This is a genomic window from Wolbachia endosymbiont (group A) of Hedychridium roseum (genome assembly GCF_964028325.1).
Classification (GTDB): domain Bacteria; phylum Pseudomonadota; class Alphaproteobacteria; order Rickettsiales; family Anaplasmataceae; genus Wolbachia.
In genome coordinates this window covers 807402-922744 of sequence record NZ_OZ034755.1, presented here as the reverse complement: position 1 = coordinate 922744, position 115343 = coordinate 807402, and the positions used below count along the sequence as shown (strand labels likewise).

Here is a 115343-nt window from a genome sequence, read left to right as displayed (position 1 = left end):
TAGAAGCAGATCCAATATACAAACCTTTTAATTACCCTTGGGCGTATGATGCGTGGCTGCAGCAACAAAGAATCCATTGGATACCTGAGGAAGTTCCGCTTGCTGATGACGTGAAGGATTGGAAAACTAAACTTTCAAACGTAGAGAAAAATCTACTAACTCAGATTTTTAGATTCTTTACTCAAGCGGACATTGAAGTAAATAACTGCTATATGAGGCATTATTCAAATATATTTAAGCCAACAGAGATATGCATGATGCTTGCAAGTTTTTCCAATATGGAAACCATACACATTGCAGCTTATTCTTATCTTTTAGACACAATTGGCATGCCAGAAAGCGAGTATCAAGCATTTTTAAAGTATGATGCTATGAGAAAGAAATATGAATACATGCTGGAATTTGAGGAAAGCAAAAAACACGATAAAAAACATGTAGCTAAAACTCTAGCAGTGTTTGGTGCATTTACCGAGGGGTTGCAGTTATTCGCATCGTTTGCAATTTTGCTCAATTTCCAACGCTTTGGAAAAATGAAAGGCATGGGGCAGATAATCGCCTGGTCAGCCCGTGATGAAACTTTGCACACCAATTCAATTATTATGTTATTTAATACATTTATTAAAGAGAATAATGAAATTTGGGACAACGAGTTTAAAGAGGAATTATATTCTGCATGCCGCACTATTGTTGAGCTTGAGGACGAATTCATAAAGCTTGCCTTTGATTTAGGAGATGTTGAAGGACTATCCGCAGAAGAAGTGCGCAATTACATACGCTACGTAGCAAACAGACGGTTAATGCAATTAGGTCTTGAGTCCATATATGATGTCAATGATAATCCTATTCCATGGCTCGATGAAATACTAAATGGCGTTGAACATACGAATTTCTTTGAAAATAGAGTAACAGAGTATAGTCGTGCAGCAACTCAAGGCACATGGGAGGAGGCTTTTACTGAAAACGACACGAATAATAGGTGAGTGCTAATTTCACTCTTCTTTGTCATGCAAGTAGCTGACACTGGAATCAGTTTTTTGATCGAGAATGTTGTATAGTGCATAATCAATTTTCCTGGATCGAAGTAGTCAAGGCACTGGGATCTAATAGATAATATTCGTGCAGTACGCGCGGGAGTAACAAAAGCTGCTTGTCTTTCATAATGTTTCGTAGCAATAGGCAGTTTTGCTTTACTTAACAACCAACTTACCATATATATGTCCATAGGACATTGGTATATAAGAACGTGCTACAACTATTAATCTTACTCACGGTCATCACTTCAGTTGCATTCTTTGGTCATTTAGTTCCAATGGAAGCAAAAACCTTCTTGTACTCAACGAGCCTGAGTATAAAAGAGGTTTTGCTATTTATAATGCCTTTTATTATTTTTGCGTTAATCTTTAGCAGTGTTAACAATCTTAAGCAGTCAGCTATAAAGTTTATATTGTTACTTATTATAATGATCTTCTTATCGAATCTGGCTTCAAGTTTAATAGCTTATTCTGTTGGGCATTTTATCATACAAAACACTTATTCAATACAAGATATAACGTATGAAGAAACAATTGTTCCTTTATGGTCGTTTAGGCTGCCTGCATTGCTTTCTAATTTTTATGCCCTTGCCTGTGGATTTGTGTCCAGCATAGTAGTGTCCACACTGCTACCCAAGAAAAGCAAAGAGCTTTCGAACAAAATGTTAGATTTAACTCTCTTTATTTTGAAGACGTTTTTGACGCCGATTATTCCAATATTTGTACTTGGGCTTGCTTTAAAAATGCAGCATGATCAAGTTTTATCTATAATATTTAAGGATTACTCAATAATTTTCATTATTATAGCATCTGCAACCTACCTTTATGTTTTCCTCTTATATGGAGCAGCAAATTCATTCAAGATCACAAGCTGGATAGCTAGTATAGGCAATATGATACCGGCATTTATTACTGCGATGAGCACAATGTCTAGTAATGCAACTATGCCGCTTACTCTTGAAGGAAGCAAAAAAAATGTAAAGCAACCTGATATAGCATCGTCTGTTATACCAATAACTGCTAGCTTCCATTTAGTAGGTGATTGCTTTTTTGTTATAATATTATCAATGGTAATTACTTCTGGTTATTTATTGTCCACAACGGACTATGTAACTTTTCTTCTCTATTTTTTGTTATTTAAGTTTGCTATCGTTGCAGTGCCGGCAGGAGGAATTATGGTAATGCTACCTATTCTTGAGAAATACCTCAAATTTTCTCCAGAAATGCTTTCGTTAATCACAGCCTTGTATATAGTGTTTGATCCAATAATCACTTCAGCAAATGTTATGGGTAATGGTGCCTTTACTATGATGTTTACAAAACTCTATGATAAGCTTAAGTAATGTCTATTTTAGCGATTGATACTGTAGGTACTGGTAGTTCAATAGCAATAGTTGATTATGATGGTAATTGTTTTGTAGAGCGCAATTCCGCCAGCAACAATCATGTAGAATCATTTTTTCAAATTCTGAATACTTTGTTTGATAAGCACAATTATAATTATGATAAAATAGATCATTTAGCGGTAGTAGTTGGACCAGGAAGTTTCACTGGAATTAGAGTTGGTATATCAGCAGCACAAGGTATAAATCTTGCTACAAATAAGCCATTATACGGAGTTAATGCGCTGGAAGTTCAAGCTTACACAATATCTTTGCTTTGTACGAATAGCAAAAAAAATATCAGAGCTATAATCAAAAATGCTCAAGGGTTTTATACGCAGTTATTTGATTTCAATTTATTGCCGCTATCTGGTCCAACTGCAGCACGTGAACCTGGATCCAAGTGTCACGCTACAAGCAGTGACTGCATTACACATATGGATTGCAATTTAAATGCTAGCCATGCAGGACTATTGGTTCATTATAGACTGAAGAACAAGCAAAAATTAAATGAAGTTGAGGCTCTATATTTAAATGAGCCTCAGTATATGAAATCATTATAGACTATTCTTTCGCGTACATACAATGTGGCTAAGCCTGTGCATCTGGTTTACTATCTCTTGAGCTACTTCTTTTATACTCATATCTGAATTTTCTATCTCTATGGCACTCGGTGGTATAAATAAATTGTTAATCCTAAATTGCTCTATCATGCTATTTACATTAGTCACCTTCCTATTTTTTCTTTGCCTTTTTAATGCAATACGCTTTTGTAATGTCGGTAGATCACACCTAAGTACCACAGGAAGGATTTCTGTGTTCATTTTTTTACTAAGCCTTACTATTGAATCATACATCCTCATGTTCTGGTCATTATTTTCCATCAACTCATCAATAAATATGTAATTTTTTGAGTGAATCGGATAATTTTCTATTACCTGAAGCATAATTTGCATAATGTCATATATTCTATCTTGAACTTCTTTAGGTATTTGATCACGTTCAAAGACACCATTGTATATAGAGCAAACTTGAACATTGTTATAGAACTTACTATTTACAATTAATGCGTCTATCATATTGGACAATTCTATTGCTGTGGAAAGTTTACCACTTCCTGAAAGACCAGAGAGATATATGAAAAATCCTGCTGGCTGTTTTTTTGTGTTAATACTTACCATATTATTTTCAATCTTGAAACTTACATTTATAATAACATAAAAACAAAGCTTTAAAACATATGAAATATTACATAGAAAATTATTTTTATAGTTAAGATATTATGTAATTTAGAAACATAAATTCTGTATATAAACTCTATAATAACGATAACTATTTTTAAGCAAGCTACAACACAAAAGTGTTTGGTATTCAGAAAGCAAGACAGAGTGGCATAGACTTATTAGTTTACTACAAGCCTTTTTTCGTGTATAAATCTTCAGAAGATTCTAACAGAGGATTGTGTTGTTAACAAAGAGCAGAGTAAAAAGGGATCTAGTCTATGCCTATCAGATTTTGTCTTACCTTAAACTGGATGATCATACATATACTCACCTCTCGGTATGTTCTGAAGATCAAAAGTCGTTTTATATTTACCCATTTGGTATACGCTTTGACGAAGTGAATGAAAATTCATTGATAAGAGTATCACTAGATGGAAATGTGATTGAGGGTACAGAATATCAATATAATAAAACTGGCTATATAATTCATGGTTTTGTTTATCAAGCAAGGAAAGACATTCAAGCAATTTTTCACCTGCATACACCTTCTATTGTAGCAGTTTCTTCTCTAAAAGATGGACTACTTCCAATAAGTCAATGGGCACTGCACTTTTACAATAAAATCTCTTACCATAATTATAATTCCCTAGCACTTAGCAATACAGAAGGAAAGAGGTTAATAGCTGATCTGAAAGAAAATTTTGTCATGTTAATGCGCAATCATGGATCTATAACGTGTGGTCGGACTATACAAGAAGCAATGTTTTACACGTATCATTTAGAACGAGCGTGCAAAACTCAATGTTTAACGTTAGCAATGAATAGGGAGTTATCAATTCCAAGTGAAGAAATTTGCTCAAAAGCTGTAAAGGATCTCCTATCTTTTGAAAGCAATCTTGGTGAGAGGGATTGGCACGCATGGGTTAGACTAATTAAAAGTAAGTTGTAAGAGGCTTTCGCACTACTATCTGTCATCCAAGTAGGGAGTCATACGCGTCAAGTTAAGAGGTTATGAGCAAATTTAGAGAGGTTAAAGTGGATACTCTGACCTTACCCAGAAAAAGTAGAGAGAAAGTTAAGACGTTTTTGGAGTAAAATAAAACGTTTTTTCAAAATATGGCAAATAGAAGCAGCAGGATTCAAATTAGAAGCTGTTAAGCTGGTTAAAGAAACAGAAGTAAAAAAATAGCAAAAGATCTAGGCATAGATGGCAGTATGTTAAGTAAATGGGTAAGAAAATATGATGGAAAAATGTCAGAAGCATACGCATTTCCAGACAAAGGCTCCTTATGACAAAGAAAGATTTGATCTAAAAAAAGAACTAGCAAGAGTAACAAGAGAAAGAGACATTTAAAAAAAAGCCCTGACCAAACAAAAAGAGTAAAGTATTCTTTTATATAGAAATTGCTATAAAATACAGGAACTATGTAGGGTTTTAGACATATCTGCTGGTGGTTATTATAAATGGGTTGCTAAGGGAAAAAGCAGTAAGGAATTAGCAAGAGATGGGCTTCTAGCAGATATTCAAAAAAAGCATCCAAATGCAGATCCCTAAAATTCACACTGAATTAAAAGCTTTAGGCAAAAATTAAAACAGTACAAAGTGTTATGCAGAAAAATGGTATTCGGGCTATATTGAGAAGAAAATTTAAAACTAAGAAGCAACAAACGGACAATAGAGTCGTAGCTCTCAATATATTAGACCAAAACTTTATTGTCGATCAACCAAATAAAATATGGGATTACTTATATAAAAACCAAAGAAGGATGACTATATTTGGCAGGATCTATATTCACGCATGGTAGTTAATGAGCAGTTCAATAAATAAACAATTGGTTGTTGACTCTTTATTGATGGCCGTTAATAAGCGCAAACCCGATAAAAATCTGCTGTTACATAGCGATCAAGGGTCACAGTATACCTCTCAAAATTACCAATTTCTATTGAATACAAAAAACATCATTTCCAGCATGAGCCATAAGGGATGTTGTTACGATAACTCTGTTGCAGAAAAGTTCACTCAAAAGGGAGCTGCTTATTGATACTTCTCGCTCAACAAACCAGAACTGCCATATTTGAATACATAGAAATCTTTTATAACAAACAACGTAGGCATTCTACTATTAATTATTGCATTCCTGCACAATTTGATGCATCATTCTCATGACAAAAACGTCTTAACTTTCTCTCTACTTTTTCTGGGTAAGGTCAGATAAAGTAGAACCACCAAGTGAAAAATATATGCTAATTAGTACAACATCAGAGCTGGAAGATACGTGTGAAGAATTAATAGCAAGAAAGCCGAAATTTATAGCAGTTGACACGGAGTTCATTAGAAATAATTTAACCTACTACCCAAAATTATCGTTAATTCAAATTTCTTACGGAGAGAAGAGTTTTATTGTAGACGCATTAGTGCCAGAAATTGATTTATCATTCATTAAGAAAATAATGCTAAATCAGGGGATAACCAAAGTGTTTCATAGCTGCCGGCAGGATATAGAATCCTTACTCACTGTGTTTAAATGTATTCCCACTCCCATTTTTGATACCCAAGTTGCCGCTATGTTTTGTCATTATTATCATGACTTTATTGGTTACTCAAAAGTAGTAGAGCAATATCAAGGAGTAGTGCTGGATAAAATTAAAGCTAAAAATTCAGATTGGTTAAGGCGTCCGTTGTCCGAGGATCAGTTAGACTATGCAATAAACGACGTGGTACACCTATATGACTTATACCAAATATTGTGCAATAAACTTGAAGAAAATAATAGGATGTGTTGGTTTCAAGAAGAGATGGAATCAATAGTTAATATAAATAAGTATTTACATAGTCCAAAAGATGCATGGAAGAGAATTAAATTTAATTATGAAGCAAATCCAAGATTGGTATTAACTGTTAAAGCAGTTAGTGAATGGCAAGAGACCTTAGCACAGCGCTATAATATGAATCGTAATAAAGTAATTAATAATGCTGTAATAGCTGGTTTTATTGAAAAAAATGTAGAGCATGTTGATGAGATTTTAGATGATCTCAAGAGGAATGCAAAAAATATAAAAGATGCAGATTTACTAGAGTTTGTGAATATTTTTAATGAAAATGAAAAAAATTGGATGCAGCAAAACAACATCTTACCGAATAATTATGACAAATCTGTATTCGATATACTCTCAATTATTTTAGATAGTAAATGTAAAGAAAGTAACATATCAAGGAAATTAGTTTCTTCAAAAGATGAGTTAACCGGGTCAATATCTGGGCAGATAGATAAACTATTCAAGGGGTGGAGATACGATTTTTTTGGCAGGTCAGTTGAATCATTTTTGAACACAAGCTCAAAATTTGAGATTTCAGCAGTGAAATCCGCAAATAATATAACCAAAATTCAGAGTAATTTAGTAGAGAATAACTGTTGCTAAAGTAACTTAGATTTATCGACAATCGTCATTCCGCTGCTTGTTAGCGCCGCGGCGGTATGACGGTTCGCGGCAGTATGAAGATAACCTCGTCATCCCGCTGCTTGTTAGCGGGATCTAGAGATACCGCGAATGAATCGCGGTATGACGGTTCGCGGCAGTATGAAGATAACTTCGTCATCCCGCTGCTTGTTAGCGGGATCTATGCTAATACCAATTCTCAATAATAATGAGACAAATGAAAAAGAGTGCTTTCCGCCTATAACTGGAGGTTTAAGTGAATTTATCGTATATTCTATTTGTCTTCCCAATAACGAAGTTTGGTATAAGAGATACCGTGACGGTATGACGTAGAGCTACGTGTTGAGGTTTAATGAATCCACTATTTTTTTTATTTGAGAAAAAACATACTCTTTGCTTACACTGGTGTCGATAATAAAGTCACTCATCTTCCTTTTCTCCTCAATAGATAACTGAACATTGAAGATTAAATTTAGCTTTTCTTTATCTATGTTGCGTTCGTTAAGTCTTTGAGCTTGCACAACGCTATCTGCATAGATAAAAATAATAAGGTCACAGTATGAATGAAATTTTGTTTCTAATAGAAGTGGCACATCTAAAACTAAAAGCTTTCTATCGATCTTTTTTTCCTTGGCAATAAAAAATTCTAATTCACGCAGCACAGCAGAGTGAACCAAAGATTGAAATTGTTTCCAATTTTCATCGTAGGCTAAGAAATATTTAGACAGTACTGTTCTACCTATTTCACCATTTACTACCACTCCAGGAAAATTTTTTTCTGCATAACTTATTATGCTTTTATCCACTTTATAAAGTTGGTGTACAACAGAATCAGCATCAAACACAGCAGCACCAAACTCTTGAAAGCAATTAGCTACAAAGCTCTTTCCTACCCCAATTCCGCCTGTTAGACCTATGATCATATAGCAAAATACATTAGACTTCTTTCGAAACTATATTACAGTAGCTGCTGTGTCTACTCAAAACCCAAATTTGGCTATGCAGAGGCTCTGATGATAAAAGAAAAAATAAACAGCTATTATTTTTTTAGTAATTAAGTAAAATAGAGTGAAAGATTGCGAGGAAGTTTTGAAAAATAAGATAAAAAAGATAGTAATTTCAGGAAAGGAAGTGTGGCCAATCATTGAGGGCGGCAAAGGCATCGCAATCAGTGATGGAAGGTCAAGTGGAGCATTTGCTGCAGCAGATGCTGTGGGTACGTTTTCTGGTGCAAATGCTAAGCTTATTGATGATAATGGTGAGTTAGTGCCGCTGATTTACAAAGGCAAAACAAGAAATGAAAAACACAGTGAATTGATTGAGTATAGTATTAAAGCTGGAATCAGTCAGGCAAAAATAGCGAATGAAATATCAAAAGGTCATGGAAGAATACATATGAATGTGCTTTGGGAGATGGGAGCAGCAGAACGCGTGCTTCATGGCATATTAGAAAAAGCAAAAGGCTTAGTTCGTGGTATTACCTGCGGTGCTGGTATGCCTTATAGGCTTGGAGAAATTGCAGCTAAATATCAGGTTTATTATTACCCTATTGTCTCATCGGTGCGTGCTTTTAAAGCATTATGGAAGCGTACTTACCAAAGAATATCTTCCTGTTTGCTTGGTGGAGTAGTGTATGAAGATCCATGGCTTGCTGGAGGGCACAATGGACTCAGTAACAGTGAAGACCCAGAGCTACCACAGGCTCCATTTGAAAGAGTTGCAGAGCTTAGATCTTTCATGAACGAGATCGGTCTTTCAGAAACACCAATTGTTATGGCAGGAGGAGTGTGGCATTTGAAAGATTGGGAACATTGGTTTGACAATCTGCAAATTGGACCAATAGCTTTTCAGTTTGGCACTCGTCCACTTTTGACGAAAGAAAGCCCAATTTCTGCAGAGTGGAAAAAGAAGCTACTCACTTTAGAAGAAGGTGATGTATTTTTAAATAAATTCAGTCCAACAGGGTTTTACTCATCTGCAGTAAAAAATAACTTCATACGTGAGTTGCAGAAACGGAATTCACGTCAAATAAAGTTTTCAGAAAATGCCAGCGAAGAATTTAGTAGTGAATTTGCAATGGGTAGCAGAGGTAGGAAGATCTACCTTACTTCAAAAGACAAAGAGCTGGCAAATACATGGACTAAAGCAGGGTATACAGAAGCAATGAAAACTCCAGATACAACTGTTATTTTTGTGACGCCAGGCAAATTTGCAGAGATAAGACAAGATCAAATCAATTGTATGGGATGCTTAAGTCATTGTTTGTTTAGCAATTGGAAGGATCACGGCGACCATTCAACAGGACGAAAGCCAGATCCACGGAGTTTTTGTATACAAAAAACACTGCAAAACATTATACATGACGGCGATATTGAAAATGAACTCATGTTTTCCGGGCACAATGTGTACAAATTTAAGCAAGATCCGTTTTATGAGAATGGCTACGTACCGACAGTAAAAGAGCTGGTGGAAAGGATATTAACTGGGTATTAAGTTATGGTTGATTTGACAAGAAGACGTTACTTTGTTATAATAAGTATTTATTAATTTAGTCTTAACTTAAGAGGGTATTTATGGTAGCAAGTGATAGTGTTTTAAAAAGGTATGCGTTAGCCTATATAAAAAAATCTGGTAGTAACAGTAATGTTAAAGAGTTTTTACAATTTTGTAATACGCAAAACACCACAAATTGGAGTGAGGAGAATTTTAAAAATGCGTATGAAAAATTTACACATCCAAATTCAAGCAATAGGCACGATACAGGAAGCAGAAATAATCAATATAACGCAGGGAATAACAGGCAACCTACAGGCCCTCAGGTTACACACGTACATGTACACAATGATAGAGGTTTAGATTTTTGGGATTATTTACTACTTCGCAGCCTGTTTGGTGGTCATACTACAGTTATAAATAACCCTGGTTTCAGTAGTGGTAGCCATCAAAGCAGAGAAGATAAGAAAAAAGACTCGGAAGACAGTAGAAAGCTATTAGCTTTAGGTATGGTAGCTGCAGTTGTGTGTGTTGCTTTCCATGCTGGTATGTGTTTTTGGTATAACAGCAGCAGAAAAGCGGCTAGAAAAGAAGAAAAAATAGATTATCTTGATAATAAGCTTAAGATGCTTAGGAATATAGAATTTGCGGTTGGCGCTGTTTCTTTAGCGGCTTTGGTAGCTTGTGCTGTTTATCCAGTGTTACCAGTGTGGGGTTTAGTTATCCTTGGCGTTAATTCTCTCGTATGTTTTGCTGGTGGTTTAGCTTTTCATATGAAGCATGAGAAAGAATCAGATAATATTGAGAAGGCTAAAGAAGCAGTTAGGAATTATGGACCACCTCCTCCTTACTCTCCTCCAAGCGCTCCTCCTTATAGTGAATTTAATAATTCTAATTCGGAACAGCAGTTTGAGAATTATAAGGCGTACTAAACCCACAACTGTACGAACATTGTGATTTGCGCCCATCAGGAGGGTATCATTCCAGTGCTCCTTTCTCGTCATCCCAGTGCCCAGACATTGGGATCCAGCTAAGTTAGTGAGTGTAAAAGTAGCCAACCTTACGTTAAAACACAACGTTCTTGATGAGATTGCATAAAAACTGGATTCCTTACATCATAGAGGCACTGCCATTATAGAGTAAAATGAGATCCCAGTGTCTGGGCACTGGGATGACAGCTAGCCTGACAACCGTCATCCCGCTACTTGTTAGCGGGATCTAGAGATACCGCGGCGGTATGACGGTTTGCGGTAGTATGAAGTAGTACTGCTGTCGTCCCGCTGCTTGTTAGCTGATGAGATACCGCGGCGGTATGACGGTCTGCGGTGGCATGACGATAACCTCGTCATCCCGCTACTTGTTAGCGGGATCTAGAGATACCGCGGCGGTATGACGAGGGAGAACAGTCAATGGCGTCAACTTAAGAGCATACATTAGCAAACTCTCCTAAAGACATGATGGCGTTTAGGCTTATCTACTTTATCGCGGCTATACAATCTTCCCGGTCGGATCTTAACTTTAGTGCGTATACTTAAAAAGGGCTTGAAAGTTTTTTGGTGCAACAAGCACTTGATTGCCTCATCACACCAAATAAAACTGAAAAATTTCTCAGCAATTTGATCTGGGAAGGCCCTTGTGCATCACACATATGAAGCGATAATATATTGCACATGACCAAGTTTGCCCAAAATTCTTGTAATACAGCCTCTCCAGAAAAATTCTCTAACTCTGCTCCTACTTTGAGTCGTTTATAGCACTCCTCTATGTGCCACCTTAATACATAAGCTTGACTCCAAAGTCTCGATCAAAAACTCTGTTTCTCCGTTGGCTAATGTTAGCTCTTACTTTCTGTCCTTTCATTTTATTTTTTAGCTTTTCATTTTCCAATATAAAATCAAAATCTAATTCGCCAGCGTTCCCATAGCTTGCTATAATTTCTTTTTTGCAAGCGAAAAATAAAATCTACTTCCAAATCATCATGCTGCTGAATGAATTTTACTGAAGACGATCATAGATAAATAATAATTTCTCTTGATTTAATGAACGCATTTGAGTGATAACTTCGGGTAATTGCTCTTCCGCCAACGTTTGTTCACCTATATTCCAAGCCGTAAAACGAGCACTACAAATCAGCGAAGTACACAAATCAACAAATAAATTGCCAATGGTGCCTGTTGTTCCATTTGGTTCAAACTCGGATACAATTTCCTCAGAGCTGAATACCAGAACCATCTGCTGCAATAAGTCTATAGCCTCTCCAACTCAGGTTCATCCTGATAGGCTGTTTGGATGCTTAAATTCTTGAAAGCCTGTATGGCAAATCTTATACCTTGCTTTAGAAAAAGCTTGCTTTGAGGGTACATGTCAATGGCTCCATAAGTTCACATTCTATTCCCAAACTTTTTTTAACTAACTATAGAAAATACTGTCGAAAAAAGAAGTTTTCTTGTTCGTGTAAAACTCAACACAATGGATTTTCTGAAAAGTTTTCGAGTATATTGCATTTTTAATTTGTAAGATAAGATCTTTTCCTTTTTGCATGCCTCACCTAAAAATGACACATTTTAAACTTTTTTGTTGCAATAAAATAGAAACAAAAGTGCTGTCTCTTGTAGTATTTTACTCCTTAACATCCCTTAAGTTGATGCCATTGCCTGAACGGATACAATTATTCAACCATATTTTTGAAGATAGCTAGTTTCTGTATTTATTTTAAATTGAAGAAAGCTCAAATGAAAGATCGTGTTTTGCTAAAATCACAGAATGCAGTCTGGTTACATTACTCTAGCTATACGCAACAACTTTACTTTCAACAATTTTATTAGCAATAATACGACTTTCACAATCAATATTTATTATATCAGATAGTGAATTAATATCAGTGTAACTATCAAAACTTTCCATTGTTGATTCCACTACCTCTACTATTTTTAAAAAGCCAATTCGTGACTTCAAAAATTCATTAACAGCTATTTCATTTGCAGTATTGAGCACAATACTGTTTGTTTGTGGAGCAGAAGAGTTTAACACTGCCATGCTAAGCTTTAGCGCAGGAAAACGCTTATGGTCTGGTTCTTGAAAGGTCAATTTTCCTTGCTTTGTTAAATCTAATTTACGATTTAAAGCTGATCTTTCCGGCCAAGACAAAGCATATGAAATAGGAATTGCCATGTCAGTTTCTGCAAGCACAGCAAAGTTGAACCCATCCTTATAAGTTACAATTCCATGTACTATTGACTCAGGATGCACTATTGCTTCAATTTTATCCGGGCTGATGTTAAACAAGTTATGTGCTTCTATTATCTCTAGTGCCTTATTCATCATTGTTGCACTATCAACTGAGATTTTCCTTCCCATATTCCAAGTGGGGTGACTAAGCGCCTGATCTACCGTGACATTTCTTAATTGCTCAGAACTATAGTTTAAGAATGGTCCACCAGAAACAGTAAGTATGATCTTTTCTACGCATTTGTCGTCATTTTGCAAAACTTGAAAAATTGCGTTGTGTTCAGAGTCAATAGGGATTATTTGTACGTTTTTTTCTTTAGCTTTTTTAAGTAATAACTTTCCACCGCAAACAATGCTTTCTTTGTTCGCTAGTGCAATGACTTTAGTGCCACTTTCTATGACTTCTATAACTGGCCCAAGGCCTGCGATACCAACTATTGCAATAACTGAGAGATCAACGGGTAGGGAAGCAACATTTACTAGACCTTCAGCGCCAATTGCTATTTTTACATCTGTACCAAGTAGGTTTTCTCTTAAATCTTTGTAAAACCTTTCATCGGAGATAGCAACGTATTTTGCATTCAGCAGTTTTGCTTGGTGTGCCAGTAGAGCAAAGTCTGAGTGGGCACTTAGTGCTTCCACTTGGTATTCTTCTTTTCTCCTTGAGAGCAAATCTACAGTCTTTTTTCCAACACTTCCTGTTGATCCTAAAACTGAAACCTTTTTCACTAAGACAAACTCACAACAATAGCAACTTTTCTTATTAGGTCTTCTCGCATACTATTCAGCAGTTTTTAAGCGTTTAACCAAGTTCATGTCCGTGGTCATCGCCAACAGATGGTGAAGGACCAGGTGAAAAAGATTGACCATGGTGATCACCTGCATCATGCATGTCTTGCAAACCATCAGCATTATGAGCTATTTCATTATTGGCATGAGGGTAATCATCTGAGTGAGGTCCCTCATCACCATGAGCCATATCCATTCCTTCTGATGGCATATCTTCCCCACCTCCACCTGAAAAATGTTCTCCAAGGCTTTCAAGAAATTTTATGCCAAACATATTACCTGATTTTCCAAACAGTGTTACTAAACTACTGCCACTTACCAAACTTTCAAACACGTTACTATAAGCAGCAATTGCTCCTTCATGAAAGTTGAACAACCATTTCATTCCATCCACGACTGTTGAAACAGAGTCGCTATGACCAAGACCAAAACCACTTTTCTCACCAGCAGCCTCTTGGTGTTGCTGCTGCGCTTGCCATTCTGCAATATTTGGACCTTGAGCTTCACTCATAAATTTTTACTCTCAACCTTAAGCTATTATTTTATCACAAATATTGCAGAATATCAATAGAGCTTTTGAATATAGCTAATACAAACAATTTCTGTCATCCTATATATAGCTAAACTGACTTACGACAATTTGAAAAACGACAAATTCGTCATTCCGCTACTAGTTAGCGGAATCTATGCCGAGATACCGCGAATGAATCGCGGTATGACGTGTTGCTTGGGTCAGCTATAGGATCCAGTTTGAAAAAATCCGAATTCCAATGTCTGCTACCTTATATAACGAATGAATTTCTTTATATATTCGTTATTAGTATTTTGTATTTCCTGAACAGTTCCATGGGAAATGATCTCCCCTTCATGTAATACTGCTATTTTATCAGCTATTTTAAATGCGCTATGAATATCATGTGTAATCGTGATAATTGTAGTGTTAAGATCTTTAGATAATTTTATTATTATCTCGTTTACTATATCTGACATAATTGAGTCCAATCCTGAAGTTGGCTCATCTAATACGATGATTTCTGGATTGTGTGCAATCGCCCTTGCAAGTGCTACTCTTTTTTTCATTCCACCTGATAGCTCTATTGGAAACATATCTGCTATGCTTTCCTCCAGTCCAACATCATTTAACTTCTCGATTGCTAGCTGTTTTGCCTCCTTTTTGCTGATATTAAAGCGCTTTTTATAATTAAAAGATATATTTTCCCACACTGTAACGTAGTCAAATAAAGCGGAATTTTGAAATAAAACCCCAAATTTATTTTTGCTTTTACTATTTATTTTAACAGACCCTGAGTCTGGAGCAAGCAAGCCGATAATTGTTTTTGTTAGTACAGATTTGCCGCTTCCTGAGCCGCCAAGTATGACTAATGATTCCCCTTTTAATATATCGAAACTTAGATCTTTTAGTACTGTCCTATCATCAAAAGATAAGCTTAAGTTCAATATTGATATTATGGGGTTACGCATGTATCAAAGTAATCATGTAGTTTGCTAAAATGATCAGTATGGACGATAAAACAACAGTTGATGTTGTAGCAACACCTACTCCTCGTGCACCTTCTTTGCAATGATAACCGTAATAGCAACTTGAGACAGAAATTATGGCGCCAAAAGCAATTGCTTTTATTAGCCCAACAATAAAATCGTACATATTAAAGAACTGAGCTGTGTATTTAATGTATATATTTAAATTGTGGTTAAATTCGAAGACTGCAGTGATACATCCTCCAAATATTCCTATTAGATCTGCACATACTGTAAGTATGGGAAATACTATGATTGACGCTAAAATCCTTGGTGCAATTAAATACTTGAAAGGGTTGATGTTCAAAGTTGTAAGGGCATCTATTTGCTCGGTGATGCGCATTGTACCAATTTCTGCTGCAATTGATGATCCAACCTTCCCTACCATTATTAAGCTGATCAAAACTGGTCCTAACTCTTTAATGATAGTGATCGTAACAAGTTTGGGTATTATCTGCTCTTGGTTAATTAATGAGTCACTCAAGCTGCTTTGTAAAACTATCGCCGCTCCTATAAAAACTCCAGTGAGCCCAACAATTGGCAGAGAGAAAAAGCCTATCTCTATAATTTGTTTTGCTACGTTGCTAAAATAATATGGTGGCACAAAGCAGTGGTATAGAGATTGAATAAAAAATATGAATGCACTACCAAGCCTTAACAAAAAATTGATAAAGTACCTACCAATTATTCTAACACTATTTATATCAAAAAAGCTCACTTTGTATTCATTTTAGCTAGAGGTTAGTCTTACTGATTTTATTAAAATTTTTATTAACTTTATCGCAAAGTATAGCTGAGATATGTTTTAAGTTCAACATACTTGATGTTTTAATTTAAAGCTTAACCCAAGAAAGGTTTCCCTACGTCATACCGCCGCGGCGCTAACTAGTAGCGGAATGACGGTTTTTCAAATTGTAGGTAAACCTAAGCCACTTTAGCTATAGGACTCAATTACATAAGCAAACCTTACTTATTTTATTATCCCTGTTTACTTCTTGTAAAAAACATGTTATTAATGAATTGAATTTTGTAGTAGAATGGAGGAAGTTTTGGCAGTTCCAAAAAGAAAAAAGTCGAAGTCAAGGCGTAATATGCATCGTTCTCATCATGCTATTGAGCCTAAGAATGTTGTGGTATGTTCAACAACTGGAGAATTCATGTTGCCTCACAATGTAGCAGTAGATGGCAGTTACAAAGGAAAACGAGTTTTCATTAAGCAACAGGCAGAATGACTATTATGGTATGTTACCTACGGTCAATAATCACATAGTTATTGCACTTGACGCTATGGGGGGCGATTTTGCGCCTCTTTCCGTAATTCAGGGTGCTGGTTTTTTTTTGGATAATCTTGTTGACCCAGGCATTAAAGTTCTTTTTCATATTTATGGAGATAAGGAAAAAGTATCTCCTTTGCTTTTGAAATATAAAAAAGTAAGTAACAATTCTGAGTTTACTCATTGTTCTGACAATGTCCTTGCAAATGATAAGCCATCTTTTGCGCTGAGACATCGTAAAGACTCAAGTATGAAAGCTGCAATTGTTGCAGTGAAAGAAGGTAAAGCTTTCGGAGTGGTATCTTCAGGCAACACCGGGGCGTTGATGGCAATTTCCAGATTTATTTTAGGAACATTACCAAATATTTATCGTCCTGCTATTGTCTCTATCTGTCCAACTAAGACAAAAAGCTTCGCTTTGCTTGACCTTGGTGCAAATGTCGATTGTAATGCCGATTCGTTATTCCAATTTGCATTAATGGGAAGTATATTTGCAAAAGTAGCGCTAAAAATTGACAATCCTGAGGTTGCTTTGCTAAATATCGGTACAGAAGAAGTTAAAGGTAATGACTCAGTGCGCGGCGCTTTTGAGTTGCTTAAAAACGCTCCAGGCATTAATTTCAAAGGGTATATAGAGGCAAGTGAATTTTTAGAGGGTAATATAGATGTGATTGTTGCTGATGGTTTTGTTGGCAATGTAATGCTCAAAACAGCTGAGGCAACCGCTAGTACTTTTATCAATCTAATAAAGCAGGAAGTATTCAACTCGTGGATAGCGAAAATGCTTATTGGTATATTGTTAAAATCTAAACTAAATAAAGCATTAACGCGTTTTAATCCCAAAATTAGAAGTGGAGCTATGTTTTTAGGGCTGAATGGTATCATCATTAAAAGTCATGGAAATTCTGATGCTATTTCTTTTGCCCATGCTATAAAATTTGCAGTAAATGCAATTAGTGAAAATTTAAATCAAAAGATAATTAACGGGGTAAGTCATATTGAATAAAAGTTTCATATTAAGCACTGGATCTTATCTACCAAGAAAAACGTTGAGTAACAACGAAATTGCATCGATAGTTGAGACAAGCGATAAATGGATAAGGCAGAGAACAGGAATAGTTCAAAGGCATATAGCAGATGAAGGAGAATTAACGTCAGATCTAGCTGTAAATGCAGCAAAAAGTGCTATAGAAAAAGCTAAAATTTCAGTAGATGAAATTGACTTGATTATAGTTGCAACAACAACGCCTGATAAAACTTTGCCTAGCTGTGCAACGATTGTACAAAGTAAGTTAAAATGTAAAAACGCATTTTCTTTTGATGTACAAGCAGCATGCTCTGGTTTTATATATGCAGTTACAGTTGCTGATTCGCTCATAAAATCTAACAATAGAATTAAATATGCGCTCGTTATTGGTGCTGAAATAATGTCTAGGATTGTTGACTGGAAAGATAGGTCAACTTGTGTACTCTTTGGTGATGGTGCTGGTGCAGTGATAATAAAATCGGAAATGGGTAGCAGCGTCATCATATCAACAAACTTACACTCTGATGGCAATGTGGACATATTATGTACGAACGGAGGGGTATCCTCTACTGATGATTCTGGAAAAATATGCATGAATGGAAGAGAAGTGTTTAAACATGCAGTGGATAAGTTAACAGCCTCAGTAGAGGAAACACTAAGATGCAATAATTTGAAAATCACTGATATTGACTGGTTAATTCCCCATCAAGCAAACATTCGTATTATTGAAGCAGTAGTAAAGAAATTAGATTTTCCTATAGAGAAAGTGATTAATACCGTTGATAAGCATGCAAACACCTCAGCAGCGTCAATTCCACTGGCCTTAGACTATGCAATACAAGAATCAAAAATAAAATCAGGAAATCTGGTACTGCTGATTGCAATAGGTGCAGGTCTCACATGGGGTTCCGTGTTGCTGCGCTATTAGACTTCTTGCATTACCTCCTGTTACCCAACTCGTAGAACATCACACCATAGGGCACAGCATAACTGTATGAACATTGTGATTTGAGTCCACCAGATCTAAGTAGCTTGACTACTTGATTGGATGCTGAGTTGGTGAGTATAAAAGTATAGCTAACGCTGTCATACCGCCCACAACTGTACGAACATTGTGATTTGGTCCCATCAGGAGGGTGTCATCCGAGTAGCTTGACTACTTGGATCCAGGAATTTTAATTGTAAGTAAGCATACTGAGTTGATAAGTATAAAAGTAGCTAGAAAATAAACATTTTTGATGAGATTATATGGAAAACTGGATCCCAGTGTCTGGGCACTGGGATGACAGCAGTCCTACGTCATAACGCGATTCATTCCTACGTCATACCGCGATTCATTCGCGGTATCTCTTAACATAGATCCCGCTAACAAGCAGCGGGATGACACCTCTCTTGGGCTCTTTTAGCTACAAACATTAAGAAATTTACCAAATAAAAAAAAGGCAAAGAACTCCCGTGGTGCGAGTTTTGACTCTATATTACTGTAAGTGGCGCTGTAATAATGTGCTGACGCTTAGTTTAAGCGCGTTTTGGCTGAATGTAGAAAAAATTTAAAAGACATGCAGCCGCTATAATTTTATGTAATCCGCCAAAAAATACCCTAAGTTTTTTACTGAATTTTGTCATTGAGCCTGCAGGTCAAAAACAAGTTTTGAGTCATAAATACCCTTATTGTCATAATAAGGGGGCTGGCGGAGTTTGTCAAGGAAGTTTTTTCGTTTCTGCGGGCTACTTGAATAACGGCTACAATGTTTGTACAATTGTGCGTAACGCGCTGCCGAACACTGGTTTTTATATGGCTATATAAGAAAAATTAAGGCTTAAAAGGAAACTTAAGCAGCTAATAGGGCCTAAGCCTTTTTAATAAAACATAAAAAGCCCCTTTACCACCATGTTTTTTCGTAGCTTGCTGGTAGTATAGAACCATATGCTGGATTTTAGTATCATTTAACCACTTATTTAAGTTATTCTTTATAGTGTCTGTTTTATTTGTTGCACTGCCGTATCCCGTAATTACCAATAAACATCTATTTCCTGCTCGATAATTTTTGATAATAAAATCTATCAATTTACAGTAAGCATCCTCTATACTATAGCCGTGCAAATCGAGCTTATCGCTTATAAAATATTTACCCCTATCAACTTTTGATTTTGTGTTTTGGTCAAGACAAAATGATGAGTTACCATTATTGGTATTAAGAAAATTCCTTTGTAAGTCGGAGGTACCTTTATCAACCATAGACTTTATATTTACTTTATGATTAACTTTTAAAGTAACTTTTCCACATTCTATTGGCTTAACATTTTTTTGCCAATCCAACTCATCGTCCGACATAAACGCATTAATCGAATTGTATAATTTTACAACAATATCCAAACATAGTAAAATGTTGCTTATTCTATAAAAATCAGATTTTCGATAATACGATGAAATCGTCAAAAACTAATGAGAATTTTTGGCTGTATGGAAAGCACACCTGCATGTCAGCACTGAAGAATAAAAATAGGCGGTGTATAGAACTATTAGCAACAGAAAATTTCTATAGAGAACACGAAAAAGAAATTAGGCAATGTGCAAATAGTAAGGGCATTAAAGTTCGATTAGTAGAAAACAAAATACTTAATGACGTTTTATCTAAAGGTGCTAACCATCAAGGAATTGCTTTAAATGTTGCCCCTATTCTTTGTAACTTAAGCATCGAAGAAGTAGCTGAAAGCTCAAACGACAGCTCTACTATAGTCATTTTAGATCAAGTCACTGACACGCACAATATTGGGTCAATTTTAAGAACTTCAGCTTGTTTTAATGTCAACGCATTGGTTTTACCACATAACCACTCACCGAGTGAAAATGCATCTATTGCAAAAGCAGCAAGTGGAGCTTTAGATATTGTTCCGCTAATATACGTTACAAATATAGTAAAAACTATGCAGTATTTAAAAAAGGTCGGCTACTGGTGTTACGGGTTTGATTGCAATGCTAAAGAAAATATAGATGAAATAAAGAGCTTTGAGAAAAAAAGAGTAATCATTTTTGGTTCTGAAGAGAAAGGAATGCGGAGGTTAGTTAAAGAAAATTGTGATTATCTTTTAAAAATCCCAATGTCAAACGTAATTGACAGCTTAAATGTTTCAAATGCAGCAGCAATAGGCCTATATTCTATTTATATTAAAACAAATGCCAGCGCATAACTGTTTATAATAAAAATACTTGATAAAAATGTGGTTTTATATTATAATGTGTTAAATAATGGACAAAAGGAGTTGTATTTATGTCTTACATGAGAAATGAACAGGATATCCGCTCTCAGGGCGTTTATTATAGCGCTGGGCTCAGAAGTTACCTAACTAAAGTATATAATTACATGGCTTTAGCTTTAGGCGTTACAGGGCTTGTTGCGTTTCTAACGGTATTTTCTGGTCTTTTTCAGGTAATTCATTCTAATCCTGTTCTGTCGCTTGTGATAATATTCTCTCCAGCTGCATTGGTGATCTATATGCGGTATAGAATTCAACACCTAAGTGCTCAGTCTGCCGTTACTATATTTTTCTCGTTCTCAGTGTTAATGGGGCTTTCCTTATCTTATATTTTTATAGTTTATACTGCAGAAAATATAGCAAGAGCGTTTTTCATTACATCAATTATGTTTGGCTCTATGGCTTTATATGGTAATACCACAAAAAGAGATCTTACAAGTATGGGCTCTTTCTTGATTATGGGAGTCTTGGGGATAATTATAGCATCCATAGTAAATTTATTCCTTGGAAGTAGTCCTCTCTACTTTGCAATATCGTTCATATCAGTAATAGTCTTTACCTTAATGACTGCGTATGATGCTCAAAGAATCAAGGACGTTTATTATAAATATAACGACGGATCAGAAGTCGCTACTACTAAATTGGCAATACTGGGTGCAACTGATCTTTATTTTAACTTTATTAACATATTTCTCAATCTACTCAGGTTACTTAACTTGTTCAATAATAGGGACTAGATGTTTTCCTTTTTAAGGAAAGGTAGTAAGAATTCTATAGTTTTCTTTTTAATATCTTTAGTCGTGTTGATGCTATGTCTTGCATATGCATCGGTGCCACTATATAGCATTTTCTGTAAAGCTACCGGGTATGGTGGCACAACAAGAAAAGTAACTAATGCAACAATAAGTGCAACTGACCAAAAAATCAGGGTCCACTTCAATGCTGATATAATGTCCGATCTACCTTGGGAATTTAAATCAGAAACTAACTACGTTGACGTAAACATAGGAGAACAAAGTTTAGCATTTTATTACGCAAAAAATCTATCTGATCATCTTTCATTTGGTATGGCAGTATATAACGTTACGCCTTTCAAAGCAGGTAAGTATTTTAATAAAGTTGCATGCTTTTGTTTTGAAGAACAAATGTTGCTACCAAAACAAAAAGCTGCTATGCCCGTATCTTTCTATATAGATCCTGAGATAATGCTTGATAGTAATACAAAAGATTTGAGCGAAATAACACTATCATACACGTTTTTTAAGCTTAAGTAACAAACTTTTTCCTATTGTCATCCAAAGCTGAAAGAAGGTATCCGTTCAGGATAGCGGCAAGGTAGTATAACCATAGAGTAAAAGTGAGTTTACAACAAATGGTGTCATCCCAGTGCTTGACACTGGGATCCAGGTTACTATATATGAAAAGTTATTATGTTTATATACTTGCAAGTGAACGAAATGGAACCCTGTATATAGGTATAACATCAAATTTAATTAAACGAATTTGGGAGCATAAAAGCAAAGCCATTTCCGGTTTCACGTCAAAGTACAATGTTAGTAAATTAGTCTACTTTGAGGAGTTTCAAGACATAAATTTAGCAATTAGTAAAGAAAAGCTTCTAAAAAGCTGGCAGAGAAAATGGAAAATAAACTTAATTGAAAAAACAAATCAAGAATGGAAAGATTTATATGATGAAATCGTATCTGGATTCCAGCGTCACGCGCTGGAATGACAGGAGGTAACGCAAGAAGTCTATTGATTGTGAAAACAATAACTTTGCAAAATATTAATTATTAGATAACATAATCAAAGTTTTTATCTTACATTCATCATGGTTAGAGCTATACAAATTAAAAAAACTGGGGGGCCAGAAGTATTAGAATTTGTAGATAAGAATATAAGTGAGCCAAAAGGCGAGGAAGTTTTAGTACGTCACACAACTATCGGCTTAAATCGTTATGATTTAGAGCACAGAAAAGGTACACGCAAAATTAAAAATTTACCATCAGTGCTTGGAGTGGAAGCAGTTGGGGTTATTGAAAAACTTGGTAAAAAAATCAGTGATGGATTCAAAGTTGGAGACAGAGTTGGATATTGCACAGCTCCTCCAGGGGCATATTGTGAAAAGCGCATTATACACCAGAAATATCTGATAAAAATTCCAGATGACATATCTGATGAAGTTGCTGCTGCAGTGCTGTTTAAAGGTATGACAGCTCACTATTTAGTTAATCAATCTTATAAAGTTAGGCCTGGTGCTTTCATGCTAGTTCATGGGGCTAATGGTGGTTTAGGACAAATAATATGCCAATGGGCAAAGGATAAAAAAGGTGTAGTGATAGGCTCTGTAAGCTCTGATGAAAAAATGAAGACAGCTTTACAAAGTGGCTGTACATACGCAATAAACTACAATGATAAAGACTTCGTTTCTAAAATTATGGAGATTACGCAAAACAGAGGAGTAGGTGCAGTGTATGACCCCATAGGTTACGCTACAAGCAAGCTCTCTTTTGAATCTTTAGGCATGTTCGGCATATACGTTTCCTATGGGCAGATATCAGGTAACGCTCCTATTAGTTTTTCTTTACTTAGTTCACGTTCGTTATTTGCAACTGGAACCTCAATATACCATTATAAGCATGATAGATTCACATTAGTGCTTACCACAATGGAAATCTTCGAGATGATAAGAAAAAAACTTTTAACTGTACGGATCAATAAAAAATATAAATTTGATGAAATAATTCAAGCCCATCGTGATATGGAAAATAGAAAAGTAAGTGGGTTAAATATTATTAAAATCTCTTAAATAAATTAGTAATTTAAACTAACCATTCATTAAATCATATCAACTAGAATTTCACATATTTAATTCTCCTTTTGGGGAAATTAAAAGCATATAGCTAAACTGACTTAGGCTTACCGACGATTTAAAAAACCATCATTCCGCTACTCGTTAGCGGAATCTATGCTGAGATACCGCGAATAGACTTCTTGCATAACCCAAATTAAGTAGAAAAAGGTATCATCCGAGTAGCTGACACTGGTTCCTTTATGACGGCAGTAGCCCCTTCTCCTGTCATCCCAGTGCCCAGATACTGGGATCCAGTTTCACCTTATGATGGTGTCATGAAAGTAGCTGACACTGGTTTCCATCCAAGACGGTGTCATTCCAGTCTGGAATCCAGAAAAAAGAATGGTGTCATCCCAGTGCCCAGACACTGGGATCCAGGAATTTTATTAAGTTGGTAAGCATAAAAATAGATGTTTTACGTTAAAATACAACGTTTTCGATGAGATTATATGGAAAACTGGATCCCAGTGTCAAGCACTGGGATGACAAAAAAAGGAGTACTGGAATGACAGCAGTCCTACGTCATACCGCGATTCATTCGCGGTATCTCAGCCGCTAACTGTTCTCCCTCGTCATACCGTCACGGTATCTCTAGATCCCGCTAACAAGCAGCGGGATGACGATTGTCGTTTAGCTATAAATATTTAAGAAATTTACCAAACGGAAAAAAAGGCAAAAGAAGCCCCAGTTAATATCTATTTTCAGTATTGGCGTTTTTTAAGTCTTAAACACTGCAATTTGGCTGCTTTTAAATGCAACTCACCTTATCTCAAATGTTTAAGAAACTTACTAAGCAGAAAAAAAGGCAAAAGAAATCCCGTGGTAATTAGTGTTCACTCTCTAATCCTTCAAATTGGCGTACTATACTGTCTTAAACGACTTATAAGCGCGTTTCAACTTATATAGGTAAAAACCCAGAATATTGTGAAGACATAAGGTGCACATAGTGCAAAAAATTAAAAATAAGACGCCAACTACGTTGTTTTTTTGCTGTTTAATCTGCATAGATGAAGATAACTGAATACCTTCAGTTTCATGATAAGGGGGCTGGCGGAGTTTGTCAAGTAAGTTTTTCGTTTCTATTCCCAATAAAAGTTTGTTATAAGGTTATGCAAGAAGTCTAATGAATCGCGGTATGACGTCTTAGCTATAGATGCTGATTTGTGTGATTTCAAGAGAAGCTTAGTAGATAAGTTGTGTTTTAAACCAAATTCGGTATTTTAAACTGAACATTTTCAATAATACCACATGGCATCACTGAAATTTTTACACTCAGGTTTACTTTTAGGTAGTCCATTAATTCATCAACCAATATGTCAGGAGCAGAAGCACCTGCAGTGATTCCTATCTTTTCTACGCCATGAAACCAGCTTTTATTCACACAGCTGTAATTATCAATTAAGTAGGCTCTTTTTCCTCTGGCAGTGCACAGATCTAATAAGCGGTTTGAATTTGAGCTATTTTTACTTCCTACAACTAACACCATGTCTACAATTTCAGCTAGCTTTTTAACAGCATTTTGTCTGTTTTGCGTTGCATAGCATATGTCCTTTAAATCTGGACCTGTTATGCTTGGAAACCTGAGCTTCAGGGCAACAATAATTTCACGGGTATCGTCGATGCTTAACGTGGTTTGTGTAACATAAGATAAATTATCTGGATCTTTAACTTTTAAATTGCGTACGTCCTGCACAGTTTGCACTAAAATGATAGGATTATTTACTCTTCCTCTAATTCCCTTAACTTCTGGATGGTTTTCATGCCCAATGAGAATTAGTTCTTTACCACCGTTTTCATACCTTTTTGCCTCTTTATGCACTTTGCTGACTAAAGGACATGTTGCATCAATCACTTGAATACCCTTTCTTTTTGCCTCATCTTCTATATTTTTTGACACTCCGTGCGCGCTGAAGATCAGTATTCCTCCATTATCTTCAATTTCCTCGATACTGTTCACAAAAACCACTCCTTGTCTCTTAAAGTCCTCTACTATATATTTATTGTGAACAATTTCGTGTAGCACATAAACTTGGCACTTGTTTTTGTATTTTTCTAAAGTAATAGCTAATATGTCCACAGCTCTTTTTACCCCGGCACAAAAACCTCGCGGCTCAGCTAAGATAATTTCCATTTTTGTCAAATCAAGTAAATATGCAAGCATTACTTAAAAATAAGCTCCGCTCACTGTGTTTTATAGTACCATTATTTACGTTTTATATAATAATTATTTTTCGCATATTCTCTTTAACATTTGATCAACCTACTACTTCAGAAAATTTTAGAAAAGATAATACAGTATATAAACAACCTGATATTTTAGATAGAAATGGAGTGGTAATAGCAACAAATGTGCCCACAACATCACTATATACAGATGCAACCAAAGTAAAGAATCCGGAAAGTATAGCAGCACAACTGTGTTCTATTTTGAATGATCTTGAATACGAGAATTCATATAGAGTACTTACTTCAAAAAAGAAATTTGCTTGGGTAAAGCGGCACTTGACTCCAAAAGAACTGTTAGCAATAAAAAATGCCGGCGTGCCAGGAATAAACTTCTATAACGATGTAAAACGTATATATCCTCACAGTAATTTATTTTCACACGTGCTTGGTTACACTGACATAGATGGCAACGGTATTGCAGGAGTTGAGGCATATATAAGTAAAAACAAACAACATTCTGTTATCCAAGTAGCTGACACTGGGGTCCAGAAAAAAAATACGTGGATTCCAGCATTACGCGCTGGAATAACACCTTACCAGGGTATTCAACTATCCTTAGATACACGAGTGCAAAGCATAGTGCATGAAGAGCTAACTAAAGCTGTAAGCAGATATCAGGCACTCGGCGGAGTAGGAATTGTTTTAAATGTGAGAAATAGTGAAGTCATCTCAATGGTCAGTCTGCCTGATTTTAACCCCAACCTACAGAATAAGGCAGAAGACGTACAAAAGTTTAATCGCGCCAGTCTTGGGGTGTATGAGATGGGGTCGGTATTAAAATTCTTTACAATAGCCGCAGCGCTTGATGCAAACGTTGTAAAAATTGATGATTTATATGACGTGTCAAAGCCAATCACTATTGGGAAATATAAAATTTATGATCTTCATGAATTTAAGATTCCGGAAATCACTGTGCGAGATATATTTGTGAAATCATCCAACATTGGTGCAGCAAAAATTGCAGTTAAATTAGGTATTGAAAAACAAGTAGAATACTTTAAAGCTATGAAGCTATTTTCTCCTTTGAAAATAGAAATACCAGAAAAATCTACACCGATAATCCCGGATAAATGGAGTGAAAACACTTTAATAACAGCATCTTATGGTTATGGCATAGCTGTAACTCCTATACATCTTGCACAAACTGCAGCAGCATTAATCAACAATGGGGTATTTCATAACGCAACCTTGATGTTGAATAAGAGAAGTATAGGAGAGCAAATTATCTCAAGAAGAACTTCCAGGGAAATGAGAAAATTATTACGCGCAGCAGTAACGGATGGCACTGGCAGCAGAGCAAAAATAAAGGCATATTCAATAGGGGGAAAGACTGGATCGGCGGAAAAAGTTGTAGATGGTAAATATAGCAAAGATGCAAACATAGCGTCATTTATAGGAGTGCTAACCATGCTTGACCCAAGGTATATAGTGCTAATTGCTATTGATGAACCTCAAGGGATACACCATACCGGGGGAATAATTGCTGCGCCTATAGTAAAGAACATTATAAATAGAATAGCACCTATACTAAATGTTACACCTGAGATGTAAAATTATGATTGCTTTACTATAACTTCAAATCTATCATTACCAAAATTCTTATTAATATACCAAGAACCATCATCTTTAGTTACAAATTCAAGACCTTTAAGGTCTCTTTCTATTGTCTTTCCATTTTGACCATCAATAGCGATATTAATATCGAATGTAATAACGTCTAGATTTATCATAGCTTCTTTCCCGCTGCACGAATTTAGACTGAACTTGCCTAACATAACATCATTAAAACTCACTTCCCCTGTATAGACATCACACTGACCGTCCATACAACACGTAGTTTCAATATAGAAAAGGTCTGACATATAAAATACCTTACGTTTATAAAAAAAGAGCTAAATATATATAGCTAGTGCAGCCCTACGCCATACCACTAACAAGTAATAGTCAGTAAACCTAGGTCTCTTAGCTATATAACCATAATACAGCTAGGAATGTAAAGTTCAACAGTTAATTGTGTAAGGAAGTCTAAATTACTACATCTTAGAGGAATGGTTGTTTAGTTTTTTTGTTAATCTTTTTTACCATACTGTCAATCATATGCTTTATCCCTTGATATACAGAGTATGTACTTTCGTCGCTACGCATATAAGCAGAACAGGAAAATACATTATACTCTTCGTCTTCTATTGATAACCCTGTATCGCACTTTATGTGTTTGCCGCCAAGCTTCTCTATCAACTGTTCTTTGTCATCTCCTATAGTTACCTTAATCTCACTTTCTTCTTTACCTATCTTGCTACTTAAAATTGAAACAATTACGGCTGGAGATATGCATATTGCTCCTATTGGCTTTTTTGTGACAAAAAATTCTGAAACTAATCTTTCAAATTCAGGCATTACTGTCACCATGTCTTTATTTTCAGCTAAGTCAGATAAATTTTTCGCAACCCCGTATCCACCAGGTACGACTAGCATGTCAAAATTTTCAGCTTTGGCTTCTTTTAAGTCATATATTTCGCCTCTTGCGATTCTTGCTGCTTCTACAAGTACATTCCTTTTTTCTTTCACTGCCTCCTTTGTTTTATGATTCATAACTTGTGTGATATTGATGTCAGGTGCAAAGCATTTAACATCCACTTCCTGCTGATCAAGCACAAGCAGACTTAAAACCGCTTCTCTTACCTCTGCACCGTCAAGGTGACCACACCCTGATAAAATCACAGCAGCTTTTAATTTTTTTTCACCCATAAAGTACCTTGATTTCATATAATCTAGATATTTTAATACAAATTCTATATTTGGAAAGGGGTATGTTATATCAATTATGATATAATTAATAATTAGTATGTATAATTAGGCATATTTACAGTCAATGGAGTAAAATGTGGCTGAGTTCTTTGATAATGAAACTGACTACCAAGAACTAAGAAAAGCTATTTCAGATATAATAGAAAGCATCGCACAATTCCCACAGGAAGAAAAAGGGAAGTTGTTTGAAGCCCTATCAGAACAAGTTAAAGGGATGAATCTCAAAGATTTAGGTTTAGCGATTAATGACCAAGGCTTGCAAAAGGAGGTAAACAAAGAATTATTTATAAAATTCATTGAAGAAGCACTTAAAGGGTTAACTTCTGAAAACGTTGACTCAAAAATAATAGAAGAGGCGTTAAAATCTGTTAATCAGCAAGCAATAAGTAATGTTATAAATAATAATAAAGGTCCGCTGGACAATCTAGTCAATTATTTTAAATCAGCATCTGCAAATAAAAAAATTGGAATAGCTTCTACAGCAATAGTATTGGGAGTAGCATTTTCTCCGCTTATTGTGCTTGCTACATTAATAGCGCTTGTAGCTATTGGAGCGCGTTATGTAGGAATAGGTATAGGAAAGGCAGGGGAAAAAATAAAAGAAGGAGCGATTGAAGCAGGAAAAGCAGTGAAAAGTTCATATAAGGATTTAATAGATAAATTACCTACAGTTCAAGCAAGAGAGAATAACTTTAGTAGATTAAGAACAAACGTGCTTGAAACTATTGCAAACATTAGTCTTAAAGATAACGAAGGCGTTGACGCTAAAAAAGGTCTTGATGATGGGAAAAAAATATTAGAAATGCTTCAAAATGAAAGGCAGCGATCTGCTATACAAGAGTTAGTAAAGAATGGAACCATTCAAAATTTTTCAGAAGATGATATGAGCAGACTTCTGGAAAAGGGCCTCAGTACTCATGTAGCAGATATGAAAGCACTTAATGATCTTATAAATAAATTTCAACCTGCAATTATGGCTATTGGTAACGGTAAAATAGAAGATGTAGAACAAAAAGTTAATGAGAAAGCTCAGGAAATGAAGCCAGATTCTCAATTAGGTAGTTCAAGTGCTGAACGAGTGAGTGAAGAAGGAATCACAGGACCGGGTTGATGCATTTGAGGAGCATTTTGACGCAAAAATTACTATCAGAAAGTGGGGTTACGCTACTCCTTTCTATCCACTTTTTTGAGCAATCCACCTCCACATCTAACACACATCTCAGTGATTATAATATCCAATTTTTGATCATGTTTTTCTACAGGTAAATCTTTACAATATTGTTTCTCATAGGCTGCACCTATAAATATTTTTCCAAGCGGCCGTAATTTTTTTATCATTGTATCATACCAACCACCGCCAAAACCTAATCTATTAAAATGATCATCAAAAGCAACAACAGGAGTAATGATTGTGTCGGGAATTACATCTTCATTTGTTTCGTTCCATCCCTCAAATCTTATCAACTGATTTTTATCAGGAATTGCTACTTTATAACCTAAATAGAGCAAACGACACATCAAAGGGACAACATTTATTTCCCCATCCATTGGAACGTAAGCCGCAATTGTTTTGCCTTTAACGTAACTTAAGTTCTGATTAAAGAGATTAATAAGGGAACTTGCCGCATAACTGGAATAACTTTCATCAATATCTTTTCTTATAGCTCTATATTGCTCTCTTATTTCCTTTTTGTGCTGTTTAATATCTTTGAACATGATCTATCCATTTCGCAGTGAGTTTTTCTTGTAAACTATTTTGCTTTAAGCGCTCACTTAAAAAATCAAAGTCAATAAATTCCATATCCTGGTCTTGATTACTGCAACTATAAACAAAACTCCTTTCTCCTGTTTCCGTATTTATATGTTGCTGAACACACTGAGCGCAGATTTCTTTCATCATACACTGCATAGGAGAATTAACTGACGATATTGCTATGTGACTTGACTTCAGATATGGCTTTAAAATTGTTTTTCTAGCTTCATTCACAGCTTTCATCATTTTATCAGAACCAATAGTGATAATTTTATCTATAGTGTTTAAATTAATACCTAATCTTCCTTGTTGATAAGAGACTATTGCATCAACTATATTACCATGAAAGGATTTATCTTGATCTCTGCTTGTTTCTATCAATCCTTCTTCACATGCCCAAACTACTGCATTTGATGCACGCTCTATCAGTGCTCGTTTAAATACATCACTTAATTTCTTATAGCCAGCAAAGTACAAAACCTTATTATTATTTTCAAGACACGCCTTCCCTATCGAAAATAATACTGCATTTCCAACTCCACCACCAATTAGCATTATATTCTTCATGTGCTATTTTAACTATATTTGTTCAAATTTTTTGAAATTTTATAGAACAAAGTAATTTTCGTACACAAAGACAGAGACAAGGACACTCTCTGACTTCAACTATACCGATAACTGACAGCTGAATTTTTACGCATATCATCTAATAACAAGTTGCTTTGTATCATAATCTTTTGTTGGTACATCTGCTGTTTAATTGCTTCTATATCCGCTGCATTACTCTTGATATCACACAACATCATTAACTTTGCAGTGCCATTTTCTCTTAATTCTACTATTTCATTCACACTTGTTTTACTAAATAAAATCTGTAAATCAGGATTTAAATCTCGCATTTTTATTTCAAACTCTTTTGCGTTTGGCAACTTAAAATCATCTGCTAATTTGTCAAAATTTAAACAATTGACCTTTTGCTCTTGAAAATTATCCAATAAACTTTCTGAACCCTCAACCACAATCTGTTTTAATTTTAAAGTGCTTTCCAGCAGTGCATAATTAAGTTGTACCTTGTCTATGACTTTTATAATAGAGTAACCTTCACTGAAACTGAATGGACCTGCTATATCGCCGGTTTCTAGTCTTTCTAAAACGCTCTTAAGTTTATCTTTGAGCTGACTTAAATTAACTGTTGCTTTACGCATCTTTATTGGAGATTCCGGGTTATTACTATTACGTAATTTTTTTACTAAATCTTCAGCTATGCCATAAACATCCTTGTCTTTTTGATCAGGAATTATAAACTCTTGGAACGTGATAAGATAATCCGGCTTTTCTGTTTGCCTTTTTACATCATCTACTTCTTTATCGCTTATATTAATAAATGGCACAATTCTTACTTCAATAATTTTGCTCCATAGTAACTGACATTTTATTTGTTTTCTTAAAATACTAAGATCTATATTATGCTTTTTTATGTATTGATCAACTTCATTAGCCTTAAGTTTAAAACTTTGGGTTAAAAATAATATGATAGCATTATCTAACTCCTCGTTGCTCAATTTTATATTCAGCCTCTGTGCTTCATTGATAATGATAATTTCGTCTATTAGCTCCCTAAGAATTTGAGGTTTTGCTTCTTTTTGATTAACACTTTGAGTGCCAAACAATGAATTTATAAAGTTGATGCGTTTTTCGATATCTAAATTTGAAATTGGCTCACCATTTACATCTGCAACAATTTCAATCTCGGTTGCAAGCAACCTAAGTGGCAACACTATCAACAGTAAAATTAGTATTTTATGCATATAAGTAAGGTTAACAACCAATTCTATAATAAATACTGAGTCAACGCTAGCCAACTTTTTAATAGCTATCTAAGCAAAGACGGAAATAAAAACCATTGCAACAAGATCAGGTAAACAGGCTAAAAACATGCCAATATAGCGAATTCAGACCGTGCTAAAACAGTATACGGAAGGAGAGGGATTCGAACCCTCGATACGACTTTTCAATCGTATAACGGTTTAGCAAACCGCCGCCTTCAGCCGCTCGGCCACCCTTCCAAATTTAGAACCTAAAGATTATATAATACCAAGACCTCTACCGCCTGTCTAATGCTTTTAACAGCAACATTTTTCCGAACAACTGTAATTTTTAGATCTGTGGTACAAAAATCTATAGCTAACCCAAGAAAGGTTTCCCTACGTCATACCGCAATTCATTCCACAACTGTACGAACATTACAATTTGAGCCTACCAGAAGAATGTCATCCCAGTGCCCAGACACTGGGATCCAGAAATTTTGATTGGGCACTAAGTTGGTAAGCATAAAAGTGGCTGGTCTTATGTTAAAACACAACGTTCTTGATGAGATTACGGCAAGGTTGGATTCCAGTGTCAAGCACTGGAATGACACCATTTGCTGTGCAGTTTACCTTCAAGAATGAATGTTCGTACAGTTGTGCGCGGTATCTCAGCATAGATTCCGCTAACAAGTAGCGGAATGACGAATTTGTTGTTTTTCAAATTGTAGGCAAACCTAAGCCACTTTAGCTATAAATCAACAAAAACTAATTTCTGCTTTTTTCAATGATTTTCTTTGCTTCTTCTACACCAACCCATTCTCCAACTGCTAACGTTTTTCCCTTTTCTAGATCTTTATAATGAGAAAAGAAATGAGCAATTTTATCTAGTAGGTTTTTAGATAAGTCAGAATAGTCCTTTATATTGTCATAATAGCTATCAACACTGGAAACAGGCACAGCTAATATCTTTTCATCTTCTCCTTTTTCATCTTTAGTGAGTAATGCGCCTATTGGACGCACCGATATTAAAACACTAGATGCTAAGGGAAATTGAGTTAGCACCAAAACATCCACAGGATCACCATCACCTGCGCAGGTATTTGGTATAAACCCATAATTGCAAGGATAAGTCATTGAGGTAGACAAAAATCTGTCAACTTGTAACAACCCAAGCTCTTTATTAAATTCATACTTTACAGGCTCAGCATTTGCACTTATTTCAATTACCACATTCACCGCATTTGGTACCGCTGTTATTTTACTTAAATCCATAAATTACCTTCTTAACTTAAGAATAAGCATTATACAATATGTACTTTTAAGTTGCTACATTTATGTAGTTCTAAGCTTGTTTTGCATGGAGCGATTCTAAATTTTCATTCGTCATTCCATTGACTGTTGAAAGTGGTGGTTTCTGTGATAATTGAAATAAAGCATATACTATTACAATAGTAAGCACCGCACCAACTATCAAGTTAGTAAGGTTGTCTTGTGGCAAAACATTTTTTATTGAGTTGAACAATTTTTGCTCCATAAGGAAATAATCAGCAACATATAACCCAACAGATAATACAAACATACCCAAAATAAGTTTACAGACTGTGTTTTTATGGTCTTTTTCTTTTTTCTTGCTGACAATGAAATTTGGCCTACATTTATTCTCTTCTTGTGGCACTGAGTAGTATATATTTTTAGGGCTCGTTACTAATTGTTCAAATTCATCACTATTTTGGTTTTTTAACAGTTGCTCTAGGGTGTTTTTTGTATTTATAGGATATATTAATCCATCCATTTTTAATTCTTTCTCTTGTCGATCCACATTCTCATGGTCGATTGTATATTTATCTCTACTTGATAACTTGATCATATGTAGTGCTTTAGCTAAGAACATTGTATAATGCGCTATTAACTGATTCTCACATATCTCTAATACTTCTCTTTTTACTGTTTTGTTAGATGACGAAAGTTCTTTATAGTGACCACCCAAAGAAAAGAACAATGCTATATCTTTATCTGCTTTTATGTCATGAATGGAATAATAGCTGCTGATAATGCACTTATTTAATGCAAATTCTCTGTCATATTTGTTTAATGTAGTTTTTTCATTTAGTAACTTTCTAACACCAATAAGTACTTTATTTTCAAAATCTTTTTCTGTTTTAAATATTGCTTCTCTCTTTGGATTTGCTAAGATGTTAAGTAAATCTAATTTACTTCCATCTACTTCTACTACTTCATTTATATCTCTATTTAACTCAGACCCTTTAATAACTTCATATATTTTATCTATGACATCTTTAGTATTCAGGTTGTTGTTTTCACTAAGTATCTTATAAGCTTGAGCATAAATTAAAAACAGCCCTTGTAGACTAAACTTTAAGTTAAAATATTCATCTAATGGCTCCCCCTCTTTTTTAATGAATGCAGACAAACCAAAATGATTTCTGCAGTCCATACTACGATCTAAGTCGGCATGTTGAAAGCCACCTAAAAAAATAAACAAAGTCTCTAATAAATTACCCTTACCAACAATTTTTATTAGTTCTTCAACTTCCTTAACCATTGCTAAAACCTATAATATTCTACTTTATAGTATAAGCGATATAGGGTAAAATAGCAATAAATATTATTGTACGTTTACATTCTGCATAAAAAAATTAAGCCACCCAGTTAAGAGCATATCCATCCTCCACCGATAACTTGTTCACCTTTATATGCCACACAGGCTTGACCTGGACTGATGCCAAAGTAATCGTCGTTTAAAATGACACAGGCTTTATTTTTTTCGTCAGTTGAATGTATTGTTGCTAAACTTCCCGCATGTGATGATCTCAGCTTCACAGTTACTTCCATACCTTCCTTTGGTTGTTCTAACCAATTTAACTCCTTGATCAATATTTTTTTTTGCATTAATGCGTTGATCGGACCTACTATAACCTCATTATTTTCTGTATTAATTTTTATCACATAAAGAGGTTCATTGTGTGCGATACCCAAGCCCTTTCTTTGCCCCACTGTAAAATTTACTATGCCACTGTGCTCGCCTAGCACTTTTCCATTAACATCCACTATTTTACCTTTCTGTACAGATTGTGGAGCTAATTTAGCTATTGTTTTACTATAGCTTTCGGAAACAAAGCATATATCTTGACTGTCCGGCTTTTCAGAAATTTGTAAGCTGAAATACTTTGCTAATTTTCTTATATCACTTTTATAGAACCCACCTAGTGGAAATCGCAAAAGCTTCAACTGCTCCTTTGTTGTAGCAAATAGAAAATAGCTTTGATCTTTACTTTTATCAATGCTTCTGCACAACTTTACCTCACCATTTTTTTCTAATCTTCTCACGTAATGTCCTGTTACAAGCACATCCGCACCAAGATTTTTTGTAACTTGCAATAGATCACGAAATTTTACCGTTTGGTTACATCTTACGCATGGTATGGGAGTTTCCCCACGCATATAGGTACTTGCAAAATCCTCTATTACTTCCTTTTTGAATATTTCCTCGTAGTTTAAAATATAGTGAGGAAAGCCAACACTTTCAGCCACGCGCTTAGCGTCGTAAATATCCTGTCCAGCACAACATGCACCTTTTCTTGCGTTAGCATTACCGTCGGTGCCATAGAGTTGAAGAGTCACACCTATCACCTGGTACCCAAAGTTATATAGCAGTGCTGCAGCAACGGAGCTATCAACTCCCCCGGACATTGCAACAATAGCCTTGGTCTGGTGCGGAGCTCTATCTTTTAGCAGAGGTTCAATTTTAAATTCTTTTAGCATAATCGCCTTAATTTATAAACGCAAATCTTGTGTCATTCCAACATACAACTGTGCAAACGTTTTGATTTGGGGGCAATTTACATAGTAGATGATGTCATGAAAGTAGCTGACACTGGAATCTAGTGTCTATTTATGCAAATTCATTAAAACAGCATATTTATTTGTAATTAAGTTTCCTGGATCCCAGTGTCAGCTACTCGGATGACACCCTTTCCTGCTGGAAGTTGCCTTCAAATTACTTGGTGCGTGACACTGGGATCTCATTTATATTACATAATTCCATCAAAACAATTCGATAAACTACCTTCAAAAACAATTTAATCTTGCTTGAATAAAACATGGCCAAAATAATCCATGTTTTCAAGCACTTTTCCACTACCCAAGGCAACACAACAAAGTGGGTCATCTGCAACACGAACTGGTAATTTTGTTGTTTCACTGATAACTTTGCCCAAGTTACGCAATAATCCACCACCACCGGATAAAATTATTCCTCTATCGACTATATCAGAAGAAAGTTCAGGTGGAGTGCTCTCCAGTGCAGTCCTAATAGCAGAAATTATCTGATGTACAGGCTCTATTAAACTCTCTGCAACTTGATATTCTGATAAAAGCATTTCTTTTGGCATGCCACTCACTAAATCCCTGCCTTTAATTATCATTCCCTCTTTGTTATTTTCACCTGGCAGACTGGCTGAACCTACGTTTTTCTTAATTTTTTCAGCAGTTGTTTCACCGATTAATAACTTATGATTTTCACGAATATACGATTTTATTGCTTCATCCATAATATCGCCACCTACTCTGGCAGAACGTGAATAAACAATTCCGCCTAAAGAAATAATTGCAACTTCAGTTGTACCGCCTCCTATATCAACGATCATAGAACCCTCAGGTTCAGTAACTGGGAGCCCAGCTCCGATTGCTGCAGCCATTGGTTCTTCAATCAAAAATACTTCATTTGCACCAGCACTTTCTGCTGCATCTTGTATAGCACGCCTTTCAACTGGTGTGGATCCAGATGGAACGCATATGATAATATTAGGTTTATTAACAGTGAATTTTGTGTTTGCACTGCGTATAAAATATTTTAGCATTTCTTCCGCACTTTTAAAATCAGCAATAACTCCATCCTTTAAGGGCCTTATCGCCTCTATTTCTCCAGGCGTTTTTCCAAGCATCATTTTAGCTTTTTTACCAAAAGCATAAGGAACGTAGCTTCCTTTTTCTTTTACTCTTGCTACAACTGAAGGCTCATCAAGCACTATTCCCTGATTTTTCTGATAAACTAAAGTGTTTGCAGTACCAAGGTCTATGGCAATATCGCTAGCAAACAAACCTTTGAAAGTAAAAAGGCTATAAAACTTTCCGGTCAATTTTCGAACAAAATTCATACATAACTCAAGAAAACCATTTATTGAGACAAATTATACTTTTCAGATAGGTAGTAAGTAACACACTCAACGTCTAAACCCTTGCCTGTTACTTTTTTTAGCAGTTCCAGGCCACACTTTGCACTGTATATATTTTGAGATAACCAACTGATAAGTAAAATAAAATCTCCTTTTATTATAGCACTTAATGATTCGTAATGATTCTTTTTAACGAAAGAGAAAATCTGCACAGCAGCAATTAAAGCAATAATTTTTATAGGAAAGTAGCCCATAACACCGCTTGCCCAATATTCATCTTGAAAATAAGTGTCCAGCTCATTTTTAGCTTTTACTGGAATTTTATAGTGCTTCATACCTTCCAGCCACGCATCGTGCAGATCCTTAACTTCCAGTGTACCATTTATTATATCCTGTTCTAACCTAGTTCTCAACATAATATGAGCTAACAGACTAAATTCATCTGCGTTCTTTAAAGAAGAGGAAAGGTTTATTTCATTGAAAACCAAGTGCAAATTTTCAACACTGCTATTAGTTTTGCCTTTTATAGCAAATTTCTCTTTTATGTGTGGTTGAATGAACTCAATAAATTCTCTGGATGTTCCAATCATCCTTTCCATGAATAACCCTTGAGTTTCATACATAACATGTCTCGTAATTGGGCTACTTATAGAATTTTGCGCTAAACATTTTTGATAAATCGCATAACCACTATGCCGTAAAAGTGAAAATAAACCATAACAAAAATCAGATTCATCATAATCTATAGGGTAGTAATAAGAAGTACGAATCTCATTTAGTGCAATACCCATTTGCTGTAAACATAACGAGCCAAGTTCAATCTGCTTCTGAGTAGCAACTCTTTGTATATTAGTAACCTTATCCTTTTTCTGCTTTTCAATTATTTCATCCACATTTTCGCTAAAAAATTTGCCTACCTTGGGGAATACTTCCCTTATATTCTTTTCTGTGATATCAGAGTCATAGTCAGCAAGCAGTGAGTCGTATTTTGAGCATTTTAATTGCTGCGATTTTATAGAAGCTACTTCGCGAATGAGTGTGATTAAATCAGTAAAACGTTCTTTTAGTTTTTCTAAGTTACTGGTTTCAGAATGAGATAGTTTCCATAAATTTTGGCATTCAACCTTAGCTTTGGATAAAGACTTTACTAAATCAATAGGAACAGCACTGTTGCTTTTATGTATTCTCTCTATTAACTTTAGCTGCTGAGTATTTGCACTTTTTTTGTTACCAAGAGCATCTGCTAATGATTCCTTTATTGTATCATGAGAGATAATTTCATGTCTGATTTCTTCTAGAAGACTCATTTGTTCAACTTTGTCCTCTATATTCAATTGGCTTTGGTTTAGTACTTTTAGCGTATTTTCGATATTCTTTACCCTATATAATACTTCCTCTAAAAACTTATAAGATTTCATAATTTGTTCATTGTTTTAGAAAACATCTCTTTAATATCGTAATAGATTAATAATAAAGTATATTTGCTTAAAGTACATAAAAAATTGTACTTTTTATTCCTTTATTGGATTTTTCTACTCAGAGTCCAGCATATTATAAGAAAATTAATTGTAAGGGTGTAGAAAAAGTATTTAGTATTTTATTTCTCTTGACTATATTACAATATGGAGAGATTATTAGCTACTGAAATTAAAGTTACGCACTATTTTAAAATTTATGGAGGTTTAGTAATGTGGAGTAGACTGGTTATAATGTGCTGTTTTTGTTTGCTACTTACTGGTGTAAGTTCTTGCCCAAAAAAAGGAGCAAATACAACAAATAAAATGAATTCTGTTGTTAAGCAGATAGGTGATAAAAGAGTTTTCTTTGGTTATGATGAATCTAGTATTACTGAAGTAAGCGCAGATGCATTACTTAACGTAATGGAGGTGTTACAAGATAACCCTGACGCGAAGGTTACTTTAACTGGTCATACTGACAACCGTGGTTCTCATGAATATAATCTTGCGCTAGGCGCTAGAAGGGCAGATGCAGCTAAAAAATTTATGGTTAGTTGTGCACCCTACATAGAAAACAGAATAAAAACTGCTTCTAAGGGTGAAACTGAGCCTTTGGTTAATGTAAAAGATGATTCTAGAAATTCTAAATATGAAAAAGAGCATGCTAAAAATCGTAGAGTGGAATTTTCATTTTCTGGAATAAAGAAATAGTTTCTTGCATTAAAACCTGGATCCCAGTGTCAAGCACTGGGATGACAAAAGAGAGCAATTCCGCTGCTTGTTAGCGGGATCTATATATACCACAAATAAGTCGCTGTATGACGTAGAGACTATCTTGCCATCAAGAAACATAATGAAATTAGAGTTATTATTTCAAAATATAGCTAATAGCTTTGCTTTCTATAACCAAATCGCAGTTGCAGTATCAGGTGGTGTAGATAGTATAGTCTTACTGCACTTAATGACTAACTGGGCAAAAAAAAACAAGCTTTCACTTCCTATAGCATTAACAGTAAATCATGGGTTACGTTCAGAGTCTCAAAAAGAAGCTGATTTTGTTACAAGTTATGCAAAAGAACTTGGAGCAAAGGAATCGTTCATATTAAATTGGGAGAAGCAAAATATTAAAGGTAATATTCAATTACAGGCACGAAAAGCACGATATAAGTTACTAGCAGAGTGTTGTAAAAACAATAATGTTAAATGTTTGCTCGTTGCTCATCACAAAGATGATCAAGCAGAAACGTTCTTATTAAGATTGGAGCGAGGTAGTGGCGTAGATGGATTATCATCAATGGATTACAAATCTTTCTTAAATGGTATTTATATATTTAGGCCATTGTTAAATTTTAGTCGTAGTGAAATAGAAAAGTACGCTAAGCTTCACCGGTTAAAATGGATCGAAGATAGAAGCAACTATAACTTAAAATACAGGCGAACTTTATACCGTAGCTTACTTAAAGCAAGTGACAATCAAGAGATTTTAACAGAGCGAATATGCCTCACAGCCCTTCATATGAAAAGAGCTGCAAAAGCGTTGATGCACTACACACGCCTTGCATTTAATGACTGTGTTAATGTTCATGATCTTGGTTATATTGAAATTAAACTAAGTGAATTTTATCAATTGCCAGAGGAAATAGCCTTGAGGCTTCTTCTTTACTCTATAATGGCAATTGCCAGTAAACATTATAAACCAAGGTACAATAGCCTTATTGCGATATTTAATAAAATATTGCAAAAGGATAGTAATGTTAACTGTACACTTTCTGGGTGCAAAATAAGAAAATATGGAGAAAATATCTTAATAATTAGAGAATCGTCAAAGATACAAGAAATTACCGTAAACCTACCTTTAAATGAACCTACTCAATGGGATAACAGATTTAGCTGCACAATACTCGGAAATCAAGAGTGTTCAGTTATCATCGCTCCATTAAAAAAAACACAAAAAGTTCCTGAATTTCTGAAGGATTACAACTGCTGCCCTGAAGTCTTTTATTCTTTGCCTACAGTACAAAAAGATGGAAAGGTACTTGCTTATCCTGATGTAATTCATGATACAAAAGACATCAATAGTAATAAGGTTCAATTCATTATTAGTTGCATAATACAAAAAAATCTTATATTATCGATATAGTATGATCGATGATGAAAATTTATCTTAGTGAGGGATTATAATGAAAATAACTTGGCGAGAGTTCTTTAAATTCATTTTCCCTTTGTTATGTTTAGCAATTGCTGCTTTTATTTATCTTATGTATATTCTGTTTCTTAGAATTAAGACTGCTACGGACACTATACTTTTTATGCCTATCATTAAAAATCCGCTGTAGTAACTTGTGTAGTGGCAGGTACTGCAGCTGTACTTTTTGTGTTTGGGGCAATATGTGTTGTTGTTTATGAACTAATGACATCACCTAAAGTAACGAATGAACAAAAAGTAACACTTTATGATGTTGCAGTTTCAGACGATGTAAGACGAGAGTTAAGAAAGATTTGTAAACTTCAGTCAAAAAGGGAAATAGAAATAGACGAAAAGCTAAATTATGCGCAAGACACAGGATACATTTTTTATGGTCCACCGGGGACTGGCAAAACTTTGCTTGCTAAAGCAATTGCAAATGAAACTAAATCTTCATTTATAAGTGTTTCTGCATCTGAGTTTATTCAGCGGTATGTTGGCACTGGTCCAGGAAATATACGTAAGCTTTTTGAGAAAGCAAGAAAAAATGCTCCTTGTATAGTTTTTATAGATGAAATTGATTCTGTTGGTGAAAAGCGCTGTGATGGTAGCAGTTATGGTCATCAAGCGTATACAGAAACTTTAAATCAGTTATTGACTGAATTGGATGGCTTCAAATCTAGAGAGGGTGTGATAGTAATTGCTGCAACTAATCGTATGGGTGTTTTAGATTCTGCACTCACTAGGAGTGGTCGTTTGTCCAAGCACATTAATATTCCTTTACCAGACGAAAACCTACGTGAGAAAATATTAAATCTTTATATGAAGGACACACCAAGAACAGAAGATCTAGATCTTACAGAACTTGCAGGTAGAACTAAAGGTTTTTCAGGAGCTGATTTATTTAATTTAGTAAATTCTGTAAAAGATTTTGCCAGAAATCGTATTGTAAAAGAGGACACAGAAGAAATCGTTATTACCATGAATGATGTTAGTAATGCACTTGAAAAGCTTAAGGATGAATTTCAAAAGCCTGAGAATGAAGAAGCAAATGTAGGAAATGTGTTCAGACTCTTTTTAGTATAGCTCCAAGGAATTCTAATGGACTTACTAGTACGTGAATTTATAGCAGATGAAGTTAATTATTGTTCATGAAAAAAAACACACTGAGTGGTGGTCACAATTAAATACACCTTTTAAATTTACAACTGCTGCCCTGAAGTCTTTTATTCTTTGCCTACAGTACAAAAAGATGGAAAGGTGCTTGCTTATCCTGATGTAAATTATAACGAAAAAAATACCAATGACGATAAGGTTCAATGCATTATTAATAGCACGATAAAACAAAATTTGGTAAGCTTGATTAGTACTTAGTTAGAAATAGAAATGAAAAAATTTTTAGAAGGCTTATTGATCTGGTTAGTAATTATTGTTCTTATTTCAGTTGTTTATATTCAGTTCAGCGGAAATGTAGGTAGAAGTAAAACAACCATACCTTTTTCGGAATTTTTAACTAGACTAGAAGACAATGATGTAGAAAATATTGTCATAAAAAACCAGAGCATTGAGGGCAAGTTTAGGGATGGTTCAAGTTTCAACTCAAGCGGTGTTATATATAGCGACCTAATAAAAAATTTACATGATAGAAAAGTGAGATTCTCCTTTTCAACTGGAGATTCTGCCATGAGCGTAATTGGTGGATTACTTATCTCATGGGTCCCAACATTTATCTTTATTGGCTTTTTGCTATTCTTTCTTAAACAAACACAAGCGGGGGGCAACAGAACTATAAGCTTTGGCAAGTCAAGGGCTAGACTCATGACTAGTGGGAAAAAAGTAACATTTGATGATGTTGCCGGAATTGATGAAGCAAAAGAAGAGCTAGTAGAAATCGTTGATTTCCTTAAACAAAGGCAAAAATTTCAAATATTAGGTGGAAAAATACCAAAAGGGTGCCTTTTAATTGGCTCTCCTGGAACTGGTAAAACTTTACTTGCTCGTGCAATTGCAGGAGAAGCTAATGTGCCATTCTTTAGCATTTCTGGATCTGATTTTGTTGAGATGTTTGTTGGTGTTGGTGCGAGCCGTGTTCGTGATATGTTTGATCAAGGCAAGAAAAATGCTCCTTGTATAATTTTTATAGATGAGATAGATGCGGTGGGTAGACATCGTGGCATTGGTCTTGGTGGTGGTAATGACGAAAGAGAACAAACATTAAATCAGTTATTAGTTGAGATGGATGGCTTTGAGTCTAATGAGGGCGTAATAATAATTGCTGCGACTAACCGTCCGGATGTCTTAGATCCAGCACTGCTTAGGCCTGGTCGTTTTGACCGGCAGATTACTATTTCTTTACCCGATATAAATGGGCGCGAGAAAATATTAAATACGCATATAAAGAAAATATCAATGGCCCCTGATGTAAATGTGAAAACAGTTGCAAGAGGAACACCTGGTTTTTCAGGGGCTGATTTAGCAAATTTAGTGAACGAATCTGCGCTTATTGCTGCAAGAAGAAACAAGAAGATTGTTACCATGGATGATTTCGAATATGCACGTGATAAAGTGATGATGGGTGTGGAAAGGCGATCTCTCATTATGACAGAAGAGGAAAAGAGACTGACTGCATACCATGAAGCTGGCCATGCGATGATTGCTGTTAATATGCCTGCTTCTGATCCTATACACAAAGCAACAATTATTCCACGCGGTAAGGCACTCGGTTTAGTTATGAGACTACCAGAAACAGATAGAGTGTCCCTCACAAGAGAAAAGATACTAGCAGATATAACTGTTGCAATGGGTGGACGTGTGGCAGAAGAGCTAATTTTTGGCTATGATAAAGTCACAAGCGGCGCATCTTCAGATATAAAACTAGCATCAGATTTATCACGTTCTATGGTAACAAAATGGGGAATGAGCGACAAAATAGGTCCGATCTATCACAATCGCGAACAAACTATGCATGGTTCTGAGATAATTTCTGAAGATACGTTAAAACTTATAGATGAAGAAGTGAAGAAAGTTGTGTCTTCTTGCTATGAAAAAGCGAAAGACATTTTGACCAAGCATAAGAAAGGCTTAGATCTCATTGCCGAAAATCTACTGGAGTTTGAAACTTTAACAGGAGATGAAATAAAGGACATATTAAGCGGAAAAAAAATTGTTAGAGAGGAAAATGAGAAGAATGAGAAAATAAAAAAATCCTCTCTCTATTAGATCTGACCCTAGCTTAAAATGCTAATCAGCTAACGCTGCAATAAAACATTCAGAATTGTAACTGTCAATATAAATTGTATTAGAATATTCATAATGTTGCATTTTCATCACGATAATGCTATCATTCAGTTAGTATTACTGTTTAATGAGGTATGAGTAATGGTTGACGTAGCTTCTATTGGTGTAAATGCAGTCATTGATCATAAGTATAAAAAAAGAGCGCAATTAACTTTATTAGGGCTATTTCTTGTTGTATCAGCAGCAACTGCTGTCTGGTTTCTCTTTCCTGTATCACAAAATGTACTAGTGCCATTTTTGCTCCCAGCCGTATTCTTGTTCTTTACTCTATCTATGGGTTATTACATGTTCATATTTAGTTGTGAAAAAAAATCTTTGGTAAAGAATGTTCTTGGTATGGTTGAACCAGCTGAATCAGTAAAGAGAGTGTATTGCCAAGAAAATATTAAATCCTTATTAGCAGAAGTGAGAAGTACTACGAGAGATAGGTTTTGCAACGCGCTTGTTAATCTTTGTTTTGAAGATCGTAGTAAAGCACACGAACTTGCATTATCTGTGAAAGAAATTGACGATATTGTGTCTTCAATAAAAAATAAAGACCTCTTAGACCATTTTGATCAATTTTTTACTATTACTGAAGTAAGTAATAAAAAAAATAGAAGTGAATTAATGAACCTCACAAGGGCATATAAGATAATAAGTGAAGAAGATCCAGACAAAATACAGGATTTTTTAGCTACTCAAACAAAAAGTTATTCATGTGAAATAATGTTACCTAAAATTAATAATTTTCTATCACAAGTTAAAGGTTCGGTTTAAATTAGTAGAGGTTAAATAAATATAGTTAAGTCTTTGCAATAGTGATTTTATCAATAATCTTAGTGTGTACTTGATTATCATTTTTTGTTTCAATTTCAGTGATGACATGGCACCTAACGGGCTCTTTTATGGCGATTTCTTTAAACCCTTTTCCAACTTTATTATAAAAATTAACATCCATTTCTTCATATTTATTCTTGTCTTTCGCTCTACTTAACCCAACTTTAACATCAATATCTAGAATAAATGTAATATCTGGATATCTAACTCCAGCCAACCTGTGCAAATCTTCTATTAGTTTTAAATCAACTCCAAACCCATATCCTTGGTATGCAATGGTTGAATCAATAAACCGATCACAAATCACTATTTTCCCTTCTGCAAGAGCTGGTAATATTAATTTTTTCATATGTTCGTGCCTCATCGAGATAAGTAGCAAGAGTTCAGAAATAGGATCAATATTATTTGTTAACAACACTCCTCTTATCTTTTCTGCAAAATCAGTGCCACCTGGTTCTCGAGTCGACACTACATTATTTTCGCCGTGAATTTGCTTAAAATGATTTGCAAGTAGCTTAGATTGTGTTGTTTTACCAGAGCCGTCTATTCCTTCGAAAGTTATGAACATAAGTTTTATAATTATAATACTAAAAAAGAATATGCAAACAGTATACATAGAAACCGTTTGACATTTAAATAATAAGACCGTAAATTACATATGGTATAATAATAGTCTATGGTTGCTCTGAATACTCCTAAAGTCGATTTTAGTTTTACTGCAAAAGATTTTAATCTTTTGGGAGTAGACAATAAATACTATACATTAAGTGACTGTTGTGGAAAAAATGGTCTTATTGTAATGTTTATATGCAATCACTGTCCTTACGTTCAGTCAATTATTAGCAATCTGGTAAGCGATGTTGATCAATTGAAAAAAGATTATCAGGTAAACACCGTTGCAATAATGTCAAATGATGTAAATGAATATCCAGAAGATTCCTTTGAAAATATGATTAATTTTGCCAAGGAAAATAAGTTTACATTTCCATATTTAATTGATAGTACACAGAAAATAGCTAAAGAATACGGGGCTGTTTGCACTCCTGACTTTTTTGGCTTTAATTCCAATTTAAACCTTTGCTATCGTGGACGTTTTAATGACACAAAAAAAGAAAAGGTTCAAAGCTATGAAATAGGAAGTAGTGACTTATTTCAAGCTATGAAATTTATTGCAGAAACTGGTAATTCTCCAATTGACCAAAAATCAAGTATTGGCTGCTCAATTAAATGGTCTAATTCTACAGGTTAAATATCATGCACAGTGGCTCTCAGCATTTGTTTGATATTATAATTTTACTTTCTGCTGCTGTGTTTATAGTCATAGCGTTCTGGAAAATGAATATTAGTCCAGTGCTCGGTTACTTCGTTGCAGGTGCAGTTATTGGTTCTCATGGATTTAATCTGATACACTCAGCTGAAGCAATGGATAATCTTGCAGAATTTGGTGTAGTTTTCCTATTATTCATTATAGGCCTTGAATTGACATTTGAACGCCTGATCGCTATGCGTATTCATGTATTTGGGTTCGGTTCTCTTCAAGTTATAGTTACCATGGTAGCAATATGGTGCATCGCTCTTGCTTTCGGAGTGAATACGAATATAGCAACAGTTATTGGTGGTGGGCTTGCGCTATCCTCAACAGCAATAGTGTTGCAGGTTCTGCAAGAAAAAGGTTCTCAAGCAAGTCAGGTTGGTAGGTTGTCAATAGCAGTACTATTAATGCAAGATTTTGCAGTGGTACCATTAATAGTATTGGTACCTTTACTTGCTGGCAATTCTGAGCACAGCCTGATAAGCTCATTGGCAGGTTCATTGGTGCAAGCAGCTATTGCATTAGTGCTGATATTTATAACTGGTAGATTATTGCTTAGACCTTTATTTTCGGTTATTGCTAAAATGGAAAGTAATGAGGTCTTTATATCAACAACGCTTTTAATAGTATTAGGAGCAGCATTTATTACTGAGCAATTCCATTTATCGTTGGCATTAGGTGCATTTGTCGCTGGATTGTTAGTTGCAGAAACAGAATACAGACACTCAGTAGAACACGCAGTATTGCCATTTAAAGATTTGTTTCTTGGCTTATTTTTCATGACTGTTGGTATGTCTATCAATACCGAACTTTTACTCAACAAGTTACCACTAATTACTTTATTATCGATTATCCTTATCGTTTTAAAAACATCTATCATATATATATTGTGTAGATTTTTTGGGTTTAAGAGTGCACCTGCTATACAAGCTGGGTTACTACTTTCACAAGGCGGTGAATTTGCGTTTATTTTATTTCGCTTAGCAAATGAACTAAATGTGCTACCAAGTGAAATCGCTCAAGTACTTATGATGGTAACTACAGTAACCATGGCTTTCACTCCTCTTTTATCGGGGCTTGGAGATTGGATAGCAAACTCATTTAGCACTGAGAAAATAATATTAGATGATGAAGCTGTTGAAACAGATACACAAGATCTTTATAACCATGTAATAGTTGCTGGATTTGGTAGAGTGGGATATATGGTAACAAAAATGCTTACTGCAGAGCATTTAAGTTACGTTGTTGTAGATATTCAATCAAAAATAGTCAAAGAAGGAAAAAGTGATAGTTTTCCTATATATCTTGGAGATGTTACAAGATGTGAAATTTTAAAATCAGTAGGAATAGAAAGAGCTCAAGCTCTCGTTATTTCAATAAAGAATGAAGTTACTATAAAAAAAGTTGTTTCCTTAGTTGCTGCAAATTTTCCGCATGTAAATATTGTAATACGCTTACCAGATCTGAGTAATGTGGAGGTTTATAGAGATCTAGGAGCTAGTAAAATTATTCCTGAAACATCTGAGATAGGATTGCAGCTAGGTGGAGCTGCACTGAGCCTCAGTGGTATTAGCGAAAGTGGAGTTACGTCTTTAAAAAGTAGATTTAGAAAAGGCAATTACAGTATGTTAAAAGACCTTGGTAGTGATAAAGATGAATAACTACTTTTCTAATTTTATGTACAGAAAGCTTCAAGCTTTATTGAGGCTTTGCCTATAGTAAATTACGCACATAATCAACCAAGTTAAGGAAAGTGCAAACCAAGTGATTGCATATTCCAAATGCTTCATTGGCTGTATAGCTACTTTGCTGCCAAAATTGTTCGGCCACAATACACACTTCTCTAGCTTAATACCTAACTCATTGGAAATTTCCTCTGTACTCAGGGTAAACCATGTATTCGAAGCAGTATCGTTTTTGATGAACCAATTTTTGCTTTTATTGCTATCGCAATATAAAGTTCCATCTGCAACTACTTTTTCAATTTTTACTTTTTTCTCCTTTTTTTCTCTGACTATTCCTTTATTCACCAACATGTAACGTCCAGTGGTGAGCAACATAGGAGACAGCACGTGATAGCCGTGTTGCCCTGCAAAAACATATAGTTCTATGTCACTTAGAATCCCATCGATCTTGACATGCCTATAGTTAAATTTTTCAAGGTCGTTATTGGGCAATAGATGAACAACTGGAAGACTCATACTTTTAATAATATTATTCTTCCAGTTCAATCTGAATACTTGCCATAATCCTAATAAAAAAAGAAGCAAGCAAGGTATAATTAAAATAAATACTGTTTTTTTTAACACTCTATATTTGTGTTCTTAAATAGTTTTCAACACCCATTAGTTCAATAAGGTCTATCTGTTTCTCAATCCAATGGAAGTGCTCTTCTTCATTTTTTAACATTTCTTCTAATAACATTACACTAACAAAATCTTTTTCTTTCTCAGCGATAGAAATCGTTTCTTTGATATCCTTAATACCTTTTCCCTCTAATTTTAAATTAGCCTCTAAGATTTTCTGTATTGTGTCTTTTGCAAACTTTCCATCATACTTTGATATTTCATTTGTATCTTGAAAATTTGGTACGCCTTTAAGCAATAAAATTCTTTCTGCCAACTTGTTTGCATGTTCAAGTTCTTCGTTAAGCTCATTTTTTACCTTTTCTGCAAGTCTATTAATTCCATTGTTTTTGAGAACCGCAAAATGCAAAAGATACTGACGTACAGAAGTCAGCTCATTGGTCAATAATTTGTTCAAATGTTTTACTATCTCTTCATTCATAATCTTCCCTTAGTTCAATTTATCAGCATAATTTATATGATAACGATGATTATAGCAACTCATTTAATAGTTCCTTTGATAACAATCGTATTAAATAGCATGTCGTGGTATGTCTGTTTCTTTTTAGAAAAACAAGCAACTAGATACCAGCAGAGAGTGAGCAGCATTATAATTACTTTCAATGCACTCAAGACATTCACTAATACCTCCTGATCTTGCAAAAATTCAGTAAGGACAACTACTACACTGTTTAACAAAGGAAGAAAAAACTGGGAAGTGCTTCTGTCAAACGCTAAATTCAAGTCTATTTTAGAATTATCTAAATTGATAGTACATATATTCATTAACTGTTGACCTGGAGTTGCTTGGGCCTTTGAAGATATAAAATATGTGAAGTAACTACAATTTACACACATGTATGATAGATGTAAGATCAACGGAGAATCCTCTAATAGCAGTATAATTAATAAAGTTGGAATTAATAAAATTGCTACATCTATTAAATATGCGCAAAAGCGCCTTTGTATACTGGCAATCTCTGTAACAGCGGTCATTACCTATCTTCTAAATACTTTATTATAAAATCTGTAAGTTTATCAAAATGTTGAAAACATGACAAATCTTCATAACCGCTTATTGATTGACCGTATATAATAGGTAAACAATTGGCATTTTGTGCACACAGAACATCTGTGATGCTATCACCAACGAAAAACACATTTTCTCTATTTATAGGCAACGTACTCTCTTCTAGTGCAAATAGCAGTGGGGTTGCAGATGGTTTATCTTCCGCGGTATCGCATGACCCAACTACTCTTTCAAAGTAAGAATCTAGTTTAAAATAGGCAACTTCTTTACGTAAATTAGTATTTTTCTTATTACTTACTATTGCTAGATAAATATTGTGGCTTTTCAGTGTCTGCAACATTTTCTCTACTCCTTGATTCAGAGCAATGTTTTGCAATAGTGCATCGTCTAAATATTGTTGATATATCTGGTTCGCTTTTTTCCACTGATCGCCAAATAAATTGACCATATAGCTCTTTCTCGACTCATGGGAATTTCTATCAGCAGCTTTATTACTATACCCCATTGAGTTTATGGTATGCTTAATAGCATTAAAAATGTTATCTTGAGTGTCAACTAAGGTATTATCCCAATCGAATACTACTGCTAATTGACTATCCTTCATCTCTTATATGGTTATACATTTCAACTTAATAAGTAAATAGCATTTTAATAAAAAAAATATAAATAGGACGCTCTTACTCTTTACCACAAGTTATGTTAACTGTTTTTTATATAATTAGCTAATATACTGGTTATATGATATGTTTTAATAGGTAACAGGTATGGCCCAGACATCTAAAGAAAGTGTTGAAAAAAAGTTTAAAGGTGTCTTTGAACGTTCTCCAGGTGCTTTTCCAGAAGGTACTCCGTTAGAAGAGAAGGTTAATTATATTGCAAAAGGAACAAAGGCTCTAAAGGCTATGAAAAGTAAAGAGCTCGAAAACAAAATGAAAAGCGTTGCAGAATTGAATCAGAAATTTGAAAGTCAAAAAAGGCGTACAGATGAAAAAATACGTCAAGATTTTGAAAGAATTGCTAAGCTTGACCAACAATATAAAGGGAAGGGCATCTTCACAAGTGAAAAAGTTGCAGAATCAAAAAATGACAAAAAATTTCAAGAAGCAGCCAACACTCTTAGAGAAACTACAGCAGAAGGTAAAAGCGTTGAACAGAGTGGACAAAAAAAGACTTCTGAGGCTTCTGTACAAACAGATACACAGCCATCAGAGCACATCGTTAGTCCCTCAGTGAGCAAGAGTTCTGTAAAAGAGAAGCCCAACACTGAGCCAGGCAAAAAAGATACCACACCTCAACCACAAGAAAATCAAAAAGAAGAAGGGTTTTTGAGTCTTCTGAAGCGCTTTGTTAAGAAAATATTAGAAAAACTTTTAGGTGAGGATGAAAAGAGTGTGGAAAATGCTCGTGGCATAAAAGAAGATGCTCAAAGAGATACGTCAAATAACGAAGAGCAACAAAAGAGTAAGCACTTTGATAAAATTTTAAATCAGGACCAAAGTATAAGCGAGGGTTTGAAGCAGGCAACAAAGCTTGAAAACCCAACGATAACACCTGTTAATACTCCTGAAGTAAATACAGGTCGTGAAAGGTGATCCGCTTTCAAGCTTCATTATACCGCCACGAACCATCATACCGCCGCGGTATCTCTAGATCCCGCTAACAAGCAGCGGGATGACGATTGTCGTTTAGCTATAAATATTTAAGAAATTTACCAAACGGAAAAAAAGGCAAAAGAAGCCCTGGTCATTGTCTATTTTCTGTATTGGCGTTTTTTTAAGTCTTAAACGCTGCAATTTAGCTGCTTTTAAGTGCAACTAACCTTAGCTTAAATGTTTAAGAAATTTACTAAGCAGAAAAAAAGGCAAAAGAAACCCCGTGTTAGCTAGTTGTCACTCTCTAATCCTGCAAATTGGCGTACTATACTGTCTTAAACGACTTATAAGCGCGTTTCAGCTTATATAGGTAAAAACCCAGAAATGTTGTGAAGACATAAGGTGCACATAGTGCAAAAAATTAAAAATAAGACGCCAACTACGTTGTTTTCTTGCTGTTTAATCTGCACAGATGAAGATAAATGAATACCTTCAGTTTCATGATAAGGGGGTTGGCGAAGGGTGTCAAGGAATTTTTATGCAAGAGATCCCATAAATTGGGTGTCATAATATGGCGGCTACATTAATTTTGGCGTGCGTGACCTTGAAAGATTGCAGTGCAATACTTAGATTATTAGGGTAGTAGGCAAATAATGGAGCTCAAAATGCATAACGTACAAGAAACTGAAAATTTAAAATTTGACGCTGAAGTAGGGAAAGTACTGAATATAGTGATTCATTCACTTTATACTAATAAGGACATTTTTCTGCGTGAGTTAATATCAAATGCATCGGATGCATGTGATAAATTGCGCTATGAATCTCAATCTAATTCAAATTTGCTAGATTCAAGTGATGAGTTAAAAATCACTATTAGCTCCAATAAAGATAAGAACGAGCTATATATCACTGATAATGGCATCGGAATGAACAGACAAGATTTAATAGATAACCTTGGTACAATTGCAAGCTCTGGTACGCAAAAGTTCTTAGATGCGATTAAAAATAGCAAGGATTCAAGCCAAGCTGTGGAGCTGATTGGGAAGTTTGGTGTTGGTTTTTACTCAAGCTTTATGGTTGCATCAGAAGTAATAGTAGAGTCAAGAAAAGCTGGAGAGGAGGAGTCTTGGGTCTGGAAATCCAAGGGAGATGGAGAGTATTCGATAAGTAAACTAGATAATCAAATTTCTCGTGGAACTAAAATTACACTCATTATGCGTCCTGAAGAGAATGAGTTTTTAGATAAATTTCGTGTTGAAAACATTGTCACTACTTACTCTGATCACATAAATTTTCCTGTTGAATTCATAAATGAAGAAGGAAAAAGTGAAAAGTTAAACAGTAAGGCTGCAATTTGGACTAAGCCAAAAAATGATGTTACTCAAGAGGAACACAATGATTTTTTCCGCAGTGTTGCTCACGTTGGCGGGGAGCCTTGGATGATATTGCATAATAAAAATGAAGGTGCAATAGAATATACAAATTTGCTTTATGTTCCCTCTATTAAACCTTTTGATTTATTTCATCCAGATAGACGTTGCTCTGTTAAGTTATATGTAAATAAAGTATTTATCACTGAAGATAACGTACAGATCATACCGCAGTATTTACGTTTTCTGAAAGGTATTGTTGATTCACCGGACTTGCCTCTTAATATCAGCAGAGAAACGCTGCAGAATAATCGTGTTGTTGAGCAAATCAGAAAATCCTTAACTAAACGCGCGATATCAGAGCTCGGTAAAAAGGCAAAAGAGAATTTAGAGGAATATACAAAATTCTGGACCAATTTTGGTGCAGTATTAAAAGAGGGTCTTTGTGAAGCTATGCCAACTGATGAGAGAGAAGCGCTACTCTCGATTTGCAGATTTCATAGCACTGGTGATGAGAAATTAGTCAGCATTGATGACTACATAAGCAGAATGAAGCCTGAGCAGGAACATATCTATTATCTCACCGGGAATAGCCTCGATTCAGTGAAAAACAGTCCGCAACTTGAGGGATTCGTCAGTAAAGGACTAGAAGTGCTCCTATTTGTTGATCCAGTTGATGATTTCTGGACTAGCGTGATTCATGAATATAAAGATCAAAAATTTAAGTCTGTGACCCGCGCTGATGTTGATTTGGAAAAATTCTCTTCAGAAGAAGATAAAAAAGATGAGGAAAATAAGCAAGATGAAGAAAAGACTGAAGAAAATACGGACTCTATACTGCAATATTTCACCAAGGTTCTTGGCAATTCAGTGAAAAGCGTGAAAATCTCAAAAAAACTGACTGACAGCCCTGTATGTCTAGCAGTTGATGAAGGTGCTATGGATCTTCGCATGGAGCGTTTTTTGCGTGAACAAAAGCAGCTAAATTACCGCACGCCAAAGGTACTGGAAATTAACACTAAGCATCCTGTAATAAAAAGCATAATGAAATCTCACGCTGAAAATGGTGAAAACCCAACATTGGAAGACATGATTCATTTATTATTTTACCAAGCTTGCATCGTGGAAGGTGAAGAGATGGATGATGTAAGTCTGTTTGCTAAGAGAGTTAATAATTTGCTTGGCAAGATTGTTGTCTAATACTATACTAGATTAGTTATTTATGTGAGGTAATATATAATTAATCTACTTAGAAAACCTATTCCACAAACAGCAGGTGTTACAGGAAAAGGTAAAAGCAGGAATAATTCTAGGAATCTAACTAAAATTGCAGGATTTAACCAAAAGAAGTTATTAGAGATGATCAACTTCGCTATGGTAGGCTATTATGTTAGTGATTGTGGTTGTAAAAACAATGAGTTTGTTAAGCTAAAGAAAGGAGGATATAAAACTCCTGCTCAACTTGAGAAAGAGGGTTACAAAGTTGTTCAATTTCATGGCATTATTTCTGACCAAGAAGTTCGACATACTGGTTATGTTTTCATAAGGGGTAAGGAAGTAACTATAGCATACCGCGGTACTTGTAATTCTTATGACTTCAAGAGAGATGTTGAAATACCTTTAATTCGTCAATATGAACTTCTGCCCAAAGGTGGTAAAATTCACCTAGGCTTCTACTCCGTATTTGAAAATTCCTGGGAGAGCCTTTACGGGATATTAAAAGGATATGCTAACGATCAAGGATTAGAAATCAGAGATTTAAAAATTAATCTTACAGGTCACAGCATGGGAGGTGCTGTCGCTAACATAGCTGCTCTATGTTTAAGTGTAACAGAGGATGCAAAAGATTTGCATATTGCAACTTTTGGTGCACCAAGGGTTTTTAACCGTAATGCTGCTAAAGTCTGTAATGAGCTCTTCGGAAGAAAGACTATTAGAGTAGTTGATCGATCAGATTCCATACCTTCATTACCACCTAATTTTATGGGCTATAAACATGTAGGCAAACAATTAAAAATAGGAAGACATTCCGTGCCGGCGCTACATGACCACAAATTGGAAGTTTATCATGATCTTATTTTAAAAATAAAGCCAAAAAATTTTAAGTCGGATAATAATACATCTGCAACATGCTACATCCTTTCCCGGACTGCTAGGGAAGTGTATGATGTACTAACTGTACCCAGTTGTCTTATTCCAAGCACCCATTCAAGTAGCGATAAACAATATTTTGAACGAGTGAAAGATCAACATAAGAATGCTTCATTCTCTGAAATAATTAATATATATTCTGAGCTCAGCAATAGAAATGATAAATTTCTTGACAAAGATAGAAGAAATGGTATTATGGGTGACATAAGGGCTTCAATAAAGAAGCCCAGAGGCAATTATAATAAGGAGGGTGTAATGACCAAATTTAAAGAACAAAGTGAAAAGTCAGTCAGTTTGGGAGGAGGACTTCCTAATATTGACAATTTGACTAATTCTAAAGGAGGATCGACGATCAATTTGAGGGAACAAAACAAAAGGGATGAGACTAGTTTGGTAGAATCGTTTGAAAAATGGGCCAATTCGGGGGAAATTTTTGATATTGGCAGTCCGAATAATCTTGAAGAAGGTGAAAAGACTGTGGTTGAACGTGTAGAATATTTTAACAAGTATTTGAACAATCCTAAACCTAGTAAGCACACCCGTCTAGGAGTACCTACTATGGGTGTCAATCAGGTCCATTTAAAACAAAGTAAAAAGAAGTCAGTCAGTTTGGGAGGAGGACTTTCCGATGTTAATATTTTGACCAATTCGGGAATAGAAACTCCTGATGCTGACAAGTCGACCAACTCTAAAGAGGAGAGACAAAGTAAAAAGGGGTCGGTTCAGAAAAGACTTTCTAATTTTTTCCGTCCTAAAAAAAAGACACAAAGTAATGAAAGGTCGACCAGTTTGAGAGAACTTTTTACTCTTCGAGAAACGATAAATGAGGCCGAGGCAGAAATTAATGGTTTGCAGGGCGAGGAAAAGAATCAACAAGAAAGCAAACTTAAAGAAATTAAGGAATTGTTTCCGTTTTCTAGGATTCAAACTAACCAAGGAAAGGCCATAGAAGAAATTCTTTGTAATGTTCTTGAGAGTGTTGATCTTGAGACAGTAAAACTTATAGTGGGACAGAAAAAAATTTATATAACTGCATCTGCTGAATTTGCTTGACGGGAAGCATTAAGCAAAGCCAAGACAAAAGTTGCTAGTTTAGAGGGCGAGGAGAAAAGTAAACAAGGAGGCAAACTCAGAGAGATTGTGAAACTTCTTAGTGAATGGCTTGTAATTCAAAATGATCATGCACCATCAGTAAGTGATGAGCTAGATTCTTCAAGTAAAGATGTTAGTGATACTACAGGTACTCTTGCTAATCAGTCTACTGAATACATAACACTACAAACAAGTGATACGCCAGATTCCTCAAGTGATGAGGAGGATAATCACCAGCGTGAAAGTGAAGATAATCCACAACCAGAAACTTTAGTTAACGATACAAACACCTTGGATGATAATGCTAGTCTCTCAAGCAGTGATGAGCATAGCAGCACCTCTTCAAATGCTGGCGATGTGTCTACAACTGAAGATATTACTGACAATGAAGAGCCTGTGGTAACTACAACAGATAGTAAAGAGGGTAATGATCAACCTACAGGTAAAGGTGATTCACAAGGTCCGCAGATTATTGTCATCTGTAATTCTAATAACGTAGTTGTTGAAGATAACGATGTTGAAACGCACCCACAAAGTACAAAAAGTAGTAAGCTGCCTGTTATAGCTGCTTCTGCACTAGCACTAGCTGGAGTTGCTTCGGGAGCGGCTATTGTAGTTTGCCTAGAGATGTTAGCAGTGGGAATAGCAGTTGGAGCTTGTTGTTTAGTTGCTGCTGTAATCATATATTGCTGTAACAGACCTTCAAGTTCACTTGAGGGTGGTAATGTTGAACCTGTAGCTAACAGAAAGTTTGTTGAAACAGTAAGTTGAAGAATAAATATTGTAGTTTACCATTTAATAATTTATTATAATTATATTAATTATTAGCGAATGAAAACTTGGTAAACTACGAAGAAATATTCTTAAACAAAATCAAAGATATAAAAGATGAGGGGCGCTACCGTGAATTTATGCACTTTGCGTCATTGCCAGGTAGGCTTCCCCACATTATGGACTATGAAAGAAATAGGGAAGTAATAGTCTGGTGCAGTAATAACTATTTAGGAATGTCACAAAATGAGAAAGTTATTGCCGCTATTCAAAATTCATCAATTGGTGCGGGGGGAACAAGAAATATATCTGGTACAACAAAAGAGGTTGTAGAACTGGAAAAATCCTTAGCTTGTTTGCATAAAAAAGAGGCTGCTTTAACTTTTGCTTGTGGCTACCTTGCTAACCAGACAACACTTAGCACTTTATCGTCTATTATCCCAAATGTAGTAATTTTTTCAGACGAGAAGAACCATTCTTCAATGATAGAAGGCATAAAATCAGGAAAAAGACCAAAACATATATTTAAACACAATGATGTTGATCACTTAGAGCAGTTGTTAAAGTCCGTAGACACAAAAACACCAAAGATAATAGCACTTGAATCCGTATATTCAATGGATGGCGATATAGCGCCGCTTGAAGCGATATGCGATCTTGCAGATCAACATAATGCAATCACCTATTTGGACGAGGTGCACGCAGTTGGCATGTATGGTTCACATGGTGGCGGAATTGCAGAAAGAGAAGGCCTGATGGATAGAATAACCGTCATTCAAGGTACACTATCGAAGGCTTTTGGAGTGATGGGTGGGTATATAGCGTCTTCAAAGAGCTTGGTAGATGTAATAAGAAGTTCCGCTCCAGGATTTATTTTCACCACTGCTATGTCGCCTGTTTTAGCAGCGGCAGCAAAGGCAAGCGTTGAACACCTAAAATCGAGCAACATTGAAAGGGAAAAGCAAAAGCAAGTCGTTGAAAAAGTAAAAAACTCACTGAGAAATACAGGAATTAACTTCATTCCAACAGAAACTCATATAATTCCAATAATAATTGGCGACCCAGAGTTATCCAAAGGAGCATCAAAATTATTATTTGATGAGCATGGAATATACGTTCAACATATAAATTATCCAACAGTGCCAAGAGGAACTGAGCGTTTCCGTATTACCCCTACACCTTATCATACTGATGAAATGATAGAACATTTAACAGAATCTCTTGTAAAAGTTTTTGAGAAGTTGTCTATCTCTGTAGCCTGTTTATGCTATAGCTAGTACAGCCCTACGTCATACCGCGATTTATTCGCGGTATCTCAGCATGGATTCCGCTAACAAGTAGCGGAATGACGAGTTTTACGCTTATCAAATTGTAGGTAAACATAAATTACTTTAGCTATAGTTTTATATCTCCAGCAATGATTAGCCCGTTGTCTTCCGTTAGCCTTCCACCGCTTTCTTGCAGAAAAAGTCTACCGAGCAAGGCTTTATATTTGTTAATTCCAGAGTAAATTATTCCACTGTGCCTTCCTGCTGCAAGGTACGCAAAGCCTAAAATTGTTGAACCGATGGAGCGTACATTACTATTGCCAGGCAGCAATTTATTTAATAAATTACCACTTACATCTATTAGACCCCCTTCACGGCTTTTCACCCGCATTTTTATATGACGAGATCTAAAATCCTCAAGAAAAGCACCTTTCTTTTCTTCTGCCCAAAAAGTTTCTCTAAGAGCCGGAGCATCAATTACAGCTGCCACAACTTTATTTTTATGAATGAGACAGACTGATACTGCAAAATAAACCATGCAACTAGAAAAGTTCTCCCTGCCCTCTATAGGCATAATAAACCAAGTGTAACCGTTATCTTTTATTTCTTGGTCAGTATCATCTTCGGAAATAAACCCATAGTCTCGTTTGTAGTCGTGCAAGCAATCGTATATGGTTTGCTTGGATTTTGAATAAGTTTTATTAATGAAGTCTGCTGATTTAACATTAGAAATTTGCAATTCATTAAAATCGCGCATAAGCTGCCTGGAAGCACTACGCACAGAATCAAGCATCACATTAATTCGTGGTGATGAGATGGACATTCTTCCTTTCACTCTTTCACTCTTTCATAATAGCTGTCATCTGGAGTATATACTACAATTTTATCCTCTTCTTTTATAAACTGAGGCACGTTAACGCGCATTCCGTTTTCTAAAATTGCAGGCTTATAAGAAGCAGTAGCAGTTTGTCCTTTAATAACAGACTCTGTTTCTTTCACAGCAAGTGTAACATAATCAGGTACATGCGCAGAAATTATTTTGTCTTGATAAGTTACTACTTTAATTTTCATATTATCTTGCAAATAAATCTTTTTTTCTCCCAATAAGTCCAAATTTATAGTGATTTGCTCGTAATTACTTGGATGCATAAGATTTACAATGTTTCCTTCAGTGAAAAGGTAAACATACTCCTCTTCATCTAAAATTGCTCTTCTGATTGTTGCATCAGAGCGAAATCTTTCATAGTGTTTTGCTCCGGTTTTAATGTTTTTCATTTCAGCTTGTATGTATGCACCACCTTTACCAGGTTGAGTATGCATAATACCTACAACCAAAAATAATCCGCCGTTATGTTCCAACACCTGACCTGGTCTGATATCGTTAGCTCTTTCTGCCATAATTACATTTTCAGTTCGATCTTACAATTATAAATAGCTTTATATAAATATCAAAGTCTTTATTAGTCAATAAATTCTGGCATATTGAGCACCATATACCTCTCCTTCATGTTTATGTGCGGAAACATTTCTTTGGTAAAAGACAGCATAATGCGTTTTTTTGTGCTGATAACTAAAATTTCTAATATATCCCCTGAGCCGAAATTATATATAGATTTTACATTGCCATATAATTCATTACTTTCCAGCCTTACTTCCATATCTACAAGGTCACTTTGATAAAATTCATTCTCATCATTTAGCTTCGGTAGCTTGCTTCTTTCTATATACAGCTTCTTATTCCTTAAAAGCTCTGCTTCATTACGGGAATTTACTCCGCTGATTGTAGCTATTACTAGATTATCACCTATGACGGATACTAAGTCTATTTTATAATTCTCATCACCACTTATTAGCTCACCATATAAGGAGATATTTTCAGGTTTTTCGGTAAAAGTTTTTAATTTAACAGCTCCTTTAATTCCGTGAGGAGAAGTAATCATTCCGAGGCATACCAGATTGTCGTTCATATTAAGATGATAACTAATGTTGGATTTTTTGTCTATAAGGCATAAAATACCTAAAAATGTTTGTTGTAATTCTATCAATACAATGTATTATGGAATACATTGTATTGATAGTGGGAAGATATGAGTCAATGTATTACTAATCAAATAAAAGAGCTTATCCCTCATTTAAAGGAAGTTAATAGTAAGCTACAAGGTGAATCTATAAAGCTCTTCAGTGACAAAGAATCTATAATAGTAGAAAGTCGTCAACCTGTTGTTGAAGAGATGCTAAAGCATCTAGAAAGTTCTTCCATCACTAACTGTAATACTATGATTGATGCAGAAACTGGGTTTGGCAAGACTTATGATATTGGATTGTGGAGTCATGCGCTAGCTCAAGCAGGATATCACCATTTAGTTGCAGTGCCAAATGGTAATTTAGTTGAGCAAGCTAAGAAAATGATAGATGGTGCATTTACTGTAGATGTTAAAACACCTAAAACTGTGCAAGAAATTAAAGATGCGCTGAAAGTCACTGAACCTACAACAATTATAGTAACACATGATCTGCTTTTACAGCAAGAGAATGATCGAAAATTTGAAGAGCAAAACGGTGAAAAGCCTAAATTGTGGGTTAGTGTTGATGAAGCAGATAGCATTAACAAGCAGCAGGCCTTTGAAAATATGTGCAAACTTGATGCGGAATATCCTACGACTTACCTAACCGCAACACCAAAGAAAAGGATCTTAAACAGATGTGGAAAAATTATCAGTCCTACAAGATCAAGTAGACGCTGCATTGCAGACACTATCAAAACAGTAAATGTTATTGCAAAAACTAATGAAAGAGAAAAATTCAATCGAGCATTCGTGGTGAATGTTGCTGCTACCATAATACCTTTAATTACATTATTCCCTATTATAAATAGTAATGTTGCTGCAATAATTGGTCTAACTTCAGATTATTGGCTGTATTCCGCTTTAATTAATAATCTATACTTTACAATTTCTTTCGTTATACTTTCTATAGTAATGTTGCCAATTTGGTGGGTGTTGACCAAAATAACTGGAGTAGAATCAAAAGAACTGCTCCTTAGGTTTGCTGCTAACGTGCGCAGCTTATTTACTAGGGAAAAGTCTAGTCCAGCTCATGAATATGTTGAAGAATGTGAAGAAGTTTTTAATTACAATAAACTTGTTGACTCTGATAATCTGCTGGAATCTGTAAGGTGGAACGTACAAAGCCCAATTGGGGAAAATGCTCTTATTCTAGTTGATGATGTGAATAGCATAATTAACCTTAGCTTTGCATTGCAAGGTAAGAATAATTTGGTATATGAAGATGGTACGCGTTATGAAGTTTATAATAAATTTCAGCCTGAAGGGATGTCGTACCAAGATTACAGACTCAAATTACGTCAATCAAACTTTATAAACTGCGTTAAAAAGCAACACCCTGGTCTAACGGAAGAACAGATATCTAAATTGAAAGACAAGGTAGATTTTAGCAATACTGCTAAGTATCTAGAATACAGAGTAATGCACTCAATGATTGATCTTACACTTTCGTATTTAGTGGAATGCGATAACACCGCTTTGGATAAACAAAGAGGAAAAGATTTAGGTGGATTAATAGAAGAGGTTAAAAATAAGGTTAGTACTGCTAATGATAGCAGCATTACAGATTTTCTAAAGAAAAAAGGTTTTAGTGAGAAATTCGCTAAGGATGAGCTTTTACCACAGATAAAGACAGTAATTAAAGCATTGAGTAAAAGCAATGATAAACAACGCAGTCTAATAGTTGATAACTGGCACTTAAGCAAGGAGTTACATAGTTTCATAGAACAACAGGGGGATGTACTACATAACCTAAACGACTTCTGCGAAAAAAATAAATGTATTTTTGCAGGATTTGGAAAAAATGATCTTGATATTAGACAAGATAAACCTTTCTTTAAAATCATGCATGATAGCAAAAGTCAATACGAAGCTGACTATTGTAATTGTGACCAAGGCGATTTAAATACATTAGCTAAATATGCGTTGACAACAATTATAGACGAATCAAAAAGTCGTGGTTTCGATAGTGAGTATAATCACGTTGTATCAATATTTACAGATTCAACTAGTCAGTTCAACAATCCAGCAGAAGCTTTGCAGAATTTGGGAAGAAATAGAGAACGCAATCCTAACAGGCAACCTTGGTTTTTTGCTGCTGGAGGTGAAAAAATTGAGTTATTTGTAGATAAAGTTTTAGCAAAATTAAAAAGCGCACCGCAGGATTTTTGTCAAAAGGTTTTATTTCCAGCCACTGATAGGTACAATAAACTAATAAAAAATAGAATGGGAATAGAGCTTGGAGAAAAAATAGAGATCTATATTAGCGAAAACATGGATGCACTAGGAAATATCGATGACGCAGCTCTGAAAAAATTTTCAAAGGATTTGATAAAAGAGGTGTATGAAAAAGTACATGATATAAATGATTTTGACGTAGGAAAGACAGAAGAAGATTTACGTAAGATTTTAAAAAGCACAGAAAAATATCTTTGTTCATATGAAGACAGAATTAAAAACAACGGTAAATTATCTTGCACACGCTCAGTTCTATTTTCTGTGGGAAGTGCTATTGTAAAGTCCATGTATTATCTATGGGCAGGATTTGACTATTTAGTCTTTTTAGCTAAAGCGTATAATGTAGGTAAGTCTGAAAATGCTGATGCAAAGGCATATGTACATATAATCAGAAACTGCTACTTTGAAAGTAGTGTGAAGGCTCAAAATATGTTAAGTCATGTATTAAAAATTGCCGGAGAAAATGATGATAGTTTTACACAAAATAGTTTGTACGAAGGCAATGGAGATAGGTGTAAAGAAAAAATCATCTCATATTTTCAATCCAAACAATATATATATGCATTAGATAAAACGATTTCTCGCATTGAAAATGAGCATTTAGCAGCAGTTTTGAAAGCCGTAGGTTGCAGAGATGATGCTAATAAAACAGCACAAGAAATTAAAGACTTTTTGTACGATTTAAAGAATTTAAGCTGCGCAGACTTTAGAAAAAAGCATTATTGTGGATGTTCATATAAAATGAGCAATTTATACAAGATCAATAATCAAATTAGTATGGTAATTGATGAAGTTATAGATTGCCATAAATGGCGTCATGGAGTAATTTCAAAGCGGGACAATCTTTTGAGAGGTTTTTTTCCAGAGTTGGAAGAAAATTTTGGTTTAGAACTTAAATTAAAAACTAACCATAATATTTTTAAAGTAAAAGTTAACAATAACTTTTCTGAATTGTATCGCAAGAACTGGAAAGAACATTCTAGACAAAGGATGGTCTTGGGTACAGCTATGCTATTTATCGGACTTATAGTTTCAGCGAAGCTTATATATGAAATATCATTAGGCCATACTATGCTATTGCCATCACTTTGCGGTTTCATAGCATTTGGACCGCTAGCATTTTTGTGTGGTGCATTATTATGTGGAATAACGACCTATTTAGTGAAAGGGACATTTTTTCTTTTTGGAATACCAATCCTGTTAGAGGGATTATCGAAATGCGTTTTTAGAAACGATTTAGTACAGGATTTATCAGAAACGACATTATCATTTGGTAATAGCGTTTTCTTCCAGGTTCCAAAAAGCATCTTACAATCATTTATATTTGAGGATGCAACAAAGTTTGACTCACTAAGTGATATAAATGGACTTACATTGATAAAAGAGCAAGATAAGGTAAAATGCATGAATGAAGTAGCTACTACTATAATTTCGGTACAAACAACAGTTGGTAAACAGCCAGATCTTACGTGTGTATTTGCTTGATTTCACTAGAAGATTTCTCAGATAAATATTGAGTCAAAATCTTGATGCCTTCATCAATTTCTTTCTCGGTGATAATTAGTGGAGGTAAAATTCTCACAACGTTATCTGATGTTACCCCAACAGTAAGCAAGCCGCGATAACTTAGCTCTTCTGCAAACTTTTTATTGTTTGCTTTCACCTTTATTCCAAGCATTAACCCTTTCCCTCTCACTTCTTCTATTATTGGAAATTTACTTGCTAAGTCTTCTAATTTATTTTTTAAATACTTACCTCTAATTTCAACATTTTTCAAAAAGCCAGGACTGAGCAATTCTTCGAGCACAGCATTACCTACTGAGGTTGCAAGCGGATTGCCACCAAAAGTGGAACCGTGCATACCGACCGCCATATACTTAGCAGCCTTTTCAGTTGCAAGACAAGCCCCTAGCGGAAAGCCTCCTCCTATTCCCTTTGCAAGAGCACATATATCAGGTTCCACTCCTATATGTTCGTATGCGAATAATTTTCCTGTCCTACCAGCACCGCATTGTACGCAATCAAAAAATAACAATATGTCATTTTCATCACACAGCTTTCTTAGTTCTTTCATAAAGACTTCATTCATTACTTTGATACCACCTTGCCCTTGTATTGGTTCTATTAATATAACGCCTATACCACTTGAAATTGCTTTCTTTACACTCTCAATATTGGGCTCGATATTATCACACCAATCAATACAGGGACTCAGTAATTCAGAAAATTTCTGTTTATCGTTTGCAGCACAAGTTAGGAAGGTTCTTCCATGAAATGCACCATGGAATGTTAAAATTCTGTGACGGTTTTTATTGCCTTTTCCGTTTTGATAGACCCTAGCAATCTTAAGCCCACATTCTACTGCCTCTGATCCAGAATTTGAGAAAAATACAGTGTCAGCGAAACTGTTGTTTATTAATTTTTCTGCAAAATTATTGGCAGCAGGTATATTATAGGTATTTGATATATGCCATAATTCTTCTCCTTGCAATTTTAGAGCACTAATTAATCGCGAATTGGTGTGACCTAAGCTACTAACGGCTATTCCAGAGTGAAAATCTACGTAGCGCTTACCGTCAATATCATACAAGTAAATACCTTTACCATAAGAAAAATTTATGTTAACAGGAGAATAAACTGGCAAAATAGGAGAAATTGTCATAAAATATTATATGCTAAATTTTATTATTAATAACATAAAAACCGTTGTTTCACAATAAGAAGAATATGTATAAGCTAGGTAAATCAATGTTTTCTGCGCTGGAGAAAAACAAATACACAAAAGTTATTGCATTACTCTCATCGATCTTTATGATTTTATTCAGTGTGATATATTGTAATTATTTACTAAGGAGTAATTTCCTTTCTTCTTACCGTGATTCAAGTGTAAACTTAAAAAGTATACTGGAAAATGGCATAATAAAAAAATACCATTATTTACTAATAGAAAAGCATCACATTAAATACAAAAATTTTGACTACATAAACCAACTGGTAAAACTGCGTGCTGAATTATTACAATCAGTGAGCAAAGTAAAGGATTTCAGCTTAATACTGTATGATCAAAACAGCAGAATAATATTCAGTAATTTTAACACTCAAGATTATGATTATGAACAGTTACTTACAAACGATGAAATTGATGAACTATTAAGTAACCAAGAAATATTTTATACTACAGGAAATACATTAACTTCTATTTTTCCTATATTCCATGAAAATAGCGTTAAACCTTCGTTTTTTTTGAAGATTCTTCGAAACTACAATAATTCTTATGTTATAGCATATGGCCTATTTTTAACATTTTTGGGCTTATTGTTAATAATTTTAATATTAATAATGTTCTATTTGCAATTTTCTAATACCCAAATGCTAGCCAAGCAACATAAAACTAATATTGAATTACAGCAGATAAAAGAGGCATTAGAGCAAGAAAATGCAAATAAGCTAAAATTTTTTGCAAGCGTTACACATGAATTACGCACACCTCTTAATGCTATTATTGGATTTGCGGAGTTGATCAAAAATGAAACTTTAGGTTCAATGGATAACTCTCAATACAAGGAGTATGCAGACGATATATATAATGCAGGAACACACTTACTTACCTTAATTAATGATGTGTTAGATTTTTCAAAAGCTGAATCAAGTAGTTTAACAGTAGAAAAAGTGAAGTTTAACCTGAACAAAATAATAGATTCATGCGTAAATATGCTATTACCTAAATTAAAAGAAGCCGGGATTAATTTAAAAAAAGAGACGACTAATAAACAATTATTAGTCATTGCAGATCCTAAGAGAATGAAACAAGTTATAATAAATTTATTATCAAACTCAATCAAGTTTACTCCCAAAGATGGTTTAATAAGAATGGTGATAAAAGAAAATATAGAAAAAAACTTATTAACTATTGAGTTTCATGACAATGGAATAGGAATAATGCAGCAGGATATATATAAAGTTATGTCTGTTTTTGGCCAAGCAGATTCGGGATATAGAAATGAAGGTACGGGCATCGGATTACCGCTAAGCAAGAAATTAGTAGAGTTAATGGGTGGAACTTTCGACATTAAAAGTGAAGCAAAACTTGGTACTACGATAACATTGAACTTCTTTTATGAAGAACAAACATGTGAAGATTCGATTGATTTTTAATAGGATCTATTTGATATTGTCTTGAAAACCACACTTTATCAAAAGCAGCAAGCCGAGAAGGTAGGTACCGTCTGGCTAGTCAACAAGAAAATTATAAAAATTGAATCTCAAGCTGTATTGTAAAATCAAAAAATACTTCTAACTGTGTAGCGGTATACAGATTATAGTTAGTGGATATGTTGATAAGTAAATTAGTTATACCAATTCCCGCTATACAAGTAACGGATAGACAATAATGGAAAAAAGCCATACTGGAGTAAGTAAAATAGCGAGGTTTAAATGGCATTAAGATCAAAATTATTGGATGAAAAAGTGAGCAAAAGAAATGCTGAAGAAAGTAAGAAATAATGCATATGTTGCAAAAAAACTAAATGCTGTAATTGCAGCAAAAAAGCATAGTATAACAGCCGTAGCAAAAATATGTTGCATTTCAAGAAAGGCACTTACTGCATGACCTAAAATTTGGCAGAGAAGAAAAATTATTTGCTCCACCTCAACGCCGTAGAAAAACTATATTGAACCAAAGTCAACGTGAACAAGTTGAGGTGTGGATAGAGGAAAACCCCAATATTACTATAAAAGAAATGAAAATAAGAATTCAGGAAAGGTTTGGTTTAGCAAGTCTACAGTACACCGTAATATGCAAAGAATGAAATTCTCATATATCACACCAAGACCAGTGCATAACGGACAAGATAAAAGTAAACAAGAGGAGTTTAAAAAAAAATCTTAATGAAACTATTGTCATGTATCCTGAAAAAGAGCTGTTTTTCTTCGATGAACCGCGGTTTGGCACACATTCAAAGATTGGACACGGGTGGTTTAAAAAAGGCATTAGGACACAGGTTAAGGTAAAACTAGGTAGGAAAATTTTTATCTCTATAGTGCACCAGAAATGGAGAGAGTTCTGGCTCAAACGTCAATACTGATTGTATGAATATATTCCTTGAGCAGATGTCACAATATTTAGGAACAAGGGAAGCATTTCTTATCATGGATTGTGCTAGTTGGCATAAGTCAAAAAATTTAAAGGTGCCTAAAAATATTGACATTATATACCTACCTCCATATTCACCTGACTGTTGAGAGGTTTTGGTTATACATAAAACAGAACATTTTGCGCAATAAAATCTATGATACAATTGCTCTGCTTGAGAGCGCTTTGTGCAAATTTATTGCCTCTCTTTCTCACTCCACAATTAAACAACTCTGCAATGCCTCTTATTTGATTCACTAATAATGAGAATTGGTATTAGAACAATTGGGGAGAAATCTTGATAGGTTAAAAGAACAAAACCCTAAGCCACGGAGTTTTATAAGTGAATCAGCTATATCTCAAGTTATTGATACTTTACATAAAGCAACTAAAAACCAGGCTGTTGGTTAGTACCGTTACAGATAGAAACATCGTAGAGCTTACTTGACACCATGTAAGCACCAACCCCGGCTATTAATGCAGACACAACTATTGCCAAAATGGGTAGTTGAACTGAATAACAGACCAAAGCTGTTGCTAGTGCAGCAACAATACCAACAGCAATTGCAATTTTTTGTTTTCTAGAAAATATTGGTGGCTCTTTTTGAGAATAAACACCAGAATTAAAAGTAGAACGTCCAGTTACCATAGGTTTTTTATCTGTGTACTAGTATCACTTATCTCATTCCTGTTTTCTTTAGCAGCATTACCTTTTGATTTTTCCTTACCATGCTGTTTTACAGTATCCTGATCATCTTTATTAGGCTTTTGTGCAACATACTCTTCTGTTATGCTGTCTTCCTTTTTCTTTACTTCAGTCGGTGCACTACTAACTCTGGATTCACCCCAAAGCTCTTGTTTTATAGCCTCTGTGTTTTCCCTGATATAGCGAAATATTCTGTATGACAAGATTTGCGATTTTTGAGATGATAGGTCTTTGACTACAGGATTATCTTCAAAACAAGAAATAATCTTATCGAATAAGTCATAATATCTAAGAGAACCATCTTCAATCTCAATAACAGGCCATCCTGTTCCCTGAGAGAACTCTTGCTCAACCTCACCTTCAGCAATAGTACCTTTAATGACAAGCTTTATATCTGGTATTCCAAGTATTTGAGGTATCACTTTGCTGCAAACTTGAATGCCCATTACACCAATTAGACCATTTCCTGCTATAATATCAGCAAGTGATCTAAGATCTTTATTCTGTTCTACTACCTCAAATAACTTTCTGTGGTACTCTATTGAGTCCTTTTGCTTCTCTAAAAACTTTTGTATAGAGGTGACAAATTTCTTATCATTTATGTGATGACCATGAAACTGCACGTCAATAAGACCTTCAGGAGTCTTACTAAAATTGTTACTAGCATAAATATTAGCCCCATATTTTATAAAAAGTCCTATTAAGTCAGTAAGTTGTTTTTTGAAAGCTTGTTCTCTTATGTCAAATGATTGACGAATAAGCTGATGTAAAACAGTATTTTCTTTATTATCTACCACTTCATTAATGTTTGCTCCATTTTCTAATAGAAGTTTTGCTGCCTCTACATTAAGACTCTCATCAGAATAACGGCACGCTATAGATAACAGGGTTCTTGAATCTGTAGCACCATCGTCTATTGCATTTGGATCTGCTCCAGCGTCTAACAATAACTTTACTACTTCTTTATTATTGTCTCCTTCGGTGTAAACAGCTTCACTTAGTGGAGTACTATTGTAGCTATCTCTTACATTAAGATCAGCCCCTTTCTCTAATAGACGTTGAACCAATGGCATACATGCAGTTTCTTTTTCTCTGCAATTAATTGCGCTATGTAATAGCGTCGTCTCCGTAGTGCCATACAAACCACCAGATAACTTGAACTTAAAACTTGGATCAAATTGACTACTTCCCCACTCTTCATATATAGTACTAAGATTTTCTCTTAACTGATTTTTTATTTCCTCATAAATTTCAGCATGACCAACCCTACCGGAATTAATGTTATCACTTATTTTTGCAATGATATTATTAAACTCTTTGAATTGAGACTCACGTGGTGCCATATTAATCTAACCCTAGGATAAAATTATTTAATTGTACAATAAAGCTAAAGGAAGTCAAGTCCAGCACTTATTCAGGAAACAATAGCTTAAAAAGAGACTTAGTGTTAAATTTCTAATAGATTACTTATAAAAATAAATCTTATGGAAAGCAGAGCTAAGGCTTGGTTCATTTGGCTGATCAGTAACTTGGTTGTTATATTCAGCAATATTCAGATAGTTTATACTTTTATAAGTGTGAATCTTGAAAAAGAACTTGGACTTACAATCGCGCAAGTTGCGCTAGCTAACTCAGTATATACTTGGACTTTTGCTATCTTACAATTTTTTAGTGGGGCAACGTTTAATGTTTTTTCCAGTAAAAAAATTTATTTTTTCTCGTTATCAACTATGATCTTGGGGTTTTTTGTCCTTATTAATAGTGATAATTTTTCCCATTTGATTTTATCTCAAGTATTGATTGCAACTGGAGCATCATTTGGTTTTATTGGTGCTGCTCATACAAGTAGCATATGTTTTTCCGTTGCCCAATTTGGATTAATGTTTTCACTAGTGCAGACAATTTCAAGTCTTTCCGCTTTGGTGATTCAAATGTTGTTCTCTAGCTTGCTTGCCGAAGGTGCAGATTGGAAGAATCTGATTGTATGCATAATACTATTTGGTGTGTTGATATTTGTACTTACGCTTTTTTGTCCAAACACACTTCCAGAAAGCAGTTCAGAAGAATGCACAATAAAAAGCTCTATAAGAACAGTAATGTGCTCTGTACTCACAGTGCTAAAATTAAGAGATATCTGGATAACTTCAGTGGTGGGTGCTATTACTTTTGGAACATTTTTAGCACTGAATACCTTGTGGACTCCAAGGTTACTGAGCAACTCAGAACTTGATGCAGTGGAGTCAGGTGTAGCAACCGCAATATTATGGCTTGGTCTTGCAGTTGGTGCTCCAATTGCAGATCGAATCTCAAATCTATTTAAAAATAGAAGGCATGTAATCTCTGCTTTTGCTCTGTTACAAGGTATTTCAATGATTATTTTGTTGTGCAGCCACTTAACAGTCCACGTTGTGTACTTTTGTATGTTAATGTTCGGGTTTTTTGCGGGAAGACATATGCTTAATTTTACTGTCGGCAGCGAGATTGTGAAACGAAAATACATTAGCACATCATCATCCATTATCAATGGGTTTATGTTTATTGTCAGCGGAATTATAGTGTCAATGCTAGCACTTTTTACAGATCATCAAATGGCGCTTTTTGCAATATTTGTAATGTTGGCAGTTGCTAGTATTTTAAATTATGCTACAGAAGAGACATACCCTAAAAAATAAAGTAGCTGAATCTCGAGTCGATTGCTATATTATATTTACGTATTGTAATATTTATCAATAATGGATCACGTTACAACAAAAGACACAACAGTAACTAAGGCAACGATAGCTGAAAATATAAACCAAGAAATAGGATTATCAAAGGAAGACTCTGCTTCGATAATAGATGATATATTGAACGAAATAAAGACAAGCTTGGTAAAGGATGGAATAGTAAAAATATCGTCATTTGGAACATTCTTGGTTAAGAAAAAGAAGGAAAGACCAGGAAATATACCAAATACATCAGAGAAAGTGATGATTCAGGCAAGAAATTCAATTTCTTTTAGGCCTTCAAAAATTATAAAAAAATTAATCAATAATTAATGAATAAGGAAAAATTATTTTATACGATTGGGGAAGTAGCTGAAGAGCTACATTTGGAACAGCATGTTTTAAGATTTTGGGAAGGTCAATTTCATCAAATTAAGCCTACAAAGCGTAAAGGAAGAAGGCTATATGATCTTAAGTGTATAGAGGCCATAAAGAAAGTAAAATACATGCTATATGATAAAGGATATACAATAAAAGGAGTGCAAAAAGAATTTGGTAATGATATAAAAGTCAATCTTGATCCAAAGAATTTGTTGCAAGAACTTACCGATTTGAGGGATTATTTAACTAGTAAAATAAATAACGAGGAAAGTAACGAACAGGCGTGAAACACTACGTCTCGCTAAAATTTTGGAGTTTTGTGAGAGTTGATATATCTAAAATGTGGCATATAGCTTCATTTCTTATATTATTAGCAATATTAATAGGCTGTGGCCTGCAAAAACCTGCACCTGTGCTGCTTAAAGGCGAAGAATTTTACGGAAAAAGAGAGCTGGAATATACAAGAGAGTACCATTTAATTAGGGAGCCTTTAATAAAAAAAGAAAATAGAAAAGCCATCATAAACAGGATATACAAAGATAACAATAATGCACAAAACGTGGGGGTAAATTGCAAATTTGTAATGCCAGTTAAAGGTACAGTTATTTCAGCTACCTCTTCTGATGAAATGTGTAAGAATGGCATAAAAATTGCTGCTCAAAATGGAACGAATGTAGTTGCCTCTGCACCCGGCAAAGTGGTATATGTAGGCAAAGGGCTGAGATGGTATGGAAATTTAATTATAGTAGAACACAAAGATAATTACATGACTGTGTACTCCTATTTAAAAAACATACATGTTGAAATTGGTGATAAAGTAAAGCAAGGTCAAGTGATTGGATCTGCAGGTAAATCAAGCACACAAGATAAAGATCCACAGATGTGTTTCACAATACGGCATAATGGCCAAGCGGTTGATCCTTTGATGCATGTGAACTGTAATTGAATTTGGATTTATATGAAATATGATTTTAAAAGTGTTGAAAAATTTTATCAAGATAAATGGGATTTTTCTGTAAGCAAGAATAGTGAACAAGAGAAATGTTACGTATTGGAGATGTTTCCATATCCATCCGGTAAAATTCATATGGGGCACTTACGTAACTATGCAATAGGGGATGTGATAGCGCGTTACAAGAGAGCTCGTGGATTTGAGGTTTTGCATCCAATTGGCTGGGATGCGTTTGGATTACCAGCTGAAAATGCAGCAAGGGACAATAATATTAGCCCTGAAACATGGACAAAAGAGAATATAGATAATATGCGTACACAGTTGAAATCTATAGGTCTTTCTTATAATTGGGAGCGTGAACTCTCCACATGTGAGCCTGATTACTACAAACACGAACAAAAATTTTTCCTGGATTTTTTAAAGCATGGGCTTGCCTATCGAAAAGAGTCATGGGTTAACTGGGATCCAGTGGACCAAACAGTGCTTGCAAATGAACAGGTGGTTGATGGAAAAGGGTGGCGATCAGGTGCAGTTGTTGAAAAACGTAAGTTGTCCCAATGGTTTTTAAAGATTACTGATTTCGCTGAAGACTTACTCAAGTGCCTGCAAAGTTTGAAAAATTGGCCAGAAAAAGTCAAAACAATGCAGGAGCGTTGGATAGGAAAATCTGAAGGAGCAACTATAGAGTTTGAAGTAGTTGGCTTAAATAAGAAATTGAAGGTTTTTACAACTTATCCTCATACTTTATTTGGGGCTTCTTTTTGTGCAGTGGCAGCAGAGCACCCTATTGTGCAGGATTTAAAAAATAAAGAAATACAGGACTTTATCGATAACATAAAAACAAATGGGGAGAATGATGAAAAAATAGGAGTTTACACCGGATTAAACGTTAAGCATCCATTTCTTGATAAGGAATTGCCGCTTTACATAGCGAATTTTGTGTTGATGGAATATGGGGAAGGTGCGATTTTTGGTTGCCCTGCACATGATCAGCGTGATTTTGAATTTGCACAGAAATATAATTTGCCGATTATTCCCGTTATTTCTTCAGCCCACTTAGGTGTCATTCCAGCGCGTGACGCTGGAATCCAGAATTCTTACAATGGATCCCAGTGTCGAAGCACTGGGATGACAAAGGAGGCGTATACTGGCGATGGGGTAATGTTCAATTCTGAATTCTTAAACGGATTAACGGTAAGTAGAGCAAAGGAAGTAATCATTAAAAAGCTCAAAGAAAAAGGGATAGGTGAGAAAACAACAAACTATCGTTTACATGATTGGGGAATTTCGAGACAACGTTATTGGGGATGCCCTATACCTATAATATATTGTAAAGATTGTGGAACTGTGCAAGTGCCAGAAAAAGACCTTCCTGTAGTTCTACCTGCAGATGTAGAATTTACAAGTGGTGGCAATCCGCTGGATAAGCACCCAACTTGGAAGTTCGTTGATTGCCCAAAATGTGGAAAGCAAGCAGAGCGTGAAACTGATACATTCGACACCTTTTTTGAGTCTTCCTGGTATTTTGCTGCATTCTGTAGTGAAGATAAATCAATAGACAAAGATGCATGTAATCGTTTTATGCCTGTTGATTATTATATAGGTGGGATAGAACATGCAATTCTGCATTTGCTTTACTCACGATTTTTCTGCCGTGCTTTAACCAAATGTGGCTATTTTGCTATTAAAGAGCCTTTCTCTACTTTAATCACTCAAGGAATGGTCTGCCATGCAACTTATAAAGACGAAAATGGTAAGTGGCTATTTCCCGCAGAAGCAAAAGAGTTGATTGCACAAGGAGCTAAGGTTCAAGTGGGCAAAGTTGAAAAAATGAGCAAGTCGAAAAAGAACACAGTTGATCCAAATTTTATCATAGAAAAGTATGGTGCTGATACTGCTCGCTTGTTTGTGTTGTCCGACACTCCTCCAGAAAAAGATATGGAATGGTCCGATGATGGCGTGGAAGGTTGTTCTCGTTATGTAAATAAATTGTGGCGTATGGTCATGCAGCTGAGACCTGTAAATATACACTATGATAATGAAAGTATTACGGGTGGACTTCTAGAGTACAGAAAAAAAATTCATAAACTCTTACACGGACTTACAGATGACTTGGAAAACTGCAGATTAAACTGTGTAGTGGCAAAATTTCGTGAGATGACGAACTTAATAGCTGAAATAGATGTAAAAACTGGAAAATCTCTTATTGATGAAGGTATATGTATACTAATCAGAGTAATTGAACCGTTCATGCCACATCTAGCTGAAAGCCTATGGCAAGAAATAGGAGGTCAACCTTGGCCAAAAGCTGATGAATCATTATTAGTTGACGATACGGTAACTATAGCAGTGCAAATCAATGGAAAATTACGCACAATAATAAAGGTAGCAATTAACTTACCTCAAGAAGAATTGAAGAAAATAGCGATAGACTCTGTGTCCAGTAAGATCGGTCAAAGCAAAGTTCGCACTGTATATGCTGTACCAAATAAGATAGTAAATATAGTTATATAAAAAATCCGAGTGTATCTGTTCAGGCAATGGCGTCAACTTAAGGGAAAATATCAGTGATAGTGTATAAAATTTCTCTCTAAAATTTTTACTATTAAATTACCCAAAAGCTGCAATAAACAGCACTTTTGTTTCTGTTTTATAGTATTTTCAAAAGCGAATGATAAAGGTATAATATATTCTATACTGAGAATATGCACGAGCTCCAAGAGGAGAAAAAATATATGCTGATGTTCCAGGAAAAAAGCGGGAAAGAGTGAGTATAATAGGTGGATGGATTAAAAAGAAGTTTATTGCACCAATGACCTTCACAGGAGGGTGTAATAAAGATGTATTTAATGTATGGTTAGAGCGAACCACAATTGCAGCGTAATACAACCATAGTTATGGATAATGCTACATTCCATAAAACTCCCAAAACAAAGTCATTAATAGAGTCTTTTGGCTGTCATTTGCTTTATCTTCCAACATATTCACCTGATCTAAATCCGATAGAGCATTGTTGGCACATCATCAAAAGTCGCCTCAGACCTCTAATGCATCAATGTACAGACTTACACCTTTTAGTTGGTAATACCATTTTAGACGTTTATCATTCGTTTTAGAAAATACTATAACTGCTAACATTGTTTGCTTTTATGCCTTGCCTCAGGCAACATATCTTTGCTTAGAAAGAAAGCAATAGCTCTTGCATCATGCTTGTCTGTTTTGTGTATAGAGCGGCGCACAACTTCAAACTGTCCGGTAGCGACTATTACCACACGCTTAACGTAAGGTGAAGCTGCATCATAAAAGAAACAGCTATTGCCTGTTGCTTCTATAGCCACTTTATCTGTTTCTTGAAGATTTTCGATAAAATTATCCAAGTCTTTTAAGCAAAACGTTTGAATATACTCTGGCTTCCCTTCTTGCAGATAACAAGCAGTAAAGCTATTAGTATAACTCCAATGTGACGCATTTTTTCCTCCAATTGCATATTTCAATATATCAGAGTACCGGTTGTTCCAAACTCCTATACGAGGTCATCACATTTTGTGAGCCTCGCCGGTGGCAGAATCTGGGTCACGAGGTCTTCTTCCTACACTCCATGTAAGAGAAGAAAGTGCCTCAAAAGAAGTACCAACCTGCCACCTATCCACTCTGAAAAGTTATTATCTTCTCTTGCTTTCAACCAAGCAATACTTATTCATATCATCTGGGTAAGGTCACAGTCATATAATAAAAGACCAAGGACGTAAGTATTTCTTTCCTTTTGCAGAAGAATATTGTCACTTATTTACTTAACAATTCAAAAAACTTGAAAGAATAAAGATAGCTATTGAAATTATCTTGATTTACATCAGTTATCCAAGTTTGACATTGAATACTTAACACTTCCTCTATTAACGCCTTTCTGTAATGTTTATCCAGATGAGACATTATATCATCAAGTAGAAGAAGTGGTGCCTTATTGTAATGAATACACCTTGCTTTTACACTGGATAAAATAATAGAAAGCAGTAATAACTTTTGTTCTCCAGTGGAGCACAGATTTATTGGTACGTTTCTTTTTTGACAAAAAACCCGAAAATTATCGTTATGCACACCAAGGGTTACTCTACCAGTCAATGAATCTTTTTCTCTGTTTTCCTTTAGACGATTCTGAAAATATTCTGCAGTATCGTCCAAAGTTAGCTGGCTGCTGAATTTCAAACTTGCCTTCGGAAAAAGCTTACTGGAATGGTTATCAATTGTATCTTGTAATATTTTTAAAACAGACGATCGCATATGTAAAATACTAACTGCATTAACGGCCATTATGTTTTCAAGACTAGAGAACCAGTTTTTGTTCAAAATGTTCTCCCTCAATAGTTTACTTCGCTCATGTTTAGCTTTTCTATATTTCATGTAGCAGCAAGTGTAATTTTCTTCAAACAGTGAAACTATACGGTCTAAAAATTTTAATCTGTCACTTGGAGAATTAAGAAGAACATAGTCCATTTGTGGAATCAGCCATATTACATTGGATATCTTATACAGAGATGAATAACTTGATTGCGTTTTTCCATCAATTTGTATTAGTTTCTTATCAAAACTCTTTGCGATACCAATTGAATTAAAATCCGTTCCATTAAAAAAATCATAGTGCACTACCCAATCTTCATTACTGAATCTATTTTGTATCTCACTGGCTTTTGCTTTTTTCATTCCATTGCTTTTAGCAAGCAACGAGATTGCTTCAAGTATATTAGTTTTACCAATACCATTTTCGCCAGTTATTACAACTGAGCTATCATCTGAATCCAGTTCAAAGTTTGAGTGGCTACGAAAATTATGTAATTTCAGCTTTTTTATGTAGCAATGGGTAGCCATTAACCTATTCTTTAGTTTACATTCTCCTTACTTCTTCCAGAACCTCATCAACATGCCCACTAACTTTTACATTTTTCCAGATCTTCACTACTTTACCTTTTTTATCTATTAAAAAAGTAGTGCGCTCTATTCCCATATACTTTTTGCCAAACATACTTTTCTCTACCCAAACACCATATTTTTCCAACATTTCAGCATTCTCATCAGAAACTAAGGAAAATGGCAGAGAATATTTTGCTTTGAAGTTAGCGTGGCGCTTAACACTATCTTTTGATACACCAATTATCACTGTGTCAAGGGAAGAAAAATCATCTATTTTATCTCTAAAGCCTTTTGCCTCCATCCTACAACCCGGAGTATCGTCTTTAGGATAAAAATAAAGAACTACATTTTTTTTATCAAAAAATTCACTCAATGATAAATTTTCACCAGAATCTGTTGGTAAGCTAAAATCAGGTGCATTATTTCCTACTGCTAATTCCATACCTTGCTCCATTAATAACACTTTTATGGTATTATAGTAATATGGTGCATTATTTCCTACTGCTAATTCCATACCTCGCTCCATTAATACCACTTCTGTGGTATTATAGTAGTATGGTACATTATTTCCTACTGTTAATTCCATACTTTGCTCCATTGATAACACTTTTATCTATAGTAGTATATTGTAGTCAGAGTATCAAATTTTATATATAGCTAACAGATAAGATTCTTGATGGGGGCTTATTGATAAGTTTCTGCCTTGTATCTTGTAAAAAGCATCTAATGCTTTAAGCTTAAGCATTGTAAGTCATGCTCATTAGTTTCCTCATCTCTTATAGTATTGCTAGATATATAATTGGATTTCTTAGGAAACAAAATACAATTTGAAATCGCAATAAAGAAGACCTTCTTTAAATTAGTGTATCTGCCAGACTGTCTTGAGTAAACTTTACCAGCATATGCTTGTGCGCGTTTTTCAAAGCCCTTGTCGCGAGCGAGCTGCATTTCGACCACAAATGCAGCCTTGTAGAGAGGAGTATCATCACCATTGGTCTTAGCATTAATATCAGCCCCTTTTTCTACAAAATATTTCACTGCATTTAAATTACCTTGCTTGGCAGCTAAGTGTAAAGATGTGTTGCTATATTCCTCTATAACTTGCTCTTTTCCTGTTTCAGTAGACAAAATTTGTTTGAGATCATCTATAAAATCTTTTAAATCTTCTATATCACCTAAAAGTTCCCTGGCTGTTTCTAGAGTTTTCTCCTGTCCACGTTTTGTAACTAAGTACCGATTGACTACCTGTAAACCACGCTTCCAACCCAGTTTATCTACCAGCCGATATGCACGATACATAAGGACTACTGAGTAATATATACCTCTTCCCATATCTCGCTTTGAACGACTAAGTTTAACTGTATCATCTATTAGCCCACTTACCCCTACATCACTAATTTTATCACTAAGACTTTTTTGCTTTAAAGTGCTAGACCGTAACAACTGAATGGTATTATATCTTGTAGCTATTTTACCAGTTAACTGTTGCTGACCTATAACCATTTCACCCCCCTTAAGTGTAATTAGAAATTACCCTCACTGTAAAACTAAATGGTCGTAAACAATTTATGTAAATACTAAGTATAGCCTTGCTTATAACACGGATATTTTTAGTGTCAACAACTTTTTAAGTAAATTTTATACAGATCAGAAATTGAATAGAAAAAACAAAACACGTAAATTAGCCTGTAGGTTTATTTATCACTATTACTTCTGCTTTCTTTTTTACAGCTACTGTTTTTGCAATTTTATCATGAAAAAACTGCTTTCGTTTGTCAAATATTGCAGATACAAAATTAGTATTATAGCTGTAAAAATTAAGTCTGATAAAGGTTCAGGCCACCATTTAGAAGTATACTTATCAAAAAATAATATATCCATAATGAATAAAGAACTCAATATGAAGCTAATAACTTCAAGAGAAACATACCTAATTGTTGCTTGCATTAGAGTAATATTGTTAAGTGTATTTGCATCTTTTATACGGATACAGCATAACAATTGCCCTAGAGTACCACTAAATCTTCTTGTTATGAATATTCCGAATACTATTGATAGCAAAAAAAATAAGCAAATGTATATGATTAATAGTTGAGATTTAGCAGGGTGAAAAATTATTTTTACAAAAGGAAAATAGACTAAAGAAATTCCCATAATAATAAGACGGTCAATAATATATGCTATAGCACGCCTAGTTATTCCCACATATACATAGTTTAATCTTGGATAGCATTCTTCAGACTTATGATCCATTACTACTGTTTTTGCAATTTTGTCGTAGAAAAGCTGCTTACGTTGATCAAATATTGCAGGTATTAGGATCAATATTGGTAAAATTAAAAACCACTCAGAAATATAGAGAGGTACAAACAAAAATGCCTTGAGAGTGCTTCTCATCACTACTTGCATTAAAGCAGCGTTTTTAAGTGTGCTTGCATCTTTTATGTATATACCAAGTAGCAATTTTCCTGGAGTCCAACCAAGTCTTGTTATCATTAATACTTCTAATGCTATATATACTAAACTTTCTAGTAATGTACCTAAGTCTTCTAATATTTCATATCGTTCTGATATAAGGCCTGTATCAATGTCAGGATCAAGAAAGAAATAATTAAAAAAGTTGGCAAGGAATTCTTCTGGTAATATAAATAAAATTAATGAAAGAAACGATGAACAGCAGACTAGGAATATCGTTTGGTCAACTATATATGCTGCAACGCGTTTATTAATTCCCGCATAGTTATCCATTTTTGTATCCAACACGATTGCCTAACATACCATACTAGCAGTTAAATAATAGTAAAATTGTACTCCTTGTCTTCTTCTTGCTTTCAACCAAGCAACTGGGTAAGTTGATCTATTTCATTTATTGGCACAATTTGCGTGTCTGCTTAAGAAAGTTCACAGAAATACTGTACATTTTTAATAAAATCACTCTGAAGCGTGCTTGATTTCAATACCCCATTCTGCTAGTACTCATGTCCTACTTGCCTTGAGTGCGTGCTTTTAACCCGAATTCTAGATTAGAAACAGTTTTTAGTTTGAAATCAAATCCTCATATTGCTTGCTAAGCTTGTATTTTCTTCCTCTGTTGGAAAAGTCTACAACCTCAATAAATCCCATTTCTACCCACTTTTTACAAAGCTGAGCACTGGTGCGAGGCTTAAAATTAAATAATTTGCCTACTTGACTAGCTGTAATCATGGAAAATTCCCCAAAGAGCTCAAGAGCCCTACGCTGTTTAGGATCAAGTTTACGTATAAGATCAGTCTGGTCAGTTCTGTGCCCTTCCTCGTTTATACGCTGTAAAACATTCTCAAATGCAATTGCCACACCTTCCACAAAATAATCTATCCACTTGGTAATATCTGCTTCAGCTCTTCCCATGTAATAGTTGTGCGATGGACCTATACTGATTGCTTCATAATACGCTCCTAGATTCTTGGCATAATATTCTTCCAATGAATAAAGTCCTTTTAGGTCATATCCACCAAGGTGTAAAATTAATGTAGTCAACAATCTTGCAGTACGACCATTACCGTCATAGTAAGGGTGAATTGTTACAAATTGATAATGCGCAATACCTGCAATAATTGGGCAAGGCACTTGCTCACTGTCACGAATCCAATCAATCATACTGCTCATGAGCTTTGGTACATCCTTTGCTTCAGGTGGCATATAAATTATTGCACGTGTACGGCTATCACGAATAACGTTTTGACCATCACGATAAGGTGTTGGTTTTATTTTAGATTTTCCACTTGCTATTACTAGAGCATGCAGTGTTTGAACAGCTTTCTCAGTAATGGGTATTCTCCTTGCTGCCCATTGTTCAATTCGAGTTAAGGCTGCATAATATCCTTTAACCTCATTTTCATCTCTCTTATACCTCGGAAAGTGACCTTTATGCTTTAAAATCTCTTCAATCTGTTTAGGCTCAAGTCGATTTCCTTCAATCATAGTAGAATAGTGTGTCGTATAGAGCCTTGCAGTTTCACGAAGAGATGAAAGCATTGATACAGTGAGTGGTAAATGTAACACTTTTTCCTTTGCTGCCTCAATTCTTATAAGGCAGCTAGCGATTTTGGAGGTAATTGTATAATTTGGTGTAAATTTTATCGGCATAATATCTGCATTACATTACTTCTATATTATGCTGATAAAATGCAGATAATGCAACATTTGCAAATCTAAATACTGTAGATTACTTTCTGGATAGTTGATCTATTTCATTTATTGGCACAAGTTTAACTTTTGCGTGTCTGCTGACCTGTATAACCCCTTAGCTGTTTGAGAGAGTTCACAGAAATACTGTACATTTTAAAAAAAATCACTCTGAAGCGTGCTTAATTTCAATAGCATCCACCCCATTCTGTTAATAAATCTATTTCGTGTCCCGTTCGGTCACGCCAAAAGTATAGATTGGCAGGTAATCCCTGATTGAGGCGCTTCTTGAAAATCTCCAAAACAATCAAATTTTCAAACAGAGCTCCTTTAAGGTAGTACTCCTTTTCAAGGCCAACAAGCAAGTCATAGAAGTATAACTTTGGCATCTTGATTAAACGCTTGTTGAAACTTTGGTGAAATGGTTGAAGAAAAAATATTAGGTAACTAGCTTCCAAAATATTCAGCCACTGCTGCATAGTTGTATGAGAAGTGCCACAATCTTGAGTAAGAGATAAGCTACTCGACCTAAGGTTTGCAATGTTTTTAAGTTGTCGAACGTCTCGCTCAATGTAGATAACTAGCCAGTGGATGCATGTTAAGGCCAGGACTTAAAAATAAATGTTTGTAGGCATCAGATAAACTGAAATGCCTATGCGCCCTGAAAGAGATATAGGGAAAATTTTGAGACCCTGTTAGTACACTTTGCAGGTTCTTAAAGATATCTCAGGATCAAAAATTGCGCCCTTTAGCTAGAAATGCCCTATGAAAACGAGATTCTTCTAAAGATACGTACATGTTTTGTAATAGTTGTTTTACCAGACTCTGTAATGTCCAAAGCAGTTAGAAAATCTTTCTAAAACTGGGGTTATAGAACGTAAATACATAAATTGAATTTTATAGTTTCAATATGCAAGAATACTATAAAAGGTTAAAGATGGCAACACTTACACGAACATTTGCTCGCTGAACTTTCTACAAAAACATAGTTGATTGGAATTAAGTCGATAAACAACTCAACGTCCATCGACCCTGAGCCCTCCTTCCTGATCCATTCTCTACCTTAAACCGGAGGCTCCTCAAACTCTAAATCTTGTTTTCGTCGCCTCTCCCCTAATTATATACTATATTATATATAAAATATAATATAGTATATAATTTATAGGGGGGGTAGCCAAAAAAATGAGTTATTTTTGAGCTGAGCAAAGCCACCTAAGGTAGAGAATGGATCAGGAAGGAGGGCTGTATAATATATATAATCTTTATGATTTTCTGTATAATTTACTTATGTAACTTGATAAAAAAGGAGGGTAAAATTTATTGAAAAATATATTTATTGATTATCTTCAAAGCCTTCTCGTAAATGGTGTCTCTATGTCCTATTGCAACGATAGTTACTTCATATTTCACAGTGTTTACATGATATATAATACGGAACTCTTAGTCTTCTAAACCCTTTAAAGCTATAGTGTAAAGGCTCACCAAGATTCACTGGATCGACCGTAAGCCGTTCCTGTATTGCTTTATTTACTCTTGATTCTATTGTTACCGGTAAAGCTGGAAGATCTTTTTTAGTAACATTCTTTAAAAATTTAATTTTGTAATGCTTTATTTCCACTTGGCGTCTTTATGATCAACATCTCCACTTAACGTCTTCGTAATCAACTGTTTCTGCACTTTCAATATCATATTGATCAGCAACCACAGATAATAAAAAGTCATCCATTTCAAGTTCAATTGCTTCTCCGAGTAGTTTCTCTGCTAATTCTTGAGCAGGCTGCTTAGTAAGTTCAGATAACTTAGTAAGATTCTGCAAAATTTCTTTACTGAGAGCTATGTTAGCGTTTGCCATATGTTTTACCAAAATCTACTACTGTAATAATTATACAACATTTTTCTAAATTTTTCAATAAAGAAAGGAAGTAGGGCTGTATAGAAATACATTTTGTTTTTATAGAATATCTTCTATAATTTCTGTATGTAATAGTTTTTAGGTATGACTATGAATGAAGACAAAGAGCATTTAATATTTGTGATTGGAGCATCATTAGTAGGCCCTGCAATAGGGGCACTTACAGGTTTGGGATTAAGTGTCACAGCTTTTTCACCTTTAGCCATAGGTGGAATTGTTGGTTCTATAATTCCAGCAGCGGCTATATTTTTTTTTGCAGGATGTTTGCTGTGCAAATCTGATGGAATAGATTCTAAAAGAGGTTGTACAGTTTTCAGTATTGCAGCACCCATAAGCGCTGCAATTGGAGTTGGTCTTGCTGCAGCTGCAACTGCTATTTCTCCTGGTATAATGCTTGGAGCCGGATCTGCAGTTTTAGCAGGTGCAACAATAGGAGCAATAGCAGTAATAGCGCCAATTGCAGGGTTCCTTATAGCTGACAAAGTGAACGATTATATTATCTCTCCTATAGTTGAGCACTTTTCTTCAAAAGGGAAGGAAGAAAGTTTAAGCTAATCAAGTAAGGTTTCTGTTATTCCAGTGTGTAACATTGGAATAACAAGATTTGACATTAACCGTTGATAATCGGAATATTAGTAGAGTAGAATTACTCAAAAAAGCATGCATAAATATGACGTAGTAGTAGTAGGTGGTGGTCATGCAGGGTGCGAAGCTGCTGCTGCGGCAGCTCGCCTTGGTGCAAACACGCTGCTTATAACTCATAAAATTTCAACTATAGGAGAAATGTCCTGCAATCCAGCAATTGGAGGAGTTGCAAAGGGTGTTGTAGTCAGGGAAGTTGACGCTCTTGATGGAATAATGGGAAGAGCAATCGATCAAGCAAGCATACACTCAGTCATTTTAAATAGCAGCAGAGGTGCAGCAGTATGGGGACCACGTGCACAGGCAGACCGAAAATTATATAAGCAGGCAATACAGGAAATTATTCTAAATTATAACAATTTGACGGTAAAAGAAGAGTCAGTTGACAATTTTCTTATAGAAAGTAATGGCAATGGAGAACCGTGCATTAAAGCTGTAATGATAAGCTCAGGTGAACGTATATCAACAAGTAAAGTCGTTCTAACTACAGGGACTTTTCTGCGGGGTGTGATTCATATAGGAGAGCAAACAACTCCTTCAGGAAGAATGGGAGATAAGTCTGCAGTAGAACTTGCAAATACGTTGAAGAAGTATGATTTTAGATTAGGTAGACTGCGTACCGGAACTCCACCAAGGCTTGATCGTAATACTATAAACTGGTCAATATTGCAAGAACAAGTGGGTGATAACCCACCTGTGCCGTTTTCTTATCTCACAGAAAAAATTAACCAACCTCAGGTATCATGCTTTATTACCCATACTAATGAAAATACGCATAAAATAATTAGAGAAAATCTTCATAGGTCAGCTTCTTCGTATTTGGATGACATTGTTGCACCAAGATACTGCCCATCCATTGAAGTTAAAGTTAATAAATTTGCAGAAAAAAGTAGTCACCAAATATTTTTAGAACCAGAAGGGCTGGATGATGATACTGTATACCCAAACGGAATTTCAAATTCATTGCCTGTTGAAGTGCAAAATGAAATGATAAAGAGTATCAAAGGACTTGAAAACGCAGAAATATTGAGGTCTGGATATGCAGTTGAGTATGACTATATTGATCCACGAGAACTAAGCCATACTCTTGAAACTAAGAAAATTAAAGGTCTATATTTTGCTGGCCAAATTAATGGCACCACTGGATATGAAGAAGCAGCAGGGCAAGGAATTATCGCCGGAATTAATGCAGCACTCTCTGCATCTGAAAAAAAAGAAAGCTTTGTTCTTCACCGCACAGATTCATATATCGGTGTAATGATAGATGATTTGGTCACCAAAGGGGTGATCGAGCCTTACAGATTATTTACCTCACGTGCAGAATATAGGCTAGCTATCAGGTCAGACAATGCGGATAGAAGATTAACACAAAAAGGTTATGATATTTCCCTTGTGTCGCATGAGAGATACTCTGTTTTACAGAATAAACTTGAATCCATTAAGCAGCTTGAAGAGAAGTTAGGGAGTCTGACGATTACTCCTGAGCAGCTTAGATCTTATGGTATTAAAATATCTTATGATGGGATAAGAAAAACGGCATTAGATTTACTTAGCTATCCAAACATCGACTGGAATAAATTACAAGAAATATGGCCGGAGTTAAGCAGCGTCACGCGCTGGAATGACAAAATGGGACACACCAAAGCGGATAATAGAGCTAAGAATGAAATATGCGAAGCAATTGAAATTGAAGCAAAATACAAACCTTATCTAATAAGACAAGAAGCAGATATGAAGTTTTTACGAGAGGAAATTAACACTCAAATTCCAATTGATTTTAACTATTCACAAGTTAAAGGCCTGTCAAGTGAAGTAATAGAAAAGTTGGAGACGATAAAACCAGCGACGATTGGCATTGCAAAGCAAATACAAGGCATCACTCCCGCAGCGATAGTGAGCATATTAGTGTACCTTAGGAATAAGAAAACGAAAGTAGCTGCTAGTTTTGCGTGAGGTATATGTCAAAAATCGAAGAATTTCGTTCTTTTATGTGTGAAACAAATGTTGACGCATTTATGTTGCATACTAAAGATGAATATTTAAATGAGTATTCAGAGGAGCTAACAAAGCTGTGTGGCTTTACAGGAACAAATGGGCTACTTATCGTTACAAAAGACAACAAGTGCCCATTTTTTACGGATGGACGCTATATCACACAAGCTCGCAATCAGCTCGATCGGGGCAATTTTCAAGTATATAATATACAAGAAGAGGATCCACGCGAATGGGTAAAAGCAAACTTAACATTGACCACCTCACTAGGTTACTATTTGCAATATTTTACCATAGAAGATATAAGAAAGTATGAGAATATCTGTAAATTAATACCCTGTTTAGCTGGAAAAAAAAGTGACTATCGAAAACAAGCAGTGGTTTTACATTCTATTAAATATGCTGGTGAAAGTAGCAAGAATAAATGTGAAAAAGTCGCTAAAAGCATAGATAAAGAAGCTGAAGCAGTGCTTTTAACTGATCCAAATTCAATTTCATGGCTATTAAATTTAAGAAATGAAAATGCCAAATATACTCCATGTATATTGGGCCGTGCTATATTGTATAAAAGCGGTAATGTTGATTTGTTTATTCAAGATAAAGAACATTCAACTATAGAAGCAAATTTAGGCAATCATATAAATATTTTTGATATTAGTGAGCTAGAAAATTCGCTGCACAGGCTAAATTCAATAGTTATAGATCCAAACACAACTCCAATGAGTATCATGGCTGTAATAAAAGATAAACAGGTAGCTGAAAGAGAAGATCCTTGTCTAATTTATAAAGCAGTAAAAAACCAAACTGAAATAGCTGGGGCTATAAATGCGCATATCAGAGATGGAGTGGCAGTTACAAACTTTCTACATTGGCTTGAAAGTAATGTTGGTACAGAACTTGAAGCTGAAGAAAAGATTTTAGAATACAGAAAAGAACAGAATTTGTTTAAGCAACCAAGTTTTCCAACAATTTCCGCATTTAATGAAAATGGTGCAATAATTCACTATCGTGCAAGCAGTAAGACGAATAAGGTAATTCAGAAAAGTGGACTATATTTGATTGACTCTGGTGGCCAATACCTTAATGGCACAACTGATGTGACAAGAACTGTAGTGGTTGGTAATCCGACTAGTGAGCAAATAACCCACTATACAATAGTATTGAAAGCTCACATTGCTGTAGCAAGTGTCATCTTTCCTTCTGGCACTACTGGTGGAGAATTGGATATATTGGCACGTACGCATTTATGGAAATTTGGAATGGAGTATATGCATGGTACAGGGCATGGAGTAGGAAGTTACCTATCAGTACATGAAGGACCACAAGCAATATCAAAGGGCAATAAAGTGAAACTCACGCCAGGAATGATACTTTCCAACGAACCTGGTTATTACATTCCGGGAGAGTATGGAATAAGAATTGAAAATCTGATGTATGTCGACAGACAAGAAAATAGCTTTTTACATTTCAAACAACTGACCTTCATTCCATATGATAGAAGGCTAATAGATGTGCAAATGCTTACTAAAGATGAAATTGAATGGATAAATAGCTATCATCAATTTGTCTATGAAAACTTAGAAAATAGCGTAAAAGATAAGGAATGGTTAAAGAAGGTATGTGACCATTTGTAAGCAAAGGAGCATTTTTTATTGTTTAAAAAGTATTAATGCAATTGTGATAGGTATTTTGTATTGTTTTTAATTTAAAAACGATATATAATAAAGAATACGTATTTTAAGGTAGACATATTATGATAGACAAAGGACAAGAAGATGAATTTATGAAGCAGTATATGGATACTTGCAAAGAGCAAATAGAAAAATTAGCCAAGGATCCTGAATTGCTTAATCAGACTTTAAAACCATTTATGCAAATGTCCCAGCAGCTTATGGCTGGCGGTATGTTAGAAGGGGCTATGCCTGGCATGGTACCTGATTTGGGTAGTATGGATGTTAACAAGATGATTGCTCAGATGAAGGAAATGATTGACTACATAAGAGGTAACTATAAGGAACTAATGAAAGAACATAGCTCGCAGATTCAAGAGCTTGATGAATCCAGTAAAAAGCTAAGAGGCTTAGTTAAAAAATTGATAGAAAAGATCGAAAGTAAATAAACAATATCTAACGCAAGTCTCTTCTGTCATTCTATGCACAGCTGCATAAGTGTCTAGTGACCTTACCCAGAAAAAGTAGAGAGAAAGTTAAGACGTTTTTGGAGTAAAATAAAACGTTTTTTCAAAATATGGCAAATAGAAGCAGCAGGATTCAAATTAGAAGCTGTTAAGCTGGTTAAAGAAACAGAAGTAAAAAAATAGCAAAAGATCTAGGCATAGATGGCAGTATGTTAAGTAAATGGGTAAGAAAATATGATGGAAAAATGTCAGAAGCATACGCATTTCCAGACAAAGGCTCCTTATGACAAAGAAAGATTTGATCTAAAAAAAGAACTAGCAAGAGTAACAAGAGAAAGAGACATTTAAAAAAAAGCCCTGACCAAACAAAAAGAGTAAAGTATTCTTTTATATAGAAATTGCTATAAAATACAGGAACTATGTAGGGTTTTAGACATATCTGCTGGTGGTTATTATAAATGGGTTGCTAAGGGAAAAAGCAGTAAGGAATTAGCAAGAGATGGGCTTCTAGCAGATATTCAAAAAAAGCATCCAAATGCAGATCCCTAAAATTCACACTGAATTAAAAGCTTTAGGCAAAAATTAAAACAGTACAAAGTGTTATGCAGAAAAATGGTATTCGGGCTATATTGAGAAGAAAATTTAAAACTAAGAAGCAACAAACGGACAATAGAGTCGTAGCTCTCAATATATTAGACCAAAACTTTATTGTCGATCAACCAAATAAAATATGGGATTACTTATATAAAAACCAAAGAAGGATGACTATATTTGGCAGGATCTATATTCACGCATGGTAGTTAATGAGCAGTTCAATAAATAAACAATTGGTTGTTGACTCTTTATTGATGGCCGTTAATAAGCGCAAACCCGATAAAAATCTGCTGTTACATAGCGATCAAGGGTCACAGTATACCTCTCAAAATTACCAATTTCTATTGAATACAAAAAACATCATTTCCAGCATGAGCCATAAGGGATGTTGTTACGATAACTCTGTTGCAGAAAAGTTCACTCAAAAGGGAGCTGCTTATTGATACTTCTCGCTCAAGTAGGGTCGAGAACTGGCGCGCCTCTTTAGGGTTTGGTGGCTGATCCATTATTTTCATGTTGGGCCTCAATCCAAAATTCCCATGTTTACGTTTCCAATTCCCGCCTCATCAAACGCAGCATGCGGATTTCCCGCACTACGCTTTCCTAGTAGATTCTTACCAAAGTTTATAACATATTGTGCTGGTTAGGCTTTCGGAACGTAATATCTTATTCTATAGTCCGAATATAGACCAAGGGTCTCATATATACATTCGCTACTCCACCTTTTCCAACCAAATCCTTTTGCTTTTCTGGCTTGCATCATATTGCGTCTTGTTTTCTTCTCTACCCACTGTTTAACGTAGCTGAAGCTTCGACTTGAGTTTCCTATTCTAAAGTAGTTTACCCACCCTCTCAATATCGGATTGATGATCTGAATCACTCTCCGTATTGGTTGCGATTTATAGTTACTGAATACCTTCTTCAACTTTTGAAGTAGGCTTGTTCGTGTTTTCATCTGTGGTGTTATCTGTACTCTCCACTTTCCTTGTTTTGTAATTTTCTTTCGAAAGTCAAATCCTAGAAAGCTGAATGTTTCTCCTCTCTTTAGATTGGCAATTTTTGTCTTTTCTTCATTTACACTTACTTCTAGTTTTGCTAATTCTTCTTGTAACCTTTTGTACACTAATTTCTCGAGCCATTCCCATCTCTGGTACCCATCTATCAGTATCACTAAATCGTCTGCCCATCTGGCGTATTCTATACGTTGATATTTTTCTTCCCTGGTCACCTCTTTTGCTCTCTCTAGCATTTTGTCTACCTCATTGAGGTATATATTGCTCAACAACGGTGAGATCGGCGACCCTTGCGCTATTCCTCGTTTTCCTCCTACCTTAAGGATTAGCTTGATCAAGTGCATGATTTCTTTATCATTTATTCTCTTGGCAATTTTCTCCATGAGAATATGATGTCGTACGTTATCAAAATAGGATTTCAGGTCTACATCAATACATTTTGTATTGCCTTTGATTGCTGCTTTCGCTACTCTGCTTACTGCTTCATGCGCTTTTCTCTTGGGTCTATATCCATATGATCCGTCCTGAAAGTCAGATTCATATATCGGTTCAATTATTAGCTTTAGTGCACTTTGCACTATTCTATCCCGGATGCAGGGTATGTTCAACGTTCTGAGTTTTCCCCCAACTTTTGGTATTTCCTTTCTCCGGTTCCTATTTGGGCTATAGGTTTTGGTTATTAGTTCATGTCTTATTTGCTGAAGATACTTTTCTAAGCCTTCTGCCTCTATCGATTTGAATGTTACCCCATCAATTCCTGGTGCCCCATTGCTTTTCTTTGTTAGCTTATATGCTTCTTCTAGTGTCTCCATCTTGCAGACGTGTACATATATTCCCCAGAATCGCCATTCCGGTTCTGCTTTCGCTTTGATATATATCTTTCTTCTCAGGTCTTGTAATTTTATTGGCATTTTTGTCATTTTTACCTTTACCTTCCTTTTGTTAAAAGATCTCTACTAGTAGGGTGCCTTTGCTCCATGGGCGTTACCCCATTTCTTCGCTACTACACACCCATCCGCCACCCTTTCATCTTCGGTTCATTTCCTGTTTTCCAGTTATAGAACCTACCACTCCAAGGTTTTTCTCCTTGGGATGAGGAGGGTTTCTCCAGTTGCTTTATATGTCCTTATTACCATGCTGCCACTATCACCCCGCTAAAGTAGGTATGCTGTATCATTCGTGTTTCAGCCTCCTATATTGCTTTCGCCCTGGTTTGGTGGGCTCGGCCTTTAGTACTTAGAGTTTTTCGGGGCCACCCATGTGTTCGTTTTCACTGCGGCCTGGTAATTCGCCATTATCCTACGATAACGTTGTCGGTAGGCTTCAACATTTTGGTTTCCCTCCACATTGCTACCCTAGCTACAGGACTCCGACTTTTATCCTGGTGGGTCTGACTCCCACTGAACATCTTCACCTTCTCTGGACACACCAAACCAGAACTGCCATATTTGAATACATAGAAATCTTTTATAACAAACAACGTAGGCATTCTACTATTAATTATTGCATTCCTGCACAATTTGATGCATCATTCTCATGACAAAAACGTCTTAATTTTCTCTCCACTTTTTCTGGGTAAGGTCAGTCTGAAAGAACGAGAAAATTAATAGAAAGTGTTGGATGTAAAGTTTTATTTTTGCCGCCATACTCGCCTGATTTAAATCCAATTGAGAAGTTCTGGTTTGCCATCAAGCATGCCATAAAAAAAAGCGCTGCCAAGCTTTTGGCCCGATATCAATTCGGCTATTGATTTTGTTTTTCAGCACTCGGGGAAACCTTACTTAGGTTAGCTATATACAGCATATTTATAAGTATAATAAGATTATATTAAAATTTACTTACTTATTAATATGCTTGATTAGATATAAGTAAAATGTCATATGGGATGGCTTTTTTAGCTGCTTTAGGTGGTGATAAATGGATAGTCAAGCAAAATTACATTTGTAACTTTACTTGACTTGTCCGTTTTTTTATATCTTTATTACAATCATAACCTCTAGCCCTAAATTACACCTCTTGCTGTATTAGATGGACGTAGAACAGGACCCAATTTTGTGTTTAGTTGTTCTGGAAGACTTTCTAAAAGATCCATAACTAGTTTTGGCTGCTCAGGCTCAGCAGAATCAAGATTACTGCTTGGTTGTGAATCTTTCGGTTGCACGGTAGAGCAAGCTTCTTCGTATGATGGTGGTTGTTGTACTTCTGAAAGATTTGGGTACAATCTTGGCTGCTTAGGTCCATCGTATGGTGGTGCCGAAGGTTTTTTACCATAATCGCCTACTTCTGTTTCTTCTTGTTCTAATTTCTTCACATCTTCAGTATTAGTTGCTTTATCTACATATTTTGGTCCTTCTATAAAGTCTTGCATTTCTTTTGCAAAACTATGCTCTAGATAACAACTTGCTAAGTAAGCTACACCTGCTATTATAAGCGTTAATGCCATAACAATAAAAGGTGAAACTGCTATATACCTAAAAACCGTTACTTCATGCATACTCATATGAGTGGGTGGGTTAATGGCTATTATTATTGGGAGAAAGAAGAATACAGAAGTAAGCATTAATATTATAGCAGTGATACCTAAACATCCTAATGCTACTTCTTTTAATAATCCTCCGTTTTTCTTTTTATTATTAAGGCTTTGATATATTTCATGAATGTTAGTGTTGTTAGTATAGTCTTCTGGTTCTTTTGAAATCTCAGCCTTTAATTCTTTAACCTCATTTTCTAGTATAGAATAGTATTTTTGCTTCAATTGATCACTCAATACTGATTTACCGTCACTAAGAACATTTAAAATGTCTTGTTTGCATACCTCAATTTTTTTAGAAATTTTAGAATTGTTTTGTAGCTCCGCTTCTTGTATATCTTGATCCATTTTGGCCTGTAATTTTTTACTGATCTCATCAAAATCTTTAGATAAATTCCTGTGAACAAGGTATTTTAATATAATAGGTAAAGCTAGTGCATTTCCTCTATAAAGTGAAGATAAAAGCTGCAAAGCGAAAGAATTAGGTATTGCTTCTCTTGGTAGAGTTAAAGTTTCATTGTATCCATGTTCGATAACTAACTTTACTGAAGGTTCTTTGAACCTTTTTCTATCATCTATATGAAATACCCCTTTAGCAAAGAAGTTTTCTAATTTCTCAAAAGGACAACAGTTTTTCTCTAATTTTACTTTTATAATACTGCTTAACATTGCAACCTCACTAATTATTTTATGCACGCAGTTTAACACTATTTTAATTATTTGTCAAAAGAGTGTAATTATTAACTATAATATTTAATTAATAAGGCTTTGTTTTTTTTAATAAGAAGCAATCTAAGATAGACGGCTGCTATAGCTAAAGTGGCTTAGGTTTACCGATAATTTGAAAAACAACAAATTCGTCATCCCGCTACTTGTTAGCGGAATCTATCCTTGGCGGTATGACGTAGGAAAACCTTTCTTGGGTTAGGTGTGCCGTAGAGACACAAAGAATGTTCAAGTAAGAGCAAACTAAGTGCAAAAGCTACGCAATAGATGAGGGTGGGCCCCTCGGAGCCGGTTTACAAGAGCAGGCTTCAAACAACTATAAGCTGCTTTGGCAAGGTAGTGAGCGTTATGGAAAAGGCACAATTATATGTCATGTAAGGAATGGAGAGATGAACGAAAGTGAACCACTGATGAAGTGTCGAAACCTTTTAAATGACGTCAAAACCAGGGGTCTAACTTAACCTGGGATAAATCTATCGGGAGCTTGTTTACCGGATAGGTGGCGTCCGGCATAGAGGTGGCGTGAATCTATTTTGGGCTATTGCGTGGAACTGCGGGAACCTGTCGTTTCGATGATAAGGGAGAAATCCAAGGAGCTAAACTCCAAGGGTGAGAGTACCGATGCGAAAAACAGGGGCGCGTAGTAGTGAAGAAGTCTCTGTAATGGAAATGGAGCGAAGGGATTTAGTTTTAATTGTTTTGTCAACCAGAAATGGGATGAGCAATTGATTAAAACAGAGTCCTTGATTATGCTATAATTAGTAGCAAGGGCCGAATAATGGGAGCTGTGTGAGACGCGAGTGTGCGCCGTGGTACGCATTAAGAAATACTTAGCAGAGCTAAGCGGGGTTCAGAATAAATGGCCTCGAGGTGAACAACTAACTTTAACCCGAAAGGGAAGGAGGACAAGAGCATGTATGTAAAGCGAGAGTTATCTGAAGATGTGTAAGATAACGGCTTGCAACACCTGATCAATATGGTTAAAGCTAAACTGCTTGAATTCTAATCTTCAGGGGTGGGACTTCACATCCATGGGTATCGCATTTAAAACCCCATGTCTACGGTAAGCACAGATTAAACTTTCGTTTGTGTGACATTCTGGCTGTAGAACGATAAGTAGTGAACTTATTTAAGAGGATGAATGGAAAACCTAAGTTGATCTAGAACAGTTCTTAGTGACGGAACATGGGATGACCTAAGGAACGCGAGTTCTATGGTTACGGAGTCATCGTAGTAGTCGTGAAAGTAACGAATCACCGGGGAGCGTGGGAAAGCCACATACAGGGCAAAGGGTGACAGATAATTGAATGTTGAAATTGGGAGGTACGCAAGATGCGGAAAGCTGAAACAATACTTAACATTATACGTGAACGTGGACAAAGAAATTTGCCGGTTAAAAACGTATATCGCCTACTTTATCAGCGTGATCTTTACCTTCGAGCGTATGGCAAACTTTGTCGTAATAAAGGTGCTATGACAGAAGGTGTGACAACTGAAACAGTTGATGGTATGTCTTTGGAGAAAATCGATAAAATCATAGAGGATTTACGCTATGAGCGATATCGGTGGACACCAGTAAAACGTATCTATATTTTAAAGAAGAGTGGTAAACGCAGGCCGTTAGGATTGCCAACATGGTCAAATAAGTTACTTCAAGAAGTAATCCGATTAATATTGGAAGCCTACTATGAGCCTAAATTTAGTGAATGTTCACATGGATTTCGACCAAAACGTGGATGCCACACTGCATTAAGAGCAGTAATGCAAAAAGGCAGAGGTACAAAATGGTTTATAGAGGGAGATCTCAGTGCATGTTATGACTCAATTGATCATACTATGTTGTTGAAAATACTGAGTGAAAGCTTCCAAGATAACCGTTTTATTCAGCTAATCAATCGACTGCTAAAAGCAGGATATATGGAAAATTGGAAGTACAATAAGAGTCATAGTGGGGTACCACAAGGTTCTATTATTGGTCCAATTTTGAGTAACATATTACTCGATCGGTTAGATAAACATGTGGAACATATACTAATACCAGCAAATAACCGAGGTAAGCGAAGAAAGACAAATCCAAAATATTTAAGGTTAACCATGCAAGTATCGATGATGAGAAAACAAGGGAACTGGGATCAAGCAAAACAACTGCGTCAATTAGTGCAGGGTATGCCATCTAAGGATTCTTGTGATCTAAATTATCGACGTCTTTGGTATGTTAGGTATGCTGATGATATTCTGGTAGGGTTTGCAGGACCAAAAAATGAAGCTGAACAAATTAAAAATGAGATTGCTAAATTCCTCAATGAGGAGCTCAAACTTATGCTTAATGAAGATAAAACGCTTATTACACACGCGTGTGATAGCAAAGCCAATTTTTTAGGTTATAAAATACACGTCTTGCATGCAGATGATAAACATGATCATCGGACACAACGATGTATTAACGGTAGTATTGGGTTACGTGTACCACATCATATAAAGCAGAAAAAGTGTTCTGAATATATGCGTTGTGGAAAGCCTATACATTTACCTCAACGTACACTTGATACAGCTTACAGTATTGTTGCTCAGTATCAAACTGAATATCGAGGAATTGTATAATATTACAAAATGGCCTACAACCTTCACACACTAAGTTATTTGAAGTATGTGATGGAAGTATCATTAGTAAAGACTTTAGCATCTAAATACAAAACAACTTGCAGGAAAATTTATAGAAAATTTGGTGCAATGATTGAAAACGACGAAGGTGAAAAACGAAAAGTCATCCAAGTCAGAGTAGATCGTTTACCATCAAAGATACCATTAATTACACACTTTGGTGCTGTGTCACTAAAATGGAATAAATGGGTAAGTATAAGTGATAACCTTATACCAATATGGAATAAGCGTAGTGAAATAGAGCAAAGACTATTGGCACAAACTTGTGAATTATGTAAATCACAAGAGCAGATTGAAGTACATCACGTACGTAAACTTGCTGATTTGCTAGGTAAACGTAATACTGAGCTACCGAAATGGAAAAAGAGAATGATTGAACGACAGAGGAAGACTCTTGTTGTTTGTCATGAATGCCATAAGAAAATCCAATATGGAAAATATGATGGTGACTCCTTAAAACGTTAGATTATTGGAGAGCCACGTGATACGGAAACGATCATGCGTGGTTCGGAGAGGGGTTGTTGGAAAAGTACTTAACAAGTAACTCGCTGGCTGCCCACTCTACTTCATGCACAGTTCTGTGAGAGGCTGGCGGGGAAGGTCCGCTGGTCTACTCTCCCTATATTTCAGAGTGCTCCTGTTATGAGCTGATGTCCAACTGTCATTTTACAGCTTAGCTTGCTTAGGTAATGCAGAAATAAGAGGTGCCCAATATAAACCAGCCTAAATCAACTTTAATGTCTGGATATCGTACTATTTTACATAACATGCCATTATGAATATATATTTTTATGATTGCGTTATCATTTATTTAACAAAGTATTAGTATAATCTATCTACTGGATTAAATGGAGAAAGTTGAATGAGTAAATTACCGAACAATGCAAAAATAGGTAAATCCCAGGTTACTCAGTGGGAGGTAATAAAAAATTGTGAATATGCTGATAATTGCTTATCAAAAATAGTAACTTTATACGTTATTAGAATAACTCAGCTATCAGATTTTTATACAAATGACGAACCTGAAATTAACACTGTTTTAGCAAGAATAAGCGTGACAAGTGAAAATGTATTTTTAAACAAGGCTACTACTATTGAAGTTATGGAAGGTATTTTTCCGTATAAATTCAACAGCAAGAAGAGAAATAACATACTAAGGTTAGAAGATTTACATAATTATTTATGTTCTATTGTTAACAATAGCCTTCCAAAAGAGATGCTTGAAAGTCTTGTAAGGGAATATAAGGATGCTGTTAACTTATTTAAAGCAATTACTTAACTGAACGTAGTATTTTTAAGATTTTATTTTCTATTTCAGAAATGCCGCTTTCAAGATCTTTATCTATCAGATACATGGTAGAGAAATATGTTTTCTGCTTACTTTCAACATTGATAGTTAAAGTTCCAGGAGTGATTGTAACCGAATTGGCAAATAACGCAATGCTTTCATCATTATGCCCTTTGCATTTTCTTAGGATAATGATTGGCTCAAGCTTAGATTTGAGTCGTAGCACCTTTTTTGTTACATAAACACTTGATAAAATGATTTGGTACATTAACCATGGTATATAACTTACTAACTTATAAAACGACAGTCTACTCGTACCATTTAAAATCTGGCTAAGAGCTCTTTCAGCGTTTATCAACCTTCTAAAGATAAATAATGTGAATATAGAGGAAAACACTCCACAAAAAATAAAAAATGGCTCAAAATAACCAGACAATACAGTCCATAGAGAAAATAAAATTACAAATGATAGAGAAAAAAACTTGATTTTTTGCCTAAGGTTCATGGTTTGCAGTATAACTTAAATGATTTTTTAAGGAAAGATATATTATGAATTAAGTCAAAAACTCTGTAATATATTGAAGCTTAAAGATATCTTTAGATATGGAAGTTATTGCAGAAAATAGGAAAGCAAGGTTTGAATATTTCATCTTAGAAGAATTTGAAGCGGGTATGGTCTTATTAAGCAGTGAAGTTAAATCGCTAAGAGAAAGAAAAGTAAATATTTCCGACGCCTACGTTATCGAAAAGAATAGCGAAATATGGCTGCACAATATGCATATTGCAGAATATAAAGCTGCAAACCGAAAAAATCATAAACCAAAAAGGGAACGTAAATTGCTTTTACATAAAAAAGAGATAAACAAACTAATTGGTCAAATCAAAACCGCTGGGATAACTGTTGTGCCGCTTTCGATCTATTTTAATGATAAAGGATTTGCAAAAACTAAAATTGCCATTGTAAAAGGAAAAAAACTCTACGATAAGAGAGCAACCATAAAACAGAGAGAGTGGGATCGTGAAAAAAGTAGATTGTCTAAGAATAATTTATAGCAAAATATGTCTTTAAATCCAGTAATTTTCAGCATCGGTCCTGTTTCTATATATTGGTATTCCTTAGCTTACGTTTTGGGTATAGTGTCTGCATATTGGTATTTACACAAGCTAGACGACCAAAAAATATTTACTAAGAATTTTTACGATTCGTTATTAACAGCCACTATTGTAGGCATTATCCTTGGAGGTAGACTTGGCTACGTATTGATATATGATCCAGTTCTTTATATAAGCAACCCTATCGAGATATTGAAGACCTGGGAAGGAGGAATGTCATTTCATGGTGGTGCTATAGGAGTTTTGCTTGCAGTAATAATTTCGTGTAAAAGACATAACATTCCTATATTTTATGCACTGGACCTAGTTTCTTGCGGAGTTCCCATAGGTTTATTTTTAGGTCGCATAGGCAATTTTATAAACGGAGAGTTATTTGGCAGAGTTACAACTATGCCATGGGGTATGGTATTTCCAGAAAGTGGTGATAATTTGCTGCGTCATCCAAGCCAGCTTTATGAGGCACTTTTTGAAGGACTGCTACTTTTTGCAGTTGCAAATTCACTGTTTTTCTTGACTAGAATAAGACTGTATCACGGTGCGTTAACTGGTATTGCAGTTATGTGGTATGGAGTAGCACGTTTTTTCGTTGAGTTTTTTCGCGAACCAGACTATCAAATTGGCTATTTGTGGCTTGATTTAACTATGGGGCAGTTGCTTTCTATACCTATGGTTTTGCTAGGAATGCTTGTATATCTAGGCGCATTAAATTTAAAATTTAATACGAAATCTGTTACATAGAGGAAAGGTGAGTTTAATAGAAAAATGTAGCCAGAAACCCTACATCATGCACAATTGTACGAATTTTCTGCGTTGCAGTAGAATGAATGTGAGATCCGGTGTCATTCCAGCGTGTGACGCTAGGCCATAAAACTTGCTTGACAAACTCCGCCAGCCCCCTTATTATGACAATAAGGGTATTTATGATTCAAAACTTGTTTTTGACCTGCAGGCTCAATGACAAAATTCAGTAAAAAACTCAGGGTATTTTTTGGCGGATTACATAAAATTATAGCGGCTGCATGTCTTTTAAATTTTTTCTACATTCAGCCAAATCGCGCTTATTTTAAGCGTTAGCACATTATTACAGCGCCACTTACAGTAATATAGAGTCAAAACTCGCACCACGGGGCTTCTTTTGCCTTTTTTTTATTTGGTAAATTTCTTAATGTTTCTAGCTAAAGCAATTTAAGAGACCGAAAATGGTGTCATTCCAGCGCGTGACGCTGGAATCTAGTCTTTATTATGCAGCCACTTATTTAAAGTTAAGTTTTCTGGATCCAAGTAGTCAAGCTACTCGGATGACACCTTGACGATTTGAAGAATCGTCATCCCGCTACGTGTTAGCGGGATCTCTTGTTAGCGGATGAGATACCGCGGCGGTATGACGGTCTGCGGCGATATGACGGTTCGCGGTGGCATGACGATAACTTCGTCATCCCGCTACGTGTTAGCGGGATCTCTTGTTAGCGGATGAGATACCGCGGCGGTATGACGGTCTGCGGCGGTATGACAATTAAGCAATTCGTCATCCCGCTACTTATTAGCGGGATCTATGCCAAGAGATACCGTGAATAAATCACGGTATGACGTCTCGCTTGCAACCTATAGCCTTGTCATTCCAGTGCTCCTTTTTTTGTCATCCCAGCGTCACGCGCTGGTTTCAACATTATATCATGGACAAAATAAACTTTCTAAAATTCATTGAACTGTGCTTTCAAACGGTGGTACCGGGGTGTGAGTATAATGATTATCAGTATATAAAAGTCATAGCAGACAGACTTGAAGCGGCAAATGTTGGCAAAATGTGTCAAGGAAGTTTTTCGTTTCTATGATCTACTTGGCTCTCTGTTATAATGTTCGTTTGCTTGACCTAAGATCCAGGAGTATTTAAACTGAACCCTATACAGTGCTAAAAATGATAGGAAATCTAAGCGGAATAGTTGATGAAGTGCGCAGTGATCACATAATCCTGAATGTGAATGATGTTGGCTATATGGTGTATCTCTCAGCCAAAACTTTAAATGCATGTTCCATCGGAAGTAGAGTTAAATTACTTATCGAAACCTATGCAAATAACAGAGAAAATGTCGCTCAGCTATATGGTTTTATAAGCAAAGAAGAACAGCAGTGCTTGAGGTTGCTTGTTAAAGTAAGTGGTGTTAGCTATAAAACTGCAATGTCAATTTTGAGTAAATTAACTCCAGAACAGCTGTTTTTGGCAATTATGAATGAAGATAAAGTAGCACTCAAGATGAGTGGACTTGGCATGAAACTCATAAATCGAATCATCACTGAATTAAGTGGCAAAGTGAGTAAATTAGAAATAAATAACAATAATTTTCATCCAATCAATGAAGATGCCCTTTCAGCATTGATCAATCTTGGGTATGAAAAAATGAAAGCTTATGATACGATAAAAAAAATACAAGACGAATCGTCAAATCTGGACACCAAGGATATTATTCGCATGGCGCTTAAAACATTATGAAATCAATATCGTGCGATAAAGAATATACTGAAGATGTGCGCAATATCAACATCAGACCTGAACAACTTGACGATTTTGTCGGGCAAAAAGACTTAATACAAAATTTAAAAGTGTTTATAAATGCTGCACAGACAAGAACTGAAGCCTTAGATCACGTTTTATTGTATGGTCCCCCAGGACTTGGCAAAACAACTTTAGCACAAATTGTTTCTAAAGAATTAAGGGTCAGCTTCCGCGCAACTTCTGGTCCTTTACTTAGTAAAGCTGGGGACTTGGCTGCAGTGCTTACCACTTTAAATGCAAAAGATGTTCTATTTATCGACGAAATCCATAGATTAAATCGCAGCATCGAAGAAGTTTTATATACTGCTATGGAAGATTTTTGCTTGGACATATTAGTAGGTGAAGGTCCATCTACTCGCACTTTAAGGATAGATCTACCACCATTTACGTTAATCGGAGCAACTACACGGCTTGGATTACTTTCTGCGCCACTCAGAGATCGTTTTGGCATTCCCTTGCATCTTGAGTTTTATTCTTTTGAAGAACTGGTTAATATTATAAAAAGAGGCGCAAGAGTTCTTTCTACTGAAATTGAAGAAAATGCAGCACGGGAAATTGCCTGCCGTGCACGTGGCACTCCAAGAATTGCTTTGAGGTTACTCAGAAGAATAAGGGATTTTGTTGAAGTGAAAGATGATAAAAAAATCACTTATGAAGTCGCTGATTCTGTATTGCTAAAATTGGGTGTAGACAAAATGGGACTCAATAAACTTGATATGCATTATCTAAGATTTTTATTCAACACCTCAGGACCTGTTGGAATTGACACCATATCTATTGCGCTATCCGAGGATGTTGGCAATATTGAAGAAACAGTAGAACCTTATTTAATCAAAATTAGTTTTGTAAAGCGCACACCAAGGGGGCGCGTTCTAACTGATCAAGCAAAGGAGTATTTGAGCCTTTAATATTAGAGAGCTTTTTTACCATAATTCAATTATATATTGATTGGCATAATATCATATACTGGCATTTTTGTGTATAAAGGCATATATGTTAAATAGCACTGAAACTGTAGTTCAAATTAAAACTTCTCCATTTCGTATTCGCTAGTTATGCTATTCTAACTAATTAAGCTATGGTTTGTGGTAATAGGAAAAAACTGGATTCCAGCGTCACGCGCTACCCTATGAGTGCTGCTTGCGTATATTCTCTCTTTCACCATCTCAGTGTTTCTTTCTTATTATGCCAGTACCATTTTCTTGTCATTCAAGTAGCTCCCCTTCTTGTCATCCCAGTGCTTGACACTGGGATCCAGAAATTCTTAAACTGAATTCTATATAGAACCTCAGAACAAAAATAAAAAATGGGTAGCACAATACTACCAAGAAATTTCTACGAGCGGCCGACCTTAACTGTAGCTGGAGAGTTATTGGGAAAAGTCCTCAAATTTTCTAACTTTAGTGGAATAATAACCGAAGTTGAAGCCTATATAGGAATGAATGACCCAGCTTGTCACGCGGCAAGAGGCTATACTAACCGAACCTCAGTAATGTTTGGTATGCCGGGGTTTTCATACGTGTATTTTATATATGGAATGTATTACTGTTTAAATATTGTAACAGAAGCAGAAGGGTTCCCAGCAGCAGTGTTAATACGGGGATTAAAGCTCATTGAACCGCTTGAAGCAAACTTAGGCGGACCAGGAATATTGTGCAAAAGATTAAACATTACAAAAGAACACAATAAACTGGACCTTACTATAAGCCACAAATTTTGTGTTTATGAATCTCATCTCAACCCGGATTATGTGTGCACTCCAAGAATCGGAATTAGTAAAGGCCAAGAGAAATTTTGGCGGTTTAAGATTTTCTAAACTTAAGATCTTGCGTAGACTATTTGCCAATCGGATAATCACCAGTGAAACAAGCATCGCAATATTGTGGTGTAGCATTGTTACGCACCTCTCCTTTAACAGCCTGATATAGTCCATCAATACTCAAGAAGGCTAGGCTATCTACTCCTATAACTTCCTTAATTTCCTCTACAGATTTATTTGCAGCAATTAAATCTTTGCACTCTGGCGTATCTATTCCATAAAAACAAGAATGCTTAATTGGTGGGCTTGAAATTTTGAGGTGAATCTCTTTTACTCCTGCATCCTTTAGCATAACTATTATATTTCTGAGCGTACTACCACGCACTATACTATCATCTATTAAAATTATGTTTTTACCTTTCAAAGTGTGCTTATTAGCATTGAATTTTAATTTTATTCTAACTTTACGTACTTCAGCGGTTGGTTGTATAAAAGTTCTTCCTATGTAATGATTACGAATTATCCCCAGTTCCATAGGTAATCCTGAATGCTTTGCATATCCAATAGCTGCAGGTATTCCAGAATCAGGTATTGGTACAACCATATTTACATTGTTTTTTGGTGGGCTCTCTTCTGCAAGTATTCTTCCTATTTCTTTTCTTATATCATATATGGACCTATTCTCCATTATGCTGTCTGGTCTCGAAAAGTAAACGTATTCAAAAATACAAAAACTTGATTTTTGCTGTGGGAAAGGAAACATTGAGGCTAGCTTACTATCCGAACTGATGGTAACTAATTCGCCTGGTTCTATTTCTCTAACAAACTCTGCATTTATTATATCAAGAGCACAAGTTTCAGATGCAAGAACGTAAGAACCGTTTAACTTTCCTAAAACAAGAGGCCTGATTCCAGATGGATCACGTACTCCAATAACTACTTCTTGATTGATTGCCACAAAAGAATAAGCACCTTGTATTTGCTTTAATGCATATATAAAACTCTCTAAAAAGCTATCTTTTTCACCGCTTGCTGTCAGATGCACTACTACTTCTGTATCAATATCTGACTGAAAAACGCACTCTTGTTTAATTAATTGTTCGCGTATCGGAGAAATATTAATTAAATTACCATTATGTGCTATGGCAAAATCCCCAAATTTGCCACTTTTGCCAAGCATGGGCTGCACTCCAAATTTACTACCACTTGTTGAGTATCGAACGTGACCTATTGCACAATCTCCAGGTAAGGATTTCTTTATTTCATCTATATCATCAAATACGCTGCTCACTTGACCTTGAAAGTGATAAGAGTGCAGCTTATCGTTGTTACTGGTTACTACGCCAAAAGACTCTTGACCTCTATGCTGCAAAGCGTGGAGAGCAAGTATAGAGTTAAATGCAGCATCGTTATTGCAGCTTATACCAAATACTCCACATTCCTCACGCATTTCATCTAGCATAAAAACTATTAAGTAAAGTTTAATTTTACTTTAGCATAGGTGAAATACAAGCATTTTGTTGTTCATCTGCTTTTATTGCCAGCAATAATCCTATGCATATCAAGCTTGCAGCAGTTGTACTTCCTCCATAGGAAAGAAATGGCAGTGGATCGCCTATCACAGGCAAGAGGCCTATTGACATTCCAATGTTTATAAAAAAATGAGCGCCAAAAAAAGCAAAAATCCCGATAGATACTAACTTAGAAAAATAATTTTTCGACCTATAAGCGATAGAGAAAATTATGCCAAGTAATGAGGTATAAAGCAAAATTAAAGCCATGCTACCTAAAAAGCCCCACTCCTCACTCAGCACTGCAAAAGCAAAATCCGTACGTTTCTCCGGCAAAAATCCAAGTTGAGTTTGACTTCCGTTAACAAAGCCCTTACCAAGCAAACCTCCTGAACCAATAGCTATCTGAGATTGCTGCGCATTATAACCTATTCCAAGTGGATCCACTGATGAATCCAAAAACGACAATATCCTTTGCTTGTGATAAGGACGTAAAAAAGGCCAAATAGCCGGTACTGCAAAAATGCCAAGCGTCCCACAAATTACTAAATGAGCTCTTTTTATTACTGCTGTGAATATAATTGATGCTCCTATAAACAACATTATCACAGCTGTGCCTAAATTAGGTTGCTTTAACACCAAGAATACAGGCAAGAAAATAATTATTACCGCCTTAAGCAATCTTTTAAATTCCATCATTTTATACACACTTTGCTTATCAAAATAACGAGCAAGCGCAAGTATTAAGCCTACTTTTGCAAATTCTGATGGTTGCAAACTAATTGACCCAATTCTTATCCACCTCGTCGCACCCATTATGTGCGAGCCAAAAAAATTTACTGCTAATAGCGAAATCGCTGCTGCTATATAAAAAAAGTAGGCGTGCTTCAAATAAAAATCTAGCTCTATGAATGACATAGCTATAGCGAGTAGGAAAAAGAAGGAAAATATGACTATTTGGTGAATTGCAAATGGTACCCACTTTCCTCCAGCAGAAGAGTATTGAACAGCAATGCCAACGCAAAACAGCACTATCACGTTAATGACTAATAACCAATGAATCTTCTTCAGCCTATCCACACTTATAACCTTAAAGTATAGTAAAATATGAAACAAAGATAAAAATCAAAAAACCAACTTCTCAACTACTAACCGAATTGGAGTGCTATATATTCCAGTTACTATTGTTAAAGCTGCCATAAACAATAGACAGAAAAGCATAGGAAATGGCACATCATTAATTTTGCCTAGTGTCATTCCAGCGCTTGATGCTGCACTATTTTCAAAATACATTTTCTCTACCATCTTCCACATGTATATTAGTGCAAGAAAAGAACCGGCAGCAAAAGCTATCAGGGAAATCCACGCGCGAGATTCTATAACTGCTTTCATTATATACCATTTGCTTACAAAGCCATTTGTTAGCGGCACACCGACTAATGCTAAACTAAGTAGAGTAAACGCAAGTGCTGTATAAGGCATTGATTTCTTGAGTCCCGATAAATTCTCTATTTTTGTTGTATCAAATTTGTAAGAAATACATCCTGCAGCCATGAATAAAGATGTTTTTATTATGCTGTGGTTTACTATGTGAAGAATTGCTGCAAATACACCTGTTTTTGAGTTAAAACTCAGTGCTAAAATTATATAACCAATTTGGCTGACACTAGAATTAGCAAGCAGTCTTCTTATATCTTTTGCAGTTATTGCAGATATTGACCCAAATATAACAGCGCAAAGTGCGAGGATAATTATCACGTTGCTTAGTGATGGTTTAAATAAGAAGAAATTCTGATGGAAAACAGTATAGAAGATCCTAATGAAAACATATATCATCACTTTTGTCACTGTGCCTGAAAAGAATATGCTAATGAAACTTGGCGCCTCACTATATGCATTAATCAGCCACCTGCTTAATGGAAACAGTGCCATTTTAATTGAGAGACCAACAAAAATGAACAATGTGCCAAGTTTTATGATGTTGTTATCGTATAATGGAACTATTCTTTCAGCCATGTCAGACATATTGAGCGTTCCTGTCATGGAGTATAAAAGCCCAACACCAAACAAGTAAAACGTTGCCCCTATAGTGCCACTAATTAGATATTCAAATGCTGCAACCAAGGCTTTTTTATCCCTTCCCATTGAAACTAATACATAAGAAGAAAGAGATGAAATTTCCAAAAAAACATAAAGATTGAATATGTCGTTTGTTACTAGAATTCCGAGCAGTCCGCTTAAGCACAGTAGAAATAGAGAGTAAAAACCAGTGATTTTGTTTTTGCTAATTTCTTTTTCGTTAATATAAAAGCTATAAAGCACACTTATCAGCGCTATAAAATTCACCAAAGTTAGAATCAAGGAGTTTAACACGTCGATTCTTAACTCTATGCCGTACGGAGGAGCCCAGTCTCCAAGGTGATAAGTTATAATCTCGCCTTTATATGTTTTAACGAGTAGTATCGATGAAATGATAAGAGTGATTGTTGTTGCAATAAAAGAAATAAACCAAGATACCTTGTGTTTCTTGGTAAGAAAGCAAAACATTGATGCAATTATTGGTATAATAACTTGTAAAATTGGTAATTGCATTAAATTGTTGTTAATATATCGTTAAAGTATTAGTATATATAATACTTTTTGTTTTAATACTCTTATGTTATCTAAAATTTGTAACGCAATAAAACGCCTATTACGAAGAGAAGATAAATTTGTAGGAAGAGATGAAAATGGAAATTCTTATTATGAATCAAGTAAAGGAAAAAGGTGGGTTATGTATAGCAGTGTTTCTGAGCCTACAACAGTGTCTCCGGAATGGCATATATGGCTTCACTATACTGATAATGTAGTACCAGTTAATAATAAAAAAAGAAAAGTAAAACATACTCCTAATTTAACGGGTACAAAAGATGCATACTATCCAAACCAAAAAGTGAAAAATTACTATAAAAGCTGGAGTCCTGATAACTAAAGATGCGAAGGTCAAATATACTTGAAATAACCGCTGGATTATTTGTATTAATTTTCACTATTTTTCTGGTTTTCTTTGCTATTGATAAGCTATCTTACATAAAGAAAAACTACAAGGATTGCTATAAAATATATGGTCTTTTTGCTAACGCTAACGGTATAGGAGTTGGTGATAGTGTCAAGATCTCTGGTGTGGACGTTGGAAGCATAACTGGTGTATCACTTGACAAAGCTACCTACGTAGCACGAATCGACATGTGTATAAGCAGAGACATAAAATTGCCAATTGATAGTTCAGCTCTGATCACTAGCAGTGGAGTTGTTGGCAGTAAATTTGTTAATATATCACCTGGATCAGATATTAAACTAATCTTGCACGGTGGTAAAATAGAGTATACTCAAGCTGAAGCAAATATGGGTGGAATAATGGACAGAATTCTTGGTATGTTTACGAAGTGAAAATGGCAGGATTCCAAGTATATCCGTTCAGGTGAAGCCTCCTGTAGTTCTAAAGTATTTAAGGAGTTTGCCTTATTTCTTGCCTTTTCTACCCCTTGCTAACCTATAATTGGGGTTTATAGTACAGCTTAACAGTTGCAGTGCATGTCTATCAATGATAAAATGAAGATTAATTTATTTTGATATTATGATTGGTTTACTGTTTGCCATACTGTTGTTTTTTTGTGGTAGTGATGCACTTGCAAAACAGGAGCCACGTTCAATAGCTGGAGATAATCACATAAAGGTAATAAATTATAACCCACAAGCTATACATAAGTATACGGGTTTTTATGGTTATCAATCCAGCATATTGTTTGAACCAGGGGAGGTAATACAAAACCTTTCAATGGGTGATTCAACTGGTTGGCAACTCCTTCCTCAAGGTAACAGATTGTTTATTAAGCCTATAGATGATATTGCCGATACTAACGCAACTATAATTACCAATAAAAGAGTTTATTACTTTGAACTTCATGCTGAAGAAGCAACTGGACTAGATGATCCAAAATTAGCATATGAAGTAAGGTTTCTTTATCCATTATTTAGCAGTGATGAGATTTACACAACAAATAACGGCGATATCTTCGAACAAGCTAGTCATACCATTATTCCTGATATAAACGACATTGAAGTTGTAAAGAAGGGCTTAAATTTTAATTATTCCATCTCGCACGTTAAAGGCAGTCAGTCAATAATACCAATTAAGGTTTTTGATGACGGAAAATTTACATATCTACAATTCAATAAAATAAACTCTGATTTCCCGGCAGTTTTTATGGTTGATTCTGCAGGGTATGAGTCTTTAGTAAACTTCCGTACAGCTGACAACTACCTGATAATCGAAAGGGTGAGTTCAGTGTTTACCTTAAGGAATGGATCAAGTACAGTTTGCCTATTTAATGAAAACATGCCTTTCAAAAAAGGTAAGTGATTACTATCTAAAGGCTATAATGCCCGAGATATGGGTGCAAAGTTTTTTCTATGATGTTCTGTAATTCCATAAAGGCCAATAGCGTTAAGGTGCTCTTTTGTCCCATATCCTTTATTTTTATACCAATTATATTCAGGATGCTTATTGTGCAATTCTTGCATAAGCCGATCTCTCGTAACTTTTGCAACGATTGAAGCTGCTGCAATTGATGTACTCAAATTATCACCATTTACTATGGATTTCACTTGCCATTTCACTTCAGGTGGTTGATTACCATCAACTAGCACATAATCTAATTCTAGGTCCAGGTCTATCAACGCACGTTTCATTGAAAGTTTTGTTGCTTGCAAGATATTGTATGAATTTATTTCTTCTACGCTTGCCATTCCTATACCAAATTTTGCAACGGATGTTATTTTTTCATATAGGACTTGCCTACATTGAGGAGTCAACTTTTTCGAGTCGTTGATTCCATCAATAATTGTATTTCTATCAATAAACACTACGGCTGCGGATATTACTGGACCAGCTAGCGGACCTCTTCCAACTTCATCCACTCCTGCTATCACTCCTGATAATTTATTTTCTAATGTAAAGTCTGGGTATTTCATAGGTTTTTATAATAAGAAAGTTATAGTAAAAACTGAACAGATAATAGAAATTATCCAAAATTTCATAACGATTACATTTTCTGACCATCCCTTCTTCTCAAAGTGATGATGTATTGGTGCCATAAGAAAAACTCTTTTTCCTTCTCCATATTTAAACTTTGTATATTTAAAATATGATATCTGAATAATCACAGATAGAGTCTCTATTACAAAGATTATTCCAATAACGGCAAAAAGCATTTCTCTCTTCATTAAAACGCTAGTTAACCCTAAAGCTGCACCAATTGACAGGCTTCCAACATCACCCATAAATATTTTTGCTGGATGTGTGTTAAACCACAAGAAACTTAAAATAGCTCCTATAAATGCAATGCAGAATAAAGTAATATTCATATCTGCTTGAGTTATATATGCAATTAGCCCCAAAAAAGCAAAGGAAGTGATGACTTGAGTTGCAGCAAGGCCATCCAAACCATCTGTGAGATTCACAGCATTAGCAGAGCCGACAATTACAAACGCAGCAAACGGAACATATAGATAGCCAAAGTCGATTATTACTCCTTTAAATAGAGACGTTTTTGTAAAACCTTCAGCAGAGTATAGCTTAAGTATAGACATACTAACCAGAGTTACAATAAACTGAATAAGTATTTTGGTTTTTGCACTTAAACCTCGATAGTGATTTGTCTTCAATTTTAAATAATCATCAATAAATCCAAGTAGAGCAAAAAATAGAGTTATCAATATCAGCAGCAAAATTTCTAGTGTTAACTGAGCCCAGAGTAAAATTGGTAATAAAGAAGAAATCAGTATTATTATTCCGCCCATAGGTGGTACATTCTTTTTTGTTATTAAATGACTTTCTGGTCCACATGATCTAATTGGTTGCCCATCTTTACTTATTTTTTTTAGAAGCTTTATAAAATAGGGAAAAAGAATAAACCCAAAAACAAATGAGGTAAAAAATACTTTTGTAGCTAAGATCATCTGCTTACTTAAATTGACTAAGTATCATACCACCTATAGCTAATAAAGCCAACTTCTGTCATCCTATAACCTATCCCTCTTTCGCTTCATTCTTCCTTAATTTGGTGCGCATAATTACAATAACTCTGGAATAGTATGAAGAATTATATTGTTATCTTCTGCAAAACAAAATTCGCTATTTTTATCTGTCCATTTATACATTTCTTTTAGATTAATCTCAGAAGAATCATAAGTATCATATTCCGTTTTTTTATGATAATCATAATAGTGAAACTTATTATTTTTATCAAAATAACCAAATTCATCAGTCAATGTAGCCTTTTTTTCACCCTTTCCACTATTTATTACTTCGAACACTACAGCTTGATGGTTACCTAGAGAATCTGGTTCAGCAATTCCTTCTGTAATAAAAAACGATGGCCGATGGCTAAGTAACTCACCAAGATTTAGGTTACGTTTTTCTTTCATACAACTCAAACTTATGAATTTATATTCATCTGAAACGTTCGAATACTGTGGATCGTATTTTTTATATTCAAAGAATTCATTACCTAAAAAATTACAAAACGTTAATTTATAATCATCATTATTAAATTTAACAACTTTTAAATAGTGAAAATCCCTTGGGACAATTACCTCCTCTTTCGTAACATGATTACGCATGACCAATTGATCATCGAGCATGTAGTAACCTATTTTTGGTAAAGTAGCTATGGGCTTATCATTCAAGGCAACATTTGCTTCATAGATGTTATCCGATAACTCTTCCCCTTTTTGCAAAGTGAATTTCTGCTTTTCGTTGTTAGTCTCGGTTAAATTGCCTATTATTGTTGATACATCACTTATTGTTAATACACCACATTTATCTTTTGTGTATTGATACTTATAGCAGCTGTCATCTTTACACACTGGAAGACACTTTCCATTTTTGTCTGATATATAGATATTGTCATCTTTTATTGTAAAATAAAGTCCACCATTTTCTCCTTTGATCTTCTGTAGTACTGGATCATTTTCATCATTAAAATTGATGAAGTTTAGTACTTCAGTTGTTGTACTGTGTCTAGAAATGGGTAATTTGGCACCAAAATATGGAATGTCTTCTATGTGGTAAAGCGAAATCTCTATTGGTTTTGATCTAAGCTTTTCTATAATATTGTCCCTGTTTGCACTTATGATATCTTCTTGCTCTATAATAAGATTCTCTTCTTCACCATCTTTATTTTTCACTTTCAGAGGTGATTTTCCCTTATATAAAACTATTTTATCACCCAGCTTCTGTAACTTTAAATCACTAATAGTATCACCCAACTCAGCCGTACCAATGTGTGAACGAATAGTATACTTGTTGTTATTAATCTCTAACCTGTAATATGCAGTAGGAAGTTTAATCAGCTTCTTATAGAGCGGATCTTTATTATCTATTCAAATGTATTTCCCATACTATTACCTTAAACAATTAACAGCCTTCAGATCAATCGCCTTGAAACTACTTGGAGGAGTGACATCGCTCATAAAACTCCTTGGCTGCTCGTTATCTGTTGCTGTTTTCTCAATATTAACAAACCCCCTTTGTTGCTCATTGTTTTCTAATGTTCTTTCCATACGATCTTTGAAAGTAGTCAAAAATCTATCAGTTTGTTTGTAATTTGGACATGATTTTTTTGCAGATAAATATAAGAGTTTTAACAGCTCGTTACGACTTTCATCATTAAATAATGACCTATCTAGAATGGTTGACTGTAGTTTTACTGGATCAAAATTTAGGCTTTTCTTTGGAATGCCGCATTTTGAAGCTGTTTCTTCTAATACTTTTTCAAATTTTATAGCAATATCTGCTGCATCCATTACTTTTGCCACTTGATTAAGCTCTTGTATTTTATTCTCTATTTTATATTCATCTTGTTTTACAAAAGGATAAAAGAAATTTATTACTTGAGATATAAATGAAGTTGGTCTACCTGCTCCACTTGTCACTGGCAGATTGTCTGAATTTTTAATTTCCCTCTTCTTTATACGTGCAGTACAAACTTGATCTGTAGGTTTTGTTTTACAAAATATATCCTTTACCTTACTATAAAGTGCTTGAGTATTTTGTTCTGATCGAAATGCTTTATCAACAAAATTGTCAGCCTCTTCTTTAAAATCTTTAGCTTCTTTGGCAGATTTTTCAGAAGCGCTTTTAGCTACCTCTGCTGCTTTCTGAGCGTTCTGAATTTCAATTTTTGTTTGATTCATCTTGCGCAGAAACTGATCAGCAACTGCAGCACCTATTCCATCTTCTCCCTTTGAGCCTTTAGGACCAGGCGCTCCTGTGTTGCCTTTAGGACCTACTAGACCTTGAGCACCTTTATTTCCTTGAGGGCCTCTTGGACCTGCATTTCCTTGGTCACCTTTTTCTCCAGGCATTCCTGGCAACCCAGTATCCCCTTTATCACCCATATCGCCTTTTGGACCAGCATCCCCTTTATTACCAGACACACCTGGCGCTCCATCTACTCCTTTGTCACCTTTTAATCCAGCCGTACCCGGCGCTCCGGTATCTCCTTTATCACCCATATCGCCTTTAGGACCTATGTCTCCCTGATCACCTTTTATTCCAGGCATCCCTGGTAATCCATCTACTCCTTTGTCACCTTTTAATCCAGCCGTACCCGGCGCTCCGGTATCTCCTTTATCACCCATATCGCCTTTTGGACCAGCATCCCCTTTATTACCAGACACACCTGGCGCTCCATCTACTCCTTGAGGACCTACTGGACCTGAATCTCCTTTATCACCTTTAGGACCTACTAGACCTTGAGCACCTTTTTCTCCTTGCGTGCCATTAAAGCCTTGTAGACCTGGCAATCCATCTACTCCTTTTGCACCCATATCCCCTTGATCACCTCTAGGACCTACTAGACCTTGAGGACCTGTATCTCCCTTTGCTCCCGGCAATCCATCTGTTCCTGGTGCTCCAAATTCACCTTTATCCCCTTGCGTACCATTAAAGCCTTGAGAACCTTGTATACCTTCGTCACCTTTTTCTCCAGGTATTCCTGGCGCTCCATCTGCTCCTTTATCTCCCTTACCACCTTTTGGTCCTTGAACTTTTCCTGGATTTTTCCTTAATTCTTCTGAAATGCTTTTTGTTAGCTCAGTACTGTTTGCAAGTTTCTCTACCAATGTATCATTGTCAGCACTACTTAGTAACGCGTCTGCTAAATCTTGAGCTCTGTCATCAATTAGTTTAGTAGCTATTCCTTCGTGAATATTTTCATCATAAAGTCTTCCTATAATCTGTTGCTCTAGCAGTAAATTTCCACCTTTATCACGATATTCAAGTACTTTATTCGCAATGGTTTCATTGTCAATTAATTTTTGTGCAACCCCAGTATGCAGACTTGAACTGCCTGCAAGTTCTTCCATTAACATTTTTCCACTGGAATCAGTGAAGTTAAGCATCATCTCCTTAAACCCAGTGGCTCTAGTAGTGACTAGCTTATCTGCAACTTCTTCAGGATTTGCATCCATGCCACTATGCCCTTCACCCTTTGCGCCTCTTGAACCAGAGAGGCCCTTGAAACCTCTAGGACCTTGTATACCCTGTTCTCCTTTATCTCCCTTGAAACCTTGTGGACCTACTAAACCTTGATCACCTTTATTTCCTTGAGGGCCTCTTGGACCTGCATTTCCTTGGTCACCTTTTTCTCCAGGCATTCCTGGCAACCCAGTATCCCCTTTATTACCAGACACACCTGGCGCTCCATCTACTCCTTGAGGACCTACTGGACCTGAATCTCCTTTATCACCTTTAGGACCTACTAGACCTTGAGCACCTTTTTCTCTTTGCGTGCCATTAAAGCCTTGTAGACCTGGCAATCCATCCATTCCTGGTGCTCCAATTTCACCTCTATCTCCCTTGAGACCAAGATCACCTTTTTCTCCTTGTACACCTTGCGTACCATTAAAGCCTCTTGGACCTACTGGACCTCTAAGACCAGGAGCTCCATCTGCTCCTTTAGAACCCGGGGTTCCATCTTTACCAGCTTTACCTTGCGCTCCCTTTGCTCCACTTGGACCTTGAGCACCTTTTTCTCCTTGCGTGCCATTAAAGCCTCTTGGACCTACTGGACCTCTAAGACCTTGAGCTCCATCTGCTCCTTTAGAACCCGGGGTTCCATCTTTACCAGCTTTACCTTGCGCTCCTTCTTTACCTTGCAAACCAGATTCACCTTTCCAACCTCTCAGCCCTTTAGGACCACTACTACCTTCATTACCTTTCTCTCCCTTCGCTCCACTTGGGCCTTGTGGCCCTATAAGCCCTAAATCACCTTGTTTGCCTTTAGGGCCTTGTGGCCCTATATCCCCCTTTGAGCCTTTCAATCCCGTTTCTCCACGATCTCCTTTTGGACTCGTTATACTCAACCCTGGCATTCCCTTTTCTCCCTTTGGACCTTGTGGGCCACCAGCTTCTCCTTTTTCACCTTTTGGTCCTCCAGGCATTCCATCTAGTCCTGGTGATCCAGGTGCACCTGGATCACCCTTTTGGCTTGGATAGCCGTAACCCGAATAACCTTGATCACCCTTGTCACCTTTCTCTCCAGGCAACCCGTTTAGACCTGGATGACCTTGATCCCCTTTAGGACCTGGCTTTCCTGTTAGTCCTGAGACTGCATAAAACTCGCCTTTTTGGCCCTTTTCTCCAGGTATGCCTGGCAGCCCATCGAGACCACGTGGTCTTGGTTCGCCTCCTTGACCTGGCAAACCTCTTGGCCCAGGAGGTCCATCTAGTCCTTTAGGACCAGGGGTTCCGTCTCTACCATCTTGACCTGGATAACCTTTCTCACCTCTTAGACCTTGAGGACCTGGATAACCTGGCTCACCTTTAGGACCTACTGGACCTGGAGAACCAACTTCTCCTCTTAATCCTTGATCGCCCTTTTCACCCTTTATACTTTTTTTTAAGTTTTTATTATTTGCAATTTCCTTCGGCAGGTCTTGAGTAACATAGTTATTAAGTGTTTTACCTTTTAATTCAGTTATAGGTGTATTAAACAGCGCTTTTTCGAATCTTTCTAGTTCACTTGATAATAAAATAGCTGCCACATTCTCGGGCTTTGCATCTCTTCCTGGCTCACCTTTAGGACCTGGATAACCTTTTCCACCTGGAAGACCTGAATGATCTCTAAAGCCTGGCGACCCAGGCTCGCCCTGTCTACCTTTTTCACCTGGAATACCTGGAATACCTCTAGGACCTGGAAAACCTTCATAACCTCTTAGACCTTTATCACCTGGAGGACCTCGATAACCTGGAAGTCTAGGCATTCCTTCTACTTGTTCTGTATGTCTTAATTGCTTAATTTGCTCTTTTAAATGTTGAACTTCTGCTTTTAAGTCTTCAAATTCTCTAGTATTCACCACATCAACCTCCAAAAAGTTACCAAAATTTTCTAAGTTATAATAATAAGGATATAAATCTAAGTTATGGCTGTAGTTATATCCTACAAAATCAGGTTTTAAACCATAAAAATTCTTACATTCGCTATTTTCATCTGATATGCAGCCAACATAATTATTACCTAATTTTTCTGTTGCGAAATAGCTATTTTTCACATTCAATCTCTTTATTCCATGAAAAGGAAATAATTTGAAATCATCACTTCTCCGA

The 115343-nt window shown here is 35.5% G+C and carries 101 protein-coding genes, 1 tRNA gene and 10 pseudogenes (2 of these 112 cut by a window edge); 61 read left to right on the top strand and 51 right to left on the bottom strand.

The genetic code is table 11. The features are described 5' to 3' along the window. A protein-coding gene (locus tag ABWU23_RS04455; RefSeq protein WP_253307200.1) for a ribonucleotide-diphosphate reductase subunit beta crosses the window boundary here: on the top strand, nucleotides 1-980 show its 3' portion. It extends 10 nt beyond the left edge of the window; 980 of the gene's 990 nt are visible here — the last part of the coding sequence; the start codon falls outside the window, past its left edge; its stop codon occupies nucleotides 978-980. On the opposite strand, the gene ABWU23_RS04450 is transcribed toward ABWU23_RS04455, so the two are convergent. Next, on the bottom strand, nucleotides 929-1210 hold the full coding sequence (locus ABWU23_RS04450) for a hypothetical protein (RefSeq protein WP_341814155.1): 282 nt from the start codon (nucleotides 1208-1210) through the stop codon (nucleotides 929-931). The two genes, ABWU23_RS04455 and ABWU23_RS04450, sit on opposite strands and share 52 nt — an antisense overlap. 33 nt (nucleotides 1211-1243) lie before the next feature. On the opposite strand from ABWU23_RS04450, the gene ABWU23_RS04445 reads away from it, so the two are divergent. Then, nucleotides 1244-2374, top strand: a complete 1131-nt coding sequence (locus ABWU23_RS04445; RefSeq protein ID WP_253307199.1) for a cation:dicarboxylate symporter family transporter — start codon at nucleotides 1244-1246, stop codon at nucleotides 2372-2374. After that, nucleotides 2374-2976, top strand: a complete 603-nt coding sequence (gene tsaB / locus ABWU23_RS04440; protein ID WP_264688015.1) for a tRNA (adenosine(37)-N6)-threonylcarbamoyltransferase complex dimerization subunit type 1 TsaB — start codon at nucleotides 2374-2376, stop codon at nucleotides 2974-2976. The genes ABWU23_RS04445 and tsaB overlap by 1 nt, the downstream gene beginning before the upstream one ends. On the opposite strand, the gene ABWU23_RS04435 is transcribed toward tsaB, so the two are convergent. Next, entirely contained in the window at nucleotides 2971-3594 is a 624-nt protein-coding gene (locus tag ABWU23_RS04435; RefSeq protein ID WP_253307197.1) for an AAA family ATPase, read from the bottom strand. The genes tsaB and ABWU23_RS04435 overlap by 6 nt on opposite strands. Nucleotides 3595-3874: 280 nt before the next feature. On the opposite strand from ABWU23_RS04435, the gene ABWU23_RS04430 reads away from it, so the two are divergent. The 4 genes from ABWU23_RS04430 (at nucleotide 3875) to ABWU23_RS04415 (ending at nucleotide 7057) form a co-directional block, all read left to right on the top strand. Continuing rightward, the gene (locus ABWU23_RS04430) at nucleotides 3875-4585 is read left to right on the top strand and encodes a class II aldolase/adducin family protein (protein ID WP_353270858.1); all 711 of its coding nucleotides are present in this window, start codon (nucleotides 3875-3877) and stop codon (nucleotides 4583-4585) included. Nucleotides 4586-5445: 860 nt separating this feature from the next. Further along, entirely contained in the window at nucleotides 5446-5679 is a 234-nt protein-coding gene (locus ABWU23_RS04425) for a DDE-type integrase/transposase/recombinase (protein WP_253307195.1), read from the top strand. Further along, nucleotides 5676-5804 (top strand): IS3 family transposase, encoded by a 129-nt coding sequence (locus tag ABWU23_RS04420; RefSeq protein WP_353270857.1) that lies wholly within the window; start codon nucleotides 5676-5678, stop codon nucleotides 5802-5804. Before ABWU23_RS04425 ends, ABWU23_RS04420 begins: the two co-directional genes overlap by 4 nt. A 74-nt stretch (nucleotides 5805-5878) precedes the next feature. Continuing rightward, complete coding sequence (locus tag ABWU23_RS04415; protein ID WP_353270856.1) at nucleotides 5879-7057, top strand: ribonuclease D; 1179 nt, start codon at nucleotides 5879-5881, stop codon at nucleotides 7055-7057. Nucleotides 7058-7410: 353 nt separating this feature from the next. On the opposite strand, the gene coaE is transcribed toward ABWU23_RS04415, so the two are convergent. Then, nucleotides 7411-7998 carry a dephospho-CoA kinase gene (coaE, locus tag ABWU23_RS04410; RefSeq protein ID WP_253307192.1) on the bottom strand — a complete coding sequence of 196 codons (588 nt, stop codon included), beginning with the start codon at nucleotides 7996-7998 and terminating at the stop codon, nucleotides 7411-7413. Between the two features lie 166 nt (nucleotides 7999-8164). On the opposite strand from coaE, the gene ABWU23_RS04405 reads away from it, so the two are divergent. Both ABWU23_RS04405 and ABWU23_RS04400 read left to right on the top strand, forming a co-directional pair. Further along, the gene (locus ABWU23_RS04405; protein ID WP_353271043.1) at nucleotides 8165-9568 is read left to right on the top strand and encodes an NAD(P)H-dependent flavin oxidoreductase; all 1404 of its coding nucleotides are present in this window, start codon (nucleotides 8165-8167) and stop codon (nucleotides 9566-9568) included. An 80-nt stretch (nucleotides 9569-9648) separates the two neighbouring features. After that, nucleotides 9649-10500 (top strand): hypothetical protein, encoded by an 852-nt coding sequence (locus ABWU23_RS04400; RefSeq protein ID WP_265016717.1) that lies wholly within the window; start codon nucleotides 9649-9651, stop codon nucleotides 10498-10500. A 501-nt stretch (nucleotides 10501-11001) separates the two neighbouring features. Here the strand turns inward: ABWU23_RS04400 and ABWU23_RS04395 are convergent. The 5 genes and pseudogenes from ABWU23_RS04395 to ABWU23_RS04375 all read right to left on the bottom strand — a co-directional run bounded on the left by ABWU23_RS04395 (nucleotide 11002) and on the right by ABWU23_RS04375 (nucleotide 15842). Further along, nucleotides 11002-12109, bottom strand: a pseudogene (locus tag ABWU23_RS04395) (transposase). 243 nt (nucleotides 12110-12352) lie between these two features. After that, nucleotides 12353-13525, bottom strand: a complete 1173-nt coding sequence (gene dxr / locus ABWU23_RS04390; RefSeq protein WP_264688023.1) for a 1-deoxy-D-xylulose-5-phosphate reductoisomerase — start codon at nucleotides 13523-13525, stop codon at nucleotides 12353-12355. Nucleotides 13526-13598: 73 nt separating this feature from the next. Next, nucleotides 13599-14096, bottom strand: a complete 498-nt coding sequence (locus ABWU23_RS04385; protein WP_264688024.1) for a hypothetical protein — start codon at nucleotides 14094-14096, stop codon at nucleotides 13599-13601. Between the two features lie 266 nt (nucleotides 14097-14362). After that, a complete protein-coding gene (locus ABWU23_RS04380; RefSeq protein WP_353270855.1) occupies nucleotides 14363-15067 on the bottom strand; it encodes an ABC transporter ATP-binding protein in 705 nt (234 codons plus the stop codon). Next, the gene (locus ABWU23_RS04375) at nucleotides 15060-15842 is read right to left on the bottom strand and encodes an MlaE family ABC transporter permease (protein ID WP_264731954.1); all 783 of its coding nucleotides are present in this window, start codon (nucleotides 15840-15842) and stop codon (nucleotides 15060-15062) included. The genes ABWU23_RS04380 and ABWU23_RS04375 overlap by 8 nt, the downstream gene beginning before the upstream one ends. A gap of 331 nt (nucleotides 15843-16173) precedes the next feature. Here ABWU23_RS04375 and rpmF point away from each other — a divergent pair, with 331 nt between their 5' ends. Genes rpmF through ABWU23_RS04360 form a run of 3 tightly spaced genes read left to right on the top strand, consistent with a single transcriptional unit; the run spans nucleotide 16174 to nucleotide 18353 of the window. Continuing rightward, on the top strand, nucleotides 16174-16356 hold the full coding sequence (rpmF, locus tag ABWU23_RS04370) for a 50S ribosomal protein L32 (protein ID WP_010962967.1): 183 nt from the start codon (nucleotides 16174-16176) through the stop codon (nucleotides 16354-16356). Between the two features lie 10 nt (nucleotides 16357-16366). Then, complete coding sequence (plsX, locus tag ABWU23_RS04365) at nucleotides 16367-17404, top strand: phosphate acyltransferase PlsX (protein WP_253310008.1); 1038 nt, start codon at nucleotides 16367-16369, stop codon at nucleotides 17402-17404. Then, entirely contained in the window at nucleotides 17397-18353 is a 957-nt protein-coding gene (locus tag ABWU23_RS04360) for a beta-ketoacyl-ACP synthase III (RefSeq protein WP_353270854.1), read from the top strand. Before plsX ends, ABWU23_RS04360 begins: the two co-directional genes overlap by 8 nt. A gap of 912 nt (nucleotides 18354-19265) precedes the next feature. Here ABWU23_RS04360 and ABWU23_RS04355 read toward each other — a convergent pair. Then, entirely contained in the window at nucleotides 19266-19760 is a 495-nt protein-coding gene (locus ABWU23_RS04355; RefSeq protein ID WP_264688028.1) for a Smr/MutS family protein, read from the bottom strand. Between the two features lie 92 nt (nucleotides 19761-19852). On the opposite strand from ABWU23_RS04355, the gene rlmB reads away from it, so the two are divergent. The 6 genes from rlmB to ABWU23_RS04325 all read left to right on the top strand — a co-directional run bounded on the left by rlmB (nucleotide 19853) and on the right by ABWU23_RS04325 (nucleotide 23935). Beyond that, entirely contained in the window at nucleotides 19853-20617 is a 765-nt protein-coding gene (gene rlmB / locus ABWU23_RS04350) for a 23S rRNA (guanosine(2251)-2'-O)-methyltransferase RlmB (protein WP_253307272.1), read from the top strand. A gap of 80 nt (nucleotides 20618-20697) precedes the next feature. After that, nucleotides 20698-21420: a Bax inhibitor-1/YccA family protein gene (locus ABWU23_RS04345; RefSeq protein WP_264688029.1), complete on the top strand. Its 723-nt coding sequence runs from the start codon at nucleotides 20698-20700 to the stop codon at nucleotides 21418-21420. Further along, on the top strand, nucleotides 21421-21957 hold the full coding sequence (locus ABWU23_RS04340) for a cytochrome c oxidase assembly protein (protein ID WP_253307274.1): 537 nt from the start codon (nucleotides 21421-21423) through the stop codon (nucleotides 21955-21957). 143 nt (nucleotides 21958-22100) lie between these two features. Continuing rightward, complete coding sequence (locus ABWU23_RS04335) at nucleotides 22101-22415, top strand: GIY-YIG nuclease family protein (RefSeq protein WP_253307275.1); 315 nt, start codon at nucleotides 22101-22103, stop codon at nucleotides 22413-22415. 99 nt (nucleotides 22416-22514) lie between these two features. After that, a complete protein-coding gene (locus ABWU23_RS04330) occupies nucleotides 22515-23492 on the top strand; it encodes a quinone oxidoreductase family protein (RefSeq protein ID WP_353270853.1) in 978 nt (325 codons plus the stop codon). Between the two features lie 245 nt (nucleotides 23493-23737). After that, nucleotides 23738-23935 carry a hypothetical protein gene (locus ABWU23_RS04325; RefSeq protein ID WP_264688032.1) on the top strand — a complete coding sequence of 66 codons (198 nt, stop codon included), beginning with the start codon at nucleotides 23738-23740 and terminating at the stop codon, nucleotides 23933-23935. An 803-nt stretch (nucleotides 23936-24738) separates the two neighbouring features. Here ABWU23_RS04325 and ispH read toward each other — a convergent pair. Further along, on the bottom strand, nucleotides 24739-25668 hold the full coding sequence (gene ispH, locus ABWU23_RS04320; RefSeq protein ID WP_353271042.1) for a 4-hydroxy-3-methylbut-2-enyl diphosphate reductase: 930 nt from the start codon (nucleotides 25666-25668) through the stop codon (nucleotides 24739-24741). A gap of 20 nt (nucleotides 25669-25688) precedes the next feature. On the opposite strand from ispH, the gene ABWU23_RS04315 reads away from it, so the two are divergent. Continuing rightward, nucleotides 25689-27314, top strand: a complete 1626-nt coding sequence (locus ABWU23_RS04315; protein ID WP_253307277.1) for a peptidoglycan D,D-transpeptidase FtsI family protein — start codon at nucleotides 25689-25691, stop codon at nucleotides 27312-27314. Between the two features lie 2 nt (nucleotides 27315-27316). Here the strand turns inward: ABWU23_RS04315 and ABWU23_RS04310 are convergent, their stop codons facing one another. Further along, nucleotides 27317-27625: a hypothetical protein gene (locus tag ABWU23_RS04310; protein ID WP_253307278.1), complete on the bottom strand. Its 309-nt coding sequence runs from the start codon at nucleotides 27623-27625 to the stop codon at nucleotides 27317-27319. A gap of 178 nt (nucleotides 27626-27803) precedes the next feature. Then, nucleotides 27804-28511: an isoprenoid biosynthesis glyoxalase ElbB gene (gene elbB, locus ABWU23_RS04305; protein ID WP_253307279.1), complete on the bottom strand. Its 708-nt coding sequence runs from the start codon at nucleotides 28509-28511 to the stop codon at nucleotides 27804-27806. A 274-nt stretch (nucleotides 28512-28785) separates the two neighbouring features. Here elbB and ABWU23_RS04300 point away from each other — a divergent pair, with 274 nt between their 5' ends. Further along, nucleotides 28786-29682 (top strand): hypothetical protein, encoded by an 897-nt coding sequence (locus ABWU23_RS04300; RefSeq protein ID WP_373457559.1) that lies wholly within the window; start codon nucleotides 28786-28788, stop codon nucleotides 29680-29682. Nucleotides 29683-29735: 53 nt separating this feature from the next. Here the strand turns inward: ABWU23_RS04300 and ABWU23_RS04295 are convergent, their stop codons facing one another. The 4 genes from ABWU23_RS04295 to ABWU23_RS04280 all read right to left on the bottom strand — a co-directional run bounded on the left by ABWU23_RS04295 (nucleotide 29736) and on the right by ABWU23_RS04280 (nucleotide 32390). Next, on the bottom strand, nucleotides 29736-30287 hold the full coding sequence (locus ABWU23_RS04295; RefSeq protein WP_353270852.1) for a 5-formyltetrahydrofolate cyclo-ligase: 552 nt from the start codon (nucleotides 30285-30287) through the stop codon (nucleotides 29736-29738). Further along, on the bottom strand, nucleotides 30271-30891 hold the full coding sequence (locus ABWU23_RS04290; RefSeq protein WP_253309835.1) for an oxidoreductase: 621 nt from the start codon (nucleotides 30889-30891) through the stop codon (nucleotides 30271-30273). The genes ABWU23_RS04295 and ABWU23_RS04290 overlap by 17 nt, the downstream gene beginning before the upstream one ends. A 95-nt stretch (nucleotides 30892-30986) precedes the next feature. Beyond that, the gene (locus ABWU23_RS04285; RefSeq protein ID WP_264688035.1) at nucleotides 30987-32132 is read right to left on the bottom strand and encodes a SurA N-terminal domain-containing protein; all 1146 of its coding nucleotides are present in this window, start codon (nucleotides 32130-32132) and stop codon (nucleotides 30987-30989) included. Nucleotides 32133-32299: 167 nt separating this feature from the next. After that, nucleotides 32300-32390 (bottom strand) — tRNA-Ser (locus ABWU23_RS04280). Nucleotides 32391-32489: 99 nt separating this feature from the next. Here ABWU23_RS04280 and ABWU23_RS07275 point away from each other — a divergent pair. Both ABWU23_RS07275 and ABWU23_RS04275 read left to right on the top strand, forming a co-directional pair. Continuing rightward, nucleotides 32490-32633, top strand: coding sequence for a hypothetical protein (locus ABWU23_RS07275; RefSeq protein ID WP_410530046.1), 144 nt, complete (start codon nucleotides 32490-32492; stop codon nucleotides 32631-32633). Between the two features lie 12 nt (nucleotides 32634-32645). Beyond that, the gene (locus ABWU23_RS04275) at nucleotides 32646-32774 is read left to right on the top strand and encodes a hypothetical protein (protein ID WP_265017222.1); all 129 of its coding nucleotides are present in this window, start codon (nucleotides 32646-32648) and stop codon (nucleotides 32772-32774) included. Between the two features lie 123 nt (nucleotides 32775-32897). Here the strand turns inward: ABWU23_RS04275 and ppa are convergent, their stop codons facing one another. The 5 genes from ppa to ABWU23_RS04250 form a co-directional block, all read right to left on the bottom strand. Continuing rightward, nucleotides 32898-33404: an inorganic diphosphatase gene (ppa, locus tag ABWU23_RS04270; protein ID WP_353270851.1), complete on the bottom strand. Its 507-nt coding sequence runs from the start codon at nucleotides 33402-33404 to the stop codon at nucleotides 32898-32900. A 70-nt stretch (nucleotides 33405-33474) separates the two neighbouring features. Then, entirely contained in the window at nucleotides 33475-34695 is a 1221-nt protein-coding gene (locus ABWU23_RS04265) for a hypothetical protein (RefSeq protein WP_265016722.1), read from the bottom strand. Between the two features lie 107 nt (nucleotides 34696-34802). Next, nucleotides 34803-35915, bottom strand: coding sequence for a tRNA 2-thiouridine(34) synthase MnmA (gene mnmA / locus ABWU23_RS04260; RefSeq protein WP_253309830.1), 1113 nt, complete (start codon nucleotides 35913-35915; stop codon nucleotides 34803-34805). Nucleotides 35916-36232: 317 nt separating this feature from the next. After that, on the bottom strand, nucleotides 36233-37309 hold the full coding sequence (locus ABWU23_RS04255) for a rod shape-determining protein (protein WP_253309829.1): 1077 nt from the start codon (nucleotides 37307-37309) through the stop codon (nucleotides 36233-36235). Nucleotides 37310-37329: 20 nt separating this feature from the next. Then, nucleotides 37330-38745 (bottom strand): carboxypeptidase, encoded by a 1416-nt coding sequence (locus ABWU23_RS04250; protein ID WP_353270850.1) that lies wholly within the window; start codon nucleotides 38743-38745, stop codon nucleotides 37330-37332. 270 nt (nucleotides 38746-39015) lie between these two features. Here ABWU23_RS04250 and ABWU23_RS04245 point away from each other — a divergent pair, with 270 nt between their 5' ends. The 6 genes and pseudogenes from ABWU23_RS04245 (at nucleotide 39016) to ABWU23_RS04220 (ending at nucleotide 45025) form a co-directional block, all read left to right on the top strand. Then, nucleotides 39016-39495: an OmpA family protein gene (locus ABWU23_RS04245; protein ID WP_265016724.1), complete on the top strand. Its 480-nt coding sequence runs from the start codon at nucleotides 39016-39018 to the stop codon at nucleotides 39493-39495. Nucleotides 39496-39637: 142 nt separating this feature from the next. After that, nucleotides 39638-40924 carry a tRNA lysidine(34) synthetase TilS gene (tilS, locus tag ABWU23_RS04240; RefSeq protein ID WP_264688043.1) on the top strand — a complete coding sequence of 429 codons (1287 nt, stop codon included), beginning with the start codon at nucleotides 39638-39640 and terminating at the stop codon, nucleotides 40922-40924. Between the two features lie 207 nt (nucleotides 40925-41131). After that, a complete protein-coding gene (locus tag ABWU23_RS04235) occupies nucleotides 41132-42055 on the top strand; it encodes an ATP-binding protein (RefSeq protein WP_353270849.1) in 924 nt (307 codons plus the stop codon). 117 nt (nucleotides 42056-42172) lie between these two features. Next, nucleotides 42173-42343, top strand: a pseudogene (locus ABWU23_RS04230) (tRNA(Ile)-lysidine synthetase); the annotation flags it as partial. A gap of 12 nt (nucleotides 42344-42355) precedes the next feature. Further along, a complete protein-coding gene (gene ftsH, locus ABWU23_RS04225; RefSeq protein ID WP_353270848.1) occupies nucleotides 42356-44188 on the top strand; it encodes an ATP-dependent zinc metalloprotease FtsH in 1833 nt (610 codons plus the stop codon). Between the two features lie 159 nt (nucleotides 44189-44347). Beyond that, entirely contained in the window at nucleotides 44348-45025 is a 678-nt protein-coding gene (locus ABWU23_RS04220; protein WP_264688046.1) for a hypothetical protein, read from the top strand. Nucleotides 45026-45050: 25 nt separating this feature from the next. On the opposite strand, the gene tmk is transcribed toward ABWU23_RS04220, so the two are convergent. Beyond that, nucleotides 45051-45653 (bottom strand): dTMP kinase, encoded by a 603-nt coding sequence (tmk, locus tag ABWU23_RS04215; RefSeq protein WP_253302246.1) that lies wholly within the window; start codon nucleotides 45651-45653, stop codon nucleotides 45051-45053. Nucleotides 45654-45761: 108 nt separating this feature from the next. Between tmk and ABWU23_RS04210 the strand changes: the two genes are divergently transcribed. After that, nucleotides 45762-46334 (top strand): thioredoxin family protein, encoded by a 573-nt coding sequence (locus ABWU23_RS04210; RefSeq protein ID WP_353270847.1) that lies wholly within the window; start codon nucleotides 45762-45764, stop codon nucleotides 46332-46334. A 5-nt stretch (nucleotides 46335-46339) separates the two neighbouring features. After that, on the top strand, nucleotides 46340-48058 hold the full coding sequence (locus ABWU23_RS04205) for a monovalent cation:proton antiporter-2 (CPA2) family protein (protein ID WP_264688048.1): 1719 nt from the start codon (nucleotides 46340-46342) through the stop codon (nucleotides 48056-48058). 30 nt (nucleotides 48059-48088) lie between these two features. On the opposite strand, the gene ABWU23_RS04200 is transcribed toward ABWU23_RS04205, so the two are convergent. From ABWU23_RS04200 to ABWU23_RS04185, 4 genes are read right to left on the bottom strand one after another with little or no spacing between them, the layout of a single operon-like run. Further along, nucleotides 48089-48706 (bottom strand): SURF1 family protein, encoded by a 618-nt coding sequence (locus ABWU23_RS04200; RefSeq protein WP_353270846.1) that lies wholly within the window; start codon nucleotides 48704-48706, stop codon nucleotides 48089-48091. Between the two features lies 1 nt (nucleotide 48707). After that, the gene (bfr, locus tag ABWU23_RS04195) at nucleotides 48708-49184 is read right to left on the bottom strand and encodes a bacterioferritin (RefSeq protein WP_253309893.1); all 477 of its coding nucleotides are present in this window, start codon (nucleotides 49182-49184) and stop codon (nucleotides 48708-48710) included. Nucleotides 49185-49243: 59 nt separating this feature from the next. Continuing rightward, nucleotides 49244-49738, bottom strand: a complete 495-nt coding sequence (locus tag ABWU23_RS04190) for an RDD family protein (protein ID WP_353270845.1) — start codon at nucleotides 49736-49738, stop codon at nucleotides 49244-49246. After that, on the bottom strand, nucleotides 49738-50376 hold the full coding sequence (locus ABWU23_RS04185) for an HAD family hydrolase (RefSeq protein WP_253309895.1): 639 nt from the start codon (nucleotides 50374-50376) through the stop codon (nucleotides 49738-49740). Before ABWU23_RS04185 ends, ABWU23_RS04190 begins: the two co-directional genes overlap by 1 nt. Nucleotides 50377-50536: 160 nt before the next feature. Between ABWU23_RS04185 and ABWU23_RS04180 the strand changes: the two genes are divergently transcribed. The 5 genes from ABWU23_RS04180 to hemA all read left to right on the top strand — a co-directional run bounded on the left by ABWU23_RS04180 (nucleotide 50537) and on the right by hemA (nucleotide 58025). Beyond that, nucleotides 50537-51364, top strand: a complete 828-nt coding sequence (locus tag ABWU23_RS04180) for a hypothetical protein (protein WP_353270844.1) — start codon at nucleotides 50537-50539, stop codon at nucleotides 51362-51364. 665 nt (nucleotides 51365-52029) lie between these two features. Continuing rightward, nucleotides 52030-53934 carry a molecular chaperone HtpG gene (gene htpG / locus ABWU23_RS04175; RefSeq protein ID WP_253307230.1) on the top strand — a complete coding sequence of 635 codons (1905 nt, stop codon included), beginning with the start codon at nucleotides 52030-52032 and terminating at the stop codon, nucleotides 53932-53934. A gap of 159 nt (nucleotides 53935-54093) precedes the next feature. After that, nucleotides 54094-55938: a lipase family protein gene (locus ABWU23_RS04170; protein WP_353270843.1), complete on the top strand. Its 1845-nt coding sequence runs from the start codon at nucleotides 54094-54096 to the stop codon at nucleotides 55936-55938. A gap of 87 nt (nucleotides 55939-56025) precedes the next feature. After that, complete coding sequence (locus tag ABWU23_RS04165) at nucleotides 56026-56748, top strand: hypothetical protein (RefSeq protein ID WP_353270842.1); 723 nt, start codon at nucleotides 56026-56028, stop codon at nucleotides 56746-56748. Between the two features lie 68 nt (nucleotides 56749-56816). Next, a complete protein-coding gene (gene hemA, locus ABWU23_RS04160) occupies nucleotides 56817-58025 on the top strand; it encodes a 5-aminolevulinate synthase (protein ID WP_253307234.1) in 1209 nt (402 codons plus the stop codon). A gap of 118 nt (nucleotides 58026-58143) precedes the next feature. On the opposite strand, the gene ABWU23_RS04155 is transcribed toward hemA, so the two are convergent. The 3 genes from ABWU23_RS04155 to rimM all read right to left on the bottom strand — a co-directional run bounded on the left by ABWU23_RS04155 (nucleotide 58144) and on the right by rimM (nucleotide 59983). Next, nucleotides 58144-58839 carry an inositol monophosphatase family protein gene (locus ABWU23_RS04155; RefSeq protein ID WP_264736261.1) on the bottom strand — a complete coding sequence of 232 codons (696 nt, stop codon included), beginning with the start codon at nucleotides 58837-58839 and terminating at the stop codon, nucleotides 58144-58146. 8 nt (nucleotides 58840-58847) lie between these two features. Next, nucleotides 58848-59414, bottom strand: a complete 567-nt coding sequence (gene efp / locus ABWU23_RS04150; protein WP_253307236.1) for an elongation factor P — start codon at nucleotides 59412-59414, stop codon at nucleotides 58848-58850. 62 nt (nucleotides 59415-59476) lie between these two features. Beyond that, the gene (gene rimM / locus ABWU23_RS04145; RefSeq protein WP_253307237.1) at nucleotides 59477-59983 is read right to left on the bottom strand and encodes a ribosome maturation factor RimM; all 507 of its coding nucleotides are present in this window, start codon (nucleotides 59981-59983) and stop codon (nucleotides 59477-59479) included. A 120-nt stretch (nucleotides 59984-60103) separates the two neighbouring features. Between rimM and ABWU23_RS04140 the strand changes: the two genes are divergently transcribed. Continuing rightward, the gene (locus tag ABWU23_RS04140; RefSeq protein WP_353270841.1) at nucleotides 60104-63802 is read left to right on the top strand and encodes a DEAD/DEAH box helicase family protein; all 3699 of its coding nucleotides are present in this window, start codon (nucleotides 60104-60106) and stop codon (nucleotides 63800-63802) included. On the opposite strand, the gene ABWU23_RS04135 is transcribed toward ABWU23_RS04140, so the two are convergent. Further along, nucleotides 63783-64979: an aspartate aminotransferase family protein gene (locus ABWU23_RS04135; protein ID WP_265045348.1), complete on the bottom strand. Its 1197-nt coding sequence runs from the start codon at nucleotides 64977-64979 to the stop codon at nucleotides 63783-63785. The two genes, ABWU23_RS04140 and ABWU23_RS04135, sit on opposite strands and share 20 nt — an antisense overlap. Before the next feature lie 65 nt (nucleotides 64980-65044). On the opposite strand from ABWU23_RS04135, the gene ABWU23_RS04130 reads away from it, so the two are divergent. After that, a complete protein-coding gene (locus ABWU23_RS04130) occupies nucleotides 65045-66472 on the top strand; it encodes a sensor histidine kinase (RefSeq protein ID WP_264688069.1) in 1428 nt (475 codons plus the stop codon). 279 nt (nucleotides 66473-66751) lie between these two features. After that, nucleotides 66752-67709, top strand: a pseudogene (locus ABWU23_RS04125) (IS630 family transposase). A gap of 127 nt (nucleotides 67710-67836) precedes the next feature. Here the strand turns inward: ABWU23_RS04125 and ABWU23_RS04120 are convergent. Next, entirely contained in the window at nucleotides 67837-68097 is a 261-nt protein-coding gene (locus ABWU23_RS04120; protein ID WP_265016505.1) for a hypothetical protein, read from the bottom strand. Next, a complete protein-coding gene (locus ABWU23_RS04115) occupies nucleotides 68091-69497 on the bottom strand; it encodes an ankyrin repeat domain-containing protein (protein ID WP_353270840.1) in 1407 nt (468 codons plus the stop codon). The genes ABWU23_RS04120 and ABWU23_RS04115 overlap by 7 nt, the downstream gene beginning before the upstream one ends. Before the next feature lie 141 nt (nucleotides 69498-69638). On the opposite strand from ABWU23_RS04115, the gene ABWU23_RS04110 reads away from it, so the two are divergent. The 6 genes and pseudogenes from ABWU23_RS04110 (at nucleotide 69639) to ABWU23_RS04085 (ending at nucleotide 75308) form a co-directional block, all read left to right on the top strand. Next, entirely contained in the window at nucleotides 69639-70826 is a 1188-nt protein-coding gene (locus ABWU23_RS04110; RefSeq protein WP_353270839.1) for an MFS transporter, read from the top strand. A gap of 60 nt (nucleotides 70827-70886) precedes the next feature. Next, nucleotides 70887-71192: an integration host factor subunit alpha gene (locus ABWU23_RS04105; protein ID WP_253307244.1), complete on the top strand. Its 306-nt coding sequence runs from the start codon at nucleotides 70887-70889 to the stop codon at nucleotides 71190-71192. Further along, complete coding sequence (locus ABWU23_RS04100) at nucleotides 71192-71527, top strand: MerR family transcriptional regulator (RefSeq protein WP_253307245.1); 336 nt, start codon at nucleotides 71192-71194, stop codon at nucleotides 71525-71527. Before ABWU23_RS04105 ends, ABWU23_RS04100 begins: the two co-directional genes overlap by 1 nt. Before the next feature lie 53 nt (nucleotides 71528-71580). Beyond that, the gene (locus tag ABWU23_RS04095) at nucleotides 71581-72186 is read left to right on the top strand and encodes a murein hydrolase activator EnvC family protein (RefSeq protein WP_353271041.1); all 606 of its coding nucleotides are present in this window, start codon (nucleotides 71581-71583) and stop codon (nucleotides 72184-72186) included. Nucleotides 72187-72198: 12 nt separating this feature from the next. Further along, on the top strand, nucleotides 72199-74706 hold the full coding sequence (gene leuS / locus ABWU23_RS04090) for a leucine--tRNA ligase (protein WP_353270838.1): 2508 nt from the start codon (nucleotides 72199-72201) through the stop codon (nucleotides 74704-74706). Nucleotides 74707-74923: 217 nt separating this feature from the next. Beyond that, a pseudogene (locus ABWU23_RS04085) lies at nucleotides 74924-75308 on the top strand (transposase). 18 nt (nucleotides 75309-75326) lie between these two features. Here the strand turns inward: ABWU23_RS04085 and ABWU23_RS04080 are convergent. From ABWU23_RS04080 to ABWU23_RS04040, 9 genes and pseudogenes are all read right to left on the bottom strand, one after another. Next, a pseudogene (locus ABWU23_RS04080) lies at nucleotides 75327-75674 on the bottom strand (IS110 family transposase); the annotation flags it as partial. Nucleotides 75675-75975: 301 nt separating this feature from the next. Further along, a complete protein-coding gene (recF, locus tag ABWU23_RS04075) occupies nucleotides 75976-77055 on the bottom strand; it encodes a DNA replication/repair protein RecF (protein ID WP_264328634.1) in 1080 nt (359 codons plus the stop codon). A 16-nt stretch (nucleotides 77056-77071) separates the two neighbouring features. Beyond that, nucleotides 77072-77539 carry a thioredoxin-dependent thiol peroxidase gene (bcp, locus tag ABWU23_RS04070; RefSeq protein WP_264688477.1) on the bottom strand — a complete coding sequence of 156 codons (468 nt, stop codon included), beginning with the start codon at nucleotides 77537-77539 and terminating at the stop codon, nucleotides 77072-77074. Between the two features lie 302 nt (nucleotides 77540-77841). Beyond that, a pseudogene (locus ABWU23_RS04065) lies at nucleotides 77842-78057 on the bottom strand (PD-(D/E)XK nuclease family transposase); the annotation flags it as partial. 9 nt (nucleotides 78058-78066) lie between these two features. After that, nucleotides 78067-78396 (bottom strand): annotated as a pseudogene (locus tag ABWU23_RS04060) (ankyrin repeat domain-containing protein); the annotation flags it as partial. A 432-nt stretch (nucleotides 78397-78828) separates the two neighbouring features. Next, nucleotides 78829-79845 carry an RDD family protein gene (locus ABWU23_RS04055; protein WP_353270837.1) on the bottom strand — a complete coding sequence of 339 codons (1017 nt, stop codon included), beginning with the start codon at nucleotides 79843-79845 and terminating at the stop codon, nucleotides 78829-78831. A gap of 288 nt (nucleotides 79846-80133) precedes the next feature. Continuing rightward, nucleotides 80134-81222 (bottom strand): Fic family protein, encoded by a 1089-nt coding sequence (locus tag ABWU23_RS04050; RefSeq protein WP_253309131.1) that lies wholly within the window; start codon nucleotides 81220-81222, stop codon nucleotides 80134-80136. 227 nt (nucleotides 81223-81449) lie between these two features. Then, complete coding sequence (locus ABWU23_RS04045) at nucleotides 81450-81803, bottom strand: DUF4143 domain-containing protein (RefSeq protein ID WP_353271040.1); 354 nt, start codon at nucleotides 81801-81803, stop codon at nucleotides 81450-81452. A gap of 1091 nt (nucleotides 81804-82894) precedes the next feature. Further along, complete coding sequence (locus ABWU23_RS04040) at nucleotides 82895-83113, bottom strand: hypothetical protein (protein WP_253309133.1); 219 nt, start codon at nucleotides 83111-83113, stop codon at nucleotides 82895-82897. Between the two features lie 150 nt (nucleotides 83114-83263). Between ABWU23_RS04040 and ABWU23_RS04035 the strand changes: the two genes are divergently transcribed. The 5 genes from ABWU23_RS04035 (at nucleotide 83264) to ABWU23_RS04015 (ending at nucleotide 88981) form a co-directional block, all read left to right on the top strand. Next, complete coding sequence (locus tag ABWU23_RS04035) at nucleotides 83264-83728, top strand: hypothetical protein (protein ID WP_253309134.1); 465 nt, start codon at nucleotides 83264-83266, stop codon at nucleotides 83726-83728. 105 nt (nucleotides 83729-83833) lie between these two features. After that, nucleotides 83834-85768, top strand: coding sequence for a tRNA uridine-5-carboxymethylaminomethyl(34) synthesis enzyme MnmG (gene mnmG, locus ABWU23_RS04030; RefSeq protein WP_353270836.1), 1935 nt, complete (start codon nucleotides 83834-83836; stop codon nucleotides 85766-85768). Nucleotides 85769-85773: 5 nt separating this feature from the next. Then, a complete protein-coding gene (locus tag ABWU23_RS04025) occupies nucleotides 85774-87441 on the top strand; it encodes an aminopeptidase P family protein (RefSeq protein WP_253309136.1) in 1668 nt (555 codons plus the stop codon). Between the two features lie 119 nt (nucleotides 87442-87560). Then, a complete protein-coding gene (locus tag ABWU23_RS04020) occupies nucleotides 87561-87926 on the top strand; it encodes a hypothetical protein (RefSeq protein WP_096641498.1) in 366 nt (121 codons plus the stop codon). Nucleotides 87927-88747: 821 nt separating this feature from the next. Further along, the gene (locus ABWU23_RS04015; RefSeq protein ID WP_253307195.1) at nucleotides 88748-88981 is read left to right on the top strand and encodes a DDE-type integrase/transposase/recombinase; all 234 of its coding nucleotides are present in this window, start codon (nucleotides 88748-88750) and stop codon (nucleotides 88979-88981) included. Between the two features lie 200 nt (nucleotides 88982-89181). Here the strand turns inward: ABWU23_RS04015 and ltrA are convergent, their stop codons facing one another. Then, complete coding sequence (gene ltrA / locus ABWU23_RS04010) at nucleotides 89182-90471, bottom strand: group II intron reverse transcriptase/maturase (RefSeq protein ID WP_353270565.1); 1290 nt, start codon at nucleotides 90469-90471, stop codon at nucleotides 89182-89184. A gap of 515 nt (nucleotides 90472-90986) precedes the next feature. Between ltrA and ABWU23_RS07270 the strand changes: the two are divergent. Continuing rightward, nucleotides 90987-91091: pseudogene (locus tag ABWU23_RS07270) on the top strand (IS3 family transposase); the annotation flags it as partial. Nucleotides 91092-91148: 57 nt separating this feature from the next. Next, a pseudogene (locus ABWU23_RS04000) lies at nucleotides 91149-91301 on the top strand (transposase); the annotation flags it as partial. A 252-nt stretch (nucleotides 91302-91553) separates the two neighbouring features. Here the strand turns inward: ABWU23_RS04000 and ABWU23_RS03995 are convergent. Continuing rightward, nucleotides 91554-92750, bottom strand: a complete 1197-nt coding sequence (locus tag ABWU23_RS03995) for a hypothetical protein (RefSeq protein WP_353270834.1) — start codon at nucleotides 92748-92750, stop codon at nucleotides 91554-91556. Between the two features lie 1389 nt (nucleotides 92751-94139). Between ABWU23_RS03995 and ABWU23_RS03990 the strand changes: the two are divergent. Next, a pseudogene (locus ABWU23_RS03990) lies at nucleotides 94140-95933 on the top strand (reverse transcriptase domain-containing protein). 397 nt (nucleotides 95934-96330) lie between these two features. Beyond that, nucleotides 96331-96747, top strand: a complete 417-nt coding sequence (locus ABWU23_RS03985; protein WP_253309572.1) for a hypothetical protein — start codon at nucleotides 96331-96333, stop codon at nucleotides 96745-96747. On the opposite strand, the gene ABWU23_RS03980 is transcribed toward ABWU23_RS03985, so the two are convergent. Then, complete coding sequence (locus tag ABWU23_RS03980) at nucleotides 96740-97261, bottom strand: Na+/H+ antiporter subunit E (RefSeq protein ID WP_253302098.1); 522 nt, start codon at nucleotides 97259-97261, stop codon at nucleotides 96740-96742. The genes ABWU23_RS03985 and ABWU23_RS03980 overlap by 8 nt on opposite strands. A gap of 98 nt (nucleotides 97262-97359) precedes the next feature. Here ABWU23_RS03980 and smpB point away from each other — a divergent pair, with 98 nt between their 5' ends. From smpB to ABWU23_RS03955, 5 genes are all read left to right on the top strand, one after another. Next, on the top strand, nucleotides 97360-97809 hold the full coding sequence (gene smpB, locus ABWU23_RS03975; protein WP_253309571.1) for an SsrA-binding protein SmpB: 450 nt from the start codon (nucleotides 97360-97362) through the stop codon (nucleotides 97807-97809). A 6-nt stretch (nucleotides 97810-97815) separates the two neighbouring features. Beyond that, a complete protein-coding gene (gene lgt, locus ABWU23_RS03970; RefSeq protein ID WP_253309570.1) occupies nucleotides 97816-98607 on the top strand; it encodes a prolipoprotein diacylglyceryl transferase in 792 nt (263 codons plus the stop codon). A gap of 1177 nt (nucleotides 98608-99784) precedes the next feature. Further along, nucleotides 99785-100357, top strand: a complete 573-nt coding sequence (ruvA, locus tag ABWU23_RS03965; protein ID WP_253309569.1) for a Holliday junction branch migration protein RuvA — start codon at nucleotides 99785-99787, stop codon at nucleotides 100355-100357. Beyond that, entirely contained in the window at nucleotides 100354-101328 is a 975-nt protein-coding gene (ruvB, locus tag ABWU23_RS03960; protein WP_250296119.1) for a Holliday junction branch migration DNA helicase RuvB, read from the top strand. Before ruvA ends, ruvB begins: the two co-directional genes overlap by 4 nt. 398 nt (nucleotides 101329-101726) lie before the next feature. Then, nucleotides 101727-102236, top strand: coding sequence for a DNA-3-methyladenine glycosylase (locus ABWU23_RS03955; protein ID WP_253309568.1), 510 nt, complete (start codon nucleotides 101727-101729; stop codon nucleotides 102234-102236). A 19-nt stretch (nucleotides 102237-102255) separates the two neighbouring features. Here the strand turns inward: ABWU23_RS03955 and purF are convergent, their stop codons facing one another. The 3 genes from purF to ABWU23_RS03940 are packed head-to-tail and all read right to left on the bottom strand — an operon-like array spanning nucleotide 102256 to nucleotide 106282. Beyond that, nucleotides 102256-103641, bottom strand: coding sequence for an amidophosphoribosyltransferase (purF, locus tag ABWU23_RS03950; protein ID WP_265016499.1), 1386 nt, complete (start codon nucleotides 103639-103641; stop codon nucleotides 102256-102258). A gap of 25 nt (nucleotides 103642-103666) precedes the next feature. Beyond that, a complete protein-coding gene (gene rodA / locus ABWU23_RS03945) occupies nucleotides 103667-104770 on the bottom strand; it encodes a rod shape-determining protein RodA (protein WP_253309566.1) in 1104 nt (367 codons plus the stop codon). Nucleotides 104771-104815: 45 nt separating this feature from the next. Then, nucleotides 104816-106282 (bottom strand): proton-conducting transporter membrane subunit, encoded by a 1467-nt coding sequence (locus ABWU23_RS03940; RefSeq protein ID WP_253309565.1) that lies wholly within the window; start codon nucleotides 106280-106282, stop codon nucleotides 104816-104818. A gap of 64 nt (nucleotides 106283-106346) precedes the next feature. Between ABWU23_RS03940 and ABWU23_RS03935 the strand changes: the two genes are divergently transcribed. The 3 genes from ABWU23_RS03935 (at nucleotide 106347) to virB9 (ending at nucleotide 108092) form a co-directional block, all read left to right on the top strand. Then, nucleotides 106347-106661 (top strand): NADH-ubiquinone oxidoreductase subunit NDUFA12 family protein, encoded by a 315-nt coding sequence (locus tag ABWU23_RS03935; RefSeq protein WP_253309564.1) that lies wholly within the window; start codon nucleotides 106347-106349, stop codon nucleotides 106659-106661. A 2-nt stretch (nucleotides 106662-106663) separates the two neighbouring features. Further along, the gene (mlaD, locus tag ABWU23_RS03930) at nucleotides 106664-107119 is read left to right on the top strand and encodes an outer membrane lipid asymmetry maintenance protein MlaD (RefSeq protein WP_264688362.1); all 456 of its coding nucleotides are present in this window, start codon (nucleotides 106664-106666) and stop codon (nucleotides 107117-107119) included. Between the two features lie 187 nt (nucleotides 107120-107306). After that, nucleotides 107307-108092, top strand: a complete 786-nt coding sequence (gene virB9 / locus ABWU23_RS03925) for a P-type conjugative transfer protein VirB9 (protein WP_353270833.1) — start codon at nucleotides 107307-107309, stop codon at nucleotides 108090-108092. Nucleotides 108093-108106: 14 nt separating this feature from the next. Here virB9 and ABWU23_RS03920 read toward each other — a convergent pair whose 3' ends face one another. The 4 genes from ABWU23_RS03920 to ABWU23_RS03905 form a co-directional block, all read right to left on the bottom strand. Further along, on the bottom strand, nucleotides 108107-108703 hold the full coding sequence (locus tag ABWU23_RS03920) for a ribonuclease HII (protein WP_010082329.1): 597 nt from the start codon (nucleotides 108701-108703) through the stop codon (nucleotides 108107-108109). A gap of 6 nt (nucleotides 108704-108709) precedes the next feature. Continuing rightward, nucleotides 108710-109690, bottom strand: a complete 981-nt coding sequence (gene mraY / locus ABWU23_RS03915) for a phospho-N-acetylmuramoyl-pentapeptide-transferase (protein WP_253309561.1) — start codon at nucleotides 109688-109690, stop codon at nucleotides 108710-108712. Between the two features lie 114 nt (nucleotides 109691-109804). Continuing rightward, nucleotides 109805-111001: a hypothetical protein gene (locus tag ABWU23_RS03910; RefSeq protein ID WP_353270832.1), complete on the bottom strand. Its 1197-nt coding sequence runs from the start codon at nucleotides 110999-111001 to the stop codon at nucleotides 109805-109807. A gap of 135 nt (nucleotides 111002-111136) precedes the next feature. Further along, a protein-coding gene (locus ABWU23_RS03905) for a hypothetical protein (protein ID WP_353270831.1) crosses the window boundary here: on the bottom strand, nucleotides 111137-115343 show its 3' portion. 29 nt of this gene lie beyond the right edge of the window; only the last 4207 of its 4236 coding nucleotides appear in the window; its start codon lies beyond the right edge, outside the window — the gene reads right to left on this strand; its stop codon occupies nucleotides 111137-111139.

Excerpts from the sequence above, each read along its gene's own strand:
- ABWU23_RS04450 (WP_341814155.1), bottom strand. The coding sequence starts at position 1,210 with ATGGTAAGTTGGTTGTTAAGTAAAGCAAAACTGCCTATTGCTACGAAA.
- tsaB (WP_264688015.1), top strand. The coding sequence starts at position 2,374 with ATGTCTATTTTAGCGATTGATACTGTAGGTACTGGTAGTTCAATAGCA.
- ABWU23_RS04435 (WP_253307197.1), bottom strand. The coding sequence starts at position 3,594 with ATGGTAAGTATTAACACAAAAAAACAGCCAGCAGGATTTTTCATATAT.
- ABWU23_RS04425 (WP_253307195.1), top strand. The coding sequence starts at position 5,446 with ATGAGCAGTTCAATAAATAAACAATTGGTTGTTGACTCTTTATTGATG.
- ABWU23_RS04415 (WP_353270856.1), top strand. The coding sequence starts at position 5,879 with ATGCTAATTAGTACAACATCAGAGCTGGAAGATACGTGTGAAGAATTA.
- coaE (WP_253307192.1), bottom strand. The coding sequence starts at position 7,998 with ATGATCATAGGTCTAACAGGCGGAATTGGGGTAGGAAAGAGCTTTGTA.
- ABWU23_RS04400 (WP_265016717.1), top strand. The coding sequence starts at position 9,649 with ATGGTAGCAAGTGATAGTGTTTTAAAAAGGTATGCGTTAGCCTATATA.
- ABWU23_RS04385 (WP_264688024.1), bottom strand. The coding sequence starts at position 14,096 with ATGAGTGAAGCTCAAGGTCCAAATATTGCAGAATGGCAAGCGCAGCAG.
- ABWU23_RS04380 (WP_353270855.1), bottom strand. The coding sequence starts at position 15,067 with ATGCGTAACCCCATAATATCAATATTGAACTTAAGCTTATCTTTTGAT.
- plsX (WP_253310008.1), top strand. The coding sequence starts at position 16,367 with ATGTTACCTACGGTCAATAATCACATAGTTATTGCACTTGACGCTATG.
- ABWU23_RS04355 (WP_264688028.1), bottom strand. The coding sequence starts at position 19,760 with ATGTCGGACGATGAGTTGGATTGGCAAAAAAATGTTAAGCCAATAGAA.
- rlmB (WP_253307272.1), top strand. The coding sequence starts at position 19,853 with ATGAAATCGTCAAAAACTAATGAGAATTTTTGGCTGTATGGAAAGCAC.
- ABWU23_RS04345 (WP_264688029.1), top strand. The coding sequence starts at position 20,698 with ATGTCTTACATGAGAAATGAACAGGATATCCGCTCTCAGGGCGTTTAT.
- ABWU23_RS04340 (WP_253307274.1), top strand. The coding sequence starts at position 21,421 with ATGTTTTCCTTTTTAAGGAAAGGTAGTAAGAATTCTATAGTTTTCTTT.
- ABWU23_RS04335 (WP_253307275.1), top strand. The coding sequence starts at position 22,101 with ATGAAAAGTTATTATGTTTATATACTTGCAAGTGAACGAAATGGAACC.
- ABWU23_RS04330 (WP_353270853.1), top strand. The coding sequence starts at position 22,515 with ATGGTTAGAGCTATACAAATTAAAAAAACTGGGGGGCCAGAAGTATTA.
- ABWU23_RS04325 (WP_264688032.1), top strand. The coding sequence starts at position 23,738 with ATGACGGCAGTAGCCCCTTCTCCTGTCATCCCAGTGCCCAGATACTGG.
- ispH (WP_353271042.1), bottom strand. The coding sequence starts at position 25,668 with ATGGAAATTATCTTAGCTGAGCCGCGAGGTTTTTGTGCCGGGGTAAAA.
- ABWU23_RS04315 (WP_253307277.1), top strand. The coding sequence starts at position 25,689 with ATGCAAGCATTACTTAAAAATAAGCTCCGCTCACTGTGTTTTATAGTA.
- ABWU23_RS04310 (WP_253307278.1), bottom strand. The coding sequence starts at position 27,625 with ATGTCAGACCTTTTCTATATTGAAACTACGTGTTGTATGGACGGTCAG.
- elbB (WP_253307279.1), bottom strand. The coding sequence starts at position 28,511 with ATGGGTGAAAAAAAATTAAAAGCTGCTGTGATTTTATCAGGGTGTGGT.
- ABWU23_RS04300 (WP_373457559.1), top strand. The coding sequence starts at position 28,786 with ATGAATCTCAAAGATTTAGGTTTAGCGATTAATGACCAAGGCTTGCAA.
- ABWU23_RS04295 (WP_353270852.1), bottom strand. The coding sequence starts at position 30,287 with ATGTTCAAAGATATTAAACAGCACAAAAAGGAAATAAGAGAGCAATAT.
- ABWU23_RS04290 (WP_253309835.1), bottom strand. The coding sequence starts at position 30,891 with ATGAAGAATATAATGCTAATTGGTGGTGGAGTTGGAAATGCAGTATTA.
- ABWU23_RS04285 (WP_264688035.1), bottom strand. The coding sequence starts at position 32,132 with ATGCATAAAATACTAATTTTACTGTTGATAGTGTTGCCACTTAGGTTG.
- ppa (WP_353270851.1), bottom strand. The coding sequence starts at position 33,404 with ATGGATTTAAGTAAAATAACAGCGGTACCAAATGCGGTGAATGTGGTA.
- ABWU23_RS04265 (WP_265016722.1), bottom strand. The coding sequence starts at position 34,695 with ATGGTTAAGGAAGTTGAAGAACTAATAAAAATTGTTGGTAAGGGTAAT.
- mnmA (WP_253309830.1), bottom strand. The coding sequence starts at position 35,915 with ATGCTAAAAGAATTTAAAATTGAACCTCTGCTAAAAGATAGAGCTCCG.
- ABWU23_RS04255 (WP_253309829.1), bottom strand. The coding sequence starts at position 37,309 with ATGAATTTTGTTCGAAAATTGACCGGAAAGTTTTATAGCCTTTTTACT.
- ABWU23_RS04250 (WP_353270850.1), bottom strand. The coding sequence starts at position 38,745 with ATGAAATCTTATAAGTTTTTAGAGGAAGTATTATATAGGGTAAAGAAT.
- ABWU23_RS04245 (WP_265016724.1), top strand. The coding sequence starts at position 39,016 with ATGTGGAGTAGACTGGTTATAATGTGCTGTTTTTGTTTGCTACTTACT.
- tilS (WP_264688043.1), top strand. The coding sequence starts at position 39,638 with ATGAAATTAGAGTTATTATTTCAAAATATAGCTAATAGCTTTGCTTTC.
- ftsH (WP_353270848.1), top strand. The coding sequence starts at position 42,356 with ATGAAAAAATTTTTAGAAGGCTTATTGATCTGGTTAGTAATTATTGTT.
- ABWU23_RS04220 (WP_264688046.1), top strand. The coding sequence starts at position 44,348 with ATGGTTGACGTAGCTTCTATTGGTGTAAATGCAGTCATTGATCATAAG.
- tmk (WP_253302246.1), bottom strand. The coding sequence starts at position 45,653 with ATGTTCATAACTTTCGAAGGAATAGACGGCTCTGGTAAAACAACACAA.
- ABWU23_RS04210 (WP_353270847.1), top strand. The coding sequence starts at position 45,762 with ATGGTTGCTCTGAATACTCCTAAAGTCGATTTTAGTTTTACTGCAAAA.
- ABWU23_RS04205 (WP_264688048.1), top strand. The coding sequence starts at position 46,340 with ATGCACAGTGGCTCTCAGCATTTGTTTGATATTATAATTTTACTTTCT.
- bfr (WP_253309893.1), bottom strand. The coding sequence starts at position 49,184 with ATGAATGAAGAGATAGTAAAACATTTGAACAAATTATTGACCAATGAG.
- ABWU23_RS04190 (WP_353270845.1), bottom strand. The coding sequence starts at position 49,738 with ATGACCGCTGTTACAGAGATTGCCAGTATACAAAGGCGCTTTTGCGCA.
- ABWU23_RS04185 (WP_253309895.1), bottom strand. The coding sequence starts at position 50,376 with ATGAAGGATAGTCAATTAGCAGTAGTATTCGATTGGGATAATACCTTA.
- ABWU23_RS04180 (WP_353270844.1), top strand. The coding sequence starts at position 50,537 with ATGGCCCAGACATCTAAAGAAAGTGTTGAAAAAAAGTTTAAAGGTGTC.
- htpG (WP_253307230.1), top strand. The coding sequence starts at position 52,030 with ATGCATAACGTACAAGAAACTGAAAATTTAAAATTTGACGCTGAAGTA.
- ABWU23_RS04170 (WP_353270843.1), top strand. The coding sequence starts at position 54,094 with ATGATCAACTTCGCTATGGTAGGCTATTATGTTAGTGATTGTGGTTGT.
- ABWU23_RS04155 (WP_264736261.1), bottom strand. The coding sequence starts at position 58,839 with ATGTCCATCTCATCACCACGAATTAATGTGATGCTTGATTCTGTGCGT.
- efp (WP_253307236.1), bottom strand. The coding sequence starts at position 59,414 with ATGGCAGAAAGAGCTAACGATATCAGACCAGGTCAGGTGTTGGAACAT.
- rimM (WP_253307237.1), bottom strand. The coding sequence starts at position 59,983 with ATGAACGACAATCTGGTATGCCTCGGAATGATTACTTCTCCTCACGGA.
- ABWU23_RS04140 (WP_353270841.1), top strand. The coding sequence starts at position 60,104 with ATGAGTCAATGTATTACTAATCAAATAAAAGAGCTTATCCCTCATTTA.
- ABWU23_RS04135 (WP_265045348.1), bottom strand. The coding sequence starts at position 64,979 with ATGACAATTTCTCCTATTTTGCCAGTTTATTCTCCTGTTAACATAAAT.
- ABWU23_RS04130 (WP_264688069.1), top strand. The coding sequence starts at position 65,045 with ATGTATAAGCTAGGTAAATCAATGTTTTCTGCGCTGGAGAAAAACAAA.
- ABWU23_RS04120 (WP_265016505.1), bottom strand. The coding sequence starts at position 68,097 with ATGGTAACTGGACGTTCTACTTTTAATTCTGGTGTTTATTCTCAAAAA.
- ABWU23_RS04115 (WP_353270840.1), bottom strand. The coding sequence starts at position 69,497 with ATGGCACCACGTGAGTCTCAATTCAAAGAGTTTAATAATATCATTGCA.
- ABWU23_RS04110 (WP_353270839.1), top strand. The coding sequence starts at position 69,639 with ATGGAAAGCAGAGCTAAGGCTTGGTTCATTTGGCTGATCAGTAACTTG.
- ABWU23_RS04105 (WP_253307244.1), top strand. The coding sequence starts at position 70,887 with ATGGATCACGTTACAACAAAAGACACAACAGTAACTAAGGCAACGATA.
- ABWU23_RS04100 (WP_253307245.1), top strand. The coding sequence starts at position 71,192 with ATGAATAAGGAAAAATTATTTTATACGATTGGGGAAGTAGCTGAAGAG.
- ABWU23_RS04095 (WP_353271041.1), top strand. The coding sequence starts at position 71,581 with ATGTGGCATATAGCTTCATTTCTTATATTATTAGCAATATTAATAGGC.
- leuS (WP_353270838.1), top strand. The coding sequence starts at position 72,199 with ATGAAATATGATTTTAAAAGTGTTGAAAAATTTTATCAAGATAAATGG.
- recF (WP_264328634.1), bottom strand. The coding sequence starts at position 77,055 with ATGGCTACCCATTGCTACATAAAAAAGCTGAAATTACATAATTTTCGT.
- bcp (WP_264688477.1), bottom strand. The coding sequence starts at position 77,539 with ATGGAATTAGCAGTAGGAAATAATGCACCTGATTTTAGCTTACCAACA.
- ABWU23_RS04055 (WP_353270837.1), bottom strand. The coding sequence starts at position 79,845 with ATGGATAACTATGCGGGAATTAATAAACGCGTTGCAGCATATATAGTT.
- ABWU23_RS04050 (WP_253309131.1), bottom strand. The coding sequence starts at position 81,222 with ATGCCGATAAAATTTACACCAAATTATACAATTACCTCCAAAATCGCT.
- ABWU23_RS04040 (WP_253309133.1), bottom strand. The coding sequence starts at position 83,113 with ATGGCAAACGCTAACATAGCTCTCAGTAAAGAAATTTTGCAGAATCTT.
- ABWU23_RS04035 (WP_253309134.1), top strand. The coding sequence starts at position 83,264 with ATGAATGAAGACAAAGAGCATTTAATATTTGTGATTGGAGCATCATTA.
- mnmG (WP_353270836.1), top strand. The coding sequence starts at position 83,834 with ATGCATAAATATGACGTAGTAGTAGTAGGTGGTGGTCATGCAGGGTGC.
- ABWU23_RS04025 (WP_253309136.1), top strand. The coding sequence starts at position 85,774 with ATGTCAAAAATCGAAGAATTTCGTTCTTTTATGTGTGAAACAAATGTT.
- ABWU23_RS04020 (WP_096641498.1), top strand. The coding sequence starts at position 87,561 with ATGATAGACAAAGGACAAGAAGATGAATTTATGAAGCAGTATATGGAT.
- ABWU23_RS04015 (WP_253307195.1), top strand. The coding sequence starts at position 88,748 with ATGAGCAGTTCAATAAATAAACAATTGGTTGTTGACTCTTTATTGATG.
- ltrA (WP_353270565.1), bottom strand. The coding sequence starts at position 90,471 with ATGACAAAAATGCCAATAAAATTACAAGACCTGAGAAGAAAGATATAT.
- ABWU23_RS03995 (WP_353270834.1), bottom strand. The coding sequence starts at position 92,750 with ATGTTAAGCAGTATTATAAAAGTAAAATTAGAGAAAAACTGTTGTCCT.
- ABWU23_RS03985 (WP_253309572.1), top strand. The coding sequence starts at position 96,331 with ATGAGTAAATTACCGAACAATGCAAAAATAGGTAAATCCCAGGTTACT.
- ABWU23_RS03980 (WP_253302098.1), bottom strand. The coding sequence starts at position 97,261 with ATGAACCTTAGGCAAAAAATCAAGTTTTTTTCTCTATCATTTGTAATT.
- smpB (WP_253309571.1), top strand. The coding sequence starts at position 97,360 with ATGGAAGTTATTGCAGAAAATAGGAAAGCAAGGTTTGAATATTTCATC.
- lgt (WP_253309570.1), top strand. The coding sequence starts at position 97,816 with ATGTCTTTAAATCCAGTAATTTTCAGCATCGGTCCTGTTTCTATATAT.
- ruvA (WP_253309569.1), top strand. The coding sequence starts at position 99,785 with ATGATAGGAAATCTAAGCGGAATAGTTGATGAAGTGCGCAGTGATCAC.
- ruvB (WP_250296119.1), top strand. The coding sequence starts at position 100,354 with ATGAAATCAATATCGTGCGATAAAGAATATACTGAAGATGTGCGCAAT.
- ABWU23_RS03955 (WP_253309568.1), top strand. The coding sequence starts at position 101,727 with ATGGGTAGCACAATACTACCAAGAAATTTCTACGAGCGGCCGACCTTA.
- purF (WP_265016499.1), bottom strand. The coding sequence starts at position 103,641 with ATGCTAGATGAAATGCGTGAGGAATGTGGAGTATTTGGTATAAGCTGC.
- ABWU23_RS03940 (WP_253309565.1), bottom strand. The coding sequence starts at position 106,282 with ATGCAATTACCAATTTTACAAGTTATTATACCAATAATTGCATCAATG.
- ABWU23_RS03935 (WP_253309564.1), top strand. The coding sequence starts at position 106,347 with ATGTTATCTAAAATTTGTAACGCAATAAAACGCCTATTACGAAGAGAA.
- mlaD (WP_264688362.1), top strand. The coding sequence starts at position 106,664 with ATGCGAAGGTCAAATATACTTGAAATAACCGCTGGATTATTTGTATTA.
- virB9 (WP_353270833.1), top strand. The coding sequence starts at position 107,307 with ATGATTGGTTTACTGTTTGCCATACTGTTGTTTTTTTGTGGTAGTGAT.
- ABWU23_RS03920 (WP_010082329.1), bottom strand. The coding sequence starts at position 108,703 with ATGAAATACCCAGACTTTACATTAGAAAATAAATTATCAGGAGTGATA.
- mraY (WP_253309561.1), bottom strand. The coding sequence starts at position 109,690 with ATGATCTTAGCTACAAAAGTATTTTTTACCTCATTTGTTTTTGGGTTT.